This window comes from Corallococcus exiguus, from assembly GCF_009909105.1.
Classification (GTDB): domain Bacteria; phylum Myxococcota; class Myxococcia; order Myxococcales; family Myxococcaceae; genus Corallococcus; species Corallococcus exiguus.
In genome coordinates this window covers 1,364,062-1,478,495 of the sequence record NZ_JAAAPK010000001.1, presented here as the reverse complement: position 1 = coordinate 1,478,495, position 114,434 = coordinate 1,364,062, and the positions used below count along the sequence as shown (strand labels likewise).

The following is a 114,434-nucleotide window of genomic DNA, read 5'->3' as shown; positions in this document are numbered from 1 at the left end:
GGCCGGGGTCTCCTCGGATGGGTTCCGTGGCGCGGGCTTCTCGTCGAGTGCGGCATCGGCAGGCGGCGATTCCTCGAGCTTCTTGCCGAAGACCTGCGTCGACTCGAATACCGGCGAGGCGGGTGGCGCGGCAGCAGGCGTCGACACCTCAACCTTCTCATCGGGCGTCCGCACCGCATCCGACGACGACGCTTCGGTCGTCGACGCAACGGCCTTCACTTCGGACGCTACCGCCGTGTCCGGGAGCAGTGGCGTCTGCGTCTCACTCGAGGGTGCTGCTCCACCGACGTGCTCGGCCGCCTCCGCTGACGACGGTGCCGTTTCGATGCGCTCAGGCGCCTTTGCCGAGCCCGACAACATCAATGCGCTCAACGCCGCGATGACGTGCTCAGGCACCGTCGCGGACGGCGATGCGCTTGACGGCGCGACGACGGACGCGGGCGCATCCGAGGCGTTCCCTGACGACGAAGCATTCGATTCGCCAGCAGCGCTCTCCACCCGAGGCGCTTCATCCACGGACGGCGATGCACCCGAGGCAGCAGCGGCTGACGCCGGAATGTCAGACGCCCCCACGACCGCGGCTCCAGGGCGCACCGTGTCCGGTGCCTTCTCGCCAGCATCCTGCGCGACACCCACCGGCTCCGGAACGGTCCTCGCGCCCCTCGGTGGCGTCACCACCCGGGCCTTGCCCGGCCCGTCGTCATCCCAGGGGAACTCCGGCCCTCGCGACGCCGGCCGTGCCTGTTCCGCCCACTCACCCAGCGGGACCTGCACCGTGGCGGCCCGGGGAGCCCACGCTGGCGCGGCCGGCACCGAAACCACCGGCATCTCCACCACCGTGTTGCCCAGCTCTGGATCCGACAGCGCCAGCGCGGACACCTCCACGGTCTTCGTCCGGGACTCCTCGTCCTCCGCCGGGAGCTGCGGCGACGGCACCGACTTCGCCTTCGCCACCCGCTCGCGCAGCACGTCGAGCACGAAGCGGGCCCTGGCGTCGTCGGGCGCGTCCATCAACAACCCGTTGAGCACCGCCGCGGCGCGCGCTTCCTGTCCCGTGCGCCGCAACACCCGCGACAGCTGACGGCGGACCTCGCGGCGCACCTCGCCCCGCTCCGTCACCATCGCCGCGTCCAGCAGGGTGATGACCGCGCGCTCCGTACCCGCCTTCAGCGCGCACCGCACCAGCACCGCCGCGAGCCGGGGCGTCATCGGGAGAGAACGGCTGGCGGACACCAGGCCGGAATACGCCCGCGCCGCCTGCCCCTCCAGGAGCAGCCGAGCAGCGTCCCGGCAGATCCGGGCCACCGCGCCTCGCACGTCCTCTCCTCGCGAGCCCAACTCCGCTCCGCGAAGGGAGGGCTCCGGCGTCCGTGGGCCCTTGCCGTGTCTCCCGCCACCCATGAAGCCCCCAGTCTACACACGATGCGCGCGACGGGGGCATCCTGTCCGCGAGCACAGGGCCCGGGTTTTCCAGGTTCTCAAGACGCGTCCGCGGCCACGATGGGCCCCTCTGGAACGCGCACGCCCGCCGACTCGAAGAACGCCCGCAGGTCGTCCGGCACCGGCGCCGCCAACCGCAGCGGATGGCCCGTGCGCGGATGCCCCAGCTCCAGCGCGTGCGCGTGCAGCAGGCACCGCGGCGCCATCAGGCCCCCCGCGCTCCCCTCGCCGCCATAGCGCGAGTCCCCCAGGATGGGGTGCTCCAGCGCCGTCAGGTGCGCCCGGAGCTGGTGCGTGCGGCCCGTCCGGGGCAGCAGCTCCACCAGGCTGAACGCCTCCCCCGCGAACAGCGTCCGGTAGTCCGTCCACGCGGGCACGCCATTGGCCGCGCGGGTCGCCCGCCAGCGCCCCGGCCGCGATGGGTCCTTCGACAGGGGCAGGTCCACCGTACCGCCCGCCGGAAGTCCCGGACCCGTCGCCGCGAGGTACCGCTTGCGCGCGGTGCCCTCCCGGAACGCCTCGGCCAGCGCGGAGGTGGCGGCGGCCGTCTTGCCGAACACCGTCACCCCGGAGGTCTCCCGGTCCAACCGGTGCACCAACCCCGCCTGCCGACCCAGGTACTCACTCACCAGGTCCACCAGGCTTCCGCCCACGCGGCCTTCCGTGGGCTGCGCGTTCAGGCCCGCGGGCTTGTCCACCGCGATGACGTCCTCGTCCTCGAACAGCACGCGCAGGGGGACCGCGGGCTTCGGGACCTCCAGCGGGCTCTGTCCTGCCTCCTCCAGCACCACCGTCACCACCTGCGCGGCCTGGAGCTTCACGGCCCCGTCCCGCGCACGCCGCCCCGCCACGTACACGGCGCCCACGTCCACCAGCCGCCGCACGTCCGCCACCGGCAGCGCCAGCTCCGCCGCCACCGCCTCCACCAGGGCGCGCCCCACGTGCGCCCCTTCCGCCCGGAACGTCCGGCGCTTCATCGCGCGCCGCCCCTTTCGAGGAGGGACTCCAGGGGGGCATGCGGCCGGGCAACGGAGGCAGAGGACATGGCGAGACACTCTATGCGCGTGCTCCCTGCCCTGACGCGGGCTTCCTGTTACCTTCCGCGCCGCCATGGACCGCCCCCTGCACTCCGTCCGGTCGCGGCTGGATGATTTCCTCGCCGAGCTGGCCACCCTCCAGTACCGCTACGGCGCCGGACTCTCCCCGGACCTCCCTGTCGCGCGCCTCTACGCATCCTTCCCGGAGCTGTCCTCGCCGGAGACCTTCGCCGCAGCCAACGAGGCGCTCGCCCGTGCGCAAGGCAAGGACGACCCCGTCGCCGTCCGCCGCATCCGGCTGGTGCGCGAGATCATCGCCACCCAGGTGGAGGAGTCGCTCGCCCTGCCCGCGGCGGACGCCGTCGTCGCGTTGGAGGCCCGCTCCCACATCCCCGCGGACGACACGACGTTGTCCCTCGCCCAGGCCCTGTCCCAGATTCCGCGCGAGTCCAACCGCTCCCGCCGCGCCCTCCTGGAGCGCGGCGCCGGCAACTTCCTCTGGGACCACCGGGGTCCCTATGGAGACCGGCGCGACGCCACCCTCCAGGCCGCGGAGGTGCTGGGCTTCCCCGACTACCCCTCGCTGCGCCAGGACGTCACCGGCATCGACGCGGGCAAGCTGGCCGAGGCCGCAGCGGAGACCCTCAAGCGCACCGAGGACGCCTACCGCGACGTGCTGGCCTACGTGCTGCGCAAGCTGGAGCCCACCCTGCGCCCGCTGCCCGGCGGAGAGGCGCGGCGCCATGACGTGCAGCACGCCCTGCGCGCCCCGTGGATGGACGCGCACTTCCGCCGCGAGGACACCGTCCCCGCCGTGATGCGCTGGCTGTCCGACTGGGGCCTCCACCCCGAGGCCGGCGGCCGCATCCGCCTGGACGACGAGTCCCGCCCCGGCAAGGCGTCACGCCCCTTCGTCGCCGCCGTGCGCGTGCCCGACGAAATCCGGCTGGTCGTCCAGCCCCGCGGCGGCATGGACGCGCTGGGCGACCTGCTCCACGAGCTGGGCCACGCGTGGCACCTGGCCCACGTGGACGCGGACGCCCCCATGGAGCTGCGCCGCCTGGGCGACGCCTCCGTGACGGAAGCGTACGCCGCCACCTTCGAGCGGCTGCTGTTGTCCCCGCCCTGGCTCAAGCGCTACCTGGGCCTGCCGTCCGGCACGACGAAGGACGTCGTGCGCATGGGCGCCTTCCAGGCCCTGGCCGTGCTGCGCCGCCACTGCGCGAAGCTGTCCTACGAGCTGTCCCTCAGCACCAAGGGCGCCTCCGCCGACCGCGCGGACGAGTACGCCGACGGCCAGCGCCGCGCACTCTTCGCGCAGCCGCACCCGGGCTTCTTCCTGCACGACGTGGACTCGCAGCTCTACGTCACCCGCTACCTGCGGGCGTGGGCCTTGGAGACCCGGCTCACCGCGCACCTGCTGGAGCGGTTCAACGAGGACTTCTGGCGCAACCCCTCCGCCTTCACCTGGCTCAAGGGGCTTTTCGCGCGCGGCGGTGCCGCCGACGCGGAGGGACTGGCCACGGAGGTCTCGGGCACGCCGCTGGCGCTGCCCGAGGCGGGAGCGCGCCTCGTGGCCATCCTCAACCAGTAGGGAGTACGGCCCCCTACTTCTTCTTGGCGCGCAGCGCGCGGACGATCTTGTCCTTCGCCGCGTTGGCCGGAGCCTCGCGGGTGGGGACCGCGGCGGGCGCCTTGGTGGCCTTGGCCGCCGTGCGCGCGCGCATCGCCTTCATCAGCTGCATCTCGATGACGAGCAGCTCATCCGCCAGCTCCGCGTTCGCACCCGCGGCGCGGGGCAGCGGCGCGCTCTTGCTGGGAGCGCCCGCGCCATGGCGCATGCGCAGGGCCTTCTCCTCCTCGGCCGTCAGCGTGGTGGACTTCTCCAGCGCCGCCTTGACCTCTTTCGCGGTCAACGTGCTACTTCCGACCTTGCGCTCCATCTCCGCTCCCTTCGTTGTGCACGCCTGAACACCCGAGCATGTCAGATGCGTCTGGGCCGCAACCGACGAGGATTGTAGAGGACGCAAGAGGGCCGTCAAAATTTCTTCCAACAGGCCGCTGCCAGTCTGTAGCGACCCGCCCCACCCGCTACAGCTACAGGTGCATCCCCAGACCCAGGAACGTGGAGCGCAAGCTCTGTCGCTCCCCGGAGAAAGGGGAGCCCCTGGCGGAGAAGTTCTGGTAGCGCGCCTCGGCGGAGAGGAAGAGGTTCTCCCCCAGCTCCACCCCCACGCCGCCGCACAGCTCGAAGCCCAGCTGGAGCACCCGGCTGCCCAGCGCGTCCGGGGCCACCGGCTGGGGGCGTGAGTGGGGCACCAGCATGCTGGCCCCCACTCCCAGGAAGGGCCGCACCCGGGTGTCCCCCAGGGGCACCACGCGCACGGACATGGGCGTCACCTCCGTCAGGTGCCGGCTGGACGCCAGGTGGCCGCCCACCTCCAGCACCGCCCCCGGCTTGCGGTACGCCCAGCCCAGGCCCGCGCTGTAGCCCACCGTGCGCACCTTTTCCGCGTCGCCCTGGAGCACGTAGGCCCCCAGCGGTGCGACGGTGATGCCCAGGTTGCGGACGGGTTCGGCGAGGGCCGGGGTCGCCAGGAGTGCGAGCCCGGCACATGCCAGGGGGAGGGCGGAGCGGAACATGGCCTCCCGTGAGAGCAAGGCCAGGGCCAGGGGGATTCCCCAGCAGCGTCAGGCACTTGCGGGAAGGCCCGGGCGGGGGCGGCGGCCCGTGCAGGACACGGCCGTCACAGCCCCCGAGGGCCGCGCTCCCCCTCCGAGCCGCCAGGCCGGAAACCGTAGGGCTTCCAACGGCCTGGAGGCTCGGATGAGCGCAGCGGGGTTGAGTCAGTTGCCCTCGGCCTCGTCTTCCGGCTCGGGGGCGCCGGCCGCGGCGCCCGGGGTGGCGGGCGAGTCCCCGGCCTTGGTGCGCGGGATGCCGAAGTGGTCCATGGCGTCCGCGATGCCCTGGGGCTTGTCCGCGTCCGGCAGGAAGTCCTGGGGCGGCTGCAGCGAGGGGTCCTTGCCAATCTCCGTCAGGGAGGACTCCAGCGTCATGCGCAGCTCCGCGGCCTCCGGGGTCTTCTCCTGGGGCACGCCGATGCGCCCGTCCAGCCGGGCCTTGAGGACGACGGAGGTCACCGAGTCCACCAGCACCTCGCCCTCCAGCGAGCGCGGCAGCCGGTGCGAGAAGAAGTTGGCGCGGCGCTTCGTCGTCTCGTCCGCGTTCTTGGGCGTGAAGGCGGCGGGCATCTTCTTCGGCGTGCCGCCCTCCAGGGGCGAGCCCAGGGACACGTTGTACTTCCACGCGGTGCGCCCCTCGTGGGTGACGGTGCCCGCGGGGGTGAGCTTGATGCGGCCCTGGAAGAGGCTGTCGAAGTCGCGGATGGCGCCCGTCAGCTCCGTGCGGGTGCGCTCGGCCATGCCGCGGTCGCGCAGGCGCTGGCGGTACGGGCCGTAGCGGTTGCGGGCGAACACCTGCCCCTTCACGCGCATCACCTCCAGGCCCTGGTCCCGGGAGTTCTCCAGGACGCCGTGGAAGTCGCCGTTGACGCCCCCGGGGCCCGCGCGGAAGGAGCGCGTCTCCGTGAGCTTCACGGGGTTGTTCCCGTTGGGGCCGGCCCACTCGTAGCTGAGGGTGGACTGGAAGAAGTGCGGGCCCAGCCGCTCGGTCACCTCCGCGGCGTCCATGCCCAGGATGCGGCGGGAGACCTGGGGGTTGTCCGCGACGTCCTCCGGCGGCAGCTTCTCCTTCGCCGAGGCCACCACCTTCGGCGGGTCCTCCGCCGAGAAGATGCGGGCCTTTGCCGCCTTGTCGACGGGGTCTGAGCAGCCAGTGGCTGCCAGGACCAGGGCGAGGGCGGCGGACTTCGACAGACTTCTCACGGAACCTCCACGACCACGACGGCGGGGGCGGCAAGTTACGTGGGGGGGACAGGAGCGGCAAGCGGTGGCTTGCGTGCGGCCGTGCAAGGGATAGAACGCCCAACCCATGCAGAACCTGCGAGACAAGTTGTTGAAAGCGGGCCTCGTCTCCGAGGAGGAGGCCAAGAAGTCCGACTCCACGCCCTCGGCGCCAAGGCGCCAGGAGGACAGCCGGGGGAGCGCTCCACGCGCCCCGGCCCCTCGCGGACGTGATGAGAATCGGACAGCCGGAGGCCCGCCGCGCCGTGATGACCGCGGAGGTCCGCCGCGCCGCGAGGGCGGTGGCGGTCCGCCGCGAGGCGCCGGAGGTCCCCCGCGCCACGGTGCGGGCGGTCCGCCGCGTCAGGGCGGCGGAGGCTTCCGGGGCGGTCCCCAGGGAGGGTTCGGCGCGAACGCGCGTCCGGGCACGCCCACGGAGAAGCCCATCCCCAAGCTGCCGCCCATGCCGGGCTCCAAGGCCTACCAGCGCGCCGAGTCCAAGAAGCAGGTGGAGCTGGACCGCGCCCTGCGCGAGCTGGTGCTCGGCGCCCAGGTGCCCCAGGAGCCGGGCGAGACGGCCTTCTACTTCATGACGCGCAAGGGAAAGCTGCGCCGAATGGAGCTGAGCCCCGCCCAGGCCAAGCAGCTGGAGGACGGCGAGCTGGGCGTGGTGGAGCGTCCGGAGCCCGCGCAGATCGAGCACTCGCTGGTGCCCTCCGCCGCGGCCGAGCAGATGTACGCGCTGTCCGCCAAGGCCGTGCGCTTCTTCAACCGCAAGGAGAACCCCGTCGGCTTCATGAACGACGAGGAGCTCAAGGCGCAGCAGGCCGCCGAGGCCTCCGGCACCGCGCCGGAAGTCGCCGACGAGCCCGAAGCCTCCGCGGAAGGTGCCGAGGAGGGCGAGGCGTCCGCCGAGGCCACCACGTCCGAGCCGTCGTCCGAGTCCCCTGGCGAGCCGGCCTCCGAGCCGAACGGCGAAGGCAGCCCCCAGTCCTGATGTTCCTTCCCGTGCCCTCCCCTCCTTCCCATCCGGGAGCGAGGGGAGGCGCGGCTTCCACCCGACGTCCGCGCTCGTCTCAGCCGAACGCGTCGATGCCGGTGATGGCCTTGCCCAGCACCAGCGTGTGCACCTCGTGGGTGCCCTCGTAGGTGAAGACACTCTCCAGATTCAGCATGTGGCGCACGGGCGGGTAGTCGTCCGTGATGCCATTGGCCCCGTAGATGCTCCGGGCCACGCGGGCGATGTCGAGCGCGCTCTTCACGTTGTTGCGCTTGGCCAGGCTCACCATCACGGGGTTGCTCTTGCCCTCGTCCTTGAGGCGCGCGAGCCGCAGGCTCAACAGCTGCGCCTTGACGATCTCCTGGAGCATGTCCGCCAGCTTCTCCTGCGTGAGCTGGTAGCCGGCGATGGACTTGCCGTCGAACTGGGTGCGGGACAGCGCGTATTCGCGCGCGCCCTCGAAGCACGCGATGGCCGCGCCCGTCACCGCGAACGCGATGCCTGCTCTCGCGTTGTTGAGGCACGACAGCGGACCGCGCAGGCCCACGACGCCGGGCAGCACGTTGCGGTCCGGCACGCGCACGTCCTGGAAGGACAGCTCACTGGTGCGCGACGCGCGCAGGGAGAACTTGCCGGGAATCTCCCGCGCGCTGAAGCCGGGCATCCCCTTCTCCACCAGGAAGCCGCGCACGGACTCCGGGCCGCCCTCGTCCGTCTTCGCCCACACCACCGCGACGTCCGCGATGGAGCCGTTGGTAATCCACGCCTTGGTGCCGTTGAGCACCCAGCTGTCGCCGTCCTTCCGGGCGCGGGCGCGCATGCCGCCGGGGTTGGAGCCGAAGTCGGGCTCGGTGAGGCCGAAGCAGCCGATGAGCTGTCCCTTCGCCATGCCCGGCAGGAAGCGCGTCTTCTGCTCCTCGCTGCCGAAGGCGTGGATGGGGAACATGCAGAGCGAGCCCTGCACGGACGCGAAGCTGCGCAGGCCGGAGTCACCGCGCTCCAGCTCCTGCAACACCAGGCCATAGCTGACGGTGTTCATGCCCGCGCAGCCGTAGCCCTGGAGGTTCGCGCCCAGCACGCCCAGCTCCGCCAGGCCCGGGATGAGGTGCGCGGGGAAGGTGCCGTCGCGGAAGTGCTTGCCGATGATGGGCAGCACCTCCGCGTCCACGAAGCGGGCCACCGCGTCGCGAGCGGCCTTCTCCTCGGCGGACAGCAGGTCGTCGATGCGGAACAGGTCGGTGATGTCGGCGCGGGGCATGGCGGCGAGCTTGACGTCGCCATGCGGGAGCCGTCAAACCACCGGTGCCTCAGTGCGTCGCGGGCGCGAGCGCTTCCAGGTCCGCGTCGCGCATGAAGTTGACCAGCGGACCGTCGATCTTCCGCTGGCCGTTCACCACCACGGTGGGCTTGAGGAAGAAGCTGTTGTTCCAGTTGAAGTCATACAGCGCCTGTTCGGCGGTATCGTTCCAGCTCCCATCCATGCGGCCGTCGTAGTACCCGAGCTTGTGCAGCACGCGCTTCACGACCTTCGCCGTCTCCTTGTCGAGCGAGATGAGGTCCGACGCATATGGCGCCGCGACGCCCGCCTGGTAGCGGTTCATCTCCACGTCCAGTTCCTTCAGCGCGTGCTTGCTGCCGTGCACGACGGCGTCCGCGAGCACCTTCGTGTAGAAGACCGCTTCGTTCTCCGAGCTCCAGACGCGGATGACGCCGGAGCGCTCGCCGTTGTTGTCACCGCCCACCTTGGCCCCCGCCTTGAGCGACGCGAGCAGCCGCTGCGGCAGGCTGCCCGTGGCCTGCTGGAAGCCCGTCGCCATGGCGGCGCAGATGGTGGCGGTGGTCTGGTTGTTGGCCTGCACCACGAAGGTGGCGCCCTTCACCGCGCAGCGCTGCGAGGCGCTCTCCGCGCCGGTCTGCTGGCCCACGGTGATGGTGCCGTCGGGGTTGAGCTTCACCGCGGCGAGCTGCCGGTAGTCCGCGTACGGATCCACGGTGAAGACGTAGTCGACGGCGGCCTGGGCCGTGTCACCCGCGTCGGTGCGGGCGATGATCGCCTCGGCGTCATCCACCGAGGGATAGAACATGGAGGCCACCGCCACATCCGGGCGGCCGTAGGGCACCAGGCCACTGATGCCCGAGGGGAAGGAGATGCTGGCCACGCCGCACGACTTCTCCACGGCGTCGCACGCGACGATGGCGCGCGTGCCCAGGAGGCGGGGGTTGGCGCGGCCGGTGGGCGCTGCCGCGAGGGCGGACGTGGACGCGAACATCAGACAGGAGGTGGCCAGCAGGCCACGCGTGAAGGTCTTCATGTGCAGGGAACTCCGATGCAGTGGTTGATGTCTGGAAGAGTCCCCGGAAGCGCAATTGATGCATTTCGCCATGCACCTTCCGCCCGGTCCCGCGTGCAGGGCCCTATGCTGTCCGGCCATGGCAAACGAGACGACGAAGAGCGTGGTGGTGACGGGCGCCAGCCGGGGCATTGGCCGCGCGGTGTCCCTGGCGTTCGCGCGCGAGGGCTACGACGTCTGGGCGATGGCGCGCTCTGCGGAGTCGCTGGAGGCGCTGCGCAAGGAAGGCGGCGAGCGCATCCGCACGCTCACCGTGGACGTGGCGGATGAGTCCGCGTTGCTCGCGGCGTGCAAGACCGTGCTGGCTGCGGGCACGCCCCGGGTGCTGGTGAACAACGCGGGCATCACCGTGTCCGCGCCGCTGACGAAGACGTCCACGGCGGACCTGGCGAAGGTGATGGCCGTGAACGTGACGGCGCCCTTCCTGCTGTGCCGCGAACTGATGCCGGCGATGGCGTCCGCGGCCGGCGGCCGGGTCATCAACATCGGCTCCATCACCGCGACGCGCGGGGCGAAGTACACGTCCGCGTACTGCGCGTCCAAGCACGCGCTGCTGGGGCTGACGCGCGCGCTGTCGGTGGAGTACGCGCGCAAGAACGTCACCGTGAACATCGTGAACCCGGGTTGGGTGGAGACGGACATGTTCGCGGGCGCGACGGCCGCCATCACCAAGACGACAGGCCGCAGCGAGGAACAGGCCCGTGAGGCCCTGGCCGCGATGAGCGCCATGGGCCGCATCATCCAGCCGGAGGAGGTGGCCGCGATGTGCCTCTTCCTCGCGTCGGAGGCGGCGGCGCCCATCACCGGCGCGGCCTACGCCATCGACGGCGGCGAGGCGGCGTAGCGCCGGGCTCCCGCGCGCCGGGCCGTCACGTGCCCGGCGTCACCGTTCGAGTGGAGCGATACGCCGTGCGGTATCGCGGGCTCCCGCGCGCCGGGCCGTCACTGGCCCGACGCCTTCACGGCGTCACAGGCGGTACTGCTCCACGATGTTGCTGACCTCGTGGGACGCGGTGGTGAGGCGCGCGGCGGCCACGGCGCTCGTGGCCACGCGCTCCACCGTCTCATCCGCCAGCCGCGTCAGGTCGCTCAGCGCGGCGAACAGCTCCGCGATGCCCGCGTCCTGCTGGCTCACCATGTCCGCGATGCTCTTCACGGACACGCTGTTGTTCTGGATGACCTCGGCCAGCGCTCGCAGGCTCTCTCCCGCCGCGCGCGCCTGCTCCAGGCCACCTTCCACCTCGCGCGTGCCGCCCTCGCTCGTCTGCACCGCCTCGGAGATGGCGCGGCCGATGTCCGCCAGGATGGACTGCACGCGCGCTGTCGCCGTCGCGGACTGGTCCGCAAGGGAGCGCATCTGCCGGGCCACCACCGCGAACGCCCGGCCCGCCTCGCCGCTGCGCGCCGCCTCGATGGCCGCGTTCAACGCCAGCACGTTGGACTGGTCCGCCAGGTCCTTCACCGTGCCGGTGATGTCGCCCACCTGCCGCGTGCTCTGCCGCAGCTCCGACACCGTGTTGGAGATGCGCTCCACCTGCGAACGGATGTGCGTGAGCCCGCCCACGCTGCCCGCCACCGCGGACTCGCCCGCCTGCCCCACCGCGCCCGCCTTCTCCGCGTCGCGCAGCACGCCCGTGGCCCGCCGCGCAGCCGCCCGCGAGCTCTCCTGGAGCTGCCGCGCGGCGATCTGCGTCTGGTGCAGCGCCGCCGCCTGCCGCGTCACCGCCAGGTTCTGGTCCGACGCGGAGTTCGCCAGCTCCAGCGCCGTCGCCTCCAGCTCGTGCGCGGAGTTCTTCAGCGCCATCAGCACCGCGCGCAGCCGCGCCATCATGTCCCCGAAGGACAAGGCCAGCTGGCCAATCTCATCCTTGGAGTGGATGTCCAACGTGCTGCTGAAGTCTCCTTCCGCCACCACCCGCGCCGCCGCCGCCGTCAGCGCGCCCAGGGGCGCCATCATCCGGCGCACCAGCAGGAACACGCCCCCGCCCGCCACCAGCGCCACGAACAGCCCCAGCCCCAACACCTCCATCAGCGTGGCGCGCATCCGCGCCCACTCCGCCTGAGCGCCGCGCGCCAGCACCAGCTCCAGGCCCTCGCCCACCTCCACCCGCGACACGTGCAGCGACACGCCGCCCACGTCCACCTCGGCGCCGTTCGCTCCGCCCGCGCCCGCCGCGGCCAACAGCGCCTTCGCCTGGACCGCGTGCACCGACCTCGCCACCAGCCGAGGCCCCGCGTGCAGCAACGCCTCCAGGTCCTCGCTCCCCTCGCCCAGGCGGCGCAGCTCCTCTCCGCCCAGCTCCGCGCCCACCACGAGGAAGCCCACCGGCACGCCGTTGGACTGGAGCGGCTGCGCCACCGCGAACAGGGGCACGCCCGTGGCCGGCAGCACCACCTGTCCCTTCTGGCGCACCACCTTCTCGATGCCCGGCAGGGTCCGCTCACCGGAGGAGGCGAGCACCGTCCCGTCCACGCCCACCAGCGCCATCAGGTCCACGCCCAGCACCGTGCGGTGCTCGTTCAGCAGGGCGTCCGTCTCCGAATGGTCCTCCGCGAAGGCCGCCGTGAACGCGGGGTTGGCCGCCGCCACGCGCCCCAACTCCGTCAGCACGCGCAACTCCTGGTCCTTCAACGCCTGCCAGCGGGTCGCGTCCCGCGTCAGGGCGGAGGCCATTTCGGACTCCACGCGCGAGCGCAGCGACAACCCCATCAACGTCACGGTCAACAGCGTGAGGGTGATGACAACGGCGGTAAGGGCCGCGGTCAGGCGCGCGGCAAGGCTGAGCGTCATACGCAACGGGTGCTCGGAGGGGGGAGGGAGACGCGAGGGGGAGCCCCCAGATTAACCTGGAAGATGAGAAGGATTGAAGTCCCTGTGCAGGGTGACTCCCCCCGTCCGGGCGGACCCATCGCGTCGGGTCGGCGGTCAGGACCGACCTGTGGGGTTCATCATCCGCGCACTCCCAGCGCGTGACGCGGTGGGTAGACGTTCAGGCCGCCACGCGCAGTACGACAGCGGTGATGTTGTCGCGGCCACCGGCCTCGTACGCGGCGGTCACGAGCGCGTCACACGCGGCCTGGGCGGAGGGAGCGTGCAGCTGCTCCTTCATCACCTCTGGACCCAGGGGCTCATACAGGCCGTCCGAGCACAGGAGGAAGACATCCCCGGGCTGCGTCTCCAGCCACTGCACGGTGGGCTCCGCGTTCTCCGTGCCCAGGGCGCGGGTGATGAGGTGGCGCAGGTTGGCCGGATTGCCGGGCGGCTCGCGCCCCGCGGCGCGCAGCTCCTCGATGAGCGAGTGGTCGCGCGTGAGCGACTCCAGCTGGCCCTCGCGCAGGCGGTACAGGCGGCTGTCGCCCACATGGGCCACCGCCGCGCTGCGCTCCCCCACCGCGAGCGCCACCACCGTGGAGGCCATCTCCTTGAGCTTGCCCACGCGGCGCACGCGCAACGTGCGCTGGGCGAGCGCCGTGCACGCGGCCAGGTAGTTCTCCTCGCGGCTTCGCGCGGGATCCACCGCGTCCGGCCAGGTGCCGTCGCGGTCGCGGTCCAGCCGGTCGCTGAACCCCGCGAAGGTGTCCACCACGCACTGGCTGGCGACCTCCCCGCCCTCCTGTCCCCCCAGGCCGTCCGCCACGACGAACAACCCGCGTTCGGGCAGCACGCAGTACGCATCTTCATTGTGCGGGCGCCGCCCGATGTGGGTCTGCCCCGCGCACTCGAATCTCATCACCACCGCCTCCTGGCTGGGCTCCCGGTCAGCAAACGGGAGGCCAACGGCCCGGTCGCTTCATGCCCGGGGTTCCCCCATGGGGTTCTCGCCTCTGGAGAACGCCCGGGTGCGCGTTCTCGCCGCGCACCCGCACTCCCCTGTCCGCGGACCGACGTTGCGGTCGTCTCCACCCCGTCCCGCCGCGACTTTTCAACGGGCGTGACACCCCGAAGGCCCGGGCGGGCCTCGTGGGAGGACGCGGGACTGGCGTCCACGTGTGGAGCAAGGGTGGGAGTCATGGGCGCCGGTAGGATATCGGGCATTGTGGCCAATGGGGATCCACTCGCGCCCCCCTAGCAACTCCTGCCGGCCCCAGCGGACAATGCAGGAGCTGCCCGACCTGCGGGCCACCACCCGAGGAGAACCATGACATCCATCCGCCGAGTGGGTTCTGGCATCTCGACGTCCCGGGCCTGGTCCATCTCCTCCGAGCTGGAGGTCACCGCCCCGGTGCAGCAGCAGCCCATGACGCCGGTGGAGCCGGTGCGGCGGGGCTTCTCCGACTCGAGCGACTTCCAGGCGGACGCCGACGGCGACCTGGCAGGTGCCCTGCTCGAGGACCTGGGGCTGACGTCGGGCCCGTCCTCGGAGGCCGGGGGGCGCGCGTCGGGCCTGGAGGACCCGGAGGCCCGGGCCGCGCTGCTGGAGAACCCCCACCTGCGCACCTTCGCGGGGGAGAGCACCTTCGAGGCCGCCGCGCCCGCGTACGCCCAGCGGCTGGGCACGCCGCAGATGTCCACGCCGCTCATGCAGGCGCGCCACTTCCAGCAGGCGGAGCGCCGCGCGGAGGCCTCGCCGGCGGATCCGTCCCTGGACCCCTCCGACATCCTGTCGCCCGACGCGGCCGAGTGGGAGCTCCAGAACCTGGACACCATGCCGAGCACCGCCTCCTCGAAGGAGGCGGAGGACCTGCTCTTCCTCCTGGAGTCCGGTGACCTGTCCGGCCTCAGCGACGAGGAGCTGGCCGCGCTGAGCGACGACCTGGACATGGACGACGCGGCTCCGGATGCGTCTGGAGAAGCGGAGGGCCTGGAGGTGTCTGGTGCGCCGGAGGATTCGGGCGCGTTCCTGGCCACGCTGGAGGACAGCGGGCCGGAGGCGCTGTCAGCGGATGCGCCGCCGAGCGCCCCTTCGTCCAATGACTTCCTCGCGGACGCGGACGACTTCACGATGGAGGCCGTCCAGGCCGAGGCCGCCTACGCCGCTGCCTATGCCGAGGCCCGCAAGAACGCGGCTTCCGAACCGGAGCCCAGCGTGGTGGTGGCCGCCGAGCCCGCTGACGCGACGGCGGACATCGAGGATGTGCAGGACGCCGACCTCGTGGAGGTCGACGCGGCCCAGACGCCTCCGCCGCCTCCGCTCGAGTCCTGAGCCGAGTCCCAAACGGGCCCTGACGCTTCAGGGCTCGGGCCTGTCGGAGAGCGCGGCGTCGAGCTGCTTCTGCGCCTCCATGACGTCCTTCTCCAGCTCGGTCTTGTAGCGGTCGCGCTCGGGGCTCCTCCACTCCGCATCCGAGAACTGCTCGAGCGTGTACTCGCGCGTGGTGTGCACGGGCCCGCGCAGCGTGACCATCAGCTCGCGGTCCGGGTCACCCATCTCCTTGAGCAGGAAGCCCTCCACGTCGCGCAGGGTCAGCGGGAACGTGGGCTTGTCGTCCCGGATGACCTTGCCGAAGACGTTGAGCTTCACCTCCTGCGAGCCCTCCTGCAGCTCCTCGTTGAACGACAGCACCGCGAACGGCACGCCGCCTTCGTCGTCCAGCCGTCCGGACACCACATACCGCCCCGCCTTCCGGACCTGGATGAGGAGGTACAGGTCCAGCGACCCACCCTCCAGCACCTCGCGCACCCTGCCGCTGAACGTGGCCGGCGGCGCGGATGTGTAGAGCACGTCGAAGAACGCCGAGTCCTCCAGCGAACCCGAGCGCACGCGGAGGGCCACGCGCAGCGTGCCGGAGAACATCGCGAAGCCCTGCTTCGACGGCTGGAAGCGCCCGGTGAGCATCCCGTCACCCGCCACCGCGTCGCCGCCCTGCCCCGAGTCCACGAACGTCACCGGAACGCCCGGCACGCCGCCCGCGTCCGCCAGGTGGTCCGCCTCGTGCGCCATCGCGGACACCACCTCGCACGGGCGCGCCGCGCGGCGCGAGTCCTCGCACGCCACGGTGAAGAGCACCGCTTCGTCACCGACGACGAACACCTTGTCCTGCTTGAGCCGCAGCTGCACGTCGGAGGTGCCGTCCTCCGCGGCCTTGGGGCTCAGCGGCCGGGTGCGCTCCGGCTCCGCCAGCTCCAGTTGATCCGGATGCTCGCGGCTCGGCCGAGACTCGGGCGGATAGCGCGTGGCCGCCACGTAGGATTCCAACGAGCGCTTCGCGCGCTCCAGCCGCTTCTGCCACAGCTCGCGGCGGGCCTCGCGTTCGCGGGCCTCCGGGCTGAGCAGTGACGGCGGGGCGGACTCGGCCGCCATCGCCGCGCTGGAGCGCTCCGCCGGCGCCCGCGCCACCTCGCGGGGGTCGGACACCGGGGCGGAGGTGGGCTTCGGTGCGCCCTCCGGCGCTACGGCCCCATCGCTTCCCTGCCACCAGAAGAACGCTCCGCCCACGAACACCAGGGGCACGAGGGCGAGCAACCACCGGCCGTGGCGCAGCCGGGAGGAGGAGGGGATGGGGCCGTCTTCACGTGTCATGAGCGGGCTTCGCCGGAGGGGGCGGGGGAAGCCGTCATTCTAGTACGCGTACTGGGCCATGTACTCGCGCACCTTGGAGACGATGCCGCCCCAGTTGCCGTTGGCGTAGTGGTTGTACGACTCACCATCGTCGCGGAGGTACACGGAGTGGAAGCTCCACTTCTGCCGGCCGTCGCTGCACGCGTTCTTGAGCAGGTTGAGCGTGCCGCCGCAGAACCAGTCGCCCGGGTTGCAGTAGGAGCCGCCGCTGCTGCCGGAGACACCGCCCGTGGAGTGGTAGGCCACCGCCTCGTCGTCCTGGCCCGGGAGGATGCCGGAGTACAGCGTCCCCTTGGAGCCGGCGAACATGAGGAACTCCACGTTGGCCGTGGCGTTGTGGTTGTACATGGAGCGCGCCGTGGTGGTGACCAGGTCGCTCACCAGGGGCTCGCTCACCGCCCAGTCGCCGTGGTCCGCCAGCTCGCTGCCGCCGCCCGCGCCGGACGCCACGGCCACCCACTTGATGTTCCAGCCCGTCTGCGTGGAGGTGCCCACGTTGCCGCATTCGCCGTTGGCGTTGGGCGAGGCGTTCTTCACCTGCCGCGTGCTGGTGCCGTACAGCGACAGCGCGTAGCCAATCTGCAGGTCACCGGCGCTGTGCACGGCGAGGTAACAGGAGTTCGTGCCCGTGCAGAAGCAGTCCAGCGCGTTGCGGATGCGGTAGTTCTCCGAGCCCACGCGCTGCGTGCCGTTCCAGTTGACGGCCTTCTTGTTCACGCCCGCCGCGGTGGTGGACGGCCCCCAGTAGCTGAAGTCGGCGTAGTTGCCCGCCTGCGTCTTGCCGCCGTTGCGGCCGTGGATCCACAGCGTGTAGTTCGTCGCGGCGGCTTCGGTACCCACCAACAGCGTCGCGGCGGTCACGGCCGCGCCAATCAGCATCTTCATCGGGGTGTGTCTCCTGGCCTCTCAGGGGGATGAGAGGGCTTCCGCACGGCCCCAGGCCGGGCGAGGGGACAACCACTCTAGGGGTTGTTTCAGATGAAGGCGATAAGCCGAAAGTCCAGCCGTCAGTGAAAACCCTGACGCAACGCGCCGGCTCTGGATGTCATCCCAGCGCGTCCAGGGCGCCGTCTCGCACGAAGCGTTCCAGCCGCTCCAGTGCTTCCGGCAGGTTGGCGCGTCCCAACCCCAACCGGAAGTGATTGCCCGGAAAGCCATACACGTCGCCCGGCAACAGCAACACACCCTCACGGGTAATCAGTGACTCAGTGAAACGAGCCACCGGGATGTTTCGCAGCAGACGGGGGAAGGCCACGCTGCCGGCGCGCGGGCGCACCCAGTGGAAGGTGTCCGCGTGGCGCGCGAAGAAGTCATCCAGCCGCGCGAGGTTCGCGGTGAGCAGGCCGCGGCTGCGCTCCAGCACGCGTTCACGGGCGCGCAGCGCGATGAGGGACAACAGCTCGCTGGGGGCGCTGTTGCAGAGCGAGGTGTAGTCCTTGAAGGCGCGGCAGCGCGCGAGCAGCGCCGCGTCCCGGGTGGCGAGCCAGCCCACGCGCAGGCCCGCGAGGCCGAACGCCTTGGACATCACGCCCAGGCTCACGCCCTTCGTGAGACACGACGCGGCGGGCGGCAGCGTGTCGTTCGCGTCGTACTCCAGCAGGCGGTACACCTCGTCGGAGAAGAGGTGGATGCCGCGCGCCTCGCACAGCGCGCACAGCTTCTGGAAGGTGGCGCGGTCCGGCAGCGAGCCCGTGGGGTTGTGCGGGAAGTTCACCACGACCATGCGCGTGTCCGGGCGCAGCGCCGCCGTGAGCGCGTCCAGGTCCAGGGCCCAGCCGTCCTCCTCCCGCAGGGGCAGCAGCGTCACGTCCGCGCCCACGGAGCGCGCGACTTCGTAGAGCGACTGGTAGCCCGGCCAGGTGACGACGGCGTGCGTGCCGGGCCCCAACTGGACGTTCATCGCGACGAACATCGCCTCCTGCGCGCCCGCGAAGGTGAGGACATCCTCGGAGATGAGGCCCGGGTACATGCTGGCGATGGCCTCGCGCAGCGCGGGCATGCCGGGCGTCTCCGTGTAGCCGAGCGTCAGCCCGTCCCAGCGGGCGCGGTCCTCCGGCGACGCGAGCGCCAGCAGGTCCGCCATGCGCCAGCCCTCGATGTCGGAGGAGCACAGGAGGTAGGGCGCGGCGAACTCCCACCGCGCGAAGTACCGCTCCAGTTCGAAGTCGGGGATGCGCATTCACGGCCTCCATGCCCGCCTGCCCACCGGAGGGCGGAGCGGGCCAACAGCCCTTGCCGGACAGGCGAGCGGACGGGCGCGCAGCCGGGAGCAACCGGTGGCGCATGCATAGCTTGAGTCACGTCCCGTTGAAGCGCTTTCCACTTCGCATTGGGAGCTCGCATGGCCTCGACGAAAATCCCGCTCACGCTGCTGGACCCGGATGGCGGGTGGGTGAACGCCCCCGTCCACGTCTCGGAGCTCGACGGACTGCCCGTCCTCCTCCACTTCTGGACCATGGACTGCGAGGACTGCGCGAAGCAGTTCGAGGCCGTGAACCAGTGGGTGGTGGACTACGGGCCCAAGGGCCTGAAGGTCATTGGCGTGGACGTCACCCACAACGAGACGGAGCTCCGGGACACCAACAAGGTGGAGGGCTTCGCGCGCGAGCACGGCCTGCGCTACCCCATCGCCATGGACGACGGCTCCATGGCCAAGGCCTACGGCGTGGACAAGCACCCCGCCTTCCTCCTCTTCGGCACGGATGGGCGGCTGAAGAACCGCATCGGCGGCAAGGACGCCGTGCGCCGCGTGCGCACGCTGCTCAAGGACCTGCCTGGCCAGGAGCCTCCCGCGCTCCACGGAGAGGTGTCCCGAGAGCAGGAGGACCAGGTCGCGGCCTCCAATCCCTGAGCCCCTCGCGCCCCCACCCTTCCCTCTCCAGGAGAGTCGCACCATGGCTGACCGACGACACACCGAGCGAAGGGGCTTCTCCCTGGGCGCGCTGGCCGCCGGGGTGGGGGCCGTCGTGGGGCTGAAGCGCGCGCTGCGTCCGCGCTACAACTTCCAGGGCAAGACGGTCGTCATCACTGGAGGCTCCCGGGGGCTGGGCTTGGTGATGGCGCGCATGTTCCTGAAGGAGGGCGCGCGCGTGGCCATCTGCGGACGCGACGTCGAGTCGCTCCAGCGCGCCCACGCGGACCTGGAGCGCATGGGCGGCGAGGTGCTCACCCTGCGCTGCGACGTGCGCGACCAGGTGCAGGTGGACGCGATGGTGGGCGCGGTCCACGAGCATTGGGGCGCGGTGGACGTGCTCATCAACAACGCGGGCGTCATCATGGTGGGCCCGCTGGAGTCCATGACGCTGGAGGACTTCGAGGAGGCGGTGGACGTCCACCTGTGGGGGCCGCTGTACACGACGCTCGCGGTGGCGCCGGCCATGAAGGCGCGCGGCGAGGGCCGCATCGTCAACGTGGCCTCCATGGGCGGCAAGCTGAGCATCCCGCACCTGGTGCCGTACTCCGCGAGCAAGTTCGCGCTGGTGGGCCTGTCGGACGGACTGCGCACGGAGCTGGCCCAGGACGGCATCCGCGTGACGACGGCGTGCCCGTCCCTCATCCGCACGGGCAGCCCGCGCAACGCGAGCTTCAAGGGCGACCACGAGAAGGAGTACGCGTGGTTCCACGTGAGCAACTCGATGATGGGCGTGTCCATGAGCGCCGAGCGCGTGGCGCGTAAAATCATCGAAGCCTGCCGCCGGGGTGACGCGGAGGCGCTGGTGGGCATGCCCGCGAAGCTGGGCGCGGTGGGACGCGCGCTGGCGCCCAACCTCACCGCGCGCGTCCTGGACGCCGTCAACCGGCGGCTGCCCCAGGACAGCACCCCGGAGCGGCACAAAGGCAGCGAGAGCGAGACGCCCCTCACCCGCTCCTGGCTCACGGAGATGAGCCGCCGCGCGGCGGAGCGCAACAACGAGAACGAGGTGTCCCTGCACTGACGCGAAGGGACACCTCTGGATGCACGGGGCCTAAGCCTTGCCGTCCATCTCCGCCAGCTCCATGCGCCAGTGGCCGCGGTGCTCGTAGGCCTGCGCCAGCTGATCATTCAGCGCGGCGAGAATCTTCACGTTCCCGTCCTGCTCGTAGCCCTTGAGGGACTCCGCGCAGGCGGGCACGCGTGAGAGGAACGTCTTCAGCGCGTCCAGGCTCAATTCCTTCACATACATCCCGTACCCCAGCCGCTCCAGATAGAGGGCATTGAGCACCTGTTCGAACTGGCCACCCACGGGGATGCTGAGCAGCGGCTTGTGCAGGTACACGGCCTCGCTCATCAGCGTATAGCCGCCGCCCGCCACCACCGCGCGCGCGGTGCGCAGGTCGTCGATGAAGCCCGCCTCGCTGAAGGGCCGGTAGGTGAGGTTGCCCTCCACCACGTCCTCCTTGAGGTCGCGGCGCAGGCCATACACGCGGCACGGCACGCCGGACTGCTTGAGGATTTCGGGCAGCTGCGTGTTCGTCGTCGACGTCTGGTACACGAGCAGGTGCTCCCCGGCCTCCGGCTTCGCCGCCAGGATTTCGGGCCGGAGGATGGACGGGGCCAGCGTGGTGCGGCGCTTGCGCACCGGCGGGTAGAAGAACGTCGTGGCCAGGTAGTGGAAGGCCCCGGGCAGCTTCGCCTTCACGATGGCGCGCGTGGCCTCGAAGCTCTCCTCGTGGCCCGCGAGCAGCGCCGGGTCGTGCTGGCAGCGGTTGATGATCTGCATGTTGTCCACGCTGATGACGGGCAACCGGTGGTTCTTCGCGAACAGGTAGCTGAACGTCTCGAAGTCGCTCACCACCACGTCCGGCTTGAAGCCCTCCACCAGGTCGAAGTACTGGCGCACGTTCTGCGGCCAGCCCGTCACGGCGCCCTTCAGGTTCTGCAGCACCGTCTGCCACTTCTTCACCGAGTTGCCTTCGTAGGCGATGGTCAGGCCCCAGATGCCGTGCACGTTCTGGAAGCGCTGGGCCAGGTAGTTCTGCGCCCGCCCGGACACCACGATGTGGACCTCGTGCTCCTTCGTCAGCGCCTCCAGCAACACGCGCGAGCGCGTGGCGTGGCCCATCCCTTCGCCGACGACCCCATACAGGATTCGCATGGTCCGGAAGCATACGCCCGGGACACCCGCCCCTGTCCCTTCCGGCCCGGGACGGTGCTACGCCTCCCGGTCCATGACCTCCCTGCCCTCGCCCCGGGGTGCCTCCGTCCTGCGCGCAGCGGCGTTCGGGGGCATCGTCGGCCTCATGCTGGGCGGCGTGGGGCTGCTCGGGCTGGGCGTGAGGGCCGTCTTCGCCCCCGCCGACTGCGCCCACCTGTCCCCGCAGGAGTGCCAGCTCCTCCACGAGACCGACCGGGACCTGGGCCGCGTGCAGACACTCTCCGGCGGAGCGCTCGTCGCCCTGGGCGCCGCCCTCTTCGCGCTGACCCGCCCGCGTCCGCCCGAGGACGGCCATGACTCCAGCGTTTGAGAGCCCGAGATTTCGCCGCGCCGCGCAAGCAGCCAGGCACATTGTGCCTGTAGGTCATTTTCGCGCGCGGGGTAGGTCAACTAATTACTACTGGCCCGGCCATTAGGTTTGAGGGTAGGAGACGGCCCATGCAGCTCGAATCGTTGAAGATGTTCTGTGACGTGGTCGAGACAGGTTCGTTCTCGCGCGCGGCGCAGCTCAATCACGTGACCCAGTCGGCGGTGAGTCAGCAGATTCGCGCGCTGGAGAACCGCTACGAGCAGAAGCTGCTCTCTCGCAGCGCGCGGCAGGTGACGCCCACGCCCGCGGGCGAGCGCCTGTTCCGGGGCTGCAAGGAGATATTGGCGCGCTTCGCGGAGGTGGAGCAGGAGATCCGCGAGCAGGCCACGGAGGTCCAGGGCGCGACCACCGTGTCCACCATCTACTCGGTGGGTCTGCACGAGCTGAACGTGGTGCAGAAGCAGCTCTTGAAGACGCACCCCAAGGTCAACATGCGCCTGAACTACCGGCGCAATGATCAGGTCTACGACGACGTGATTCTGGGCGCCGCGGAGATTGGCATCGTGGCCTATCCGCAGCCGCGCGCGGGCGTGGACATCCTGCCGTTCCGCGACGACAAGCTGGCGGTGGTCTGCGCGCCCACCCACCCGTTCGCCAGCAAGACGAAGGTGAGCGTCACCGCGCTGTCAGGCGTGCCTTTCATCGCCTTCGACCGGGAAGCCCCCACGCGCAAGGCATTGGACCGCCTGTTCCGCGAGAAGAACATCGACATCAATCCGGTGATGGAGATGGACAACGTGGAGACCATCAAGCGCGCGGTGGAGATGGGCCTGGGCGTGGCCATCCTCCCGCTCGCCACGGCCCACGCCGAAATCAAGAACAGCTCGCTGGTGGCGAAGCCCTTCGCGGAGGGGCCGGTGTCGCGCCCCATTGGCCTGCTCATCCGCAAGGGCAAGTACCTGGACCGCGCGTCCGCGGCGGTGCTGGAAGCCTTCAAGCAGGCCTCCCTGCTTCCGCAGGACGACTGAAGCCTCAGTAGAGCTTGCGCAGCCGGGCCGCGAAGAAGCCGTCGTAGCCTTCCGGCCCGGGCAGCGTGCGCAGCCAGGCCTGGGCGAGCGGCAGCTTGAGGCCGGGCAGCACGGGCGGCTCGGCCGTCCACTCCGGGTGGCTGCGCAGGAACATGTCCACCTGGTCCTGCCCCTCCTGCGGCTCCGGCGTGCAGACGGCATAGACGAGCAGGCCGCCCGCCGGCACCGCTTCCTGGCAGTTCTCCAGGATGCGCCGCTGGAGCGTCGCCAGCCGGGCCACGTCCTCCTCCTTGCGGCGGTAGCGCAGCTCCGGGTGCCGGCGCAGCGTGCCCAGCCCGGTGCACGGCGCGTCCACCACCAGCGCGTGGAACTCGCCCCAGCTTTCGGGGAACGGCTCGGACGCGTCGTGCGCGTAGGCCTTCAGGCGCCCGGACAGTCCCAGGCGGTGGGCCTCCGATTCAATCTTCCGCAGCTTGTTGGCGTGCAGGTCCACCGCGACGACGTCGTGCGTCTCCGCCTGGTGGCAGGCCTTGCCGCCCGGCGCCGCGCACGCGTCCAGCACGCGCGCCGTCTCCGGGATGGCGCCATAGACGCCCACCAGCTGCGCGGCCTCGTCCTGCACCTGCCACAGCCCTTCCGAGTAGCCGTACACGTCCTCCACGCGGCCCACGGGCGGCAGGATGATGCCCACGGGCGAGGCCTCCGTGGCGCGCGCCTCCACGCCCACGTCCTTCAGCTGCGCGAGCAGCGCGTCGCGCGTCACCTTGGAGGTGTTGGCGCGGATGACGACGGCGGGCGGCAGGTTGTTGGCGACGAGCATCGCCTCCGCGCGCTCGCGGCCGAACTGGCGGATCCACCGCTCCACCAGCCAGCGCGGGTGGCTCTCGCGCACGGACAGGTACTCCACCGGGTCCTTCTGGGAGGGCAGCGGCGGCGAGGGCAGCTCTGACAGCTTGCGCAGGATGGCGTTGGTGAAGCCCGCCGCGCGCCCGAGCCCCACGTCCTTGAGGGCTTGGACCGTCTCCGCCACGGCGGCGCGCGCGGGCACGCGGGTGTGGAAGAGCTGGTAGGCGCCCACGCGCAGGGCGGCCAGGACCTTGTCCTCCAGCGCGTCCAGCTTGCGGTCCGCGAAGCGGGTGATGGCGTAGTCCAGCGCGAGCTGCCGCCGGGTCGTGCCGTAGGTCAATTCGGTGACGAGCGCCGCGTCGCGGGGGTCCTTCGGAGGCGTCTCCGACAGGACCGTGTCCAGCACCACGTTGAGGTAGGCATCCGTCGCGCGCACGCGCGCGAGGATGTTGATGGCGAGGATACGGGCGCTCATCCTTCTTCCAGCCGGGTCATCAGGTCCACCAGTTGCTCGTCCGACATCCGCGTCGCGGGCAGATGGGACAAAGTGAGGCTCTGGAGGCTGTCCTCCAGCAGCTCGCGGTGGCCGCTCTCCGCCGGTTCACCACGCTGGACCTGCTGATACTTCGCGCGGGCCCAGGTGGCCAGCTCCGCTTCACTGAGCCGTCCGGCCAGCCGGTCCGCGATCTTCTGGCGCACGAGCGCCCGGGTGAGCAGGTCCGACGCGGGCGTGGATCCACCCCTCGCCGCGCGGCCCAGCGTCTTTCCCGGCTTGCCGTCCGTCTGCACGACCGTGGGCACGGACTTGCGGCCCAGCGTCTTCAGCGGCCCCCCGGCCTCCGCCGTGCGCCGCAGCGACCGCGCGGGCGTGGTGACCAATGGCGTGGGCTCCGGCGCGTCGTCCTTCTTGAGCGGGTGCACGCGGCCCACCAGCTTGGGCTTCGGACGCGAGTCTTCGTCCTCGGGCCCGACGCCCTTCTTGCGGCGGCCCAGCGACTTCACCGGCCCGGGGATGGCCGGGTGGAAGATGCCGCTCGCGAAGGTCTCCAGCGCCTGGATGTACGGGTCGAAGCCGTGCAGCCCCAGCACCTGCATGGCGCACGCTTCCGCCACCACGGACTCGCGGGCGGGCGGCTTGAGCAGCACCTCGATGGCGGGCAGCCCCACCGCCTCCAGCGCCTCTTTCAGCGCGTAGGACGTGAAGTAGCCCGCCGGGTTGATGAGGATGCCCTCCACGTTCTTGCGCTCGGCGTGGATCGTGTCGATGAGGACGCCCTCGTGATTGGACTGGACGATGGTCAGCGTCAGTCCCAGCTCCTTCGCCTTCGCGCGCAGGGCCGCGTCGAGGTCCGTCAGGCGGCCCCCCACGACGTCCTCACGCTCGCCCAGGAGGTTGAGGTTCGGTCCGTGCAACACCAGCAGCTTCATGCCCATCCGTGCGACTCCATGACGCGAGAATTCCACATGGCGCTCGGCGGCGCGCTCAAGACGTGAACGGCTGACTGCCCGGCTGCAATCTGTTGCCGGAGAGGAAGTCCGCCGCGCGCATCACCCGCTTGCCCTCTGGCTGGACCTCCAGGAGGACGAGCGAGCCCTCGCCGCAAGCAACCTCGATGCCCTCTGGCCCCGCTGACAGCACGGTGCCGGGTGCACCCTTCCCTTCCGCGGGCCGCATCCGGTGCACCTTGAAGACCTTGCCACCCAGCAGCGTGTACGCACCGGGCCACGGAGTGAAGGCCCGCAGGCGGCGGTCCAGCTCCACTGCGGACTTCGCGAAGTCCAGCTTGCCGTTCTCCTTGTCGATGATGGGCGCCAGCACCATGCCCTCGGAGGGCTGGGGCTGGGGCGTCAGCTCGCCGCGGAGGTAGCGCGGCAGGGACTCGCGCAGGATGTCGCCGCCCAGCGCGGACAGCTTCGCGTGCAGCGTGGCGCTCGTCTCGTCCGGCGCGATGGGCAGCCGCTTCATCGCCAGCACGGGGCCGGTGTCCAGGCCCTCGTCCATCACCATCAGCGACACGCCCGTCTCGCTGTCGCCGTGCTCGATGGCCCACTGGATGGGCGCGGCGCCCCGGAAGCGAGGCAGCAGCGACGCGTGCACGTTCACGCAGCCCTTCACCGGAAGCGCCAGCAGGTCCTTGGGGAGAATCTTTCCGTACGCCGTCACCACGCAGACGTCGGGGGCGTACTGGCGCAGCTCCTCGGAGAACGGCGGCGTGCGCAGCTTCTGCGGCTGGAGCACGGGGATGCCCTTCTCCAGCGCGCGCTCCTTTACGGGCGGCGCGGTGACGGCGTTGCCCCGGCCCTTGGGCTTGTCCGGCTGGGTGACGACGGCCACGACGTCGCCCACGTCGAAGCAGGCCTCCAGCGAGGCCACGGCGAACTCGGGCGTGCCCATGAAGACGATGCGGGGTCGGCTGCTCATGTGAGGGAAATCTCGTGTGGAAAAGGGATGGGGTCAGGCCACGGACTTGAAGGCGGCGGCCGGCGCGGACGTGTCCACCGCCTGGCGCTTGCGCGCGCGAAGCGCTTCCAGCGTGGACAGGGCCTCGCGCGTTTCCGGGGTGGTGGCCACGTCCTTGAGCGCATCCAGCGCCTTCTCCAGCGCGAATGCTTCGTCAGCCTCGCGCTGACGGATGCGGTCCACCGCTTCGCTGAAGCGCGCGAAGAAGGCGCGCAGCTCGTCCTTGCGCCGCAGGGGACGCAGGCGCGGGTAGCGGCCCGCCGCGAGCGCCGCGACGTAGAGGCTCATGACATGGACGGGGCCCGCCACACGGTGCGTGAAGAGCAACCCGAACAACCCGAGCGCGATGCCCAGGCCCACGGTGGCCACGCCGGTGAGCCACCAGAGCGTCTCCACGCTGGACAGGCCCCCTTCGGCGGACATGCGGTGCACCTGCTGCGCGAGCACGCCGAACAGCAACATGCTCCCGGCGCCCATGCCGGTGAGCAGCAAGATGTATTTGAGCTGGAATTCTCGGTCGAGCAGGTACGTCCGGCGGATGATGGTCGGACGCGACGCGTTACGACTGTCTTCGGCATGGGGCATGTCGTTGACCAGCGTACCCCAGGAGGTGGGGGAGGTTTGCGTCCTTCGTCAGGACAGGTCTACACCCGACGGAAGCCCAGACGTTCGGACGTAAAGGAGCCCCATGTCCCGCTCATTCGTCGCCCTGTCCCTGGCCGTTTCCTGCCTTGCCCTGGGGGGTTGCAAGAAGGAGGACCCCAAGACGCCGGAGTACTGGCAGTCCAGTCTGGAGGGGGCCAAACGCCCCGACGACAAGGTGCGAGTGATTGAGTCGCTGCGCACGTCGGGCAACGTCAATGAACAGTTCCTGCCCTTCCTGCACGGGCGGCTGTCCTCGGAGCGCCGGCCGGAGGTGAAGGCGGCGGTGGCCCGGACGCTGGGGGACTTGCATCACCCGACGTCGCTGGAGCCGCTGACGGCGGCGCTGGACCCCGGGGCTTCGGATGTGCCGGCGCAGCAGGTGAACAAGGCGGTGGTGGGCGCGCTGGGGCGGATTGGGGATGAGCGCGCGGTGCCGTCGCTGGTGCCGCTCTTGCGCAGCAAGGACAACTACACGCGCATCGAGGCCATCCAGGTGCTGGGCGCGCTGAAGGCGAAGCCGGCGGTGGAGCCGCTCATCCAGCTGGCGACGGACGAGTCCGCGGAGCCGTTCCTCAACAAGAAGGCCATCGAGGCGCTGGGGCAGATTGGGGATCCGCGCGCGGTGCCGGCGCTGATGCGCACGCTGACGAAGGAGCGCCGGGGCATGTCGTTCTACGTGGAGAGCAGCTTCGCGCTGTTCCAGCTGGGCGCGCCCGCGGCGGACGCGCTGCTTCCGGTGCTGGAGGGCAAGGACGCGGAGCTGCTCACGTGGGCGAAGGCGCAGGGGGTGAACCCCGCCAGCTACCCGATGAAGGCCGCGCAGGTGCTGGGCGACCTCCGGGAGAAGCGCGCGGTGCCCACGCTGTTGAAGCAGCTGTCGTTCACGCACTCGGATCCCCAGATTCAAGCGCTGGTGCGGATGCAGGCGGCGGACGCGCTCGGGAGGATGCGGGCGCAGGAGGCGGTGAAGCCGCTCGCGGGGCTCGTGGGTGAGCCGGACCCGACGGTGCGGGATGCGTACGTGCGGGCGCTGGCGCTGCTGGGCAGCCGGGACGCGCTCCCCGCGCTGGAGAAGGCGGCGGGCACCGGGGACTGGTACTCGCGGGAGATCGCCATGAAGGGCATCGCGCTCCTGGGGGATGCGCGGGAGCAGCCGATGCTCGCGAAGCTGGCGGCGGCGGAGCCCGCGCGCACGGCGGCGGACTGCCAGGAGACGGGCGAGGACGGGTGCCAGGATGCCGCGGCGCTGGGCAAGAAGCGCGCGGATCAGGTCCAGGGATATGGGGCGGTGCTGGAGGCGGCGCAGGCGTGCAGCGGCAACGCGGGCTGCTGGTCGCAGCGGCTGCCCAAGGCGGACGCGGTGCTGTTGCAGCGCGCGGCGCTGGAGGTGGGGCGCTCCGGGGCGGCGGACCAGGGTCCGACGCTGGCGTCCCGGCTCACCGAGCGCGATACCGAGGCGCGCGCCACGGTCATCCAGGCGGTGGACTGGCTGGCGGACGCGCCCGGCGCGGCGAAGAAGCTGCGTGAGGCGTCCCTGCCCGCGCTGAAGAAGCAGCTGGAGGACGAGAAGGGCAACTCCAACTTCGTGCGCGTGAACGAGGACCTGCGCCGGCTGATGGTCAAGCTGGAACGGGCGTAGCGCCATCCTGGAAGTGCGCGGAGGGCACGCGCATGTGCCCCCGCGCAAGCCGCGTCCGGGGCGGATGCGCGAGTCCCTGCCGCCGCGCATGCCACGGGTCACGCGAGGACAGGCGTGGCGCCATCCTCCGAAGCACGCAGCGCGGCGACAAGTGCGCCACCACGTGGCGAAACACGCGCTGGCGGTGGTCTCCGCTGCATGCCACGGGTCACGCGGGGACGGGAGTAGCGCCGTCCTCCGAGGCACGCAGCGCGGGCGGCATTCGCTCCACCGCATGGTGGAGCACACCCAGCTGACGCACCAGCCGCGACAGCTGCGTGCGCGCCAGCGCGTCCGCGCCCTCCAGGCCCGGAGTCTCGCGCTTGAGCGTTGACGGCACGCGGCGCGCCACCAACGCCGCGGACAGCTCCTCCAGCGCGTCCGACGCGTAGCGCACCACCGGCCCCAGGTCCGACTCCTGATGCCACGCGCGGCTCGCCGCCAACGCCGTCACGGCCGCGGTGAAGCGGCGCGCATAGGTGATCAACGCCATCCCCGGCTCCAGCTCCTTCGCCGGTCCCTTCCACTCACTCAGCAAGCGCTGGAACGACGCCTCCGCGGACAACAGCGCCACGCCCACCTTGCGGCGGGCCTCTCGCAGCGCCACCTCCGTGGACACCGGCGTCCGCGCCACCTCGCGCAGGTAGTGCTGGTCCGCCTTCAGCACGCCGGCCACCTCCTCGGCGAAGCGCGCGTGCTCGGGGCTCGGCCAGAGCAGCCGGATGCCCACCAGCGCCAGCACGCCTCCCATCAGCGTGTTGAGGATGCGCACCCCCGCGAGCTGCCAGTCCCCCGTCTGGATCTCCGCGAGCAGCACCAGCGCCGGCGCCAGCAGCACCTGGTACACCGTGAAGTTCAGCGGCCGCACGCTCACCGACACGCAGACCAGCAGCACGATGGCCGCCAGCATCAGCCACTGCGCGGGCAGCACGTGCACCAGCCCCATGGCCAACACGCTGCCCAAGAACGTGCCCGCCACACGCTGAAGCCCCTTCTCCGTGGTGAGCCCCGAGTACGGCTGCAACACGACAATCACCGTGATGGTCACCCAGTACCAGTGATTGAGCCCCAGCCCCTCCGCCAGCGCCGTCGCCACCGTCGCGGTGAGCCCCAGCCGCAGCGCGTGCCGGAAGACCACCGACTCCGGCGTCAGATGGTCGCGCAGCACCTTCCACCACGAACGCCTGCGCCCCGGCTCCAGCCCCAGCGGCTTCGTGTCCCGCTCCGGCAGCGGCGCGCCACTCTCCAGCCGGGACGCCACATCCAGCGCCACCGCGCTGTACTCCCGCAGCCGCCCCAGCAGCCCCGCCACGTGCGAGTACTGCGAGCGCGCCGGCTCCGGCAGTCCCCCGTCCGCATGGAGCACCCGCGTCACCCGCTCCGCGTCCCACGACGACGGCACCGGCACCGTGCCCCGCACCAGCGAGCCCACCACGCCCCGCAGGTCCACCGCCAACGCGCCCAGCGCGTGCTGCGCCTCGATACGGGCCGTGCGGCACGCCCCCTGGCGTGGCGCTTCGTCCAGCGCCTCCGACATCGCCGTGAGCAGGAGCGACAGCGCGTCCGCGTCCTCCAGCAGCACCAGCAGGTGCTCGCCCCGGCCGCTCTCCTCCTGCCGTCCCTGGCGCGTGGCCCCCAACGTCGCGCGCGCCGTCTCCAGCGACTGCCGCATGCGCGCGGCCCGCTGCACCGCCTCCCACGTCCCCACCCGCGAGGGCCCCTCCATGGGCCAGCCCGCGACCGCGTCCGCGAGGTCCGCCAGTTCGTCGTAACAGGCCGCGATGGCGAGCCGCGCGGGGCGGTAGGGCCTGAGCGGCCACAACACCAGCGCCAGGAACATGGACCACAGGCCGCCCGCGATGAAGTACGCCGCCTGCGACAGCACGGCTTCCGGCCCACGCTGCGGCAGGGCCAACGACACCACGAACAGGTTCGCCAGCAGCATGCCCACGATGCCCGGCGTGTCCCCGAAGCTGCGCGCGAAGCCGCACGCCGTCACCCAGAAGAACGTCAGCGCCACGTCCACCCAGAAGGGACTCGGCAGCGCGATGATGAACCCCACCAGCGCGCCCAGCACCGTCATCGCGCCCATGGCCCGAGCGCGCGTGCGGTACGGCCCGCCCTTGTCCACCAGCGCGACGAAGAGCCCGGCCATGCCCGCCCAGGACACCGCTGGCTGCGACAGGAGCGCGGAGATGAGCAGCGGAACCCCCAGCGCCAGCCCCGTGCGCAGCCCCGCCGACACCGCGGGCCGGCCCGGCTGGAAACGGAAGAGGCCCGCGACGTGACGGGGCAGGAGTCCCCGGGCCGCACGCCCTCGGGGCGCCACCCAGCCGTCCGCCACCGTCTCGCCTCCGTCCCCGCGCATTCCCGCTCCTTCCCCGGGTGAACGTCCCCTGGAGGAAGAAGATGGGGTGCGCGAGCGCCGGATTCCGCCCCTGCCCGCTCGCAGGCACGGCGAACGGACACAAGGCGGCCAGGCGGTCAGCTGCGCTGCGCGTAGTACTCGACGATGAACGGCTCGTTCACGTCCACGGGGATCTCCTCACGCTCGGGCAGCCGCACGTAGCGCATGCCCTCCCCTGCCCCCAGGACCTGCACGTACGCGGGCACCTGGCGGGACTTCATCCGTCCGAAGGCGTCCTGCACCGCCGCGAGCTTCAGGTGCTCCGCATGGAAGCGCACCTCGTTGCCCGGCTTGAGCCGGATGCTCGGGATGTCCGCGCGCTTGCCGTTCACCTGGAAGTAGCCGTGGCGCACGAACTGGCGCGCCTGGCGGATGCTCGTGGCCAGCCCCGCGCGCAGCACCAGCGCGTCCAGCCGGCTCTCCAGCAGCTGCATCAACACCTTGCCCGTGTTGCCCGGGGACCGGCGCGCTTCCAGGAAGGCGCTGCGGCACTGCTTCTCCAGCAGGCCGTAGTACAGCTTCAGCTTCTGCTTCTCCCGCAGCCGCTGCGCGAAGTCGCTCACCGACACGCGCGCCGTCGCCCCGTGCTGACCCGGCGGATACGGCCTGCGCAACACCGGATCCTTGTCAGGGTCCTTCGCGGTGATGCGCGACAGGGGGATGCCAAGCCGCCGACACATCTTTCCACGGGGTCCCAGTTCACGAGCCACGGTGCGTTCCTCCGGCCTTCCTGTTGGGTCGAGCCAAGTTGAAGTTGATAATCACTATCAATTTCAATACCCACGAAGGGAGCGGCCGGTCAAGCTTCCAGACACGGGGTGTGGGTGGACGGCCGTGCACAGGCAGGGTGAAAATGAACGGAAATACAACCCCGCGCACCTGCTTACCTACCGGTCGGAATGTGCTTCCGGGCGGATGTAGGACGAAAACTTCACCTGTGAATTCATGAGCTTGGACCCACTCATGATCGTGTAAGCAACAGCCCACACGCAACAATGGGACGGCTGACACGAGAATCAATTTGTCCGCTTCAACTTCCCTGAAAGCCCGCCCCCCATGGCCCTGCGCACCGACCTCTCCAAGCCCGTTGTCGCCACCCAGAACCGCACCGACACGAAGCCGGTGAACACCGTGAAGCCCCAGGGCCCGGTGGGCATGAGCTCGCAGTCCAGCTTCAGCACGGGCGCGCCCTCCAAGGCGAAGGCCACGGTGGCGCTGAACGGCGTGGGCCAGAAGCTGACGCCGGGCCCGGTGGACCTCACCAGCCCCCAGGCGCAGCAGGCCGTGCAGCAGACGGTGTCGTACGTGAACCAGAAGAACCCGCAGCTGACGGGCATCACGGGCGGCACGTCGTTCTCGCCGCGCTCGGTGGAGCGCGACCAGCTGGGCATGACGCACGTGCGCATGGACCGCATGCACGAGGGCCTGAAGGTCGCCGGTGAGCAGATCATCGGCCACCTGGACGCGAAGGGTCAGTTCGACAGCCTGACGGGCGACGTGTCCAACGTCCCGGTGGGCATTGGCAAGGCGCCCACGAAGCTGACCGCGAAGGACGCGCTGGCCGTGGCGCAGAAGGACTTCAACGGCGAGACGTCCAAGGCGCCCACCGCGGAGAAGGTCATCGTCAAGGGCAAGGACGGCCAGTACCACGCCGCCTACCACGTGACGCTCACCGACACGAAGGTGTCCAGCGGCAAGGACCCGCGCTCGATGAACTACTTCATCGACGCGAACACCGGCGAGTCCCTCAAGCAGTACAACACGCTGAGCCACCTGGACCGCACGACCAACGCCAAGCGCGCCGATGGCACCTCGGGCACGCCCGCGCAGACGCCCACCCCCCCGACGACGCCCACGACTCCGGGCACGGGCCGCGTGGCGGACGACCAGACGATGTACAGCGGCAAGGTCGACATCCAGACCACGAAGAACAAGGACGGCACGTACTCGCTGGATGACAAGACCCGCGGCAAGGGCATCGTGACGTACGACGCGAAGAACCGCGAGGAAGCGTCCGGCACCACGGGCTTCACCGACAACAACGACGTCTGGGGCGAGAAGACCGACCCGTCGCGCGCCGCCACCGCGGTGGACGCGCACTACGGCGCGGAGATGACCTACGACTTCTACAAGGAGATCCTCGGCCGCGACTCCATCGACGGCAAGGGTGAGAAGCTCGTCTCCTACGTCCACACCGACGTGAACCTGGTGAACGCGTTCTGGGACGGCGAGAAGATGCAGTACGGCGACGGCGACGGGAAGGACTCCGGCCCGCTCACCACGCTGGACATCGCCGGCCACGAAATCACCCATGGCCTCACGGAGCGCACCGCGGGCCTGGAGTACGAGGGTGAGTCCGGCGGCCTCAACGAGTCCTTCAGCGACATCATGGGCACCGGCGTGGAGTGGTTCGCCAGCCAGAAGAACAGCGCGGTGAAGTTCGACTGGGCGGTGGGCGAGGACGCGTGGACGCCCAAGAACGGCGACAACACGGACGCCCTCCGCTACATGAACGACCCGACGGCGGACGGCTACTCCATCGACAACTACAAGAACTTCCCGAAGATGACGGAGGTCCACGGCTCCAGCGGCATCGCGAACAACGCCTTCTTCCTCCTCACCGAGGGCGGCAAGAACAAGACGTCCGGCATCGAGGTGAAGGACGGCATCGGCATGGAGAAGAGCCTCAAGGTCTTCGGCCGCGCGCTCACCACGTACATGACGCCGCAGACGAACTTCTCCCAGGCCCGCGCCGCGACCATCAAGGCCGCCACGGACCTGTACGGCAAGGACTCCACCGAGGCGAAGAAGGTCGCCGAGGCCTGGACCGCCGTCGGCGTGACCAAGTAGTCCGCTGAGCTTTCAGGCCCGGACGGGAGCCCTGCGCTCCCGTCCGGGCCTTTTTCTTTTCACTGCTTCGCCATGGCGGCCTTCTGTTCGCCCGCGGTATCCCGGATGTGCTCCCCGGAGACGTCCACCGTCACCTCGTGGAGCGTGCCGGTGAACTCGAAGGGCGCGGTGTAGCGCTGGCTGACGGGCGAGTTCTCGTCCCGGCCGCAGGTGAGCCCCTCTCCCAGGCTGATGGCCACCGGCATGGTCGCGTCGATGGTGCTCTGCGCCACCAGGTCGCCGTTGATGTAGAGCCGGCCGCGTCCGGGAGTGCCCCGCCCCACCTTCAGGTCTGGCTTGCCGGTGGGCTCGAACTCGAACCGCAGCTTCGAGCGTCCCTCCGGCACGTCCACCGCCGACTCGATGTGGAACTCCTGCTCGCCGAGGTAGTTGTAGGCGTAGTGCAGCTTGTGGTCCTGGATGAAGAGTGAGTAGCCGCCGGTGAGGCCGCCGTGGCTGAGCAGCACGCCCTCCGTGTCCCGCGTCACCTCCGCGTCCGCGGTGATGGTGTGGGGCCGGTTGAGCACGTGCACCGCCGCGTTCTCCGGCGCGGGCGACGTGTGCGGCCGGTACACGTAGCGCGTGCGGTCCTTCGTGAGCTGCGGGCGCTCCATGGCGAACACGGCGCGGGTGGGCGACGCGAGCGGCAGCACCTGGTAGCGCCCGGCTTCGGCGTACCAGAGGGCGATCATCTCGATGAGCTTGCCCCGGTGCGCCTCCGCCACGTTCTTCGTCTCGGAGCAGTCTTCCGCCACGTGGTACAGCTCCCAGCCGTGCGTATCCAGCTCGCGCAGCCGGTCCTCGTCGAGCAGTGACTCACCGAAGCCCTCTCCGGCCTCCTTGAAGGACGGGCCGGGGAACGGGCACACCGCGCGCCAGCCGTCGTGGTAGATGGCGCGCGAGCTGAACATCTCGAAGTACTGCGTGCGGTGTCGGCCAGGCGCGTTCCCGTCGTTGAACGTGTGCTTGAAGCTGACGCCTTCGATGGGTGACTGGGTGACGCCGCGGATCTCCGCCGGCGGCTCCAGCCCCAGGCAGTCCAGCACCGTGGGCACCATGTCGATGGCGTGCGCGTACTGCGTGCGCACCTCGCCCTTCGCCTGGATGCCCTGGGGCCAATGGACGAGGAACGGGTCGGTGGTGCCGCCGCGGTACGTCTCCCGCTTCCAGCGGCGGAACGGCGTGTCCCCCGCCCAGGCCCAGCCCCACGGGTAGTGGTTGAAGTGCTTCGGGCCGCCCAGGTCCTCCAGCGCCGCCAGGTTCTGCGCCAGGGACTCCGGCGCGTTGTTGAAGAACTTCAGCTCGTTCACGGAGCCGTGCGGCCCGCCCTCCGCGCTGGCCCCGTTGTCGGACAGCACCATGATGAGCGTGTTGTCCAATTCGCCGGTGTCCTCCAGGAACTTCAGCAGCCGGCCAATGTGGTGGTCCGTGTGCTCCAGGAAGCCCGCGAACACCTCCATCATCCGCGCGTAGAGGCGCTTCTCCTCCGGGGGCAGAGAGTCCCACTGCTGCACGTCCGGGTCATGCCGGGACAGTTGCGTGCCCCGGGGAACCACGCCCAGCTCCAGCTGCCGCTGGAACACCTTCTGGCGGTAGGCGTCCCAGCCATCGTCGAACTTGCCCGCGTAGGCATCCGCCCACTCGCGGGGGACGTGGTGGGGCGCGTGCATGGCGCCCGTGGCGAAGTAGAGGAAGAAGGGCTTGTCGGGCGCGACCTGCTTGGTGTCCGCGATGCAGTCGACGGCGCGGTCCACCAGGTCCGGGGTGAGGTGGTAGCCCTCTTCGGGAGTGCCGGGCGGGCGGATGGCGTGGTTGTCGTGGACGAGGTCCGGGTAGTACTGGTGCGTGTCCCCGCCCAGGAAGCCGTAGAAGCGCTCGAAGCCGCGGCCCAGCGGCCAGCGCGAGTACGGCCCGGCGGCGCTCGTCTGCTCCGCGGGGGTCAGGTGCCACTTGCCAATGGCATACGTGTTGTAGCCGGCCGCCATCAGCATCTCGGAGAGGAAGCCATTCTCGAAGGGGATGGTGCCGTTGTAGCCGGGGTAGCCCAGCGACGTTTCGGTGATGGTGCCCATCCCGTTGGAGTGGTGGTTGCGGCCGGTGAGGATGCACGAGCGCGTGGGCGAGCACAGCGCGGTGGTGTGCATGTTGTTGTAGAGCAGCCCGCCTTGCGCCAGCCGGTCCAGGTTCGGCGTGCGGATGGGCGAGCCGTAGCAGCCCAGGTGCCCGAAGCCCGTGTCGTCCAGGATGATGAACAGGACATTGGGCGCGCCGGGCTTCGAGCGCAGGGGCGAAGGCCACGCGGGAGACGACTGCTCCCAGGTGCGGCCGATGACGCCGGGAAACGGACTGCCGGGTTTGTATTCCTTGAGGGACATGGGCGGGCGCGCCTCCACGCGGAGAGAAACGTTCTCGTGCGTGAGGTGCATCGCCCCCGGAGGCAGCGAATCTGCCCTCGGGACGGAGGCGGCCGGACCCAGGCCCTGGCCGCCTCCTGCTTCACACCCCGCTCACGTCACGGGGAACGGGTTGCGCTCGTGGAACTGGCGCTGGTGGAAGTACGGGTACGGCCAGGGAGTGGTGCTGGCGGCGTCCAGCGTGGCCACCTGGGCGGGCGTGAGGTTCCAGCCGATGGCGCCCAGGTTCTGGCGCAGCTGCTCCTCCGTGCGCGCGCCGATGATGACGTTGGACACGGTGGGCCGCTGGAGCAGCCAGTTGAGCGCCACCTGCGGCACCGTCTTGCCCGTCTCCTGGGCCACGGCGTCGAGCGCGTCCACGACCTTGAAGAGGTACTCCTCCGGCACCTGCGGGCCGCCGGCCGCGGTGGCGGGGTTGTTGAGGCGGCTGGTCTCCGGCTTCGGCGCGCCCCGGCGCAGCTTGCCGGTGAGCCGGCCCCAGCCCAGCGGGCTCCACACCACCGCGCCCACCTTCTGGTCCTGCGCGAGCGGCATCAACTCCCACTCGTAGTCGCGGCCCACGAGCGAGTAGTAGGCCTGGTGGGCCACGTAGCGCGCCAGGTTGTAGCGCTCCGACACGGCCAGCGACTTCATCAGGTGCCAGCCGGAGAAGTTGGAGCAGCCGAGGTAGCGGATCTTCCCCGCGCGCACGAAGCCGTCCAGCGTGTTGAGGACCTCCTCCACGGGCGTCACCGCGTCGAAGGCGTGGAGCTGGAACAGGTCGATGTAGTCCGTCTTCAGCCGGCGCAGCGAGGCCTCCACGGCGCGCGTGAGGTGGAAGCGCGAGGAGCCCACGTCGTTGGGCCCCGTGCCCGCGCGGAAGGTGGCCTTGGTGGAGATGATGGCCTTGTCGCGCCGGCCCTCCAGCGCCTTGCCGAGAATCTCCTCCGCGAGCCCGGCGGAGTAGCCGTCCGCGGAGTCGAACATGTTCACGCCCGCGTCCAGCGCGATGTCCACGAGCCGCGTGGCCTCCTTCACGTCGCTGGAGCCGAAGCCCTTGAAGAAATCACCAGCGCCACCGAATGTGCCCGTGCCCAGACTGAGGACGGGGACCTTGAAACCAGAACCACCCAGCTGCCGGTACTCCATGACGTTCACCTCGTGACGAAGCGGGAGGAAAGGCGGCCCACGTAACGGGCCGTGGCGCGGCGCGCAACCGTCGTTTCGCGACATGCGTGGTGCTTGAAGCGGAGCGTGGGGGCGCCCATCATGCGCGCGCCTTCCCGGGCGGGGAGGAAGGGGTCCAGGTCTCACGTGAGCACGTCCGCGCCACCCGCATCCGGCCGTCCGCCCATCCTGCGGGCATTGGGCTATCTGCGCCGCTATCGCCTGGAGGCGCTGGGCGCGCTGCTGTCGCTGCTGCTCGTCTCCGTGGCGAACCTGGGCGCGCCGCAGATGATCCGCATCGCCATCGACCACGGGCTCGCGCGCGGGGAGATACGGCCCGTGTGGCTGGCGGTGGGAGGCCTGGTCGCCATCGCGCTGGGGCGCGGCCTGTTCAACTTCCTGCAGGGCTACCTGGCGGAGCGCGCGTCGCAGGGCGTGGCGTTTGATTTGCGCGACGCGCTCTTCGCGCGCATCCAGCGGCTGTCCTTCAGCTACTACGACCAGGCGCAGACGGGGCAGCTGCTCACGCGGCTGACGAGCGACGTGGAGGCGGTGCGCACCTTCGTGGGCAGCGGCGTGGTGCAGTTCGCCGCGGCGGCGGCGATGCTGGTGGGCTGCGCGGGGCTGCTGCTGTACCTGGATCCGGTGCTGGCGCTGGCGGCGCTGAGCACCGTGCCGCCCATCCTGTGGGTGCTGCGCCGGTTCATGCAGCGGATGCGTCCGCTGTTCGGCCAGCTGCAGGCGCTGCTGGGCTCGCTCAACACCACGCTGCAGGAGGACCTGCGCGGGCTGCGCGTGGTGCGCGCCTTCTCCGGCGAGGCGAGGGAGCTGGAGCGCTACGGGAAGACCAACGCGGAGCTGAAGGAGAAGAACCTGCGGGTGGTGGACGCGCTGGCCGGCAACTTCCCCCTGGTCACCTTCATCGCCAGCATGGGAACGCTGATGGTGGTGGGCGTGGGAGGCTGGCGCATCCTCCATCAGAAGCTGACGCTGGGAGAGCTGGTGGCCTTCATCAGCTACCTGACCTTCCTGCTGATGCCCCTGATGACGCTGGGCTTCTTCGCGGCCAGCATGTCGCGAGCGAGCGCGTCCGCGCAGCGCCTCTTCGAGCTGCTCGACACGACGGTGGAGGTGGCGGACCGCCCGGGCGCGGTGCCACTGCCTCCATTGCAGGGCCGCATCGAGCTGCGCGACGTGCGCTTCCGCTACGCGGGCAGCGACCGCGAAATCCTGCGCGGCGTGAGCGTGACGTTGGAGCCCGGGCAGCTGGTGGCGGTGCTGGGCACCACCGGCTCCGGCAAGAGCACACTCATCAACCTGCTGCCGCGCTTCTACGACGTCACCGGGGGCGCGGTGCTGCTGGACGGACATGACGTGCGGGACGTGACGCTCGCGAGCCTGCGCTCGCAGATGGGCGTGGTGCTCCAGGACGCGCTGCTGTTCTCCGGCACGGTGCGGGAGAACATCGCCTACGGGCGCCCGGAGGCGACGCAGGCCCAGGTGGAGGCCGCGGCGGAGGCGGCCCAGGCGGCGGAGTTCATCCGCGAATTGCCTCAGGGCTACGACACGGTGGTGGGCGAGCGCGGCGTGGGGCTCTCCGGTGGGCAGCGGCAGCGGTTGGCCATCGCGCGGGCGCTGCTCACGGACCCACGGCTGCTCATCCTGGACGACAGCACGTCCGCGGTGGACGCGCGCACGGAGACCGCCATCCAGGGCGCGCTGGACGCGCTGATGCGGGACAAGCGCAGGACGGCCATCGTCATCGCCCAGCGCATCAGCACCGTGCGGGACGCGGACCTCATCCTGGTGCTGGATGAGGGGCGTATCGCCGCGAAGGGGCGCCACGAGGAGTTGAAGGCCTCCAGCGAGCTGTACAACGACATCCTCGGGTCGCAGCTGCAGCCGCCGCGTCAGGAGGAGGTGGCATGAGGCGGCCTGGAAGCATCGAGGCGATGGCGGAGCTGGAGATGGGCCGCGCGAAGCACCGCGGGAAGGTGCTGCGCCGGCTGCTGGGCGAGCTGCGTCCGCACGCGAGCACGCTCACCGTGGCGATGGTCTTCATCCTGGTGGGCGCGGCGTGCCAGGCGCTGGGGCCGTACCTGATGAGCCGGGCCATCGACCACGACATCGGCTCGGGGGACGGCTGGGGGTTGTTGCGGACGATGGGGGTGTTGTTCGTCGTCTACGTCGTGGGATTGCTGACGCAGCAGGCGCAGACGCGGCGGGTGGGCCACACGGGGCAGCACGTCCTGTCGGACCTGCGCCTGCGCCTCTTCTCGCGGCTCCAGCAGCTGCCGCTGTCGTGGTTCGACCGGCGGCCGCTGGGCGACCTGATGAGCCGGATGCTCAGCGACGTGGACACGCTCAACCAGCTCTTCGCGCAGGGGCTGACGCAGCTGTTGGGGTCGCTGCTGGGGCTGGTGGGCGTGCTCGTCGCGATGTTCGCGCTCAACTGGCGCCTGGCGCTGGCGTGCTTCTCCCTCATCCCCGCCATCGTGTTCACCACGTGGTTCTTCGCGTCGCGGGCGCGCAATGCCTACCGCAAGACGCGGCAGACGGTGGGCGACGTGACGGCGAACCTCCAGGAGGAGATTGGAGGCGTGCGGCAGGCGCAGGCCTTCAACCGCACGGAGAAGAACATCGAGCGCTTCCGTGACAGGAACGCGGCAAACCGCGACGCGAACGTGGCGGCGGTGGGCATCACGTCCGCGTTCTCGCCGGCCATCGACCTGCTCTCCACGCTGTCCACGGCGCTGGTGATTGGCTACGGCGGCGCGCTGGCGCTGAGCGGGCAGCTCACGGTGGGCGGCGTGGCGGCGTTCCTCATCTACGTGCAGCAGTTCTTCCGGCCGGTGCAGCTGGCCGCGTCCGTGGCCGCGCTGATGCAGTCCGCGCTGGCGGGGGCGGAGCGCATCTTCTCCATCCTCGACGAGACCACGGAGCCGCCAGACGTGGCGGGCGCGATGGAGCTGGGGCCGCTCCAGGGCCAGGTGGTGTTCGAGGGCGTGTCCTTCGGCTACGACGCCGCGCGGCCGGTGCTGCGCGACGTGTCCTTCCACCTGGAGCCCGGCCAGACGCTGGCGTTGGTGGGGCGCACGGGCGCGGGCAAGACGACGGTGGCCAGCCTGGTGCCGCGCTTCTACGACGTGACCGGGGGCACGGTGCGCGTGGACGGGCACGACGTGCGCCAGGTGACGCGCGCGAGTCTGCGCCAGCAGATGGCCATGGTGCTCCAGGAGCCGTTCCTCTTCAGCGGCAAGGTGGCGGACAACATCGCCTATGGGAAGGCGGACGCCACCCGCGAGGACGTAGAGGCGGCGGCGAAGGCGGTGCACGCGCACGACTTCATCACCCAACTGCCGCAGGGCTACGACACCGTGCTGGGCGAGGGCGGCGCGACGCTCAGTCAGGGGCAGCGGCAGTTGCTCGCGTTCGCTCGCGCGGTCATCGCCAATCCGCGAGTGCTCATCCTGGACGAGGCGACGGCGAACATCGACACGCGCACGGAGGCGCTCATCCAGCTGGCGTTGGGGCAGCTGTTGTCCGGCCGCACGAGCATCGTCATCGCGCACCGGCTCAACACCATCCGCCACGCGGACCTCATCCTGGTGCTGGAGCACGGCACCGTGGTGGAGCGCGGCAACCACGAAGAGCTGCTCGCGAAGGGCGGGCACTACGCGGAGCTGTACCACCAGCAGTTCCGCGACACGCCGGAGCCGACGGTCAAGGCGCTGGGCTGAGCGCGCGCCGCAGCCACGGTCATCCAAACCCATGCGCCTCGTCGTTACGGGGGGCTTCGCCTCTGTGCCGGGCGGAAACATGCACCCACGGTGCTCGGACGAGGCTCGATGGGCCGTCTCCGGCATTCCAGTTCCCGCCAGGCCTGCATCTCGCTTGCACGGCTGACCGCCCTTCGTTACCCAGCGGCCGAGGGTGCGGCCCCGGCGGCATGCGCTTCGAGGTGGCGATCTCCAGCATTCATTGCGTTGGAGCCGGACGCGCCCCTCTTCACCCCTTCAGGGAGCAGGCATGGCAGGCAGTCGAGGGACAGCGTTGGTGACGGGCTCGTCCGCGGGAATTGGCGCGGTGTATGCCCGGAGGCTGGCGGCGCTCGGGTATGACCTGGTCCTGGTCGCTCGGCGGGAGGAACGACTGAAGGCGCTGGCGGCGGAGCTGACGGCGGCGCATGGCATCCGCGCGGAGGTGCTGCGGGCGGACCTCACGGTGCACGCGGACCTTCAGCGGGTGGCCGGGCGCGCGGCGGGCGAGGACCTCACGCTGCTCATCAACAACGCGGGCATGGGTGGCTATGGCCCCTTCGCGCAGGTGGAGCCCGCGGCGCTGGAAGGCCTGGCGAACCTGCACATGATGGCGCCGATGCTGGCCACGCGCGCGGCGCTGCCCGGCATGCTGGCGCGGGGCAAGGGCGCGGTCATCAATGTTGCCTCCCTGCTCGCCTTCTCCGGCGCGATGCCGCCGGGTCCCCTGCCCCACCGGGCCACCTACGCGGGCGCGAAGGCGTTCCTCGTCCACTTCACCCGCACGCTCGCGGGAGAGCTGCGCGGCACGCCCGTGGTGGCGCAGGTCGTCTGCCCGGGCATGACCTTCACGGAGTTCAACGGCGGCTATCCCGGCACCATGTCACCAGAGGACGTCGTCACCGCGTCGCTCGTCGCGCTGGAGCGCGGTGAGACGGTCTGCGTCCCCGGACTGGAGGCAGCGGAGGCGCTCGTGGCCCTGGAGAAGGCGGAGACAGGACTGCTGCGTGGGGCGACCCATGCATTGGCCGGGCGGTACCGGACGGCCTGAAACGCATTTGCTGCACATGCATCCATTCAGGCATTCATCTGCACGGAGGAAGCACTCATGAGCGGAACCTCGACGCGACCCGCGGAGAAGAGCGGCACCTTCAAGCTGGGCGGAGATTTGCCCGTCCACCGGCTGGGCTACGGCGCCATGCAGCTCACGGGCCCTGGCATCTGGGGCCCGCCCAAGGACCGGGCGGAGGCGGTGCGCGTGTTGCGCCGCGCGCTGGAGCTGGGCGTGGACTTCATCGACACGGCGGACTCCTACGGCCCCTACGTCAGCGAGGAGATCATCGCGGAGGCCCTGCACCCCTACGCCAAGGGCGTGGTGGTGGCGACGAAGGCAGGCCTGGTGCGCACGGGTCCCAACGAGTGGCACCCGGTGGCCGCGCCGAAGTACCTGCGCCAGCAGCTGGAGATGTCGCTGCGCCGGCTGAAGCTGGAGCGCATCGACCTGTACCAGTTGCACCGCATCGACCCGAAGGTCCCGGTGGAGGAGTCACTGGGCGAGCTGAAGGCGCTGCTGAAGGAAGGGAAGATCCGCCACATCGGCCTGTCGGAGGTGTCGGTGGAGGAGATTGAGCGGGCACGCAAGGTGGTGGACATCGTGTCGGTGCAGAACCGGTACAACCTGACCGACCGAGTGCACGAGAAGGTGTTGGACTACTGCGAGAAGGAGAACCTGGGGTTCATCCCGTGGTTCCCGCTGGCGACGGGCGGTCTGGCGAAGCCGGGGAGCACGCTCGACTCCGTGGCGAAGAAGCACAACGCGACGCCCGCGCAGATTGCCCTCTCCTGGCTGCTGGAGCGCTCGCCGGTGATGCTGCCCATCCCGGGCACGTCCTCCGTGAAGCACCTGGAGGAGAACGTCGCGGGCGCGGAGGTGAAGCTCAACAAGGACGAGCTGGCCGCCGTGGACGCGCAGGCGTCGGGGCGCTGAAGCATCAGCCCTGCTTCGCTTGAAGCACCCCATCGGCTCACGGGCGGAGGGGGTGCTCGCGGCACTTCACGTGGCGAGCGTCCGCCGGCCACGAATCTTCGTGAACGCGTGCGAGCTCAGATAGGCGTAGCTTTGGGGTGCGCGCAGTTCCGGCGAGATGTCCCCCAGAGGGAAGGGCTTCGCGAAGACGTGGACCTTTCCCACCTGGATCGCGACACCGCCCTCGCATCGCGAGAAGTAGCGGTCGTAGTCCTCCTTCAGGATGCCCCCCACCCGCGAGTAGCGGCGCCAGAGCTGCTCGGGAGCAGCCTCGTCGATGCCCAGGATGTCGAAGAAGCCGACGACCTGCTTCACCGGGCTGGAGGAGTAGACAACGACGTGTGAGACCTCCCTGCGGAAGGCGCGCTTGCGGAACTCGACGCGCTTGAGCCCTTCCAGGATGGGCGTCGCATACCGGGGCTGGATGGGCAGCAGGACTACAGACCGAGGCGTTGGCGAAGCCATTCACGACCTCCCGGCTGGACCGTGGTGATGGACTGCGGAGGGCCGTTGAGCACTCCATGGCGACAGAGGTCACTGAGAGGAATGGGCTCCTTCAGGATGGCTGCTTGTCGGAAGAGGATGGCGAGCACTTCGCCATTCGAGCACAGCGTCTGCATGTCGCGAAGGGAGAACACCGTGCGTTTACCCACCGTGGCGGCGATCTCTTCGGCATCCGCGGACACCAGCGTCTGCTCGGCGATGCCCACGACCGTCACGGCCTTCTGGGAGTGGCTCAGGTAGAACAGCAGGGACGCACCGGGCTCTATCTGTCGGATCAACGCCCGGCATAGGTACGCCTTCCTCAGGCCATTCCCAAAGGGGTGGATGCCGGGCTCCAGCGACAACTGCGAGTCCGCGTCCGGGAAAAGCAGGTGATGGAACCGGGGCTCGATGGGGATGATGAAGGACGGCACGTCGAACTTCATCGCGGGCGGCCCGTGGCGCACGTGGAAGTCGAGGGGTGAAAGCACTTCGGGCGCATCCCCTGCACGCATTCGTTTCAAGAGGACGAGTTCGCCAGATTCCGTACGCCCTTCCACCTGGAATCCGAAGTCCTCGAACATGGCGATGAGCGCGCCCTGGCGCTCGTAGGCCGTCACGTAGATGAAGTCGTGCCCGTTCTTCGAAACGTGCTCGAAGACACTCTTGAGCAGCAGCTCGCCCAGGCGGCGTCCCTGATGCGCGGGCGCGACCTTGAATGTGCAGAGCTTCAGCGTGCGTCCCTTGTGGCCCAGGACGCCCTCCTCGTCCTTGATGAGGCACAGCGCGGCCAGATGACGCCCCTGCCCCCGCACCACCCAGCATCGTCGGTGGTCCATCTGGCATCTGCGGAACCAACCATCGAATGACGGGTAGTCCCCTCGGAGGCTGTCGAGGAAAGGGTCCTCCGCGTCGACGTCATGCGCGAACGTGAACTCCACCGCTGGCGGAGGCCGGGCGAACCTGGCTCGCAAGCCCTGCACCATGGAGAGGGCTTCGCCGACCGTGACAACGCGTTCCTTCAGTCCAACGCGCTTCGCCTTCCGGTGGATGCGCAGGTCTTCTGTCACCAGGACGCCCACGGCGTTGGACCGAACAGCGGCCAACAGCTGGTGGTCTACCCAATCATTCGAGTGGAGTTCAGGGCTCCCCAGAACCTCGTCCCAGCTTGTGGGAACGGGAGGCGCCGCGGGAAGAGGGAGGTATTTGCCGAGCAACAACTCGCGAAGCCAGCGGCGTGCCTCGTCGCGGTCCCTCTCGACATCCACCTTGATGGCTGGATGGATGAAGAGCTGATAGCCAGCCTCTTCAATGGCTCTTACCAGCCGGGTCGCGGGCTCCATCATTGCCTCAACCTGTTCGGGCGAGGTGGGCTCCAATGGAATCAAGACATTCGTATCGATCAAGAGCTTCGTGACATCCCCCTTACTGCTGTCATGAGGCGTGAAGCCTACTCACGCGTCTGACACCCGTCACTTCCGCTTCATGTAGCGCAGGAGGAGCGTCACCAGCTCCTCCTGGAGCAGCCCCTGGGACAGGGACTCGGGGCGCTCCACCACGGCGCGGTGGATGACCGCGTGGGACACCGTGTCGATGAGCCACAGGGCCAGCTCCGGGTCCGGCACGTCCGTGCGGAATTGGCTCAGGGCCTCCAGCATGAGCGCGTCCTCCGGACCCCACTTCCTGGGGGGACGTGATGGCAGCTCCTCCGTCAGCGCGTGGTGCAGCTTCGGGTTCACCGCGTGCGCCGCGAAGCCCAGCGCCACCAGCGTCCGGATGAGGTCCTCCAGCGTCTTGAACTTCCGCGTCGACAGCACCTCTCGGGCGGCGGCGCGCTGCTCCTTCACGTGCCGGCGTGACACCTCCACCACCAGTGCCTCCTTGCCTGGGAAGAACTGGTACAGCGATGCCACGTTCACGCCCGCTCGCTCCGCGATGCGGTTCGTCGTCAGCTTCGCGTAGCCGTCGCGCACCAGAATGTCAGCAGTCGCCTGCACCAACGCGTCCACCGTCGCTCGCGAGCGCTCCTGCGTGGGTGTCTTCCGAGGGGAAAGCTTCGCGCGCGGCATGCCGGACTCCTGGGACGGGAACGCAAGCTGACAACATAAGCAGTCCCTTACATTCTTGTCTCCGTCGCTGCTTGCCCGCGACAGGAGACCTTTCATGTCCCATGACACTCTGCCGGTGCTCGTCATCGGCGCAGGGCCCACCGGCCTGACGCTCGCGTGTGACCTCGCTCGTCGAGGCATCCGCGTGCGAATCGTGGATGCGGCCCCGGGCCCCTTCGTCGGGTCTCGCGGCAAGGGGCTTTCGCCTCGTACGCTGGAGGTGCTGGACGACCTGGGCGTGCTCGATGCCGTGCTCGCCGCGGGCATGGCCTATCCCCGCCTCCGCCTCCACTGGCGCCGCTTCGTCGTGGGACGCTGGACCATGATGGCCCGCCGCGCCGCCACGCCGGACGTGCCCCACCCCAATCCCTGGCTCGTACCCCAGGCCCGCACCGAGGGCATCCTGCGTGACCGGCTGGCATCGCTGGAAGTCCCGGTGGAGTTCGGCACCGCGCTCACCGGCTTTACCCAGGACGACACCGGCGTCACCGCCACCCTCACCCGCGACGGCGCGGAGGAGACCGTCCGCGCGGAGTACCTGGTGGGCGCGGACGGCGGACACAGCCGCGTTCGCAAGGCGCTGGGCCTGACCTTCCACGGCGTCACCCACGAGGAGGAGCGCATGGTCGTGGGCGACGTGCGCGTGGACGGATTGGACCCCTCGCACTGGCATGTGTGGCCCTTCGCCACGGGCGGCATGGTGGCGCTGTGCCCGCTGCCCGACACGGGCCGCTTCCAGCTCGCCCTCCAGGTGAAGCCCGGCGCTCCCCTGCCGGAGCTCACCGAGGCCGCGATCCACCAGCGCATCCAGGAGGCCGCCCGCCCTGGCTCCAAGCTGCGACTGCATGACGCGAGCTGGCTGTCCGTGTACCGCCCCAACGTGCGCATGGTGGACCGCTACCGTGTGGGCCGCGTGTTCATCGCGGGCGATGCCGCGCATGTGCACCCTCCCGCCGGAGGCCAGGGCCTCAACACGGGCGTGCAGGATGCCTACAACCTGGGCTGGAAGCTGGGCCACGTGCTCCAGGGCGCGGACCCGGCACTGCTCGACACCTACGAAGCAGAGCGGCTGCCCGTCGCCGCGCGGGTGCTCGGGCTGTCCTCGAAGCTGTTCGACGGCATGCGGCAGGGACGCATGAAGGCCCTGAACCGGGGCGACGAGCTGCGGCAACTGGGCCTGGGCTATCGCGGCGGACCGCTCGCGCCAGAGGTTCCCGGCGACACGGCGCGGGTGCAGGCCGGAGACCGCGCCCCGGACGCCCCCTGCGTGGATGCCCACGGAAAACCTGTCCGACTGTCGGACAGGTTTCGCGGCCCCCACTGGACGCTGCTCGCCTTTGGAACCGCGCGCGCGGATGCCGTCACGTGGCCCGGCGATTTCGTGCGCGTCGTCCGCATCCTCGGGAAGAGCGCGGCCCCCATCCCCGAGGCCCTACTCGACAGGGACGGCCATGCCCACCGTGCCTACGACGTGGTCCCGGGAAGGGATGCGCTCATCCTGGTTCGTCCGGATGGATACGTGGGACACGCGTCCCGGCCCGGCGACCTCGCGGCGCTGACCGCGTTCCTCACGCCGCTCCTGCCCGCACGCGCGGAGTCCGATACAAAGGCCACCGCGTAGAGAGAGCCACGCCGCGGGGCTTCGCATTTTCGCGAGGCCCATGGAGACTCTCCCCATGTCCATCCGCTCCTTCCGTGGAAGCGCCGCCCGCGCAGCGCTCGGCCTCCTGACGCTGTCCGCCTGCGGCTCCGGCGACGACACCGACCCGTCCTCCCGGCGCTTCCGCGTGCGCATCGAGAACGTGGCGCCCTTCCAGAACCTCAAGTCCGGCCGGTTCGACACGAAGATAAGCGGCACCTCACCGGGTCCGCTGGCCCCGGGCGACACCTACGAGTTCAGCTTCACCGCGGGCCGCAACCACCGCCTGTCCTTCGCCACCATGTTCGGCGCATCCAACGACTGGTTCTTCGGCACCGAGCCCCGGGGCATCCCGCTCTACTCCGCCGACGGGCAGCCGGTGACCGGCAACGTCACCTCCCAGGTCGTCCTCTGGGACGCGGGCACGGAGGTGAACGAAGAGCCCGCCGTGGGCGCGCACACCGCCCCGAAGCAGGCCACCTCCACGGACGGCCCGGGCATCAACGACTTCAACTCCAACAACGTGCGGCGCGTGGGCACGCAGCCCGTGCTCAGCAGCGGCCTGCCGTTCAACCTGCCCCCGCTCGCGACGATGATCCGCGTGCAGTTGGCCCACGACTCGGCCACGCAGCGCTTCACCGTGCGCATCGAGAACGTCTCCGACGACCGCAATACCCTGAGCACCTCCGAAGGCATCAAGCCCGTGCGCATCACCCCAGGGGTCTGGGTGGTGGGCGCAGGCAACGAGCCCCTCTTCACTGAAGGGCAGCCGGACCGGGGCCAGGGCCTGGAGGCGCTCGCGGAAAACGGCGACGCCACCGCCCTGGACACCTGGCTCAAGCCGCTGAATGGAGTGGCCACGCCCCTGTCACCGGGCGTCTTCGCCTTGCACAACGCCGCCTCGCCGCTGTTCACGGAAGGCGCGCAGGACCGGGGCCTGGGATTGGAGGCGCTCGCGGAAGGCGGCGATGCCTCGCGGCTGGCCAACGCCCTCTCTTCGACTCCGCCCGCGGGCGTGAGCAAGTCAGGCACCTTCAACACGCCCGTGGACGCGGCCGTCCCCGGTCCCCTCCTGCCGGGCCTTGCCTACGAATTCACCGTCAACGCCAGCCCCGGAGACCGGCTGTCCTTCGCGACCATGTTCGGCCAGTCCAATGACTGGTTCTTCGGCCCCGACGAGCAGGGCATCGCGCTCTTCGACAAGGCCAACGACCCTGTGACGGGCGACATCACGTCCAAGCTGTTCCTGTGGGACGCGGGCACGGAGCTGGACGAAGAGCCCGCCGTGGGCCCCCACCAGGGTGCCCCCGAGTGGACCGTGGACACCAACAAGACCGTGCGACGGGTACCCCCGTCGCGCTACGGCACGCCCCTGTCCCAGCACCTGCGCGTCACCCTCACGGCGGAGTAGTTCGCGCGGGACTTCAGACGGCTTCGCGCTCCAGCGTGTCCTCGTCGTCGGAGTCCACCGCGGGCTCGTCCTGGAAGGCGCTGGGCAGCAGGCTGAAGGGCAACACCTTCGCCAGCGCCGCCAACAGCAGGATGCCGCCCGGCGCGGCGAAGATGGCCAGCGCGGGGATGGCCTTCGCCACGTCGATGAGCTGCGCGCGCATGCGCTGTCGCTCGTCGGCGGTGAGCTTCTGGCGCCGCGCCGCCTTGGTGAGCAGCACCGCCAGGTCGCCCGTCTCGCGCGCCTCCTGCATGAGCCGGTGGAAGTTCTTCTCCAGCGTCTCCTGCATGCCGCCCATGAGCTCCTCGCCCATGGCGCCCGCCGCGTCCGACACAGTGAAGACATCCACCAGTGAGCGGTGCCGCGCGTAGAACTCCGCCATCTCCAATTCCAGACGGCGCAGCTCCGCGTGGGGCACGTGCAGCGCACCCGCCAGCGTGTCGATGAAGGCCCGTTCCCGCCGCGTGCGCCGGCCGTCCACCAGCGCCGCCAGCAGCGCCTGCTCCAGCAACAGGTGGCGCATGTCCACGCTGCGCACGCGGCGCACCACGTCCCGCACGTCGCGCTTGCGCTCGAAGGACTGGCGCACCGCGGCCTTCACCTCGCCCTCCAGCGAGTGCGGCAGCTTCAGTCCCTCCACCTGCCGGAGGATGGCGCGGCGCGCGGGCGCGCTGGGTTCGCGGTCCACGCACGCAAGAGCGGTGAGCACGTCCACCAGGAGCGCCTTCTGCTTCGCCGCGAAGTCCCGCCGCCGCTCCGCCATCGCGCGCGACAGCCGCCCGGTCGAGAACAAGTCGATGGCCTGCCGGCAGAACAGCTGCGCGTCCGCGTACTGCGCGCCGTTGTGCAGCACCAGCCCGTACACCGGGTCGCCGGCCAGCGACGGTGCCCGCTTGTCGAGCGCGTCCTCCACCCGGCCCACCATCCGCCGGGGCACCGGCAGCCCCGCCGCCAGCCGCGCGTCCAGCGCCATCGCCAGGTCCAGCTCGCCCGCCAGCACCGCGAAGAGCACCAGCAGCTGCTCCACCCGCGGGCCCTCCGGCGCGTCCATCACCCGCGCCAGGTCCAGCGCCATGCGCGCCAGCGTGCGCACCACGGCGTGGAACAGCTCGTCCTCCACCGCGCGCGCCGGGACGTCGAAGGGCTCACCCCCGTCCACCGGCGAGGGCAGCGGCACGGGCGTGCCGTAGACGAGCCCCGAGGCCCGCAGCGTGCGGCGCAGGAAGGCGCGGCCCCGGGCTCGGCCGGAGGAGGTTTCCGGAAGCGGCGATGTCGGGACGGGCGCGGGGGAGCGCGCATGCGCGGCGACCACGTCCGTCAGGAGCGCGGCCAGCCAGGTCCCCCTTCCAAAAACCAGCACCGACACCGGTACACCCCACAAAAGCGTGCGGCCGGACCCCGCCGGAAGCACACGAAGCGGGGAATAACCCAGTCGCATCCGCGATGCCACCCGGCCCCAGGCCCACGGCGGCGTCCGGCAACAGATGCTGATGCATGGTGGAAAAAACAGCGCGCCCGTCCACCCAGGGCGGACGAGCGCGCGGAGACACCTGGCCAGGAAGGCCTACAGCGCGGTGGCCTTGCCCGGCTCCAGGGCGAGCACCTTGGTGGTGGCCCGGGTCTTCTTCAGCTCGGTGGTGAGCGCGTCCGGGGTGCCGGACAGGGCGGGGAAGGTGCCGTAGTGCATGGGCACCACGGTCTTCACCTTCAGCAGCTTCGCGGCGACGGAGGCCTGCGCGGGGTCCATGGTGAAGTGGCCACCAATGGGGAGCAGGGCCACGGTGGGCTTGAACTGCTCCGCGATGAGGGCCATGGAGCTGAAGGCCCCGGTGTCACCCGCGTGGTACAGCGTGGGGCCGTTGGCGATTTCGATGACGAAGCCCAGGGGAGCACCGGCGTACTGCGACGCGCCCTTCGGGTCCGCCTGGTAGCTGCTGGAGTGGACCGCCTCCACCAGGTGGATGGTGGCGTCCTTCACCGTGAACGTCCCGCCCGCGTTGGCGCCCATGCCCTGCGCCTCCGGCAGGCCCAGGAGGTTCACCAGCTCGAAGGAGCCGTACACCTTGGCGCTCGTCTTCTGGGCGAGGGCCTTGGTCTCACCCACGTGGTCGAAGTGGCCGTGGGACACGAGGATGGCGTCCACCGCCTCCGGCCACGTGGCGCCCTGCGGCGCCTTGGGGTTGGTGAACCACGGGTCGATGGCGATGGTCGCGCCGCCCGGCGTCTTCACCACGAAGGCGGCGTGGCCCCACCACGTCACCTCCGTCTTGCCCGCCGTGGCCGCCGCCTTGCCCGCCGCCGCCTTGGCCGGCGCCTTCGCGTCCGCCTTGGGAGCCGCCGGCGTCGTCGGCGTGCCCTGCGCGAAGGCCGCGCCCGCGACGCCCAGCACCGCACCCACCACCACTGCCTTCAGCTTGTTGCCCATCGTTGTCCGCTCCAGGAGGAAGGAAAGAGACGACATGTCGCCGTGCCGCCCGGGGGCGCCGCACGGCTGGGGCGCGACATACCACCCCACCAGGGAGGCGGAAGGGGGCTGGCGCGTCCGGTTGCATTGGGAAGGACACATGCCTTCATCCACCCACGGCGGGGGATTGTGGCCCCGGGGAGGATGCAGCGCGCTACGCTCGATGGCCGCGTGGACCATCGATTCCAAGTCAGCCTCCGTGGGGTCATCGACCTCCTGTCCCACCACCTGTACAGCTCGCCCGGGGTCTACGTGCGGGAGCTGCTCCAGAACGCCACGGACGCCATCCGCGCCCGCCAGTTGCTGGAGCCCCAGGCCACCGGAGCCGTGGGGCTGGAGCTGCGGGAAAAGCAGGACGGCGGGCCGCCCACCCTGCTCTTCACGGATGAAGGCGTGGGGCTGACAGAAGAGGAGATCCACCGCTTCCTGGCCACCATCGGCGAGTCCTCCAAGCGCGAGCAGTTGGAGGCCCGCCGCAACGACTTCATCGGCCAGTTCGGCATCGGCCTCTTGTCGTGCTTCATGGTGTGCGACGAGCTGCTGGTGGTGACGCGCTCGGCGAAGGGCGACGGGCGGACGCTGGAGTGGCGGGGCCGGCACGACGGCACGTACGACGTGCGCGTCTCCGAACACCCGCTGGACGCTCCCGGCACGCACGTCTACCTGGTGGCCCGCGCGGACATGGTGGAGTGGTTCACGCCGGAGCGGGTGCGCCAGCTGGCGAAGCACTACGGCGGCCTGTTGCCCTTCCCCGTGCGGCTCACGGTGAATGCACAGACGGAGTCGCTCAACCCGGACGGTCCGCCCTGGCGCCGCTTCTACGAGACGGCGGGAAACCGGCGGCAGGCGCTGCTCGCGTACGGGCGCGAGGTGTTCGGCACGGACTTCCTGGATGTGATTCCGCTGCGCTCGGAGGCGGGAGACGTGGACGGCGTGGCATATGTGTTGCCGGCGTCTCCGCACTTCAATGCGAAGCAGAAGCACCGCGTGTACCTGAAGCAGATGCTGCTGTCGGAGAGCGCGGAGAACCTGCTGCCGGAGTGGGCGTTCTTCGTGAAGTGCGTGGTGAACGCGAACGGCCTGAGGCCCACCGCGAGCCGCGAGTCCTTCTACGAGGACACGGTCCTGGCGAAGGCGCGCGAGGCACTGGGGCAGTCCCTGCGCAAGTACCTGATGGACCTGGCGCACGAGGATCCCCGGTCGTTGCAGCGGTTGATTGCGTTGCACGGGCTGTCGGTGAAGGGGCTGGCGCTGGACGACGATGACTTCTACCGGCTGGTCATCCACTGGCTGCCATTCGAGACGTCGCTCGGGGTGATGACGTTGGCGGACTACCGGAAGTCGTGGCCGGTGGTGCGCTACACGCCGACCTTGGACGGGTTCCGGCAGGTGGCGCGGGTGGCGGCGGCGCAGGGGCTGTGCGTGCTGAACGCGGCGTACACGCATGACACGGCGCTGCTGGAGAAGCTGCCGCACGTGGTGCCGGAGGCGCAGGTGGCACCGTTCTCGTCGGCGGACCTGCCGCAGAGCTTCGAGGAGCTGACGCTGGACGAGCGCGAAGCCGTCTACCCGCTGCTGCGTCTGGCCGAGCGCGTGCTGGCGCCGTTCCGCTGCGGGGTGGAGGTGAAGAAGTTCTTCCCGGCGGAGGTGCCCACGCTCTACAGCTCGGACGCGGAAGGGGCGTTCAAGCGGGACGCGGAGCGGGCGCGAGAGGAGTCGGACGACCTGTACGCGGGCGTGTTGGACGGAGTGATGGCGGGCACGGGCGGACAGGACCGCGCGCTGCTTTGCCTCAACCTGCACAACCCGGTGGTGCGCAAGCTGGCCGCGGTGGAGGGGCGGGAGTTGCTGAAGCTGTCGGTGGAGATGCTCTACGTGCAGGCGCTGCTGTTGGGTCAGCACCCGCTGAACGCGCAGGAGATGGCGCTGCTGAACCATGGACTGCTGGGGCTCATCTCGGCGCGGCTGGACGAAGGCGGCGGCGGGAGTGGGTCGTCAGGTCCGGGCTCGCGGGGGATGCACTGATGGTGGACTGGCATCAGCAGGTGGAGGCCCTGCGAGCGCAGGCGGAGGAGCTGCCGGAAGGCGACGCGAAGGTGCGCGCGCTGGAGGAGGCGGTGCGGCTGACGGACGCGCACGGCGACGTGCCGCTGGGGTACGAGCTGCGGGATTCGCTCATCGACGCGGCGACGTTCGGGGGCTATCCGGACAAGGCGCTGGTGGCGTTCGCATGGTGCCGGGGGCAGCAGAAGAAGGACCCGCAGCGGTTCGACCCGGAGGACATGCTCTGGAAGCAGAAGTGGGTGGTGGGCCGGCTGGACGAGTTCCCGCACATCAGCCGCAAGCAGATTGCCGACGCGCTGGATGACGTGGAGCAGAGCTTCGCGAAGCTGGACGCGGGCAAGCGCGCGGCGCTGAAGCTGCGCTACCAGATGGCCCGCGACATGGGGGACACGGAGGAGGCGGAGCGCCTGTGGGAGGCGTGGCTCGTCACGCCCAGGGACCACCTGACGGACTGCCGCGTCTGCGAATTGGACGATGAGCTGGACCACCACGTGGACAAGGGCGAGTGGGAGCAGGCCATCCAGAAGGCGAAGCCCATCCTGGACGGGCGCCAGTCCTGCGCGGAGATCCCGCACCTGACGCTGGGCACGCTGCTGTATCCGTTCTTCAAGCTGGAGCGGATGAAGGAAGCGCGGGACTGCCACATGCGCGGTTACGCGATGGTGGCGAAGAACCGCGAGTTCCTCGCCACGGTGGGAGAGCACCTGGAGTTCCTGGCGCTGACGGGCAACCTGTCGCGCGGGTTGACGCTGCTGGAGAAGCACCTGGGCTGGGCGCTGGAGCACTCCAGCTACCGGGACCGGTTCAGCTTCTACACGGCGTCGTCGTTCCTGCTGGGGCAGGTGGTCGCGGACGGACGGGATGAGGTGAGCCTGCGCTTGCCACGCGCGTTCGCGTTGCACGCGGTGGACGGGGGCTATGGGACGCGGGCTCTGAAGGACTGGCTGGAGTCGCAGGCTCGCGACATCGCGGCGCGGTTCGATGCTCGGAACGGGACGAAACGGTTCACGGGATTGCTGGCTCGCAATGAGGTGCTGGCAAAGGAAGCGCGGTTGTTCCCGTTGGATTGAGCAGAACCGTGAACTCACGCGACGAGCAACTCAGGCGTCAAATCGAGGATGCATTCTCGGATGTCCCCCGCCCCGAGAAGAGACGCGTCGCCTATGCACGCGGTGCATGGGAGACGCCAAAACTCGTTCGGGACTTCGGGGGGCGCCACTGGAAGGACGTCCCAATAGATAAGGTGCGCGACCATGCGGCGCATCTCTCGCTGTTCAGCCCGGAGGCACTCGCCTACTACCTTCCGGCCTATCTCAGCGCGGCGCTCGTGGATCTTGATGTGCGCGACTTTCTCCTGTCCTCATTGACCATCTCTGATGAAGCACAGCCAGACCTACGCGCCTTCTTCCTTCGCAGGTTTGATCGATTGAGCCTGCCCCAAAGGAACGCCATCCGGATGTTCCTCATCCACATGAGGGACGCATCCAATTCGCCAATCTCCAAGCAGTCCTGGTCCCAAGCGTTGGAGATGTATTGGGAGGCCGGCAACCGCGAAAGCGATGAAAAGACGCCAAGGTAGAGTCCATCGCCTGCGAAATCCGAGTGCCATTTCTCCTGCCAGTCTCTGAGTTTCCAGCCATGCAACCAAGCGGTGTAAGCCATGCAACGACGATTCGATGGGGACTTGGGCTGTTGCTGGGACTGGAGGTCCTCTTCGCTCTTGCCATTGCATGGAATGCCTCCCCACGGACGCGATTCGCGGAGGGCTTTTCGGAAGCCTCCTTCCGTTCGATTCAAGCCGGAGAGTCGGAGGCGGAGGTCATCCGGAAGCTCGGACAACCTCTCGCCAGGCTCCCCCATGAAGGGGCGTCAGGCCACGAACGGGTGCTGCGCTACTCCGACCAACAGGGCCCCACGGACAACTACGAAGCCTTCCTCGTGAGGTTGAACGAAGAGGGACGGGTGCGAACCACTGAGCATTTCCTGTACTGGGATTGATCCCATGAGCGCCCCTCCGCCATCGTCCATGAACCGCATCCCCAGCTTGATGCTGGCAGGGGCCGCGCTGTTCCTCTCCTTCGTGATGTATGGCGTTTTCATGGTCCGCCACCTCTTCAAGAGCGAGGATGCGCTGATCCGGATCGCGGCCTGGCATCTCCCGGTCGCCGGGCTCGCCATCGCGCTGAGCGTCCATGCCAGCGTGAAACACCGTTCCAACGCCGGCCTGGGACTGCTCGTCTGCTCCGTCTTCGCCGTTCTGCTCTTCCTCTGCTTCAGTACCTCCTGAAGGAGTGGCGCCCCTCGGTCCGCCACTCGCATCTAGCTGCCAGGGCCATTCAATAGCCCCCGAGGAAGCAAGCCAGGGGACCTCGCTTCGAAGCGTCGAACATCCTTGACGAGTTCCCGGACAGACGCGTCGCGCAGGTGCCCTTGGTATGCCAGGGTGTCTTCACACCGGAGAAGCAACCATTCGATATCCCCAATGGGGACGTCTGGCCTCTTCGAGAGCCCGTGAAGAACTCCGGCCAGGTCGCGAACCCATTGGTCCTTCTCACTCATCCGTCGTGGTTCCGTAGATTGGCGCATGGAAGCCGCGCTCTACATCGGCCCGAACATCGCCACTGATTTGCACCGCCATCAGGATCCCGGCGTCCCCGATCCGCATCCACCACTCGCGTTCGCCGAGTTGCTCGATGTGGAGCCAGTGGTCGACAACCAGTTCGTCAAACACCCCGAACGAAACGTTCTCTCCAGGGTATTCAGCCCCATAAAAACACGCCATTCCTAATGTGTTCTCGAGCGCGCTTCATACTCTGCGATGTAATGCTCAACAGGATAGGCCGTGCCAGTTACATGGAGCTCGCCGGTCACCCTGTCTACAATCATGGGTGCATTCCCGCCTACCGAAAAGGCCGGGTCCCCAGTTTCCACGTGCCGCTTCGAGGCATAGAAGAAAACCCATCCGAACTCACGCTCGATCGTGCGCTCATCGAGAATAATCAACTCCGCCCCAGCTCGAGCGCTCACCCTACGTACGTAGGCGTCCACCAACGCATGTGCCTCATTGCGATTCATCTTCCACCTGTTGTGAGAGCGGGACTTTCGCCACGCCTATCCATCTACCCCGAGTCGGGCCGAAGGTCGCTGACCCGGCCAGTCTGAAAGATTTCCTGGATGGCAGACACAATGCGCTCCCGCGTGACGGAAGCGACGACCACGAGATTCCGCTCAAGAAACGCCCTGCCGCCCTTCAGCGCCTCGTCAACACCCTGGGTCAAGCGAGCCGGGTCGTACACGGTGAGCGTGTACCGACGCCCATGAATCACCGCGACGACTCCGGGGAGCCAGCCTTTGGCCTCGACCTCCCAAGCGTAGTCCTCGAAGCCAGGAGGGAACTCCAGGACGATGTTGCTCATGACGCTCACAGTGGATTGAGCGGCTCAGTCACGCGGAGTGAGAACCCCAGGGCCCTGATGGCCTTGAGATAGGCCATGGAGCGCATCTCAGGGCATTTGAGGACCGCCTCCTGGAACTCCATGGGCGGCACGTACCCGTGCGCGTCGATGTAGTGGACGATCATCGTCGGAGCGATGAAGACCTTCGTCTCCCCAGGGATGAAGACGTTCGCATTCCCGGCGGCGCCCCCCGCACCAAAGTAGGACGTGCCCGCGAGCCTCCCCGCGAACTGGCAAAGCGAGCACACGTGGATGCCCGCGAACGCCACCGGAGGCTGCCACGGATTCCCACACAGGCGGAGCAGCGCCTTGAAGAACTTCTCGTCCACGGTGCCCTGGGGATAGGCGTGCCCCCTTTCAAGCCAGCCCACCGCGAGCGACGACGGCTCCCACTCGCGCACATAGCTGCAAGGGGTCAGGTCTTGAAAGTGAGCCATGTGCGTCAGCGCTTCAGCTTCGAGAACGGATTGTTGAACGGCTCTGGCTTCTTCTGCGGAGGAGCCTGCGTCGCAGGCTTCTGCGCGGGCCGCTGCTGCTGCTGCGCCGGTGCACTCGCGGGCTTTGCCTGTGCCGGCCGTCCGGACGGCTGCGGCGCCCCACCTTCCAGCACCGCCCGCACGGACAACGCCAACCGCTTGCGCGCCAGGTCCACGGTCAGGACCTTCACCGTCAGCCGGTCGCCCACCTTGGCCACCTCCGACGGATCCTTGATGAAGCGCGCCGCCAGCTGCGACACGTGCACCAGTCCGTCCTGATGCACTCCCACGTCCACGAACGCGCCGAACGCCGTCACGTTCGTCACCACGCCCTGCAACACCATCCCCTCCTTCACGTCCTCCAGCGTGCGCAGGTCATCCCGCGTCGCGTGCGCCGTGAAGTCTCCTCGAGGGTCCCGGCTCGGCTTCTCCAGCTCCGCCAGGATGTCCTTGAGCGTCAGCTCGCCCAGTTCCGGCCCCAGGTAGCGCTTGGCTTCAATCTGACGCACCAGCGACGCGTTCCCCACCAGCGACGCCACGTCCACGCCCAGGTCCTTCGCCATCCGCTCCACGACCGTGTAGCGCTCCGGGTGCACCGCGCTCGAATCCAGCGGCTCCGGTCCTCGCACCCGCAGGAAGCCCGCAGCCTGTTCGAACGTCTTCGGCCCCAGGCCGCTCACCTTCAAGAGCTCCTTTCGCGTCGTGAAGCGCCCCTTCGCAGCCCGGTGCGCCACCAGCTTCTTCGCCAGCGACGGCCCCACTCCGGACACGTGCTCCAAGAGCTGCGGTGACGCCGTGTTCACGTCCACGCCCACCGCGTTCACGCACGAGTCCACCACCTCGCCCAGCTTCTTCTTCAGCAGGCCCTGGTCCACGTCGTGCTGGTACTGCCCCACCCCGATGCTCTTCGGGTCGATCTTCACCAACTCCGCCAGCGGGTCCTGCAAGCGCCGCCCGATGGACACCGCCCCGCGCAGCGACACGTCCATCTCCGGGAACTCATCCCGCGCCACCTCCGACGCGGAGTAGATGGACGCGCCCTGCTCGCTCACCGACACCACGGGGACCTGCACGCCCATCGCCTTCAGCGTGTCCCGAGTGAAGACCTCCGCCTCCCGGCTGCCCGTGCCGTTGCCCACGGCGATCAGCTCCGGCTTGTGCTTGCGCACCACCGCCTCCAGCAACTTCGCCGCGCGCGCCCGCTCGTCCGCGCTCCGCTCCGAATAGAGCGTCGTCGTCTCCGCCACCGTCCCCGTCGCGTCCAGCATCACCAGCTTGATGCCCGTGCGAAGCCCCGGGTCCAACGCCAGCACCGCCCGAGCCCCGGCCGGCGCCGTCAGCAACAGATGCCGCAGGTTCTCTCCAAACACCCCGATGGCGCCCTTGTCCGCGCGCTCCTTCAGCTCCGCGCGCAGCTCCGACTCCAGCGACGGCCCCATCAGCCGGTCCCAGCTGTCCTCCACCGCCGCGCGCAGCTCGCCCGCGAACAGCGACTGCGGCCGCGTCACCACGCGCCCGGTGAAGAGCCCCTTCACCTCGTCGTCCGGCAGGCCCAGCTTCACCTTCAGCACGCCCTCCTCCTCGCCGCGCAAGAGCGCCAGCACGCGGTGGGACGGGGCCTGGGACAGCGGCTCCTCGTGGCCGTAGTAGTTCTCGAACTTGGTCGTCTCGCCCTTCTTCGCGGGCACCACGTCCGAGCGCAGCGAGCCCCGCCGCGCGCAGATGTCGCGGGCCTCGCGGCGCAGCCTGGCGTCCTCCGCCACCCGCTCCGCGCAGATGTCCCGCGCGCCCGCCAGCGCCTGCGCCACGTCCGCCACGCCCTTGTCCGCGCTCACGTACGGCTTCACGCGCGCGTCCAGGTTCTCCCCGCGCTGGCCCTCCTGCTTCCACACCAGGTCCGCCAGCGGCTCCAGCCCCTTCTCCCGGGCGATGGCCGCGCGCGTGCGGCGCTTGGGCTTGTACGGCAGGTACAGGTCCTCCAGCTCCGCGCGCGTGCGCGCCGCCTGGAGCGCCTTCTTCAGCTCCGGCGTCAGCTTCCCCTGCTCCTCGATGCTGCGCAGGATGGTGTCGCGCCGCCCGTCCAGCTCCGCGCGCTCCGTGGCCTTGTCCAGGATGGACTGGATCTGAACCTCATCCAGGCCTCCCGTGGCCTCCTTGCGGTAGCGCGCGATGAAGGGGACCGTGCCTCCCTCTTCGTGCAGTGCGAGGGTCCGGTCCACCTGCTCCGGCTTGATGCCCAGCTCCTGGGCCAACGCGACGGCATAGACGTGCATGGCGCCCGTCTATACCCCGGTCCGCCCGCGCCTCCCAGAGACGCGCCGCTCGCCTACTGCCGCACCAGACGGATGACGTCCAACGCCACGTTGTAGCCCGTGCTCGCCGCGTTCTTCCCAACAGTCGTGAACGTGAACGCCTGGGGCTCCAGGTCCGTGAACGTCACCGTCCCCAGCTCCACCTCCACGAACTGCGTGGTGGCGGAGTACTCGTCCTGCGTTCCGCCCACCGCCACCCCGTTCACGTCCAGCCGGTACTGCCCCCGCCCGTTGTTGCGCTTGGTCCGCACCCGCACCGCGAACGTGCCCACCGTGCGCGGATGGAGCGTGTACGTCACCTTCGCGCCCACCGCGCTCGTGTTGTGGTAGCGCACCCCGCCCAGCTCCGGCCCCGCCTCCACGCCAGTGGACGACGGGTCCGGGGTGCTCGTCGGCTTCAGGTTCTCCGCCTGGTACACCAGCACCCGAGCGTCGTGCTCCACCGCGCGCCCCAGCCGCTTCTGCACCTGGTCCACGTAGAGCGACTGCGGCACCAACTCATTCCCGGACTGCGCCACCTCCGCGAAGTCCGCCGGGGCCGTCTTCGTCGTCACCGACACGTCCACGCCCGTCGCGCTGCCACGCATCCCAATCACATACCCCTGCCCGTACTGCTGCGAACGCACCACGCTCGTGCCCCCGTACGACGGCGGCTTCGCCCCGTTGGTGTTCCAGAACACGCTCTCCGTCGTGGTGACGCCGTGGCTCGTGGTGCCATAGGGCGAGCGGTCCGCCGCCTCGAAGCGCTCCTGGTACAGCGTGGTGTTGTCCACCAGGTTCGCCGCGCTCAGGTGCATGTGGAAGTCGGACACCTTCTCGCCGTTGGACACGCGGTTGTTGAACAGCACGTTGCCGGTGGTGTGCATGGAGCGGAAGTCGAAGTTGTGCCGCCCGCCGTACGACACGCTGTCCTTCACCAGGCTGTCGCTGCTCCGGATGGAATACAGGTACCCGTTTCCGCCACCGCCCTTGTACTGGGGCTTGTTGATTTCACACCCCTCCACCGTGACGTTGCGCGCGTAGTTCAGGTCGATGCCGTTGGACAGCACGTGCACGTCCTGCGTGTTGGACGGCGGCCGGTAGGAACCAACGCCGCGCACCCAGCCGTCCACCACGTGGTTCATCAAGAGCGCCGTGGACTCGTGCACCTGGTAGGCGCCGGTGCCCTGCACCGTGTAGTCCTCCTCGGCCAGGCCCGGCGTGGGGTTCTCCCGCATGCCGATGGCCAGGTGCTCCACGCCCACCTCCGACAGGTGCGCGGGCACGCGGTACACCCGCGCCGCGTCGCGCATCAGCAGCCCCTGGCGCAGCGGGATGTCCAGCGTCAGCATCCGCGTGGCCGCGTCCACCGCCACCACCTGCCGGTAGAAGGACGGTCCGGGCAGCGACGTCCACTCCGTGCCCATGTTCAGCTCCGCGCTGCGCGTCGCCGTCAGGTCCGCCCGCACCACCAGCCACGTGCCCACGGTGTAGCCGGACACGCTCGCCACCTGGATGCGCGTCGCCTGGTTGGGCGCGTCCTGCGTCAGCGCCGTCGCCGCCGTCGAAGCGGACGTCCAGGACACCGTCGTGTCGCGCGGGCCCACCTGCACCACGCGCTTGCTGCGCATGTCCGTGGCGAAGTTGTAGAGGAACGTGGACGTCGCGCCCTGCCCGCGCAGCACCACGTTGCTGTATCGGATGAGCAGCGCGTACGGCTTGCCCGCGGGCGGCGCCACCCGGTACGTGCCCCGAGGCAGGTACACCACCCCACCGCCCGCCACCGCCCCCGCGTCATCGAGCGCCTGCTGCAACACCGCCGTCACGTCCGACGTCCCCGTGTTGTCCGCGAAGTACGGCGCCTGCGTCACGTCCAGCACCCGGTCCGTGCGCACCGGCGGCTCCGCCTGCCGCATCCGGTAGCCCGCGTAGGAGAAGTCATGCAGGAACCGCGACGTGTTGCCCGGCTGCGAGTACCCGGGCGTCCACGTCGACGGGTACAGCACGCTCCGCCACGGCGCCGCCTCCGCCACTCCCACGGCCGCGATCAGCCCCGCTCCCAGCAGTCCCTGCCATCCCTTGCGTGAGCCCACGGTGTGCTCCTTCCCGGTGTCCCGGACTCCCTCAATGGAAGCCTTATCCAAGGAAAACAGCACAAAGCTGAAAATTCACAAAGCCCTTGAGACATAAAAAGGGCCGCGCGGGAGTTCCCACGCGGCCCTTCGCTTCAGCTCATGCGCGTCCGGCTCAGGCCGGCTGGATGTCGCTGTTCTTCACGCGGAAGGTGCGCGAGGTGAACTTCGCCTCCAGCTCGCTGTCCGCGCGCTTGGAGTAGTCCTTGGCCACCTCTGCCGCGGGGATGAGGTGGAAGGTGGCGAGCGTCTCATCCGCCTTCACCTCCACCAGCACGAAGCCGTGCGAGTCCGCGTCCGCGAAGCGCAGGCCCGAGTTGGACGCCATCAGCGTCTTCTCCATCTCCACGACCGCGTGCTGGTACACCGGCGCGCCCGTGGCGTAGCCCGCGCCAATCAGCGCCAGGCTGGCCAGGCTCTTGATGGAGCCGGAGGTGATGCCCGGCGCCGTCAGCACGGGCACGCCCTCCTCCACCGACGCGAACGACGCGTGGATGTCCCCGGAGATGAACAGCGTGTTCGTCACGCCCGCGGCCTTCAGCGTGTTGAGCATCACCTTCTTCTTCGTGGGGAAGCCGTCCCACTGGTCCACGCTGAAGTAGAAGCGCTGGCGCAGCGTCGGGTCCGTGATGTCCGCCTGCTGCCGGAAGTCCCAGATGAGCGCCGACAGCGACGTGGAGCTCACCACCATCTTCCAGGTGTTCGTCGCCGTGGTCATGGTCTGCTGGAACCACGCCTCCTGGTCCGGGCCGAACACGTCCTCGCTCTTGCCCTGGGACAGCTGATACTTCACCGCCGCGAACAGGTCGAACGTGTCCTTCACCACCACGTAGCGCGAGCCCTGGATGTTGAAGAGCGCCGCCTTGCCCATGTGCGCGTACGCCAGGCCCCGGGGCTTGTCCGCGGGCGGAATCACCAGCGCCTTGTTCACCGCCGCCAGCACCTGGTTCACGTAGTAGAGCGCCACCGGACCGGCCACCCACTTGCCGGCCTTCTGCGCGGCCTCCGCGTCCGTCAGGCCCGCCGCCTTCGCCTGGCTCAGGTACACCGCCTGGAGCACCTGCTTCTGGTTCGCGTACGCCGCGTCGTCGATGTTCACGTACGCGAACGTGTCCGCCTGGAACGTCGCCTTCACCACGTCCGGCTGGCCCTGGAGCGCCGCGCCCAGCAGCGTCGCGTCCAGCGCCACGGTGCCCGGGTAGCCGTCCTCCGGGATGAGGTGGTCCGGCCGGTAGCTGCGGTAGTCCGTCACCAGCAGCTTCAGGTGCTTGCCGTACTCGAAGTCACGGTAGATGCGCGAGTTGGGGAAGCGCGGCTCGCTGGCCACGTCGATGGCGCCCGCCGCCGACTGCACCGTGTCCAGCGGGATGTACTCCAGGAAGGCCTGCTCCGCGTTGAGCTTGCGGTCCAGCTGCGTCTCGTCCCGCTTGCCGTCCTCGTACGTGGCCACGTCCTGCCAGCAGTCGTCGGAGAACTCGTGGTCGTCCCAGACGATGATGAACGGGTAGCGCTCGTGCACCGCCTGCAGCTGCTTGTCCGTGCGCGTGGTCTTGTACAGGTCGCGGTAGTTGGAGAGCGAGTTCGCCGCGAGGTACGAGGTGAGGCCCGCGCCCTGCGGCAGCGCCCCATCCGGATCGCTGAAGCGGATGCTCCGGCCGCCGTCGCCGGACTGGAAGGACGTGTCGCCCGTCGTCTCGTAGACGTAGTCGCCCAGGAACACGATGAAGTCCAGGTCCGCGTCCAGCTGCAACAGCCGCTGCCAGGCGTTGTAGTAGCGGCCAATGAAGTCCTGGCAGCTGGCGAAGACGAACTTCACCTGCACGTCATCCCCCTCCGCCGGCGCGGTGCGCGTGCGTCCGGTGCGCGTGGTGTGCTTCTGGCCGTCCTTCTCGTAGGAGAAGCGGTAGTAGTACGTCGTGCGCGCGGACAACCCGGTGACCTTCACCTTCACCGCGTGGTCATGCTCCGCCAGCGCCGACAGGTCCGTCTTGTCCAGCACCAGCGTCTTGAAGTCCTCCGACGGAGAGACCTCCAGCCGCAGCGGCAGGTCAGAACCGGCGCGGTCCTTGTCCTCCACGCGCACCCACAACACCACGCTGTCCGGACGCGGATCCCCCGACGCCAACGACTGCGGGAAGTAGGGCGAGCCATCCGAAGTCTCCGTCGAGTCGTCGTCGGAGCATCCAAAGGTCGTCGTCGCCGCGACAGCAACCACGGCTTGCAGGAACGTGCGGCGTTTGAAGGGGTTGAACAAGGCGATGGACTCCAGCGGGAAGCAGGGGTGAAGGGGCTCCCGGACCCCGAAGTCTAGAGGCCCTCCTCCCTCCACACGAAACATCCCGGCGACAGGCCGGTGATGACCGTGCGCGTCACAATCCCGCAATCCCTCTCACGGTGAAGAAAAAGGGGCCGGCCCCATCACTGGAGACCGGCCCCTTTTCTACTTCACCCGCCGCGCCGCTCCCCCCGGAGGTGCGCGGCGGACCATTTCCGCGAAACGCTTCGCGATTACTTCACGGCCTTCACGCGCGGGCGCTTCTCACCTTCCGGCGGCTCGCTGGGGGCGTCCGCGGCGGGCGTCGCACCCGCGGGCTTGCCGATGCCGTACTTCTCCAGCACCAGGGCCTCGACCTCCTTGTAGGTGTCCGGGTGCTCGCGCAGGTACTCCTTCGCGTTCTCCCGGCCCTGGCCGATGCGCTCTCCCTTGAAGGAGAACCAGCTGCCGCTCTTCTCGATGATGTTGTCGTTGGAGGCCAGGTCGATGAGGTCGCCCTCCTTCGAGATGCCCGCGCCGTACATGATGTCGAACTCCACCTCCTTGAACGGAGGCGCCACCTTGTTCTTCACGACCTTCACGCGGGTGCGGCTGCCCACCACGTTCTCGCCATTCTTGATGGCGCCCACGCGGCGGATGTCCATGCGCTGCGACGCGTAGAACTTCAGCGCGTTGCCGCCCGTGGTGGTCTCCGGGTTGCCGAACATCACGCCAATCTTCATGCGGATCTGGTTGATGAAGATGACGCACGTCTGGCTCTTGGAGATGGTGCCCGTGAGCTTGCGCAGCGCCTGGCTCATGAGGCGCGCCTGCACGCCCATGTGCGCGTCGCCCATCTCGCCTTCCAGTTCCGCCTTCGGCACGAGCGCGGCCACCGAGTCCACCACCAGCACGTCGATGGCGCCGGAGCGCACGAGCATCTCCGCGATTTCGAGGCCCTGCTCACCGGTGTCCGGCTGGGACAGGAGCAGGTCGTCGGTGCGCACACCCAGCTTGCGCGCGTAGCCCACGTCCATCGCGTGCTCGGCGTCGATGTAGCCGCACACGCCGCCCTTCTTCTGCGCCTCCGCGACGATGTGGAGGCACAGCGTCGTCTTGCCGGAGGACTCCGGCCCGAAAATCTCGATGATGCGCCCGCGCGGCACGCCGCCCACGCCCAGGGCGATGTCGAGCGAAGTGGACCCCGTCGAAATGGCCTGGACGTCCTTCATCATGGGCTCGTCGTTGCCGAGCCGCATGATGGAACCCTTGCCGAACTGACGCTCCACCGCCGCCAGCGCCAGCTCGATCGCCTTTTCCTTCTCCTGATTCACGGCCATTTCTCGTCGCTCCTTGGAAGAGTGGACCACCCCGGTCCACCTGAACGCGCTTTTAGTACGCGATGGGTAGACCCTAGTCCACCCCTCTGACATCCGTTTTGGGTCCTGGCGGTCAGCTCTTGCGCAGGGCAGCCAGGAAGGCGGCCACCAGCCCGCCCAATCCGGCCGCCCAACCCGCCGGAACCTCTGGCACCAGCACCATCCCCAACCCCATCCCGGACACCACCGTCAGCAGCGCCAGGGCTCCGCGATACAGGGGAGAGCCCACGGAGGCAACCGTCAGCACGGTCAGGGTCAGCAGGGTCAAAAGCCCCTGCAGGATGAGCAGCCCGCCAGGCACGATGACGCCCGTCAGCCCCAGCACCACCTGGAGCGCCAGCGCCCCCAGCCCCACCGCCAGGGCCGGGAAGGGCCCCCCTCTGGGAGGCGTCAGCCGCGTGCCCGGGACGGGGGCGTTCGTGAGGTGCTCCAGGTCCTCCGGACGCACCTCCAGCGCGTAGGGGAAGCCCAGGGCCAGCAGGGACTCCACCGCCGTGGCGCGGCAGGAGCGCCCGTCCGAGTCCACCAGCCCGTCCAGGTTGCCCCCCTCCAGCAGCCGGTGGAAGGCGTCCGCCTCCGTCCGGCCCCCGCCCTGCGCCCCCAGCTCCTCCAGGAGCTGGTTGAGGTTCCAGGACAGGCGCTTCTGTTCGTCCCCTTGCGCCCGCCGGGCCTGCTGCGCCAGCAGGTACATGGGCAGCGGCGAGTCCGTAGGCGGGGTGGGCGTGCCGCCCTGCGCCGGAGGTTCCCAGGCCGCCAGGTCCGACGGGGGCTCCGCCTCCTCTCCCAGGTGGGGAGATGGTGTGCGCGAACGTGGGCGGAAAGCATCGGACACGGTGGCGAAACTGTAACCGGGGCGTGGCTTGGGGTTCAAAGTGGGCAAGCCCGCAACTTCCAGCGGGCAACGGGGTTTCTGACCTCACGGATGGATTGGGACCCGGACACGCAGGCGATGCTGAAGGTGGCGGCGGGCGACAAGCAGGCCTTCGCCTGGCTCTTCGACCGGCACCACGCGAGCGTGGCGCGCTTCGCGTTCCGCTTCGTGGGGGACGCGGCGCGGGCGGAGGAGCTCACGCAGGACATCTTCGTGAAGCTCTACCGCCACGCGCGCTCCTACAAGCCCACGGCGAAGTTCAAGACGTTCCTCTTCCGGGTGGCGACGAACCACTGCCTCAACGAGATGCGGCGCGGCGAGTACCGCGTGGCGCGCCTCACGGCGGAGGCCCCGGCGGAGGAAGACGTGGGGGCGATGCGGATGCCAGGGCCCGAAGGAGACAGGCCGGACCAGGCGCTGAGCGGCCGGGAGCTGGAGGCGGCGGTGGGCCTGGCCCTGAAGGATTTGAGCGACCGCGAGCGGGCCGCGTTCACCATGTGCCGCTTCGAGGGCATGGCGTACCGGGACATCGCCGAGGCGCTGGAGGCGAGCGAGGCCGCCGTGAAGAGCCTCATCCACCGGGCCACCCTGGCGGTGGCGCGCAGGATTGAAGCGTTGCAGGCGGGCACCGTGCCCGCGAGGAGTCGGGCATGAGCTGTGCGTTCGAAGAAGACCTGACGGCCTGGGTGGACGGGGAGTTGCCGCCCCCGCACCGCGCGCGCGTGGAGGCCCACCTGGGCACCTGCGCGGAGTGCCAGGGCACGGAGCGGCTCCTACGCCTCACGGTGGCGCGGATGGCGGAGCTGCCCGCCTTCACGCCCTCCCCCTCCGCCCGGCGCGAGCTGCTGGCGCGAGTGGACGCGCTGCCGCCCACCTGGCGCGAGCGGTTCGCGCACCTCTTGAGGCCCGGCGTGCTCGTGCCCTCCGCGGGCCTGGCCGCCGCGGTGGTGCTGACGCTGCTCGTGGCCGGACGCACGCGCGTGGAGTCGCCCTCGCTGGAGGAGTGGGACCCGGGCGCGCTGGAGGTGGCGGCGAACCTGGAGCTGGTCGAGGACTACGAAGTGCTGGGGCTCAACAGCTCCGAAGACCTGGAGGTCGTCGAGAACCTCCACGAACTGGGGGTGCCGTGATGCTAGGAAGGATGACCGCCGGCGTGCTGGCCGTGGCGCTGATCATCGGCGTGCCCGCCCTCGCGGCCAACGCCCCCGCGCCCACCGCCGCGGAGCGCTTCGAGAAGCTCCCGCCGGAGCAGAAGGAAGCCCTGCGCGCGAAGCTGCGCGAGTTCAAGGCGATGTCCCCCGACGAGCAGGCTCGCGTGCGCGCGAACCTCCAGCGCTGGCGGCAGCTGCCCCCGGAGGAGCGCGAGCGGCTGAAGACCAACCTGCGCGACTTCCAGCGCCTGTCGCCCCAGGAGCGGCAGGCGGTGCGTGAGCAGGTGCGCGAGCTGCGCGGCCTCACCCCGGAGCGCCGCGGGGAGCTGCGCGAACGGGTGCGCGCCTATCTCAAGGAACACCCGGAGCGCCGCGAGCAGATGCTGGAGAACATGCGCCGCTGGCGGCAGATGTCCCAGGAGCAGCGACAGGAGGCACGCGAGCGGCTGCGCGAAAGGCGGCGCAACAAGTGAGGCCCGCGCCCTGTTGGTTGCTGCTGTTCGCGCTCACGGCCGCCGTGCCCGCGTCCGCCCAGCAGTCCCCGCCGTCCGAAGAGGTCCCCGCGCCCGCGAAGGCCATGCACCCGGAGGCCCCGCCTCCGCCGTCGGACACGCGTCGGCCACAGCCCCAGCTCACCGACGAGGATCGCGAGGTGGTGGAGAACCTGGAGCTGCTGGAGTCGCTGGACGCCGCCGCGGACCTGGAGGTGCTCCTGGAGCTGGCGGACGAGAAGTAGCGGGAACGAAGAAGCCCGGGCCCCCTGTGAAGGGAGTCCGGGCTCTTTCGCATTCAGGCGTGGAAGCCGTGCAGCGCTACTCGACGGTCACGCTCTTGGCCAGGTTGCGCGGCTGGTCCACGTCGTTCCCGCGCATCTCCGCCACGTGGTACGCGAGCAACTGGAGCGGGATGGTGGCCACCACCGGCGCGAGCAGCGCGCAGGCGGCGGGGATGCGGATGACGTGGTCAGCCAGGGTGTCCGCCTGCGTGTCGTCCTCGTCGAGGATGGCGATGACCTTGCCGCCGCGCGCGCGGACCTCCTCGATGTTGCCGATGATCTTCTCGTACGCGACGTGCGGCTGCTTCGGCGCGATGACCACGACGGGCATCTTCTCGTCGATGAGCGCGATGGGGCCGTGCTTCATCTCACCGCCCGCGTAGCCCTCCGCGTGGATGTACGAAATCTCCTTCAGCTTGAGCGCGCCCTCCAGCGCCACCGGGTGCATGGGGCCGCGTCCCAGGAAGAGGAAGTCCTGCGCGTTCATGAACTCGCGCGCGACGCGCTTCACCTGCGGCTCGCACTTGAGGACCTCTTCAATCATCTTCGGCACCTGGGTCAGGTGCGTCAGGTGCTCCTGCGCGCCCTCCACCGACAGCGTGCCGCGCATGCGGCCCAGCTTCACCGCCAGCAGGTACAGGGTGACGAGCTGGGTGGTGAACGCCTTGGTGGACGCGACGCCAATCTCCGGGCCCGCGTTGGTGAGGATGTGCAGGTCCGACTCGCGCGTCATCGCGCTGCCAATGACGTTGCAGACGGCCAACGTGTGGGCGCCCAGCCGCTTGGCCTCCTTGAAGGCCCCCAGCGTGTCCGCCGTCTCACCCGACTGGCTGATGGCGATGACCAGGTGGCTCTTCTCCACGATGGGGTCGCGGTAGCGGAACTCGCTGGCCAGCTCCACCTCCACCGGCAGCCGCGCCAGCGATTCAATCATGTGCTTGCCGGCCACGCCCGAGTGCCAGGACGTGCCGCAGGCCAGGATGGTGACCTTGGTGAAGGACTTCACCTGCTCCTGGGACAGGTTCCACGTGTCGAAGTGGACGTCGCCTTCCGTGAGGAGCATCCGGCCGCGCAGCGTGTCCGCGATGGCGCGGGGCTGCTCCCAGATCTCCTTGTGCATGAAGTGCTTGTAGCCGCCCTTCTCCGCCATCATCGGCGTCCAGTCGATGCGGCGCGTGGGGCGGTTCACCAGCTTCCCGTCGCGGTTGAAGATGTCGACCTTGGCGGCGGTGACGACGGCCAGGTCACCCTCCTCCATGTAGACGAAGTCGCGCGTGTGCTCGAGCAGCGCCGGCACGTCGCTGGCCACGAAGTTCTGGCCCTCGCCCAGGCCCAGCACCATGGGCGACGCGTCCTTCGTGCACACGATGCGGCCCGGGTCGTTGGAGCACACCACCACCAGGCCGTAGGTGCCCTTCACCTGCTTGATGGCCGCGCGGACGGCGTCCGGCAGGTCCACGCCGCGCTCCACCTCCGCAGAGATGAGGTGCGCGAACACTTCCGAGTCCGTCTCCGACGCGAAGACGTGGCCGCGCGCGCGCAGCTCCGCCTTCAGCGCCAGGTGGTTCTCGATGATGCCGTTGTGCACCACCGCCACGTTCTTGTACGTGTGCGGGTGGGCGTTCTCGTCGGAGGGGCGGCCGTGCGTGGCCCAGCGCGTGTGGCCGATGCCGGTGGTGCCCTTGGGCAGGTCCTGCACCACGCGGTTCTCCAGGTTGCGCAGCTTGCCCGTGGCGCGCACCACGTTGAGTTGGTTGCCGCCCACCACCGCGACGCCCGCGGAGTCGTAGCCCCGGTACTCGAGCTTCTTCAGACCCGACACCAGGATGGGAGCAGATTCCTTGTCACCGACGTAGCCAACAATCCCGCACATGTTCGTCCTGCCTCTTTCTCGTCCCGCGGCGCCGGAGCAAACCACGGGCAACCCGTTCACGCCCAACACGCCCAACCCCGCCCCGCCGACCGACCAGCAGGCGAGCACTCTTCCTAACCAGCCTTCACCTTCACCTGCCGGGCCTTCTTGGCAGCCACCCACCCCTCCTTCACGACCTGTGGCGCGCGGGACACAGCGAGGCTCCCAGGAGGCACATTTTTCGTCACCGTGGAGCCCGCGCCGACATACCCGCCGTCCCCCACCTTCACCGGCGCCACCAGTTGACTGTCCGAGCCGATGAAGACGCCATCGCCCAGCTCGGTCAGGTGCTTGTTCACCCCGTCATAGTTACAGGTGATGGTGCCCGCGCCGATGTTGCAGCCCGCGCCAATGTTCGCGTCGCCCAGGTAAGTCAGGTGGTTGGCCTTGCTGCCCTTGCCGATGCGGGCCTTCTTCGTCTCCACGAAGTTCCCCAGATGCACTTCCTCTGCCAGCTCCGTGGCGGGGCGCAGCCGGGAGAACGGGCCGATGATGCAACGCTCGCCCACACGCGCCTCCTCCAGCACGGAGTAGGGCTTGATGTGGGTGCCATCCGCCACGTGGGAAGCCGTGAGCACGCTGCCCTGGCCGATGGTGACGTTCTTCCCGATGACGGTGCCGGCCATCAGCGAAACGCTGGGGCCAATCTCCGTATCGGTGCCGATGGTGATGCCCTCTTCGATGTACGCGGTGGCGGGGTCCTGGATGGACACGCCCGCGCGCATGTGGGCTTCGTTGATGCGCTGCTGGAGGACGCGGGCGCGCGCCGCCAGCTCCACCTTGTCGTTCACGCCCGCGGTCTCCGTGGCGTCCGCGTCCACCGCGCCCACGGGGCCCAGCTTCGCGGCCATCTCCACCAGGTCGGTGAGGTAGTACTCGCCCTGCGCGTTGACGGGTTTGATTTCGGCCAGCGCCTTCCAGAGGAAGGCCGCGTCCACGGAGTAGATGCCCGCGTTGCACTCCTTCACCGCGCGCTGCTCCGGGGTGCAGTCCTTGTGCTCCACGATGCGCGCCACCTTGCCGGACTCGCGGATGACGCGGCCGTAGCCGGTGGGGTCTTCCAGCGTGGTGGACACCAGCGCCAGCACTCCGCCCGCGGCGTCATGCGCGGCGAGCAGCGACTGGAGCGTCTCCTTACGGAGAAGCGGCACGTCTCCGTAGAGGATGAGCACGCGGCCGTCATGGCCCTTCAGCGCGTCCTGGGCCGCCTTCACCGCGTCCGCGGTGCCCCTCTGCTCCTTCTGGAGCGCGAAGCGCAGGGGCGCATCCGGGAAGTGGGAGCGGATGGACTTCTCCACCTCCGCTGCCTGGTGGCCCACCACCGACACCACGTGCGTCGCGCCCAGTTCCAGGGCCCGCTTCAAGGGATAGGCGCAGAGGGGCCGGCCGAGGATGGGGTGAAGGACCTTGGCCTTCTCCGACTTCATCCGCGTGCCCTTGCCCGCGCACAGCACAACCGCCGCCAGAGCTGTCATATGCGGCGGAGAATTAGGGACCGCCGATCAACTCGTCAACCGTGCCCGGACTTCAAAGCGGATCGCGGGACGTCCGGGGAGGGGCGGGCGCTGACTGCTACACACAACGTGTTGCATTGGACCGTGATGCCGAAGCGCGGCTTCAGGAACGTCGTCAGCCGCGCCGAAGTGGAGGCCGGAGTCGGAACCGACGCCGGGTTTTCCACGGGGTTCGGAGGACTCATGAGCACCGCCCGTTGCTGCGCATGACCGGAGCCTGCCCCGCTTCCGCTCACAATCCAAGGAAAAAAATGTTGTCTGACTGAAACCCTGGCCCTGGCGCGGCGCGTGGTGCATTAGGGAACGGCCGGTAATCACAAGGAAAGGCCTCCAGGTGGGGAAAACACACATGGGCGCCGCGGGACGGAAGTCGTTCCGTGCGCTGGGACTCGCAGTGTTGCTGGTGGCGGCGCAGGCGGGTGCGGCACGTCCCTACCGGGGAGGTGCGGTGGCCACGGCGTATCCGCCCGCGAGCGAAGCCGCGCTCCAGATGCTGGACAAGGGCGGCAACGCGGTGGACGCGGCGGTGGCGGCGGCGTTCGTGGCGGCGGTGGTGGGCCCCTACCACTCCGGCGTGGGCGGCGGCGGGTTCGCGCTGGTGCACGACGCGAAGTCGGGTGGCACACAGGTGCTGGACTTCCGGGAGGTGGCTCCCAAGGGCGCCTCGCGCGACATGTACCTGAAGGACGGCGCGCTGGTGCCGGGCCTGTCCACGGACGGCGCGCTGAGCGTGGCGGTGCCGGGCGCGGTGGCGGGCTACCTGGAGCTGTTGTCCAAGCACGGCAAGCTCAAGCCCGCGGTGGTGCTGGCCCCGGCCATCCGGCTGGCGAAGCTGGGCTTCTGGGTGACACCCAAGTACCAGCAGATGGCCACCGGCCGCGCGGAGTGTCTGCGCCAGGACCCGGAGGCCGCGCGCATCTTCCTGACGCCCAACGCGCAGGGCACGCCGGACGTGCCTCCGGTGGGGCACCTCATCAAACAGCCGGACCTGGCGCGCACGCTGGAGCGGGTGGCCAAGGGCGGCGCGAAGGCCTTCTACGCGGGCCCGGTGGCACAGGCGATGGTGAAGACGGTGCAGGACGCGGGAGGGTTGCTCACGCAGGAGGACCTGACGAACTACCGCACGCGCGCGGCCACGCCGCTGGAGACCACCTACCGTGGGCACCGCATCCTCACCATGCCGCCGCCCAGCGCGGGCGGGCTGGCGGTGGTGCAGGTGCTGGGCATGCTCCAGCAGCTGCGGCCGCAGGGCGTGCCGTACCGCGACCCGGAGTCGCTGCACCTCTACGTGGAGGCCGTGCGGCGCGCGTACGTGGACCGCGCGAAGTACCTGGGCGACCCGGCCTTCGTGCAGGTGCCGCTGGAGCGGCTGACGTCGCCCGGCCACATCGCGGACCTGGCGGGCGGCATCGACCCGAAGAAGGCCACGTCCAGCGCGTCACTGCTGGCGCCGGTGACGGGCGGGCCCGCCTCCACGCTGCGCAAGGACGCGGGGCCGCTCACGCCGGAGCCGGAGAAGAAGAACACCACGCACATCTCCGTCATCGACAAGGACGGCAACGCGGTGGCGATGACGACCACGGTCAACTACAGCTTCGGCTCGTGCCTGGTGGCCAAGGGCACCGGCGTGCTCCTCAATGACGAGATGGACGACTTCGCCGCGCAGCCGGGTGTGCCCAACGCGTACGGGCTCGTCACCGGTGAGCCCAACGCCATCCAGGCCGGCAAGGTGCCCCTGTCCTCCATGTCGCCCACGCTGGTGTTCTCCAAGGAGGATCCGAAGCGGGTGATGCTGGCGGTGGGCAGCCCCGGCGGCTCCACCATCCCCACCACCGTCATCCAAGCCATCAGCAACGTGGTGGACCAGGGCATGGACGTGGCGCGCGCGGTGGGCGCGGGCCGCCTGCACCACCAGTACCTCCCGGACGAGCTGTGGGTGGACAAATGGGGCCTGGAGCCGGCGACGCTGTCCGCCCTGGAGGCGAAGGGCCACAAGATTCGCCGGGTGGACGCCTGGGGCGACGCGGAGGCCGTCTACAGCGACCCGCGCACCCACCTGCGCTATTCCTCCAGTGACCCGCGCAACGAGGGTGCCGCGACGGGTCAGGACTGAAACGAAGGAGAACGACTGCCCGTGGCCGAGCCGCTTCCGCTCTTCGATGCGCACCTCCACCCGGAGGCCCTGACGGACCAGGACCTGGAGTCCATGCGCTTCTTCGGCGTGGAACAGGCCCTGGTGGTGGCGCACCACTTCCCGGAGCCCACGGCCAAGGGGCTGCGTCAGCACTTCGACCAGCTGGTGGAGAAGCAGCTGCCGCGCTTGGAGCGGCTGGGCATCCGCGCCTGGGCCGCCCTGGGCGTGCACCCGCGCTGCATCCCGCGCCGGGGGCTGTCGGAAGTGCTGAGCCACCTGCCGGACTACTTCGAGGGCGGCCGGGTGGTGGCCCTGGGCGAGACGGGGCTGCACGCGGGCGGCGAGGAGGAGGAAGAGGCCTTCCTGGAGCAGCTGGCCCTGGCCCGTCAGCTCAAGCTGCGCGTGGTGGTGCACACGCCGCTCAAGGACAAGGAGCGCCACACGCGGCGCATCCTCACGCTCCTGCGCCAGTCAGGACTGCTGCCCTCGCGTGCGCTGGTGGACCACGCCAACGCGCGCACCGTGCGGACCATCCTGGAGGTGGGCCACTGGGCCGGCCTCACCCTGCACCCGGAGGCCCTCCAGGCGGACCGGGCGGTGGCCCTGGTGCGGCGGCTGGGCAGCGAGCGCCTGGTGCTGGACTCGGACGCGGGCGACGGCGCGGGGGACATCCTGGGGCTCGCGCGCACGGCGAACCTGCTGGGCAAGGCGAAGCTGTCCGAGCGGCTCGTCCGACGGGTCACCCGGGACAACGCCGCCCGCTTCTTCCAGATCCACGACTGAGCGCGGCATTCGCGCACCGTGCGGGTGGCATGCGGTGCGTTGAAAAGTAGACGGCGGCCCGGACCTGTCAGCGCTGTAAATGAGGCGGGCCCCGCGCAGTGAAGCGCGGAGCCCGTGGGTTTACAGCCTGGAACCCCGAGGAGGGTCCTAGTTCACCGAGACGGAGGCCTGGGCCTCCGGGTGCAGGGTGAGCCCCTGCGCGTCCGGCGCCAGCCGCACCTGCACGGGCACGCCCTGGGAGCGGTACTCCGCGAGGGAATCCGCCGCCTCGTCGAGCAGCTGCTGATAGCGCTCCTCCAGCTCCACCGCGATCAGGAGCATGGTCTCGCCGGCGTCCGTCACGCCCGGCCGGTACACCTGGCACCGCTGGAAACGCGCCCAGCGACCGTTCTGCATCTTCACAAGCTCGCCGTCGTAAGCCATGCGCAGCACCTCTTGAGTGAAATCCGACGGACGCAATGTAGAGGCGAATCCCGGCGCTGTCATCCCCCTGCTTGAAAATTCGTAAACCCTTCGTGATTCCAGCGGGTTGCCAACGCTCAAGGGGGTGCACAGGGGTGCTCCGGGGACCGGGCCGGCGCAAAATGTAAACTGGGACACTGTCAACGCGGTTAACCCGGTCCGGGGGGCGATGCCGCGTTGCGCTGTCAACACTCCGTGAACCCGCCAGCCCGGGAGGGGCGGCCAGGGGACGGGGCGGGACTGACGCGTGGCACCGCGCTGGGGCATCCCTTAGATTCCAGAGGATGAAGTTGCCCCTGCCGTTCCGTCGTGACCGCCCCATCATTCCGTCCGCCAATGCGCAGGATCACGCGGAGCGGTTGATCGCCGAGTCCCTGCGCATGCTCGGCCAGGTGTGTTCGAAGGTCGCGGACGCCATCGAGGCGCAGCGGCTGGAGCGCCAGGGCTACGCGCACAACAGCTACCTGCGGCGCCTGGACAAGGACGAGGACGACGACGCGAAGAAGTCCTCCGGGCCAGGCACGGGCGGATGACGGCTCACCGGGAGCCGCCTGAAGAGCACGCCCACAGCGAACACGCGGACGACGACGCGCCGGTGCCGTGCCTGGCGTCCTCGCCGGCCGCGACCTGGCGGGACCAGGGCATCCAGATGCCCATGCCCGCGCTGGCGGACGAGGAAGGGCCCCGCGTGGACCCCGGCCTGCCGCCCGTCGTGGACGCGCACGTGCACCTGTTCCCCGACCGCGTCTTCGAGGCGGTGTGGCGCTGGTTCGACCGCTACGGCTGGCCCATCCGCTACAAGCTGCACACGCCCCACGTGCTGTCCTTCCTGCTGTCCCGGGGCGTCGAGCGCGTGGTCGCCCTGCACTACGCCCACAAGCCGGGCATGGCGCGCGCGCTCAACGCCTTCGTGGCGGAGGTGGCGAAGGCCGAGCCCCGCGTCATCGGCCTTGGCACCGTGTACCCGGGCGAGCCCGGCGCCGTCGGCATCCTGGAGGAGGCGTTCACACTGGGGCTGAAGGGCGTGAAGCTGCACTGCCACGTGCAGGCCTTCTCTCCGGACGCGCCCCAGCTGAACGAGCTCTACGAAGCGTGCGCCCGGGCGGGCAGGCCGCTCGTGATGCACTCGGGGCGGGAGCCCTCCAGCGCCCAGTATCCGGTGGATCCGCACCAGCTCTGCGCCGCGGAGCGGGTGGAGCGCGTGCTGAAGGATCATCCCACGCTCAAGCTGTGCGTGCCGCACCTGGGAGCGGACGAGTTCGACGCGTACGCGCGCCTGATGGAGCGCCATGACACGCTCTGGTTGGACACGACCATGGCGGTGGGCGGCTACTTCCCCGTGCCCCTCCCCCGGAAGGCGCTGGAGGTCCGGCCCGAGCGCATCCTCTATGGGACGGACTTCCCCAACATCCCCTATGCGTGGGACCGGGAGCTGCGGGCGCTCGCCGGGCTGGGGCTGGACGAGGCCGCGCTCGCGGGGATGCTGGGAGGAAACACGCTGTCGCTCTATGGGGAATGTTGAAAAGAAACGAAGGCCCTTCCGCAATGAGGAGGGCATTCCCATCTTCGTCCCCATAGAATCGCGGTCCCCAAGCAGACGCCGCCACTCCAGAGGCTCAAGCCCATGTCGAACTTCATCCTGGTCGTCGACGACGACGCGAGTCACCGCACGCTCATCTGCGATGCCCTCCAGGAGATGGGCTATGCCACCATCGAGGCCAAGAACGGCCGAGAAGCGCTGGACCTTCTGGAGGACGACATCCCGGGCGCCGTGCTCCTGGACCTGCGCATGCCCGTCATGAGCGGCTGGGGCCTGCTGGACGCGCTCAAGAAGATGCCGCGGGCGCGCAACCTGCCCATCATCATCATCTCCGGCTACGGCTTCGAGTGGGAGGCGGAGCTGGTGGGCGCCGCCGGCTACATCTCCAAGCCGGTGGACCTGGACAAGGTGCGCACCACCGTGCAGCAGATCGTCGGGCCGCCGGAGGTGGCCATGGTGCACTGAGTCGGGAAGTGCCCGGCGGGCCGCACCATCCGTCAACCCGAGGATTGTGGGCAGCCCCTGGGGGCATGGTGTGATGGCGTCCTTCATGACGCCCCCCTCTTCAGAACCGGCCGGCTCCGAGCTGGCCATCGACGCCCGCGGCCTCGTCAAGCGCTTCGGCACCTTCACCGCGCTGGATGGCCTGGAGCTTCAGATTCCGAAGGGCGCCTTCTACGCGTTCCTCGGCCCCAACGGCGCCGGCAAGTCCACCTCCATCGCGTTGCTCACCGGCGTGTACGGGCCTGACAAGGGCACCATCCGCATGCTCGGCGTGGACGCCGTGGCCAGGCCCCTGGACGTGAAGCAGCGCGTGGGCGTGGTGCCGGAGGAGCTGAGCCTCTTCGAGCGCCTCACCGGCCGTCAGTACCTCACCTTCTGCGCGCGCATGTACGGGCTGGATGGCGCGGAGGCCGCGTCGCGCGCGGTGGAGCTGCTGGAGCTGACGGAGCTCACGTACAAGGCGGGCGCGCTGGTGGCGGAGTACTCCAAGGGCATGCGCCGCAGGCTCGCCATCGCCGCGGCGCTCATCCACGCGCCGGAGCTGGTGCTGCTGGATGAACCCTTCGAGGGCATCGACGTGCTCGCCGCGGGCGTCATCCGCGAACTCCTGCGCGAACTGTCCCGCCGGGGCGTGACGCTGCTGCTGACCACGCACGTGCTGGAGATCGCCGAGCGGTTGGCCACGCACGCGGGCGTCATCCGGGGCGGGCGCATGTTGGATCAGGGCCCGGTGGAGCAGCTTCGCCAGCGCCACGGCGTGTCCACGCTGGAGGCGGTGTTCGAGAAGCTGATCGCCGTGCCCGCCGCGCGCAACGCGAAGCTGTCGTTCTACGGCGAGCCCGCGGCGAACGTGGTGCCGCTGCGCCGGGAGACCGCGTGAGCAGCCCGCGTCCGAAGGTCCCCGGCTTCTTCCAGCACCTGCTGCTGCTCTGGGGCCTGCGCCTGCACCTGGGCCTCAACCAGGGTCCGGGCAAGAGCCGCCTGCTCGCGGTGGCCGCGTTCGCGGGCTCCAGCGCGCCGGGCGTGCTGCTGGGCCTGAGCTTCTTCAAGCTGATGCGGATGCCGCTCATCGTGCACAGCAACGTGTGGCCGTACTTCATCCTCAACCTGCTGTGCTTCGTCACCGCCGCCACGTGGGTGACGTGGCCGCTGTTGTCCGCGGGCGTGGATGACCACTCCGAGCTGTCGCGCTACGCCGCGTTCCCCATCTCGCCGTTCCGGCTGCTGATGGGCTCCACGGTGGCGAGCCTCTTCGAGCCCCGCGCGCTGGTGTTCTACGCGCCCCTCACCGGCGCGGCGGTGGGCTATGCGTCGCGGCACCGGCTGGCGTCGCCGTGGCTGGCGGCGGTGCTCTACGTGCTGTTCGCGCTCTTCTGCGCGGCGTGGAGCCGGGTGGGCCTGTACACGGTCATCAACGTGCTGAGGGCGAAGCACAGCGCGCGCATCATGGGTGGCGGCATGGTGGCGTTCCTTGTCGCCGCGTCGTTCATCCCGCCCATCGACACGTCGTGGCTCACCAGCGTGGGTGAGACGGGCGTGGGCGCGCTGGACATGAGCCTCATCATCAACGCGGCGGTGGCGCTCAGCCAGGTGCCCCCGGGCTTCTTCGGCGACGGGCTGGGACAGCTGGCGCACGGGCGCGTGGGCATCGCCATGCTGGAGGCCTTCGGGCTGCTGTTCTTCACCGCCATGGGCATGGTCGTGGCGTACGCGCTCTTGATGCGCTTCCACCGGCAGGCGGGAGGCCGCTCCGGCGGCGACCGGGGGGATGGGAAGGACAGCGACCCGTTCGCCACCACGGGCTCGCGCTTCGACACGCTCCTGCGCCGCGAGGTGCTGGACCTGTGGCACAACCCGCGCGCCCGGCTGCTGGCGGCGGTGCCCTTCATCCTGGCCATCCTGCTGAAGCTGCTCTCCGGCAGGGATCTCTTCGTGTACCTGCTGGGCGGCAGCGCGGACGCGTGGGTGATGGGCGGCCTGAGCATCTACGGCGCGGTGGTCATCGCCTCCACGTTCTCGCAGAACACCTTCGCGTACGACGGGCACGGCTTCGCGGTGTTCCTGGCGGCGCCCATGAACCTGGCGGACGTGCTGCGCGCGAAGAACCGGGTGCAGGGCGTGGCGGCGCTGGGGATGGCGGTGCTGGTGGGCGCCTTCTACCGGGTGTACTTCGGCTCGGGCACGCTCGTGGACTTCCTGTGCGCCATGGCCGCGGTGGCGGCGGTGGTGCCCATGCTGCTGGCCGCGGGCAACTTCCTGTCGCTGTACTTCCCGGTGAAGTTCCACGCGAGCCTCAAGCGGCGCGACCGGATTCCCCTCACCGCGTCCATGCTGGGCATCTTCGCGGCCAGCGTGGGCTGCATGCCCTTTGGCCATGCGCTGCGGGCCGCGGGGAAGGACGGGCCGGGCTGGCAGTCCGTGGTCTTCATCCTCGGGTTCGCCGTGCTCCACTTCGGCGTGTACCGGGTGACGCGGCCCTGGGCGATGCGGCTGTTGGATCAACGCCGGGAAATCGTCCTCCGGGCGGTGACGCGCGAATGACCGCGCGGGCGGGGCCTGGGTGGGCCCCGCCCGACACGTCACTCAGTACGTGACGCCGAACGTCGCGGCCTGCTTCTTCACGCTCTTCATCACGTTGGCGTCGAAGGCGTCCTCCTTGGTGGGGGCGTTCTTCGTGAGCCACTGGTCGCGCTCGGTGGCGAGCTTCGCGACCTTCTCCTCCAGCGCCTTGCGCTCGGCGGTCAGCTGCTTCACCTTCGCGGCCTGCTCCTCCTTCTTGAGGCCCTTGAGTTCCTGGGGCAGCTCCTCGTCCTTGAGGGTGTCGAGCGCGGCCGGCTTCTCCAGCAGGTCCACGCCGCCCGCGACGGCCGTGGGCGCGCTGCTCACCGCCCCGGCGCTGGCGGCGCTCTTGCCCACACCCCGGCTCGTCTTCATGTAGCTGATGCGGTCCGCGACGGCCTCCGCCGCCATGCCCTTGGTCGCCTCCGCGCGGGCGCGGTTCACGGCCTGGGCCTCCGCGCGGCCACCGTAGAGCGTCTTCGACGCCAGCTCCGCGTTCACCCGCGACAGCTCCGCGTCAAAGGGCGTGGCCACCGCCACCATGCCGCCCGCCGCGTCGATGGAGTCGAAGGTGCCGTCCGTCAGCTTCGCCACGTAGCGCCAGGACTCCTCGGTGGAGGAGTCCGCGCCGCAGCGCACCGTGTTCACCACGATGTGGCGCTCCTTCGCGCGCTTGGACCAGAGCTTGAAGTCCCAGGCGGCCTCGCGCTGGGCGGGGGGCGCGTCGCCCACCAGGAAGATGACCTTCATCACCTCGCGGTCCTGGCTCCACTTGAGCAGCGACACCGCTTCGCCCAGGCCGCGACCCACGTGCTCGGGGAAGTCCCCGCCCCCGTTCGCGTCCAGCTTGCGCAGCTCCGCGAACATGGAGTCCATGTCGTCGCTCAGGTCGAAGCGCTTCGTCACGTACGCGTCCCCCTGGTCGCGGTACGCCACCAGCGCCACCTTCAGGTGCGGCGTGGGCTTGCCCTTCGCGATGCGCGACGCGATGGAGAAGATCTTCTGCTTCGCGCCCTCCAGCAGGCCGCCCATCGACCCCGTCGTATCCAGCACGAACGCCACTTCGATTTCAGGCCGCGCTCCCTGCGGCTGGACCTGCGCGTCCTGGCCCTGGGCCTGCGCGCCCTGCCCCGTGGGCGCCTGGGGTCCGGTGGCCGGCGTGTCCGTGGGCTTCGTGGGCTTGACGGTCGCGGGCTTCTCGGCCGCGGGCTTCGCGGTGGTGGTGGCCGGAGTGCTGGCGGGCGTGACGGCCCAGGCGGAGGTGGCGGACAGACCGGTGGCGAGCGCGGCCGTCAGGACGGCCCGCGAGAGGGGCTTCAGGTTCATGGGTGTGGGCTCCTGGGGACTGCGCGGGGCGGGCACGTTCGCGCCGCCTGCTCCTGTAACGGACAGGCCCGCCGGAAGTTCTACGCCCCCGGTTGCACCCCTCCGGAACGGGCGTTACGCCCCGGGTCCGTGCGCGTCTTCCACATCGACCGGTACCTGGTCCCCCTGCCCGAGGGGCACCGCTTCCCCATGGAGAAGTACCGCCTGGTGCGCGAAATCCTGCTCGAGCGCGGCATCCTCCCCCCCGCCGTCTTCCATGAAGCCCCCCGCGCGGAACGCGACGAACTGGAGCGCGTCCACACCCCGCGCTACCTGGACGCCTTCTTCGGCGGAAACCTCACCGACGCGGAGCTGCGGCGGCTGGGCTTCCCCTGGTCCCTGAGGCTCGTGGACAACGCGCGCGCGTCCGTGGGCGGAACCCTGGCCGCCGCCCGCGCCGCACTGGAGGACGGCTTCGGCGCGAACCTGGCCGGCGGCACGCACCACGCCTTCCCGGACCACGGGGAGGGCTTCTGTGTCTTCAACGACATCGCCGTGGCCATCCGCGTGCTCCAGGCCGAAGGGACCATCCGCCGCGCGGTGGTGGTGGACCTGGACGTGCACCAGGGCAACGGCACCGCGGCCACCTTCGCGGGCGACCCGTCCGTCTTCACCTTCTCCATGCACGGCGAGCACAACTTCCCCTTCCGCAAGCACGACTCGCACCTGGACCTGGGGCTGGAGGACGGCGTGGGGGACGCGGAGTACCTGGCCACGCTCGACGCGCACCTGCCCCACGTCCTGGAGTCCGCCCACGCCGACCTGCTCTTCTTCCAGGCCGGCGTGGATCCGCTGGAGGAGGACACCCTGGGCCGGCTGTCGCTCACCCACGCGGGGCTGCGCGAGCGAGACCTGCGCGTCATGCGCGCGGCGAAGGAACGCGGACTCCCCGTGGTGCTCACGCTGGGCGGCGGCTACGCGCGGCCGCTGGCGCCGTCGCTGGAGGCCCACGTCGGGACTTATCTCGCCGCCTGTTCGTTGTTCCGCTGACGCCCGCCTTCCCCGGGGACGCTTGCGGGCCCTCGCGCCCCGGCCCCATGCTCACCCCTGCTTCGCCACCCCTGGAGCCCTCCCATGCCGCGTTCCCTCCCCCGTCTCGCCGTCCTCGCCTGCGCGCTGGCTCTGGGCTGCGGCGGCAACACGCCCTACTACCACCTGGATTGGGGAGGCGCGGACACCGTCACCGCCGCGCCCGGCGACTCCGTCCCCTATGACATCGCCATCCAGCGCATCGCGGACAACCTGGGTGAGGTGCGCGTGAGCGCGGCGATCTCGCCCGAGGGCGTCACCTTCGGCCCGGCGTTCTCCCTGCCGGAGGGGGAGACCATCGTCAGCACCACCGCCACCATCTCGGTGTCCAACAGCGTCACGAGCTACGGCGTGAACGCGCTGCAGCTCATCGCGGAAGACCCGGCCAACAACGTCACCGCCCGGGGCAACATCTCCCTGGTCATCCTGGCGCCGCCCGAGCCCCAGCCGGACTTCGCCCTCGCCGTGGAGCCCCGCCAGGTGAACGTGACGCCCGGCCAGTCCGCCCAGGTGACGGTGACGGTGACGCGCGCGGAGGGCTTCACCGGCGCGCTCACCCTCACGCTGGAAACCCCGGGCACGACGCGGCTGGGCGCCGACCCCGTCACCCTGGCCCCGGGCGAGACGACCGCGCAGGTGCGCGTCACCACGGACCGGTCGCTCTCCGCCCTGCCCTACGTGGTGAAGTTCGTGGCCACCGACGAGAGCGGGCGCGCCGCCAAGACGGGCTTCACCTTCAACCTGAACAACACCTGAGCAGGCCTTCAAGGCGCCCCGCGCCGCCCGGTGTCAGGCGCGGGGTACCGGCGGCGTCTCCGCGGCGCTAACTTGAGGACCGCCATGACGCCGCCGACCACCCCCATCGCACCCGCTCGACGCCAGGCCGCCCGGGAGGCCCTCTCCCTGGATGACGAGGCCCTGCTGAAGGTCTGCGACGTGGAGTTCTTCATCGCCTCCGGACCCGGCGGACAGCACCGCAACACCACCGCCAGCGGCGTGCGCCTCTCCCACCCGCCCACGGAGCTGTCCGTCACCGCCACCGAGCGCCGCAGCCAGTCCCAGAACAAGGACGCCGCCGTGCGCCGCCTGCGCGCCGGCCTGCAGGCCCTCACCTTCGTCCCCAAGGTCCGCAAGGCCACCCGCCCCACCCTGGGCTCCAAGCGACGGCGCCTGGAGGACAAGAAGCGCACCTCCGAGAAGAAGGCCGGCCGGGGCGGCAAGGTCGCGGATTAGGCGAACCGGCCTCCGCCGCTATGCACGACGTGCGGACCTCGCAAGCTTTGCGTAGCCGCTGAGGTCGCCCACTCACAGCCACACGGTTTCTTTCCAAGGCTCCCCCCGCACGGGAGCCCTCCCACGCCGGGGCATACGGTGTGCACAGGCCAGGGGTGACCTCCGACCCCGAGGGGGTCAGTTGGCCTCCAACCCCCGGTGAACCCTTGGCCCCCATCTCCCCCAGAGTTTCCGCGGCGCGGCGAATCCTGCTGGGCCTGGCGCTGCTGACGGCGCTGCCGGCGTCCGCGACGGACATCGTCACCTTCAGCCAGGGCGCGCTCATCATCCCGGAGCAGGCCACCTTCCAGCAGGGCTGTGGAAGCCTGTCGGCCTACGGCCTGGTGTGGCGCCTGTTGCAGTCCAACGAGGCGGGCGGCTTCAACGCCAACCACCCGGTGACGGTGTACCTGGCCATCGACGATACGAAGCGGTCCCCCAACCGCTGCGTGCCTACCAACAAGCACCTGCCGCCCCTGCCGCACAACGGCCAGTGGAACGACCCCAGCTGGAATGACGGCTGCGACTTCCACATCTCCCGCGCGGACGCGGCGCCCGTCGTGCCGGTGCCGCCCCTGCAGGCGCTGCCCGCGAGCGGCCTGTTCCCCGAAGCGAACATCGACAACTTCACCACCAACCCGACCCAGGCGCGGCCGAACTTCACGGCCACGACGCTCAACACCGCCAGCGGCTTCCGAGACGTCCAGTACATGGGCGGCGCGTTCATCATCGACGCGAAGGACGCGAAGAACGCGCTCGACTTCCTGAACTCCTCCGCCGGGGCGGACGCGCCGAAGAAGTTCCGCACGACGTGCAACTGCAACACGTTCAGCAACGGCATCGGCTGCTTCTACGTGCGCATGCACCAGGCCACCATCGAGTTCAACGCGCCCATTGGCCGGCGGTTGAACCGCGTGCCCCCGAAGATCGCCCTGCTGGACCTGGACGACGACAACGCGGTGGACACGTCGTTCGTGAAGGGCGGCATGCTGGACGACTACCTGCGCAACGCGGGCCTGGACTTCACCGGTGCGGGCGGCTGCCCGCAGGGCACCACCAGCGGCTGCAGCATCAACGGCGGACAGCCCGGCCTCATCTACGACGCGCTCCACGCCAACGCGGACCTCATCTCCACCACGGCGTTTCCCAACGGCCTGCTCAACGCCGTGGATCCCGTCACCCAGCGCCCGCGCTACCGCGTGTTCTGGGCGCCGCACTGGCAGATTGGCGACAGCACCCGCCCCGCGTACCAGTCCAACGGCGACGGCGCCGGCAACCAGGCGGAGAACGTCCTCAACAACATCGCCCACTTCACCAACCAGCGCGGCAACGGCCTCTTCGCCGAGTGCACCAGCATCTGGTCCTACGAGCACACCGACAAGGTGGGCGGAGGGCTGGTGCCTTCCACGCGCTTCCAGGGCGACGTCAACTTCGAGAAGAACAAGCTGGGCAACAGCGGCAAGAACTGGGACGGCCGCAACTGCACGGACCCGGACTACATGAACGAGTCCTCGCCCCGGCCCGCCTGCATCATCTACCCCAACCCGGGCGACCCCTTCTCCCAGCTGGGTGACTTCCGCTTCAACAACGTGGCGGGCGAGACGGAGAACTACCGGACGACCTTCAAGAACGGCGTGCGGCGGCTGGCGGTGAGCTGGGTGAACTACGCCGCGGGCAACCAGTACGACAACCCCACGCACGTGGCGGCGAACGCCCTTCGCGGCAACGACTTCTTCTCCTTCAACCAGAAGGACAATGATCCGCAGAAGGCGACCATCGTCTATCTGGCGGGCCATGACTTCAAGGACAGCGTCGCGGGCACGCGCATCGTGCTCAACACGCTGCTCAACCTGGGAAACGAACCGCTGCAGAGTGAGCGCACCGTGTCCGCGCCCGTCGCGCTGGACGACACCAACGGCAGCGACACCAACGGCTCGCGCGCCCTGCTGTTCAAGACCTCCTACAACGCCGTGACGGGCTACCCGCCCGGCGCGGACACGTACACGCCCGCGCAGGGCTCGCACTGGGTGTTCCCCTACTACCCGGGCACGCTGCGCGCGCACTCGCTCATTGGCGGGGATGCGCTGTCCACGGGGGAGAACTCGCTGTCTGACGGAACGCTGTGGAACGCGGACGCGCGCCTGCCCGCGCCCGGCGACCGCAACCTCTTCACCTACTTCGGCGGCGAGGTGACGGTGAACCCGACGCTGGCCGCCGGCCGCACCGCGCCGCACGGGGTGATGCAGGTGGGCTGGAAGCCGGAGGAGGTCTCCGGCACGCGCATCAACCGCAACTACGGCTCGGTCCCCAACACCGGCTGCGTGGACGAGCTGAAGCTCGGCCGCGCCACGGCGCGCGACGGCGGCTTCCGCTACGACTTCGTGAAGGGCCCAGACGGCGTCTGCGACCTGCAGCAGGCGACGCAGTACTCGCCGCAGCTGGCCGGGGCGGACTTCGGCGTCGCCAACGAGGTCATCAACAAGCTGCAGCTGGGCGTGGACTTCAACGCGGTGGCGATGATGCTCCAGCGGGTGCGCGGCTACTGCTACGCCACGGTGTCCGGCAACGACGGCGCCGGCGAGACGCCCATCCTCGAGCCCTCCGTCACCCAGTGCAACAACGAGGACGCGGACAACAAGGCGCACCTGGGCGGCTTCATCCACTCGTCGCCCGTGGTGGTGACGGCCAGCCCGCTCATCCAGGACACCACCGCCGCCCGCCCCACGGTGGCCTACGCGGCGGGCCTGGACGGTCAGGTGCACGCGTTCTACGTCTCCGGCGGCGCGCGCTATGACGGCCCCGCGCAGAGCCTGAACTTCCCCAACCCGGACGCGAGCGCGCGCTTCAAGACGGACTTCGCCCAGCGCTTCCGCTCCGGCACCACGCCCCCGCCGGGCACGGAGCTCTGGAGCTTCCTGCCGGCCACGCAGCTGGCGGGCCTGCGCAACAACACCGCGCGGGTGAACAGCGCGCCCGCCGTCTTCGACGTGTTCGCGGACTTCGTGGGCACCGGCCGCCGCGAATGGCACACCGTGCTCGTCGCCAACGTGGGCCAGACGGGGCGCGACCTCTTCGCGCTGGATGTGACCAACCCGCTCAAGCCCGTGCTGCTGTGGCACCTGGTGGGCAGCCACTACGCCACCTCCAGCGCGCCGAACTCCGCGGTGGCGCTGGCGGACAAGGGCCAGGGCGGCATGGACTGGACGTACACCTGGGACGAGGACTCGAGCCTCTTCCTGCTGCCGCCGCGCGCGGACCCGGGCCGTCAGCCGAGCGGCCTCTATGACTACAGCGGCCTGGGTGGCTCGCGCGGGCTGTCCGTGGGCGTGGGCCGGCTGGGCATGGAGCCCGTGTACGCCGTCTTCGTCGCCTCCAGCAGCTCCGGCGCGCTGCCGGTGCCGGGCTCGCCCGGCTCTCCCGCCAAGGGCGTGCAGGTGTTCGCCATCGACGTGGCCACCGGCCAGAAGCTGTGGCAGTGGCAGCAGGCCTATACCAGCAGCGTGGACAACAGCGCGCCCGCCGCGCCCACCGTGTCGCAGGACTCGAGCGGCGCCGCGCGCCTCTACGTGGGCGACATGGAGGGCAAGCTCTGGGAGCTGGACGCGTCCACCGGCGTGAACATCAACGTGGCGCGCATGGGCCCCGCGTGCTCGGAAGCCGCGCCCTGCAAGTACACGGCGATGAACATTGGCGGGCTGCCCGTCACCAGCCAGCCCATCAGCACCAACGTGGGCCTGGCGCGCATTCCGCTCGACGCGGCGAACGCCTCCGCCTTCAGCCAGTACAAGGGCAAGGTGGTGGCCCTGGTGGGCACCGCCGGCATGGACTGGGTGCCGGACACGGTGGGTGGCCGCTTCCACGCGCTGCTCCTGGACGCGGGCCTCCGGCTGCCCCTGGGCACGGACGGCTATCGGCTGGACGGCTCGCCCATCAACGCGAACCTGGCCCACACGGAGGCGAACACCTTCGGCGTGCTCCAGGAACCCGCGCCCTTCCCGCTCATCTTCCCGGCGCCCGAGCACGTCTACGGCAACATCACCATCGCCGGGCGCACCGCGTACTTCAGCACCGCGGAGGAGTCCGTGAACGACCCCATGCTGTTGAGCGCGTCCGTTGGCGGCCACACCTACAGCATCGACCTGGGCAATACAGCGACCACGCAGGCGGGCATCCAGCCCATGAGTGGCGCGACGCTGGCCAACTATGGCGGCGTGGCCGTCTACCACCGCGACAGCGGCGGCGCGTCCACGGACTTCGTGGTGGGCGCGGAGGTGAGCGCCCTGCGCGTCACGCGCATCGACAACGCGACCAACACCGGAGCCTCCAGCCCCAACGCGAAGGACTCCGTGGACGGCAACAACGGCGTGCTCTACCAGCTCCTCAACTGGAGCCAGAGGTTCCTCGAATGAGAGCCCTTCCCTCTTCCGCCGCCCGGCGCGGCAGCAGCCTGTTGGAGGTGCTCATCGCCACGTGCGTCCTGGCGCTGGCCGCCGTGGGCGCGGTGATGGGCATGGTGGCCGCCACCCGCGACGTGAAGGACGGCCAGGTGCTCCAGGGCCGGCGCATGCTGCTGGAGGCGCGCGTGCAGCGGCTGTGGCTCGCGTCCAAGATGGAGCTGGCCAACCAGGCCATCCCCCGGCCCGCGCTCTTCCCCGCGGACGTGGCGCTGGCCACGGCGCCCTGGGTGCTGGACCCCAGCACGCCGCAGACGGGCGACATCGGCACCGGCGCCTACTTCCGCGTGCGCCCCACGGGCCAGGTGGAGCCCGCGCTGGACGTGCCCGCCGGCACGCCCTGCACCACCGTCACCCCGGACACGGTGCTGCCCCGAGACGTCTACTGCCGCGAGGTCCTGGTGACGCAGGGGCTGCCCAGGGACCTGCCGCCCGCGGCCCAGGCGATGGTGCCCGCCGGAGCCCTGCCCTTCACCTTCTGGACGCGCGCGTACCGCAAGGGCGACAGCCTGGACCGCGCCATCGTGCACAGCGAGGTCTTCGTCCAATGAGGAGCCGGTTGAAGTTCCGGACGAAGCTTCGGACCAATGCACGCGGCATGACGCTGCTGGAGACGATGGTGGCGGCGACGCTCACCGCCATCGTCCTGGCGGCGGCCACGGCGCTGCTGCTGGCGGGCGGGCGCGTGGTGCACAACACGGAGCACGTGGCGGACAGCCACGACCACGCGCGGCTCGCGGGCGAGACGCTGCTGTCTGCGGTGCGCCAGGCCGGCGCGGGCATGTCCGAGGGCCTCTGGGTGGTGTCCGGCGGCACGCCCCTGCGCATCAACTCCGTCTTCGGCGGGGACGGCGCGGGCACGGGCGTGCTCGCCGCCACCACGACCGGCAACGCGCCAAGCACGAACGGCAGCGACGACCTGTGGCTGGTGGTGCCGGACCGCAACTACCTGGGCCGCGACTGCGCGCCGGGCGCGGCGATGACGGTGGTGAAGCCGGGCACCGGCGCCCTGGAGGTCAACTGCGCGGGCACGCTCTCCGGCACCGCGCCCGCCAATCCCATGCTGGTGGCCAGCAACATGAAGAGCGCCGCGCTGCTCACCCAGACGTCGGTGACGAGCAGCCCGCCCACGGCCACGGTGAACTTCCTGGAGGCCGGCGTGTCGGGCTTCTCCAACGCGCCCCACAAGGGCGGCTTCCAGAAGGGCGACCTGGTGTACCCCGTGCGGCTCTTGCACTTCTTCATCGGCACGAACGCGAACAACGGCCGCAAGGCGTTGATGCGCGCGGAGGGAATCCCCGGCAGCGACGTGTCCGGGCGCCCCTTCGTGGACATGGCCGACCCGGTGGTGGTGCAGGACTACGTGGAGGACTTCCAGGTGACGTTCGGCATCGACGCCACCAACACGGGCGACCCCACCCGCTACGACTTCCAGAACGGCCTCAGGCCCGAGTACACGCCGGGCCTGCGCTCGGTGCGCATCAGCGTGGTGGCCACCGGCCGCTCGCCCCGGCGCGACACGCAGAACAAGGACGTCCTGACCGACGACCTGCCCATCGCGGTGGAGAACCACACCCCGCCCGCGGCCCCCGCGGACGGATACTTCCGCAGCCTCTTCTCCCGCCGGGCGGAGCTGCCCAACCTGGCCGCCGCCAGCCTGTGAGTCCATCCTCCGTGAGGCCCTCCGCCATGTCCCCACGCGCTTCGTCCCGTTCCCCCCGCGGCGCCACGCTGCTGCTCGTCGTGCTGCTCGTCACCGTGCTCCTGGGCCTGGTGGCGGGCGTGATGTCCTACGCCAGCAGCGAGCGCACGCGCGCCGTGACGTCCAGCCGCGCGGGCCAGCGTCAGGGCTGCGCGGAGAGCGGCCTGCAACTGGCGCGCGGCTACTTCGGCCGCAACTACGCCCAGTGGAACACCTTCCTGAGCACGCCGGACGCCTACGACCCCATCGCCTCGCCCACCAACACCGCGCCCGCCAACCCGCGCACCGCCGCCGGCCGCGCGGCCATCAAGACGGTCAACCCCGCGCTGTTCGCGGACCTGGACGGCGACGGCAAGGACGACGTGTACCTCTACATCCGGGACAACGAGGACGAGTTCAAACCGCTCGCCCCGGAGTGGAACCGCGACAATGATCAACAGGTGGTGGTGGGCGCCATCTGCATCAGCGAGACGCTGATTCCGCGCCGGGGTGGCAACAACCAGCAGGACCCCAGCGCGCTCGCCGTGGAGGGCATCCTCCAGTACAACGGCGGCGGCCACGCCTACACGGCGCAGACGGCGGGCGGCACGGGCTCCGGCAACCTCAACCATTGAGCCGTCCGCGGGGCGTGAGAAGCTTCCGCCCATGCCCACGCTCGAAGACGCCATCGCCCTGGCGGTGGCCGCGCACCAGGGTCAGCGCGACAAGGCAGGACAGCCCTACATCCTCCACCCCATGCGGGTGATGCTGCGCCTCGCCTCCGACGCGGAGCGCACCGTGGCCATCCTCCACGACGTGGTGGAGGACACGCCGTACACACTGGAGCGCCTGCGCGGCATGGGCTACCCGGAGGACGTGCTGTCCGCCCTGGACTGCCTGACGAAGCGCGAGGGCGAAAGCTACGAGGCCTTCATCGAACGGCTGCGTCCCCACCCCCTGGCCCGCCGCGTGAAGCTGGCGGACCTGGAGGACAACATGGACGTGCGCCGCCTGAAGGACGTGACGCCGAAGGACGCCGAGCGCCTGTCGCGCTACGTGGCCGCCTGGACGCGCCTGCGCGCGGAGTCGCCGTAGAAAGACGACGGCCCGGCGACCCTCCCGAGAAGCGAGGGCGGCCGGGCCGCGAAACCAGCGGGTGCTGTCCGCTACGCCTTGGCGAGCTGCCGCAGCACGTACTGGAGGATGCCGCCGTTGCGGTAGTAGTCGAGCTCGTTGGGCGTGTCGATGCGGCACACCGCGGTGAACTCGATGGGGCCCTTCTCACCAACGGCCTTCACGGTGAGCTTCTTCTGCGGCGAGAGGCCGTCCGCGACGCCGGTGATTTCGAACGTCTCGTGGCCGGTGAGGCCCAGCGACTGCGCGTCCTGGCCCGCCTCGAACTGCAGGGGCAGCACGCCCATGCCCACGAGGTTGGAGCGGTGGATGCGCTCGAAGCTCTTCGCGATGACGGCCTTCACGCCCAACAGCTGCGTGCCCTTGGCCGCCCAGTCGCGGCTGGAGCCCGTGCCGTACTCGGCGCCGGCCAGCACCACGAGCGGGATGTTGTCCGCCTGGTACTTCATGGACGCGTCGTAGATGCTCATCCGCTCACGCGTGGGGATGTGCACCGTGACGCCGCCCTCCACGCCCGGGACCAGGAGGTTCTTCAGGCGGATGTTGGCGAAGGTGCCGCGCACCATCACCTCGTGGTTGCCGCGGCGCGCGCCGTAGGAGTTGAAGTCCTTGGGCTCCACGCCCTCCGCCATGAGGTACTTCGCCGCGGGGCTCGTCTTGGCGATGTTGCCCGCCGGGGAGATGTGGTCCGTCGTGACGGAGTCACCCAGGAGCGCCAGCACGCGCGCGCCCTTGATGTCCTGCACGGCCTTGGGCTCCTTCGGGAGGTTCTCGAAGAAGGGCGGCTTGCGCACGTAGGTGGACTTCTCATCCCACTTGAACGTGGAGCCCTTGCCCACCTGCAGCTGCTGCCAGAGCGTGTCGCCTTCCATGGCGTTCGCGTACTGGCTGCGGAACTGCTCCGGCTTCACGGCCGTGCGGATGGTCTCCTTGATCTCCTCGTTGGACGGCCAGATGTCCTTGAGGAACACCGGGCGGCCGTTGGGGTCCGTGCCCAGCGGCTCGTTGTCCAGGTCGCGGCCCACTTCACCGGCCAGCGCGTACGCCACCACGAGCGGGGGGCTCGCCAGGTAGTTCATGCGCACGTGCGGGTTGATGCGGCCCTCGAAGTTGCGGTTGCCGGACAGCACCGCCGCCACCACCAGGTCGCCCTCCACCACCGCGTTGGACACGGACTCCGGCAGCGGGCCGGAGTTGCCGATGCAGGTGGTGCAGCCGTAGCCCACGACGTGGAAGCCCACGGCCTCCAGGTAGGGCAGGAGGCCCGCGTCGCGCAGGTACTCGGTCACCACGCGGCTGCCCGGGGCCAGGGACGTCTTCACCCAGGGCTGCGGCTTGAGGCCCTTCTCCACGGCCTTCTTCGCCAGGATGCCCGCGGCCACCAGCACGGCCGGGTTGGACGTGTTGGTGCAGGAGGTGATGGACGCGATGACCACCGCGCCATGGCCCACCTGGTAGCTCTGCTTGCCCGCCTTCACGGTGACGGACTGGGCCAGCCGCTCCGGGGCCACCGGGGCCGCGGGGGCCTTGGCGCCCTTGGGGCCTTCGTCGTCCTCGCCCTTGCTCTTGCCGGCGGACAGCATCTCCACGAGCGACGCCTCGTACCCGGCCTTCATGTCCTTCAGGGGCACGCGGTCCTGCGGACGCTTGGGGCCCGCCAGGCTGGGCACCACGGCGGCCAGGTCCAGCCCCAGCGTGTCGCTGAAGAGGGGCTCCTGGGCGCCGGCGTTGAGCCACAGGCCCTGCTCCTTCGCGTACGCCTCCGTCAGCGCCACCACGTCATCCGGGCGGCCGGTGAAGCGCAGGTAGTTGCAGCTCTCCTCGTCCACCGGGAAGAAGCCGATGGTGGCGCCGTACTCCGGGGCCATGTTCGCGATGGTGGCGCGGTCCGGCAGCGACAGCGCCTTCAGGCCCTCGCCGTAGAACTCCACGAACTTGCCGACGACGCCCTTCTTGCGAAGCATCTGCGTGACGGTGAGCACCAGGTCCGTGGCCGTGGCGCCCGCGGGCAGCTTGCCGGTGAGCTTGAAGCCCACCACCTGCGGAATCAGCATCGTGATGGGCTGGCCCAGCAGCGCGGCCTCCGCTTCGATGCCGCCCACGCCCCAGCCCACCACGCCCAGGCCGTTGATCATCGTGGTGTGGCTGTCCGTGCCCACCAGCGTGTCCGGGTACACGGTGTTGCCCTGACGGAACGTCACCTGCGCCAGGAACTCCAGGTTCACCTGGTGGCAGATGCCGATGTCCGGCGGCACCACGCCAAAGCCCTTGAACGCGCTCTGGCCCCAGCGCAGGAAGGCGTAGCGCTCGCGGTTGCGCTCGAACTCCAGCTCCGCGTTCTCCTTGAAGGCCGCGGTGGTGGCGAACGAATCAATCTGCACCGAGTGGTCGATGACCAGGTCCGCCGGGTTGCGCGGGTTGATTTTCGCGGGGTCCCCGCCCATGGCGGCGAGCGCCTCGCGCATGGCGGCCATGTCCACGACGGCGGGCACACCGGTGAAGTCCTGGAGCAGCACGCGCGCGGGGTGGAAGGAGATCTCGGTCTCCGGGGCCGCCTTGGGGTCCCAGGCGAGCATCTTCTCGATGTGCTCGCGCTTGACGACGCGGCCGTCCTCATTGCGCAGCAGGTTCTCCAGCAGCACCTTCAGCGAGAACGGGAGGCGGTTGACCGCCGGGTGGGCCTTCGCCAGCGTGGCCAGGCTGAAATAGTCGTAGGTCGCCGAGCCCACCTTGAGCTGGGCCTTGGTGCCGAAACTGTCCGTCATGTGCGTTGCCGTCCTTCCGTGCCGGAATGACGCAACTTCTAGGCGTGTCCCCCCCGGCATGCAAAGGGTTCCTGCACTGCGTTGAAGGCGGTGGACGGTTGGTTCGGACCCCGGGCTTACAGACCCGCTCAGAGCACCTTGCGGAAGAAGTAGAGCACCCGCTCCACGGCCTTCTGCCAGAGGGGACGGCGGCGGAAGGCGGCCAGGTCCACCTCGCGACAGTTGCCGCAATCCAGGCGGAACGAGTCCTCCAGGTCGCGACCCAGCCGGGGGTCCGCGAAGACGGCGTTGACCTCGTGGTTGAAGGCCAGTGACAACCGCTCCAGGTTGAACGACCCGATGGTGCCCCACACGCCGTCCACCACGGCTGTCTTGGCGTGCAGCACGCCCCGGCGCCACTCGAAGATGCGGATGCCGGCGTCCATCAGCGGCTCGTAGAAGGCGCGCGTCGCGTGCTCGAGGAACGGGTGGTCGCTCTTGCCCCCGTTGAGCAGCAGGCTCACCTCCACGCCCCGCTTCGCCGCGTCCTTGAGCGCGGCCACCATGCGCCGGTCCGGCACGAAGTAGCCCGCGGCGATGAGCACGCTGGCCCGCGCGCGCTGGATGGCGTGCAGGTATGCGCGGTGGATGCTGCGGCGGCTGGACAGCACCGCCAGTCCCACGTCGCCCTTCTGGGGACGGGCCTCCAACGCCTGGGCCCCGCCGCGGATCCGCCGGCGCAGCCGGCTCAGGCGGTCCCGGAACATCATCCGCCACGTGGCCAGGAAGCGCCGCTCCAGCTCATGCACCGCGGGGCCCTCAATCCGCAGCACGTCGTCGCGCCACGCCACGCCCTGCCCCTCCGGGGCCCAGTGCGCCGCGATGTTCACCCCGCCCGTGAAGGCCACCGTGCCGTCCACCACCAGAATCTTGCGGTGGTCCCGGCGCAGCAGGTGGCGCAGCCCGCGCTGGAGGCTGAACGGTTTGAAGGCCCGCACGTCCACGCCGCGCTGGCGCAGGCCCTCGAAGAAGCTCCTGCGGCTGGTCCACGAGCCCACCGCGTCGTAGAGCACCTTCACGTGCACGCCGCGCTCGGCGGCCTCCGCCAGCGCCTGGCCGAAGAGCTCGCCCACCGCGTCGGTGACGAACATGTACGTCTCCAGGCGGATGGAGCGGCGCGCCCGGCGGATGGCCTCCAGCATTTCCGGGTAGGCCTCCACGCCGTCGCGCAGGAGCCGGCACGCATTGCCCTGGAGGGTGGGGTGGCGCTGCGGCAGGTAGTACCGGGCGAGCAGACGCCGCGACACCCCGGCGCTCCACACCGGGCCATGCTCCGGCACCGGTCCCGGCGAGCGCGCCGCTGGAACCAACCCCTCCGTCCGCCCGTCCTCCCCCGCCAGCTCACGCATCACCCCACTCAGGGTGGGAACGGAGGGAGGGACCGGCAACCCGGACGGGCCCCGCCCGCCTCCCTGGCGGGGTTGCACCGTCCAGTAGACGACGGCTCGCTACAGGCCGAACTCGACGCGCTTGTTCTCCGCGCGCGTGGCGCACGGCTGGTCGTACTCGGGGAAGTACTCGCGCATGTGGTCCAGCGTGGAGGCAGCCTGCTTGAAGTGGCCCTGGTTGTAGTAGCCCTCCACCTCCAGCAGCAGCTTGGAGCAGGTGCGATCCAACTCCTGCTGGGCGCGCTTCATGAACTCCTGGGCCTCGAAGTAGAGGTCCGGCTTGGGGTCCGGGTGGGCCTCCAGCATCAGCCACGCCTCGCGGAAGGACTTCCACGCCTCGTAGCGGTTGCGCGCGCCGATGTCCGGCGTGTCGAAGTTCTTGCGGCCCTTCTTGAAGGACTCGTTGGCCGTCTGCACCAGCTGCTGCGTGGACAGCTGCTCCGGCAGCAGCGCGCGCTCCACCCAGACGTTCCACACGCGCCAGGTGTCCTCGCCCGGCGGGTTGCGGGTGTTGTCGAAGATGATGCGGTTGGGCTCGCCCTTGCGCAGCTGCTGGGGCGGAATCATCAGCTCCAGCGAGCGCTCCTGGCTGGCCAGCGTGTCCGGGGGCACCTTGCCCACGTCCACGCCGTTGACGCTCACCACCACCTCGTCCTTGGAGATGCCCTGGGCCTGGTAGTGGAGGATGACCACCGCGCGCGTCGCGGCGACGAACTCCCACTCGAAGACCTTCATGTCCGGCCGGTTCCAGGTGACGCCGTCGCCCAGGCCGAACGAGTCCGTGATGGGCTGGTTGGACAGGCGCACGGGCTCCTCGCCCTTCTGCACCTGGGTGTCGCCGCCCAGCACCAACCAGTACATGAGGGCGAAGAGGCCCAGCACCACCACGCCGCCGCCGGCCATCACGCCCGCGCGGACCTTGGAGCTCGCCTCCGCCCAGAACAGGCGCAGGTTGGCCACCAGGCCCGGCGTCTCACGGCGGATGCGGGCGCGCTCGGCGGCGGACAGGCCACCACCGCCACTGCTGCTGCTGGCGCCACCGGCGCGGGGCGTGCGGGCCACGGCGCGGGAGGACTGGGAACCGGTGCGGCGCGCGGGCGGGGGCGCGGGAGCGGGCTTTTCGATGGCCGCCGGGGCGTCCTCTTGCGGAGGCGGCTCCTGCGGCACGGCGCGCTGGGCGTTGGAGGTGGGCCGGCGGATGGCGCGCATGTTCATGCGCGTGGACTCCGCCCGGATGCCCTGCAGGTCCTCCTCGTCCGCGCCCTCCGGCACGAGCGACGCGGCGGCCTTCTTGTTGCGCTGCTTGCGCAAGGAGTCGATGGAGACGATGCGCGTGCTGTTGGCGCCGTCCTCCGCGGGCTTCTCATCCTCGCCGGTGGTCGCTTCCTCCGCGGCGATCGCGAAGAGGAACGTCACCGGGCCCAGCGTGAGCGTGTCGCCGTCCGTCAGCGTCTGCTTCTGCACGGCCGCGCCGTTGATGAGCGTCCCGTTGGCGCTCTTCTGGTCCTCCACCGCGTAGCCGCCTCCGTCCTGGAAGATGCGGCAGTGGCGGCGGGAGATACCAGGGTCGTACAGCACCACGTCGCACTCGGAGGTGCGCCCGATGAGCACGGAGTCCTGGTCGAAGACGAACTCCTTGCCGGCGTCTTTTCCCTCGGAGATCGTCAGTTGGAAGGCCATGTCGTCCTAGGAGCCTATCGAGGCATGTACGGCTCGGGCAACGGCGGCGCGCGCGCTCGCCGGCTCCAGCACCTCCGCCTCTCCACCGAAGGATAGCACCCACTGCGTGAGCCAGCGCTCACTGTCTCCGGCCACCCGCACCTCCACCCCTCCGTCAGCAAGCGGGCGGGCGTCCTGGCCGAAGCGCTCCTTCACGTAGGGTGCCGCCGTGGGGGTGAAGCGCACCCGGACGGAGGCCTCGCTGGCGCCGCGGGCCGGGTTGGGCACGTCCGCGCGGGCGTCCGGCGGGGGCTGGAAGGCCGTGGTGGTGACGGCCAGGTCCTCCATGCGGTCCAACCGGAACAGGCGTGCGTCCTGGCGGGTGTGGCAGAAGCCCTGGAGGTACCACTGGCCCCGGTGGCTGAGCAGCTCGTAGGGGCGGACCCGGCGCGGTTCCGCCGGGCGGCCGGGGCTGGCGTAGCCGAACGTCACCTCCAGCCGCTCCAGGATGGCCCGGGTGATGGGCCCCAGCGCCGGGGGCGCGTCCGCGGAGGCGTCGATCTTCCGGTACATGTCCCGGAAGCGCTCGCGGGCGGCGGGCGGGATGATGTTCTCCAGCTTGGTGAGGGCGCTCTGGAGCGCATCGCCGGTGGCCGGGCGCAACAGCTCCGCCGCGGCGGCCAGGGCCGCGGCCTCGCCCGCGGTCAGCCGGGGCGGCGCGAACAGGCGCTGATCCAGGTCCACGTAGACGCGGTCGTTGTCCACGTAGATGTCGATGTAGTCGTCCGGGTTGAAGGGCGGCCGGCCCACGCAGGTGAGCAGGTCCAGTTCCTCCAGCAGGTCCTCGCGGCTGATGTTGAGGGCCTTGGCCAGGGCCTCCACGGTGACGCCGGGGTGCTTCGAAACGTAGGGGACGAGGAACAGCAGGCGGCGCAGCCGCTCGTGGACGTTGCTCATGCGCTCACCCGCTGACCTTCCACCGGCGCGTGCTTCGCCAGGATGTTCGCGGCCATCCGCTCCAGGCGCTCACGCGCCTCCGGAGGCCCCTCCACACGGCAGTCCTGCCCCAGCGACAGGACGAAGCGCGTCAGCCCGTCCAGGAACGTCACCGGGAAGCGGGCCCGCACCACGCCCTCCGACACCGGCTCCAGCGCCGCGCCCGGGAACAGCGAGCCCGCGCGCGAAGCCTGCGGCCCCGTCAGCTGGAGCGTCACCTCCAGGGGTTCGTGGAAGCGGTACTGCCAGGGGAAGTAGGCCACGTGGGCGTCCAGCGAGAAGTCCGCCGGCACCTCGAAGTCCGGCGTGCGCGGCCGGGCGGTGTTCACCTTCAGCTCGCGGATGCGGTGGACGTGGAAGGTGCGCAGGCCCTGGCGCAGGTGGCAGTAGCCCACCAGCGTCCACACGCCGCGCCGCAGCGCCAGGCCGTACGGGTCCACGCGCCGCTCCGTGACGCCGTCCTTGCGGGGGCTGCCGTAGGTCAGCTGCACCCACTTGTGGGCGGAGCACGCGTCCCAGAGCTGCTCCAGTCGGGCGGAGACCTCCTTCTCCTGGCCCTGCTGGCCGGTGCCCAGCTCCATGCGCACGCGCGGGGTGGGCAGGGATTCGCCGGCGAAGAAGCCGATTTTGCGCAGCGCGTGCGCCAGGTCGTCGCGGCCGGGGAACGCGCCGGACGCCAGCGCGGCGGACCCGGCGGCGTAGAGCACGGCCAGCTCCTCCTTCGTGAGGTCCGCCTCCGGCAGGTAGTAGACGTTGCGGTCGACGAGGTAGCCGTCGCGCCGCTCGTCGTCCCCCTGCACGTAGCTCAGCGGGAAGCCCAGCTCGACGAGCTCCGCCTTGTCGCGCTCGAATTTGCGCTCCGCGGCGTCATCCGAGCCACCGTAGTCAGCGGGGAAGTGCTCACGCAGCTCGGCCCACGAGATGGGTTCCCGCGCGTCGAGCAACAGTGCCACGAGATCAAGGATGCGTTCCGTGCGGTCCATTCAGGTGATCGGTGACCATGGCGGACAGGACCCGGGAGATCAAGAGACCGGGGACTTCCGGGGTGGGAGAAAGGGGCAGGCCTGGAAACGAACAGAAAGGGAACAGCGGAGGGCACTGGCTCCGTCCAAGGGGGGGATAGCCGCCCCAACCTGAACAGGCAAGCAGGTACCGTCATGTACCCCTCGTTTCGTCCGCAAGCCAGCAGACAACCCCGGGTGTGGGGCTCGCACTCGGGGCGCGTCTGGGTTATTCCTTGGCTATTGTCGATTTGGGTGAGAAGCGACAGCGGGCCTCCTGGAGGCTTTGCTGGCTGCCGTGGGGCCGACGCGGCGGACCAATGCTTTGACGAGGGCTCGACCATGGACCGCACCTCCCTGCTGAAGAAGTGGCTTCCCGGGCTGGCGCTGGTGCTGCTGGCCTTCGTCTCCGCCCCGGCGCACGCCCGCTCCGAACCGCTCTACTTCGCGCTGGAGGTCCGGCGCGACGGCCGGCTGATCGCCCAGCCCAAGCTGCTGGGTGAAGCGGGCCGCACCCTTCGCGCCGAGCGCCGCCGTCCGGGCGCGACCGTGCCGGACTACCGGCTGGTGCTCACGCCCAAGGGCGAGGGCGACTCGTTCCAGCTCCAGGTGGACCTGTCCCTGCCGGAAGGGGAAGGCCACTCGCAGCTCGCCCTGCTGCACGGCCAGGAGCGCAAGCTCCAGCTGGGCCGGGTGCCTGGGGAGCTGGAGGTTTCGCTGCTCCTGATGAAGGTGGACTCCCCGGAGTTCCGCGCGCTGATGCGCCTGACGGAGCCGGCGACCGGCACGGTGAAGTCCGTCTCCTGCTCCATCTAGGCGGCCTTTGCGTGGACCGCGGCTACAGCACCGCCAGGTCGTCGCGGTGCACCGCTTCATCCAGGTAGCGGTAGCCCAGCACCGCCTCGATGTCCGTGCTCCGCCGCCCAGCGATGCGCCTGAGCTCGTTGGCGTCGTAGGTGGACAGCCCCCGGGCGAACACCATCCCGGCCGAGTCCGTCAGGTCCACCGGGTCTCCCCGGCCGAAGTCCCCCTCCACACCCGTCACGCCGCTGGGCAGCAGGCTGCGCTTGCCGGTGACGATGGCCTCCTTCGCGCCCGCGTCCACCACCAGCCGGCCCCGGGGCCGGAGCGCGTGGGCGATCCACGCGGTGCGCGCGCTGCGGCGTCCGGCGGGCTCGAAGAGCGTGCCCACGGCTTCCCCCTGGAGCACGCCACGCAGGCGGCCGGGCACCGCGCCGGAGGTGATGACGCAGGGGATGCCCAGTTCCGCGGCGCGAGCGGCGGCGCGCACCTTGGACGCCATGCCTCCCGTGCCCACCTCGCTGCTGGCGTCGCCAGCCAGGGCCAGCACGTCCGCGGTGACGCGCGGCACGGCGGGCATCAGGCGGGCTTCGGCGTCCTTGCGCGGGTCCGCGGTGTAGAGGCCCTCCACGTCCGACAGGAGGACCAGCGCGTCCGCCTCCACCACGCCGGCCACCAAGCTCGCCAGCGTGTCGTTGTCGCCAAACTTCAGCTCGTCCACGGACACGGTGTCGTTCTCGTTGATGACCGGCACCACGCCCGCGGCCAGCAGGCGCTCCAGCGTGTGCTTCACGTTGAGGTAGCGGCGGCGCTCCTGCACGTCCTCGTGGGTGAGCAGCACCTGGGCCACCGTCCGGGCCGCATGACCGAACGCTTCCTCGTACGCCTGCATCAGGCGGCTCTGCCCCACCGCCGCGCACGCCTGCTTGCCCGGGATGTCCCGAGGGCGAGCAGGCAGCCCCAGCCGCTCCATGCCCAGGGCGATGGCGCCGCTGGACACCACCACCAGCTCCCGGCCGCCGGCGGCCCACAGCAGGTCCTGCCCCAGCGCGTCGAAGTGGGCACGATTGAAGCGGCCCGTGGCGCTCGTCAGCGCGTTGGTCCCAATCTTCACCACCACGCGGCGGGCCCCGCGCAAGGCGTTGCGTGCGGAATCAGTCACAGGGGCAGCGTAGGCTGGAACGGGAAAGGACGCGCGTGGCCGGTTGTTCACCAGGCTGCGCGACACACCGGCTGGGGGGCTTTGTCATGAAACGCGGGTGGCCCCAGTCCATCCAATGCCTTGAATGCAGCGCGGGTCGTTCGATGTCCGCGCCAGGAGAAACGGTTTGAAGGAAATCTTCGGCAACACCCTGGGCCTGAAGTCGAGCGAGCAGCAGCGGTTGCGCAACACCTTCCGCCGCCGCGTGGATCCGCGCGAAATCGTGTCCGCGGAGCTTGCCCGCCACCTCACCGAGCTGTCGCACGAGCTCAACCGTCAGGTGGGCGTCCTCATCAACCGAAAGGGCGACATCGAGCACGTCGTGGTGGGCAACGCGCACAAGCTGGAGCTGCCGGACATCGGCCGTGCGCGCGCCGGACAAATCCGTCTGCGTGGCCTGCGGCTGGTGCACACGCACCTGAAGAGCGAACCCCTGACGAAGGACGACCTCACGGACCTCGCGCTCCTGCGCCTGGACTGCGTGGCGGCCGTGGGCGTGGGCAACGAAGGCCTGCCCGGCGTGCTGCACTGGGCCTACCTGGTGCCGGAGAACGGCGCGGGCGAGTTCTGGCACGTGTCCACCCTGCCCTCCGTGCACGTTGAACAGCCGGACCTGCTGTCCACGCTGGACGCGCTGGAGGAGGAGTTCAACCGCAAGGCCGCCGCGCGCACGGTGTCCGGGAAGGAGCGCGCCATCCTGGTGGCGGTGTGCCTGGACGGCAACCGCGCCCGGGCGGAGTCCTCACTCGCGGAGCTGAAGGAGCTGGCGCGCACCGCGGGCGTGGAGGTGGTGGACAGCGTGCTCCAGATGAAGCGCGAAGCGGATCCGCGCTACCTCATCGGCCGGGGCAAGCTGGAGGACCTGAACCTGCGCTCCATGCAGTCCATGGTGGACCTGCTCATCTTCGACAAGGACCTCACCCCGTCGCAGGGGCGGCACATCGGAGACGCGACGAGCCTCAAAATCCTGGACCGCACGCAGCTCATCCTGGACATCTTCGCGCAGCGCGCGCAGACGGCCGAGGGCAAGCTGCAGGTGGAGCTGGCGCAGCTGAAGTACCGGCTGCCCCGGCTGGTGCAGGGGGATGACTCGCTCAGCCGCCTCATGGGCGGTGGCGTGGGAGGCCGCGGCCCGGGTGAGACGAAGCTCGAAATCGACCGCCGCCGCGTGCGCGAGCGCATCACCAACCTGGAGCGCCGCATCGACGTCATCAGCCGCGAGCGCAGCGTCCGCCGGGCGCAGCGCAACCGGCGCGAGGTGCCGGTCATCTCCATCGTGGGCTACACCAACGCGGGCAAGTCCACGCTGCTCAACGCCATCACCAACGCGGAGGTGCTGGCGGAGGACAAGCTGTTCGCCACGCTGGACCCCACGAGCCGGCGGCTGCGCTTCCCGCAGGAGCGCGAGGTCATCATCACCGACACGGTGGGCTTCATCCGGGACCTACCCAAGGACCTGGTGGCGGCCTTCCGCGCCACGCTGGAGGAGCTGTACGACGCAAGCCTCCTGTTGCACGTGGTGGACGCGAGCGACCCGGCGCGCGACGACCAGGTGGAGGCGGTGGAGAAGATCCTCGCCTCGCTGGGTTTGATGGAGAAGCCGCGCCTGATGGTGTGGAACAAGGCGGACCAGCTGTCCGCGGACGAGGTGGAGTCGCTCTTGCGCTCCCTGGGCGGCGTGGCCATCAGCGCGGTGAAGCGCGAGGGCCTGTCCACGCTCCTGGCCAAGGCGGACATCACCCTGTTCGCCGAGGGTGCGTCCGAGTCCATCGGCGTCGTCTGACGGTGGGCGGGTTGTCGGCGCGGGGGCCCTCCCCGTAGAGTCGGGGGGCCTTGGCTCCCGCGCTGAAACTGCTCATCCCTTTGTTGACGGCCCAAATCGAAGGCCTGCCCGGACAGGACTCCGGGCCGGACTACGACCGGCCCGTCTCGTCCATCACCACCGGCTACATCGAGCTGCTCGAGAAGAACAGCCACATCGTCTACCCGGTCATCGCCGTGGTGACGCTGCTGCTCATCGGCTGGGGCATCCTGTCCGCGTGGAGAACGCAGGACATCGACGGCCTGCAGAAGAACGAGTTCAAGCGCGCCATCATCAACCAGCTGCGCTCCAACCTGAGCGGCATGCCCGGCGACCTGCTGGGCCGCACCATCGGGTTGGACCGGCTCAAGACGAACCGCCTGCTGGAGGAGATGCAGACGGAAGGACTCGTCCTGAGCCACACCAACTCCGAGCGGCTCACCGTGTGGCGCGTGCGCGGCGCAAGCCCCGAAGCGAAGCCGCGCCGCTACTAGCGCCTCGCGGCGTCTTCAGACGCCGGACAGCTCCGACTTCGGCTGGCGCGTCATCAGGTCCACGACGGCCATCTTGGCGTTCTTGCCCTCATAGGCGATGAGGTAGACCTGCTCGCAGATGGGCAGCTCCACGCCCGTCTTGAGGGACAGGTCGCGCGCGCTCTTGGCGGTCTTCACGCCCTCGGCGACCTCCTTCATCTCCGCGAGGATGTCCGGCAGCTTGCGGCCCTTGCCCAGCTCCATGCCCACGTGGCGGTTGCGGCTGAGCTCGCCCGTGCAGGTGAGCACCAGGTCGCCCATGCCGGACAGGCCGGAGAGCGTCAGCGGGTTGGCGCCCTTGCGCACCGCGAGCCGCGTAATCTCCGCCAGGCCGCGCGTGATGATGGCGGCCCGCGCGTTGTGGCCCATGCCCAGGCCGTCCGCCATGCCCGCGGCGATGGCGATGACGTTCTTCAGCGCGCCGCCGTACTGCACGCCCACCACGTCCGTGGACGTGTACGAGCGGAAGGTGTCCGTCTGGAGCGCCTTCTGACAGCGCTGGGCCACCTTGTCCCAGTGCGACGCGATGGTCACCACCGTGGGCATGCGACGGGCCAGCTCCTTGGCGAAGCTGGGGCCGGAGAGCACCGCGACGTACGGGTGGAACTCCTCCGGCAGACAGTCCTCCAGCAGCTCCGTCATGGTGAGCAGCGTGCCGTTCTCGATGCCCTTGGACACCGTGACGAGCGGCACGCTCTTGGGCAGGAAGTCCTTGGCGCGCGCGAGCACCTCACGGGTGGCGTGGCTGGGCGTGGCGAGCACCACCATCTCCGAGCCGGCCAGCGCCTCCTCCAGGTCCGTGGTCGCGCGCACGCGCTCGGAGAGGGGGATGCCCTTGAGGTAGGTGGCGTTCTCGTGGTGGGTGTTGATGGCCTCCACGGCGGAGGGCTCACGGCCCCACAGGCGGACTTCGTCGCAATTCACCGCGAGCACGTTGGCGAGCGCCGTTCCGAACGAACCTGCACCGATGACACTGCCGCGCATGAGCTGACCTCGGGTCGAGAGGGGGAAGGGGGATTTCAGAACAGCGTGGACACCACGCCCACGGACAGCGTGGGCATGAACTCCGCGTCCGAGGAGCGGCTGCGGAAGTCGCCACCGAACGAGACAGCGTAGGACGTCTTCTCACCCACGGGAAACTCCGCCCCCAGCCGGACGAGGACGGACGCATCCAGCTTCCACGCGGGCGGCACACCGGACAGCGGATCCTTCTGGATGGGGTCCATGTCGAAGGCCATCAGGGCGCGGACATCCAGGTACGGCCGCCACGCGCGCGGGCTGTCGCCCTGGAAGGACGCCACCAGCCCCGGGGCCACGTTCCAGTCGCGCCGGCCGCTCAGGTAGCGCGCGCCCTTGTCCTCGGTGTCCGGGGGACGCAGGAAGAACGCGTGGCCGCCGTCCACCACGAAGGCGAGGCTGACGTTGTCGCTGTCCAGGAGGGTGAAGCGGACGCTGGCGCGCAGCTCGGTCATCAGGCCGTAGACGGTGTCCACGCCCAGCCCCAGGTCCAGGTGCTCCAGCACGCCGTACATGCCGCGCGCGGACACGAAGGGAAAGCCCAGCTCCATGCCCACGCCCGCGTGTCCGGAGCCCAGTGACCGGCCGCCGTAGAGCCCGTAGCGGTTGGGGGCCTGGGGTGGAGGCGGCGGACGGGGAGCCTTGACGAGACGGTGCGCGGATGGCGGCTCGGCGAGTGGCGGCGGAGCGGCCCGGGGCGGCGGAGGCGGCGGAGGCGGCGGAGGCGGCGCGGGGACAGGAGCGGGGCTGGAGGCGCCGGGGAAGGACTCCCAGCCCTCGGCTTCGGGCGGCGGCTGAACGCGGGAGGGGACTTCCTCGCCGGGAGCGGCCTGGGGACTCGCGGGAGCTGGTGGGGCTTCGGAAGCGGGCTTGCCGGGTTCGCTCCAGGACTCGTCGGGGGTCGCGCTCCGGGGAGCCGGACTGGACGTCTGGGCCCGGGCGGGAATGGCCGGCGCCAGGACCATTATCGACAGGCTGAGGAAACCGGGGAGGCGCATGGTGGAGGAAGGCAGGCAGCCTAGCCCACGCTCCGCCCATGAACGAGGCCGGCCTGCCCGACCTCTCCCCCGCCATCCGGTCGCGTCCGGAAAGCGGCAGCCGCGCCACAATGCTGATGACGGAGGCCGGGCACGGTCTACCATCCGCGCCGCGCGCATGGCGTCGGTGAGGAGAGCCAACGGGATGAGGGTCGGACGGGGTGCACTGCTGATGGCGCTCGCCCTGGGCGCGTGCAGCAGGCCCGGTGCGGGCACGGACGCGACGGGAGCGTCGGATGCGGGGGCCATCGGGATTCCGGGACGGCCGTCCACACTGACGCTGCCCTCGTGCGAGGAGTTGCTTCCGGCGGACCTGCGCGACCTCACGCTGAACGGCTTCACGATGAAGGAGGAGCGCGCGTGTCCCACGTGCGGGCCCGTGTGCTCGCTGCGTTCAGCGGCGCTGGCGGGCGTGTCCGTGTCGGTGACGTATGACTGCCAGCCGAACTACGCGAACGCGGATGTGCGCGCGCTGCTCGAGCCCACGCTGAACGTGGGCGGCGAGGAGATTCCGGCGCTGGGCAAGGCCGCCGCGCGCCGTAACCCCGTGCAGGGCATGACGCAGGTGGTGGCGTGGGATGACGACACGCCGTGCGTCGTGGTCGTGACCTGGCTGGGGGATGACCCCGACCGCGCGATGGACGTGGCCCGGCTCGCGGTGACGTCGAATCACGGCGTGAGGGATACGACGGCGGACGCGGGCTCGGAGCTTCCGGCCGACGCGGGGGACGGCCTTCTGCGGGATGAACCGCTGGAGCCGATGGACAGCCTCACCGCGCCGCGCGCGGGTTCGAAGGACCTGCTCTCCGCGCCTCCGGGCACGGGCGCCCAGAAACCGTCGCCTGTCCCCTCCCCGCGTCCTGTCGCGCCAGTGCCCGCGAGTCCGAAGCCCGTGGCGCCCGCACCGGTTGCGCAGTAGCCCGCGGCGGACTCAGTAAGGCCACTTCGCGATGGCGTAGGCGTGAGTGGCCTTGTGATTGAGCCACACGAGCAGCAGTGCCACCGTCCAGCGCAACGCCTTGGGACGCGTGGCCAGCCAGTCGCCCGCGACGAACATGACCGGGAAGAGCACCGCGCCGAAGCGGAAGGCATTTCCCAGGTCGCCTTGAGGCAGCATCACCAGAAGTGACAGCAGGACATAAAGGCCCAGGGCCCGGTCGCGGCGCCACAACATCACCCCGAACACCAGCCACGCGGCCCCGAAGACGTTCCGCAGCACCAGCCAGCCGTTGAATCCCTTGTGCCAGGGATTGCCGAACCACAGCCCCCGGATGGCGCCCCAGACAGAGTCCACGTGATTCCACTCCCGCTGGGCCTTCAGGAACATGAAGGGGTCACCGGAGCGGCTCCACTCGAAGACGAGCAACCCTCCGAACGCCACCAGCGACAGACACCCCATGAAGCCGAACCGCACGAAGCGCTCGCGCCACGACGGTTCGCGCATGGCGGCCAGGAGCGCGGCGGCGATGGCCACGAAGCAGCCCTGGTTGCGCGTGAAGATGCACAGCGAAACCAGCACGGCCGAGGGCAGGAGCAGCCCACGCGAAGCACACGCCAGGGCCCCGAACGACAGGAGCAGGAAGAGCCCCTCCGTGTGGTGCGAATGGAGCGCGAAGCTGGCGGGAGCGTAGAGGAAGACGAACCACCCCCAAGGCGTCCGGGCCGTCATCCCTTCGCGCTCCGGCCCCTGCCGCGCCCAATGGGTGTTCCACGCGACGAAGCCCAGCAGACATGCCGTGGACAGGGCCGCGCCGACGACCTGGGGCGGCAGCGTGCCCCCCAGCCCCTGCCGCACCAGCCAGACCAGGCCCGGGTACAGCGGCAGGAAGGCCCAGAGGGGCCATGAGTAACCCTCCAGGACCAGCGTGCTGTAGTGGTGCGAGTCCCAGCGATCCAACACCAGGAGCAGAGGGAGGTCCCGGCGCCAGGCCGTCCAGGCCCAGAGCCCGAAGTGGTGGACCAGGAGCAGCGCCACCAGGCCCCAGGGCGAAGACGCGATCTTGAGACGGAGCGAACCCGCCGACTGAGAGGTGGGACCCATGAGCGGGGGTCTCCATGCCCTCGCGGCACGGCTCAAGCAAGAACCCTGCACTGCGCGGTCATCCCCAGAGGGAATGACCGCGCCGGTGCGGTTCGCTCCCCGCTACAGCGTCTCCAGGTACGCCACCAGGTCGTCCATGTCCGCGTCGGACAGCCCCGCCGTCGTGCCGTGCAGGTTCGTCTCGCGGCCGTTCATCAGGCGGGCCTTGAGCGTGGGCGCGCTGCCGTCATGCAGGTACGGCGCGGTGCGGCTCACGCCCAGCAGCGACGGCGTGTTGAGCCCCGTCTTGATGACCTCCGCCGCGTCCTGCAGCACGCCCGAGAGCACGAACGTGCCCACGTCCACGTTGCGGTTGTCCGTGAGCGCCGCGCCCGTGTGGCACGTGTCGCACTTCGCCTGCGTGAAGAGAGCGGCGCCGCGCGTCTGGGACGCCGTCAGCGGCTCGCCATGGAACGCGTTGTCCGGCGCGGGGATGGCGTCGATGAACGCTCCCAGCTTCGCCACCGTGTCCGCGTCCAGTTCCTGGCCGCCCATGCGGTCCTTCACCGTGGCGCTCATGAAGTCCCCCAGCGCGGAGAACTCGCCGCTCCAGTGGAAGGGCGCCGTCGCCGTGGTCATGCGACCCGCCAGGCTGGGCGTCTGGCGCGGCCCGTCCGGGAAGCCCCACACGTGGCCGTCCTCGCGGCCCTCCAGGTGGCACGACGCGCAGGACACCGCCACGGACGGGCTGGTCATCCGCGCATCCACCGCGCTGAAGAACAACCGCCGGCCCGCCGCGGCCATCGGAGTCAGCGTGTCGCCCACGATGACCAGGCGCTCGCCCTCCTCGCGGATGTCCCCGAACGCGTTGCCGCTGGACCCCAGCGTGCTGACCGTGTGGTCGAACGCGTTGTAGACGTACGCCTTGCGACCGTCCCGCGTGAGCGCGATGCCGTTGGGGCCCGCCCCCACGGCAATCAGCTGCCGCACCGGGCTCGTCTCGTTCACCAGGTCCGAACCGGAGCGGCGCCACGAGGGCAGGATGGCCACGTTGTTGGAGTCCTGGTTCACCAGGAACAGCCACGCGCCCGTGGGGTCCACCACCGCCGCCGCCGGCCCCTGCAGGGGCGTATCGAACAAGGGGCTCGCGACGAGCGACGTGGGATAGTCCGGCTTCTCCTCCGGCGGCGGCTTGCACTCGTCCAGGTCGTCCACCACCGGGCGGGGCGCTTCGTCCTCCGCGTCGAAGGTGATGAGCCCCGCGGCCACCACGCCGCCACCGGCCGACGCGCCGCAGGGGGTCCCGCCGCCGTACATCGACTCTCCCGGATTGGGTCCGCGGCCGTCCACGGGCCCGCCCAGCGGATCCTCGCGCGACCACAGCACCGGCGCGAAGAGGCGACGGCCATCCGGAGCGCTCAACAGGTCCACCATGCCGCGCGACCGGAAGGAGCGCGGGCCCTGCTGGGGATTCATGGGCAGCGGCTCGAACTCCGAGGGGGCAGCAGAGGGCGACGGCCGGTTCGCCTTCGCAAGCAGGTCCGTGCCGCCGCGCATCACCTGGGGCTGGTTCGCGTCCGACAGGTCCACCGTCATCACGTCGCCCTGCCGGAACAACGACACCGCCGCCTTGCGGCCGTCCTCCAGCAGCGCGATGCCTCGCGGCTCCTCGCCCAGCGGCAGCTCCCAGCGCGCCGTGAGCGTGCCCGTGTCGATGGCGGTGAGGCTGCCCCGCGCGGCGGACTCACGCATGGCGCTGTTCACCACGTACAGCGTGCTGCCATCCGGAGACAGCGCCATCCCCGTGGGCTCCACGCCCACTTCAACGCGCGCGGCCTCCACCGCGTCTCCCTTGCGGATGACGGACACGCTCCTGCCGCCCCGGTTCGTCACGTACACGGTGTCGTCCGGGCCCACCGCCACGCGCTCCGGACGCGGGCCCACCCGCACCTCGGACACCTTCTCCCGGCGCGCGGTGTCCACCACGGCGAGGATGCCGTTGTCCGCGTCCACCACGTAGAGCAGCGAGTCGTCCCGGCTGAGCGCCACGGACCCGGAGGAATTGCTCCAGGTGCCCGCGACCTCACGCTCCTTGCAACCCGACAGCACCAGCGTCGTCACCGCGCACAGCGCGGCCCATCCCTGCCGTCGCATCGGAAATGCCATCCCCTCCCGCGAAGGCTTTCGCGCGCTCCTCCGGCCCCACCCTGCGCGCATGCCCCACGGCCTGTTCGGGAGCGTGCCGGCCCTGCTCACACGCCTTCCCGAGGGCCGCATGCTCGCTCACCCGCCCCCCGAAGTCGACGCCCTCTCCACCCGCCGTGCGCCTCCGGACAATGTCGGGAAGACTCCCCCCTCCCCCAAAAGCCGCGAGCACCCGGCCGCCGTCGCGTGTAGACACGGGGGGCCGTGTCTCGTCCCGCGCCCGTCATCCTCAGCTTCCGACGCACGTTCGCGCTGCTCATCCTGCTGGTCGTGCTGCCGTCGGCCGGCCTGTCCGGCTTCGGCGTCGTGGCCATCATCAACGAGCGCGCCGCGGTGGAGAAACGCCTGGAGGCCGCGTGGCGGGGGACGCTGGCGGACCTGTCCGCGGAGGTGCCTCGCGCGCTCAACAGCGGACGCTTGGAGCGCGTGGGCAGCGAGCGGCTGGCCTTCCTCCTGCCGGATGACCAGGAGCTGTCCGACCCGGACGGCACCTTCCACGTGGAGAACGGTCTGGTGCGCACGAAGGACCCGCAGCTGGCGGAGTCCCTGGCGGCGCTGGTGCCGGAAGCCGCTTCGCTGCCCACCGTGCCCACCGTCTTCTCGCTCTCCACGAGCGGCCGCGCGGTGATGGTGGCCGCCGAGCGCCAGGGCGCCACCGTGCGGGGCGTGCGGCTGTCAGGCGTGGCGTTGGACTCGCTCCTGTCGGACAAGGCGCAGGGCCGGGCCACGTCGGAGCCCGTGCGCTTCACGCTGCTGCCCGTGCCGCGCGACACGTCCAGCGAGGGCGGGCTCGTCAACCGGCTGATGTCGGAGGTGGCCCAGGCCCGGCAGAACGCGCTGGGGCAGCCGGTGCTCGCGGAGCGGGTGCTGTCCGCGCCGTTGCAGGACTTCCGCCTGGTGGTGCTGCCCATGGGCGAGGATCCGGTGGCGAGCGCGTCCACGCGCAACCGCGCCGTGTACGGCGTGCTGCTGGGCCTGTTCTACCTGACGCTCACCTTCGGCGTGGGCTACACGGCCCGCGTGCTCTACCGCGAGGCGCGCCTGTCGCGCATGAAGACGGACTTCGTGTCGCTGGTGAGCCATGAGCTGCGCACGCCGCTCACCTCCATCCGGATGTTCATCGAGACGCTGGCCCTGGGCCGGCTGAAGGACCCGGCGCAGCAGCAGGAGGTGCTGGACCTGCTCACGAAGGAGACCGAGCGCCTGTCGGACCTCATCGAGCGGGTGCTGGACTGGGCACGCATCGAGAGCGGCCGCAAGGTGTACCAACGCGAGTCCCTGCCGGTGACGGACGTGGTGGACGCGGCGGTGGTGGCCTTCCGCACGCAGCGCCACGGCGACGGCATGGAGTTCACCGTGAAGGTGGACGACGGGCTCCCCCATGTCGACGTGGACCGGGTCGCCGTGGCGGGCGCGCTGCTCAACCTGTTGCAGAATGCCTACAAGTACAGTGGGCCCACCCACCGCAGAATCGCCCTCCGGGCACAGAGAGACGGCGGACACGTGAACCTGTCGGTGGAGGACAACGGAGTGGGCATCGCCAAGAAGGACCGCAAGCGCATCTTCGAGCGCTTCTACCGGGTGGACAATCTGCTCACGCGCAAGTCGGAGGGCAGCGGCCTGGGGCTCGCCATCAGCAAGCGCATCGTGGACGCGCACGGCGGCCGCATCACCGTGAAGAGTGAGCCCGGCCAGGGCAGCTGCTTCACCCTCCAGCTCCCGGTGAGCCGCGCATGAGCACCTCCGTTCCTCAAGAGGAGAAGCCCCAGCGCATCCTGGTGGTGGAGGACGACCTGTCCATCCTCACTGGCGTGTCCATGAACCTGCGCTTCGAGGGCTACGAAGTGCTCCAGGCCCAGGACGGCCGCACGGGCCTGGCCAAGGCGCTGGACGAGGCGCCGGACCTGCTGGTGCTGGACCTGATGCTGCCGGAGCTGAACGGCTACGAAGTCATCCGCGAGTTGCGCCAGCGCGGCCGTGACACGCCGGTGGTGGTGCTGTCCGCGCGGGGCCAGGAGTCGGACAAGATCCTGGGTCTCAACCTGGGCGCGGACGACTACGTGGTGAAGCCCTTCGGGCTCCAGGAGCTGCTCGCGCGCATCAAGGCGGTGCTGCGCCGCCGGTTCGGGGCCACGGGCATCACGCCGCCGCCGGTGACGTTCGGGGACGTGAAGGTGGACCTGTCCCAGCGCACGGTGGCGCGCGATGGACAGCAGGTGGAGCTGACGGCGCAGGAGTTCAAGCTGCTGGCGCACTTCCTGGCGCACCCGGGCCGCACCTTCACCCGCGAGGAGCTGCTGTCCGGCGCGTGGGGCTACCACTACGAGGGCAGCGCGCGCACGGTGGACAACTTCATGCGCCAGCTGCGGCTGAAGTTCGAGTCGGATCCGGAAGCGCCCCGGCACTTCCTCACCGTGCGAGGACTGGGCTACCGCTTCGAGCGGTGAACGCCGCTCAGGTCCCGGCAACGCCAATCTGGCGCAGGTCCTCCAGGTCGAAGGGCTTGCCGTCGAAGCGGCCGAAGCGCTCGCGAAGGGTGAGGCCGCTGGCGGTGAGGGCGGTCTCCAGTTCCTCCGGCAGGAAGTGCTTCAACTTGAGGCGGCGGATGGGGCTCTGTCCGCCGGCCGGACGCCGCTCGCGCAGGTGCAGCGCGAAGAGGGGGCGGCGAGGCTCCACGGCGGCGCCGGGCTCGTCGTCGTCGCGAGGCAGCACGGGTTCGCGCGGGGCGTTGAGCACGTCGTAGATGAAGGTGCCGCCGGGGGCCAGGTGGTGGCGCACGGTGGCGAGGAACGCCTCCAGGTCATCGCGGCCGGACATCAGGCCCAGCGCGTGCTGCGGGGCGAGCACCAGGGGGAACTGCTCCGGCAGCCGCAGCGCGCGGGGGTCGGCGGCGATGAGGCGCGTGCGCTCGGAGACGTCCGGCGATTCGGAGGCGCGGCGCTCCTCGGCGGAGCGGATCATCGCCTCGGAGGGGTCCACGCCGACGGTGGAGAAGCCGTGGCCCGCGAGCGACCAGGGCACCCTGCCGTTGGCGGCGCCCAGCACGAGCACGGGGCCTCCGTGTTCGGAAGCCTGCCGTGTGTAGAAGACGAGGTCCGGCTCCTGTCCCACGAGGGACAGCGGGGTGCGGCCGCGTGCGTCGTTGCCTGCCATTGCCCAGGCCCTAGCACGGTTGGGGGCCGCTCCGGGACCCCGGCGTTCACACAATGGGCAAACGGTTGCCCACGCCCTGTCGAGCAACGGACGCCCACCGGTGACGTCCCAACGGTGGCCGGCCCTCCGGGGCTGGCACCCTCCTTGCCTTGATGGCCACGAACAATGACTTCGTGCCGGGGGACCTTCTCCCGGCCCAGTGTGAGGTGGTCGGCATATGAGGCACGGGTGGCGGTGGACGGGAGCGCTCCTCCTGGTGGGAGCGCTGGGGTGGACGGGCTGCGGCGGGGACGACGGCGACACGCGACAGGTGGATGACCCGGTGGTGCCGGTGACGCCCGTGGAGGATCCGCGGTTGCCGGACGCGGGCACGGGCGAGGTGGACGCGGGCACGGATGCCGGCACGAGCACGGATGCCGGAACCGACGCCGGCACCGGGACGGATGCGGGCACGGGCACGGACGCGGGAACCGGTACCGACGCGGGCACGGATGCCGGCACCGACGCGGGCACGACGGAGCAGGTGCAGACCTATCCCCTGCCCTCCGCGCCGGGCTGGACGTTCTACAACCAGGAGCAGGGCGCGCCGCGCTACGTCTACGGCATCTCCGCGGACCAGGGCGGCAACGTCTGGGTCGCGGGCGGCGAGGAGGGACTGTTCCTCATCAAGAAGGGCTCCAACACGATTCAGCGCTTCACGATGTCCGACGGGCTCCATCCCTTCGGCCGCATGCGTGACGGCGTGGGTGGTCCTCCGCCGGGAGTGCCGTACCTCAAGGTCATCTCCGTGGCGGGTGGCCCTGACGGAACGGTGTTCGTCGGCTACGCCGGCAAGCCGCCCAAGGCGGGCATGCCCACCTGCGAGGACGAATGGGATCAGGCGGAGAACGCCCACCGCGAGCCGGACGCCAGCGTCTACAAGAGCGGTGACGCGGACAAGGTGATGCTCAAGGCGGACGGCACGATTGATGTCGTGCACTACGACATCCACACCGGCCCCAAGAAGGTGGGCGCGGAGCTGCGCGGACGCGAGAAGCTCTGCACCGTCTACCGCATCGCCTACGACCCGGTGAAGGAGGTCGTCTGGTTCGGCGGCAATCACGGCTTCGCCATGGGCGACGCGAAGTTCAACGGCATCGTCCCGTCGTACTGCTGGGATCCGCGCCCCTGGAACACCGAAGGCTTCAAGTGGGAGTTCGAGTGCGCGGGACTCTATGAGCACGTGCACCCCGCCATCTCCGGCTCCAAGGGCGAGCTGCTGTCGGACCGCTACTACGGCGTCTCCATCACGGAGAACCACGACGTCTTCTTCGGTGGGCAGATCCGCTCCACGCGCTTCCGCTACGGCACCAACGGGGACGACTACTGGTCGGCCCAGAGCGAGACGGAGGACGCGGGCTACGAATGGAACCGCTTCGACATCTGGCCTGACGCCGTGCCGAACTACCCCACCGCTGCGCAGCGCGTGGACGACAACGTCTCCGGCATGGCTCCGGCGTCCAACGGCGGCGTGTGGGTGAGCTCCTTCTACTTCGGCCTCGCCCGCCTGAGCGCCGACGGAGCCGTGGAGACCAAGGTGATGCAGGACCTGGTCAACTACGCGCCCGCCAGCGGCAGCAACCCCGCGATGGCCCCGACCTCTTCCGTGGCGACGGACCCGTGGGATGGAAGCCTCTGGGTGGGCGCCAACTGGTGGGGCGGCATCACGCGCCTGAAGGGTGGCGGCACGGTGAAGTACAGCGGTGACGTCTTCGGCAACGTGCTCACCTCCGTCAGCAGCGTGTCCGACATCCAGTTCGACCGCTCCGCCGGCAAGCGCCGCGTCCTCGTCTCCTTCGAGGGCACCAAGAACGCGAAGACCGGCGTCGTCACCCCGGGCCTCATCGGTATCTACGAAGGCGACTGACGCCGCATCCACACCGAAGTCCTGACACGGCCGTCCTTCCCGTCATGGGGAGGGCGGCTGTTGTCTTGGCGCCCACCTGGGCCACCGCGATGCTTTCATCCTGAAGTATCCCAACCCGCGGACGTCGCGGGCGTCTCGCACCGCGAGAAAACAAACTGGCACGCACGCTTTTGACGCGCCGTGCCCGGCTACCCACCTGCCGGGCACGGCCTGCACCGACAGACAGCCCGCGCGGGCCGGAAGCCGTCTAGAATCCCGCCCGCTCATGTCCACCGTCCCTCCCGCCCCCATCCCCGCGCACACCGTCGTCGTCGCCCGTGCGCAGGCGGAGCGACTGTCCGCCCAGCGCTTCCACCTGGTGCTGCTGGACACCGAGCGCGCGGGCACCGTGTACCCGCTCGCCACGGAGGACCTGCGCGTCGGCAAGTCCACCGACAACGACGTCGTCATCGACCACCCCACGGTGAGCCGCAACCACCTGGTAGTGCGCCGTCAGGGCGACCGCTTCCTCGTGCAGGACCTGGGCTCCACCAACGGCACCTTCCTGGACGGCGCCCAGGTGCGCGAGGCCTACCTGCGCCCCGGTGCCCTGCTGGAAGTGGG

97 protein-coding genes (2 of these 97 only partly in view) are annotated in these 114,434 nt (G+C 69.9%); 48 read left to right on the top strand and 49 right to left on the bottom strand.

Going from position 1 to position 114,434, the window contains the following annotated elements:
• Both GTZ93_RS06090 and GTZ93_RS06085 read right to left on the bottom strand, forming a co-directional pair.
• Window positions 1–1,317 carry the start of a hypothetical protein gene (locus tag GTZ93_RS06090; RefSeq protein WP_222595312.1) on the bottom strand. It extends 4,434 nt beyond the left edge of the window, so only the first 1,317 of its 5,751 coding nucleotides appear in the window; the start codon lies at window positions 1,315–1,317; its stop codon lies beyond the left edge, outside the window.
• A 161-nt stretch (window positions 1,318–1,478) separates the two neighbouring features.
• A complete protein-coding gene (locus GTZ93_RS06085) occupies window positions 1,479–2,417 on the bottom strand; it encodes an RluA family pseudouridine synthase (protein ID WP_139920770.1) in 939 nt (312 codons plus the stop codon).
• Window positions 2,418–2,550: 133 nt separating this feature from the next.
• Here GTZ93_RS06085 and GTZ93_RS06080 point away from each other — a divergent pair, with 133 nt between their 5' ends.
• The gene (locus GTZ93_RS06080) at window positions 2,551–4,071 is read left to right on the top strand and encodes a peptidase M3 (protein WP_139920768.1); all 1,521 of its coding nucleotides are present in this window, start codon (window positions 2,551–2,553) and stop codon (window positions 4,069–4,071) included.
• Between the two features lie 13 nt (window positions 4,072–4,084).
• Here the strand turns inward: GTZ93_RS06080 and GTZ93_RS06075 are convergent, their stop codons facing one another.
• From GTZ93_RS06075 to GTZ93_RS06065, 3 genes are all read right to left on the bottom strand, one after another.
• Window positions 4,085–4,420 carry a hypothetical protein gene (locus GTZ93_RS06075; protein ID WP_120575912.1) on the bottom strand — a complete coding sequence of 112 codons (336 nt, stop codon included), beginning with the start codon at window positions 4,418–4,420 and terminating at the stop codon, window positions 4,085–4,087.
• A gap of 154 nt (window positions 4,421–4,574) precedes the next feature.
• Entirely contained in the window at window positions 4,575–5,120 is a 546-nt protein-coding gene (locus GTZ93_RS06070; protein ID WP_120575911.1) for a hypothetical protein, read from the bottom strand.
• 204 nt (window positions 5,121–5,324) lie between these two features.
• A complete protein-coding gene (locus GTZ93_RS06065) occupies window positions 5,325–6,362 on the bottom strand; it encodes a hypothetical protein (RefSeq protein ID WP_139920766.1) in 1,038 nt (345 codons plus the stop codon).
• A 106-nt stretch (window positions 6,363–6,468) separates the two neighbouring features.
• On the opposite strand from GTZ93_RS06065, the gene GTZ93_RS06060 reads away from it, so the two are divergent.
• Complete coding sequence (locus GTZ93_RS06060) at window positions 6,469–7,377, top strand: DUF2058 family protein (protein WP_139920764.1); 909 nt, start codon at window positions 6,469–6,471, stop codon at window positions 7,375–7,377.
• Window positions 7,378–7,456: 79 nt separating this feature from the next.
• Here GTZ93_RS06060 and GTZ93_RS06055 read toward each other — a convergent pair whose 3' ends face one another.
• Both GTZ93_RS06055 and GTZ93_RS06050 read right to left on the bottom strand, forming a co-directional pair.
• Window positions 7,457–8,638 (bottom strand): acyl-CoA dehydrogenase family protein, encoded by a 1,182-nt coding sequence (locus GTZ93_RS06055; RefSeq protein WP_139920762.1) that lies wholly within the window; start codon window positions 8,636–8,638, stop codon window positions 7,457–7,459.
• A gap of 49 nt (window positions 8,639–8,687) precedes the next feature.
• Window positions 8,688–9,692, bottom strand: a complete 1,005-nt coding sequence (locus tag GTZ93_RS06050) for a DUF1028 domain-containing protein (protein WP_139920760.1) — start codon at window positions 9,690–9,692, stop codon at window positions 8,688–8,690.
• Window positions 9,693–9,810: 118 nt separating this feature from the next.
• Between GTZ93_RS06050 and GTZ93_RS06045 the strand changes: the two genes are divergently transcribed.
• Window positions 9,811–10,575, top strand: a complete 765-nt coding sequence (locus tag GTZ93_RS06045; protein WP_139920758.1) for an SDR family NAD(P)-dependent oxidoreductase — start codon at window positions 9,811–9,813, stop codon at window positions 10,573–10,575.
• Window positions 10,576–10,698: 123 nt separating this feature from the next.
• On the opposite strand, the gene GTZ93_RS06040 is transcribed toward GTZ93_RS06045, so the two are convergent.
• Together GTZ93_RS06040 and GTZ93_RS06035 are read right to left on the bottom strand one after the other, a co-directional pair.
• A complete protein-coding gene (locus tag GTZ93_RS06040; RefSeq protein ID WP_121755481.1) occupies window positions 10,699–12,522 on the bottom strand; it encodes a methyl-accepting chemotaxis protein in 1,824 nt (607 codons plus the stop codon).
• Window positions 12,523–12,721: 199 nt separating this feature from the next.
• On the bottom strand, window positions 12,722–13,462 hold the full coding sequence (locus tag GTZ93_RS06035; RefSeq protein ID WP_126932783.1) for a PP2C family protein-serine/threonine phosphatase: 741 nt from the start codon (window positions 13,460–13,462) through the stop codon (window positions 12,722–12,724).
• Between the two features lie 408 nt (window positions 13,463–13,870).
• Here GTZ93_RS06035 and GTZ93_RS06030 point away from each other — a divergent pair, with 408 nt between their 5' ends.
• On the top strand, window positions 13,871–14,875 hold the full coding sequence (locus GTZ93_RS06030; RefSeq protein WP_139924018.1) for a hypothetical protein: 1,005 nt from the start codon (window positions 13,871–13,873) through the stop codon (window positions 14,873–14,875).
• A 27-nt stretch (window positions 14,876–14,902) separates the two neighbouring features.
• On the opposite strand, the gene GTZ93_RS06025 is transcribed toward GTZ93_RS06030, so the two are convergent.
• From GTZ93_RS06025 to GTZ93_RS06015, 3 genes are all read right to left on the bottom strand, one after another.
• Entirely contained in the window at window positions 14,903–16,192 is a 1,290-nt protein-coding gene (locus GTZ93_RS06025) for a hypothetical protein (RefSeq protein ID WP_139924019.1), read from the bottom strand.
• Between the two features lie 39 nt (window positions 16,193–16,231).
• Window positions 16,232–17,116 carry a hypothetical protein gene (locus GTZ93_RS06020; protein WP_126932785.1) on the bottom strand — a complete coding sequence of 295 codons (885 nt, stop codon included), beginning with the start codon at window positions 17,114–17,116 and terminating at the stop codon, window positions 16,232–16,234.
• 160 nt (window positions 17,117–17,276) lie between these two features.
• A complete protein-coding gene (locus tag GTZ93_RS06015) occupies window positions 17,277–18,410 on the bottom strand; it encodes an aminotransferase class I/II-fold pyridoxal phosphate-dependent enzyme (protein WP_139915400.1) in 1,134 nt (377 codons plus the stop codon).
• Between the two features lie 162 nt (window positions 18,411–18,572).
• Here GTZ93_RS06015 and GTZ93_RS06010 point away from each other — a divergent pair, with 162 nt between their 5' ends.
• Both GTZ93_RS06010 and GTZ93_RS06005 read left to right on the top strand, forming a co-directional pair.
• Window positions 18,573–19,082, top strand: a complete 510-nt coding sequence (locus GTZ93_RS06010; RefSeq protein ID WP_120577759.1) for a peroxiredoxin family protein — start codon at window positions 18,573–18,575, stop codon at window positions 19,080–19,082.
• 43 nt (window positions 19,083–19,125) lie between these two features.
• The gene (locus GTZ93_RS06005) at window positions 19,126–20,166 is read left to right on the top strand and encodes an SDR family NAD(P)-dependent oxidoreductase (RefSeq protein ID WP_139915401.1); all 1,041 of its coding nucleotides are present in this window, start codon (window positions 19,126–19,128) and stop codon (window positions 20,164–20,166) included.
• Window positions 20,167–20,196: 30 nt separating this feature from the next.
• Here the strand turns inward: GTZ93_RS06005 and GTZ93_RS06000 are convergent, their stop codons facing one another.
• A complete protein-coding gene (locus GTZ93_RS06000; RefSeq protein WP_120577757.1) occupies window positions 20,197–21,306 on the bottom strand; it encodes an MJ1255/VC2487 family glycosyltransferase in 1,110 nt (369 codons plus the stop codon).
• A gap of 73 nt (window positions 21,307–21,379) precedes the next feature.
• On the opposite strand from GTZ93_RS06000, the gene GTZ93_RS05995 reads away from it, so the two are divergent.
• Window positions 21,380–21,676 (top strand): hypothetical protein, encoded by a 297-nt coding sequence (locus GTZ93_RS05995; RefSeq protein WP_121754057.1) that lies wholly within the window; start codon window positions 21,380–21,382, stop codon window positions 21,674–21,676.
• Window positions 21,677–21,804: 128 nt separating this feature from the next.
• Entirely contained in the window at window positions 21,805–22,704 is a 900-nt protein-coding gene (locus GTZ93_RS05990; protein ID WP_139915402.1) for a LysR family transcriptional regulator, read from the top strand.
• Window positions 22,705–22,708: 4 nt separating this feature from the next.
• On the opposite strand, the gene rsmB is transcribed toward GTZ93_RS05990, so the two are convergent.
• From rsmB to GTZ93_RS05970, 4 genes are read right to left on the bottom strand one after another with little or no spacing between them, the layout of a single operon-like run.
• Complete coding sequence (gene rsmB, locus GTZ93_RS05985; RefSeq protein ID WP_139915403.1) at window positions 22,709–24,025, bottom strand: 16S rRNA (cytosine(967)-C(5))-methyltransferase RsmB; 1,317 nt, start codon at window positions 24,023–24,025, stop codon at window positions 22,709–22,711.
• Window positions 24,022–24,984 carry a type II 3-dehydroquinate dehydratase gene (locus GTZ93_RS05980; protein WP_180945994.1) on the bottom strand — a complete coding sequence of 321 codons (963 nt, stop codon included), beginning with the start codon at window positions 24,982–24,984 and terminating at the stop codon, window positions 24,022–24,024. Before GTZ93_RS05980 ends, rsmB begins: the two co-directional genes overlap by 4 nt.
• Before the next feature lie 49 nt (window positions 24,985–25,033).
• Window positions 25,034–25,972 (bottom strand): methionyl-tRNA formyltransferase, encoded by a 939-nt coding sequence (fmt, locus tag GTZ93_RS05975; RefSeq protein WP_139915404.1) that lies wholly within the window; start codon window positions 25,970–25,972, stop codon window positions 25,034–25,036.
• Window positions 25,973–26,005: 33 nt separating this feature from the next.
• Window positions 26,006–26,596, bottom strand: a complete 591-nt coding sequence (locus tag GTZ93_RS05970) for a signal protein (RefSeq protein ID WP_126932790.1) — start codon at window positions 26,594–26,596, stop codon at window positions 26,006–26,008.
• A 103-nt stretch (window positions 26,597–26,699) separates the two neighbouring features.
• Here GTZ93_RS05970 and GTZ93_RS05965 point away from each other — a divergent pair, with 103 nt between their 5' ends.
• Entirely contained in the window at window positions 26,700–28,295 is a 1,596-nt protein-coding gene (locus tag GTZ93_RS05965) for a HEAT repeat domain-containing protein (protein WP_120577751.1), read from the top strand.
• Window positions 28,296–28,503: 208 nt separating this feature from the next.
• Here GTZ93_RS05965 and GTZ93_RS05960 read toward each other — a convergent pair whose 3' ends face one another.
• A complete protein-coding gene (locus GTZ93_RS05960) occupies window positions 28,504–30,702 on the bottom strand; it encodes an FUSC family protein (RefSeq protein ID WP_139915405.1) in 2,199 nt (732 codons plus the stop codon).
• A 116-nt stretch (window positions 30,703–30,818) separates the two neighbouring features.
• Window positions 30,819–31,451: a 30S ribosomal protein S4 gene (rpsD, locus tag GTZ93_RS05955; protein WP_121779379.1), complete on the bottom strand. Its 633-nt coding sequence runs from the start codon at window positions 31,449–31,451 to the stop codon at window positions 30,819–30,821.
• Between the two features lie 346 nt (window positions 31,452–31,797).
• Here rpsD and GTZ93_RS05950 point away from each other — a divergent pair, with 346 nt between their 5' ends.
• Entirely contained in the window at window positions 31,798–33,591 is a 1,794-nt protein-coding gene (locus tag GTZ93_RS05950; RefSeq protein ID WP_139915406.1) for a M4 family metallopeptidase, read from the top strand.
• A gap of 59 nt (window positions 33,592–33,650) precedes the next feature.
• Here GTZ93_RS05950 and GTZ93_RS05945 read toward each other — a convergent pair whose 3' ends face one another.
• A complete protein-coding gene (locus GTZ93_RS05945) occupies window positions 33,651–36,005 on the bottom strand; it encodes an arylsulfatase (RefSeq protein WP_139915407.1) in 2,355 nt (784 codons plus the stop codon).
• A 132-nt stretch (window positions 36,006–36,137) separates the two neighbouring features.
• Window positions 36,138–37,172 (bottom strand): aldo/keto reductase, encoded by a 1,035-nt coding sequence (locus GTZ93_RS05940; protein ID WP_120577747.1) that lies wholly within the window; start codon window positions 37,170–37,172, stop codon window positions 36,138–36,140.
• 165 nt (window positions 37,173–37,337) lie between these two features.
• Here GTZ93_RS05940 and GTZ93_RS05935 point away from each other — a divergent pair, with 165 nt between their 5' ends.
• The 4 genes from GTZ93_RS05935 (at window position 37,338) to GTZ93_RS05920 (ending at window position 42,935) form a co-directional block, all read left to right on the top strand.
• Window positions 37,338–39,119: an ABC transporter ATP-binding protein gene (locus GTZ93_RS05935; RefSeq protein WP_139915408.1), complete on the top strand. Its 1,782-nt coding sequence runs from the start codon at window positions 37,338–37,340 to the stop codon at window positions 39,117–39,119.
• Window positions 39,116–40,930 carry an ABC transporter ATP-binding protein gene (locus tag GTZ93_RS05930; protein WP_139915409.1) on the top strand — a complete coding sequence of 605 codons (1,815 nt, stop codon included), beginning with the start codon at window positions 39,116–39,118 and terminating at the stop codon, window positions 40,928–40,930. The genes GTZ93_RS05935 and GTZ93_RS05930 overlap by 4 nt, the downstream gene beginning before the upstream one ends.
• A 289-nt stretch (window positions 40,931–41,219) precedes the next feature.
• On the top strand, window positions 41,220–41,999 hold the full coding sequence (locus GTZ93_RS05925; protein ID WP_139915410.1) for an SDR family NAD(P)-dependent oxidoreductase: 780 nt from the start codon (window positions 41,220–41,222) through the stop codon (window positions 41,997–41,999).
• Between the two features lie 57 nt (window positions 42,000–42,056).
• Window positions 42,057–42,935, top strand: coding sequence for an aldo/keto reductase (locus GTZ93_RS05920; RefSeq protein ID WP_139915411.1), 879 nt, complete (start codon window positions 42,057–42,059; stop codon window positions 42,933–42,935).
• Window positions 42,936–43,001: 66 nt separating this feature from the next.
• On the opposite strand, the gene GTZ93_RS05915 is transcribed toward GTZ93_RS05920, so the two are convergent.
• The 3 genes from GTZ93_RS05915 to GTZ93_RS05905 form a co-directional block, all read right to left on the bottom strand.
• Window positions 43,002–43,439: a hypothetical protein gene (locus GTZ93_RS05915; protein ID WP_120577742.1), complete on the bottom strand. Its 438-nt coding sequence runs from the start codon at window positions 43,437–43,439 to the stop codon at window positions 43,002–43,004.
• Complete coding sequence (locus tag GTZ93_RS05910; RefSeq protein ID WP_139915412.1) at window positions 43,412–44,803, bottom strand: GNAT family N-acetyltransferase; 1,392 nt, start codon at window positions 44,801–44,803, stop codon at window positions 43,412–43,414. Before GTZ93_RS05910 ends, GTZ93_RS05915 begins: the two co-directional genes overlap by 28 nt.
• Before the next feature lie 126 nt (window positions 44,804–44,929).
• Window positions 44,930–45,526, bottom strand: a complete 597-nt coding sequence (locus GTZ93_RS05905) for a TetR/AcrR family transcriptional regulator (protein ID WP_161662668.1) — start codon at window positions 45,524–45,526, stop codon at window positions 44,930–44,932.
• A 94-nt stretch (window positions 45,527–45,620) separates the two neighbouring features.
• Between GTZ93_RS05905 and GTZ93_RS05900 the strand changes: the two genes are divergently transcribed.
• Both GTZ93_RS05900 and GTZ93_RS05895 read left to right on the top strand, forming a co-directional pair.
• A complete protein-coding gene (locus GTZ93_RS05900; RefSeq protein WP_139915414.1) occupies window positions 45,621–47,186 on the top strand; it encodes an FAD-dependent oxidoreductase in 1,566 nt (521 codons plus the stop codon).
• Window positions 47,187–47,241: 55 nt separating this feature from the next.
• Window positions 47,242–48,615: a spondin domain-containing protein gene (locus GTZ93_RS05895; protein WP_139915415.1), complete on the top strand. Its 1,374-nt coding sequence runs from the start codon at window positions 47,242–47,244 to the stop codon at window positions 48,613–48,615.
• Window positions 48,616–48,628: 13 nt separating this feature from the next.
• On the opposite strand, the gene GTZ93_RS05890 is transcribed toward GTZ93_RS05895, so the two are convergent.
• On the bottom strand, window positions 48,629–50,020 hold the full coding sequence (locus GTZ93_RS05890; RefSeq protein WP_233597275.1) for a TerB family tellurite resistance protein: 1,392 nt from the start codon (window positions 50,018–50,020) through the stop codon (window positions 48,629–48,631).
• 198 nt (window positions 50,021–50,218) lie between these two features.
• Window positions 50,219–51,079: a metal-dependent hydrolase gene (locus tag GTZ93_RS05885; RefSeq protein WP_139915434.1), complete on the bottom strand. Its 861-nt coding sequence runs from the start codon at window positions 51,077–51,079 to the stop codon at window positions 50,219–50,221.
• A 210-nt stretch (window positions 51,080–51,289) separates the two neighbouring features.
• On the opposite strand from GTZ93_RS05885, the gene GTZ93_RS05880 reads away from it, so the two are divergent.
• The 5 genes from GTZ93_RS05880 (at window position 51,290) to GTZ93_RS05860 (ending at window position 55,970) form a co-directional block, all read left to right on the top strand.
• Window positions 51,290–53,143 (top strand): HSP90 family protein, encoded by a 1,854-nt coding sequence (locus tag GTZ93_RS05880; RefSeq protein ID WP_139915416.1) that lies wholly within the window; start codon window positions 51,290–51,292, stop codon window positions 53,141–53,143.
• Entirely contained in the window at window positions 53,143–54,252 is a 1,110-nt protein-coding gene (locus GTZ93_RS05875) for a hypothetical protein (RefSeq protein ID WP_390624852.1), read from the top strand. Before GTZ93_RS05880 ends, GTZ93_RS05875 begins: the two co-directional genes overlap by 1 nt.
• A gap of 8 nt (window positions 54,253–54,260) precedes the next feature.
• The gene (locus GTZ93_RS05870) at window positions 54,261–54,761 is read left to right on the top strand and encodes a DUF6714 family protein (protein ID WP_139915417.1); all 501 of its coding nucleotides are present in this window, start codon (window positions 54,261–54,263) and stop codon (window positions 54,759–54,761) included.
• A gap of 447 nt (window positions 54,762–55,208) precedes the next feature.
• Window positions 55,209–55,469, top strand: coding sequence for a hypothetical protein (locus tag GTZ93_RS05865; protein ID WP_139915418.1), 261 nt, complete (start codon window positions 55,209–55,211; stop codon window positions 55,467–55,469).
• Window positions 55,470–55,766: 297 nt separating this feature from the next.
• Window positions 55,767–55,970 carry a hypothetical protein gene (locus GTZ93_RS05860; RefSeq protein WP_139915419.1) on the top strand — a complete coding sequence of 68 codons (204 nt, stop codon included), beginning with the start codon at window positions 55,767–55,769 and terminating at the stop codon, window positions 55,968–55,970.
• On the opposite strand, the gene GTZ93_RS43390 is transcribed toward GTZ93_RS05860, so the two are convergent.
• From GTZ93_RS43390 to GTZ93_RS05820, 8 genes are all read right to left on the bottom strand, one after another.
• Window positions 55,967–56,257, bottom strand: coding sequence for a YrhB domain-containing protein (locus GTZ93_RS43390; RefSeq protein ID WP_139915420.1), 291 nt, complete (start codon window positions 56,255–56,257; stop codon window positions 55,967–55,969). The genes GTZ93_RS05860 and GTZ93_RS43390 overlap by 4 nt on opposite strands.
• A 44-nt stretch (window positions 56,258–56,301) precedes the next feature.
• Window positions 56,302–56,598, bottom strand: coding sequence for a hypothetical protein (locus GTZ93_RS05850; protein WP_139915421.1), 297 nt, complete (start codon window positions 56,596–56,598; stop codon window positions 56,302–56,304).
• A 5-nt stretch (window positions 56,599–56,603) separates the two neighbouring features.
• Window positions 56,604–57,074: a DUF7919 family protein gene (locus GTZ93_RS05845; protein WP_139915422.1), complete on the bottom strand. Its 471-nt coding sequence runs from the start codon at window positions 57,072–57,074 to the stop codon at window positions 56,604–56,606.
• Window positions 57,075–57,079: 5 nt separating this feature from the next.
• The gene (locus GTZ93_RS05840; protein ID WP_139915423.1) at window positions 57,080–59,386 is read right to left on the bottom strand and encodes a Tex family protein; all 2,307 of its coding nucleotides are present in this window, start codon (window positions 59,384–59,386) and stop codon (window positions 57,080–57,082) included.
• Between the two features lie 53 nt (window positions 59,387–59,439).
• Window positions 59,440–61,497, bottom strand: a complete 2,058-nt coding sequence (locus tag GTZ93_RS05835; RefSeq protein WP_139915424.1) for a right-handed parallel beta-helix repeat-containing protein — start codon at window positions 61,495–61,497, stop codon at window positions 59,440–59,442.
• A 154-nt stretch (window positions 61,498–61,651) separates the two neighbouring features.
• Window positions 61,652–63,790 carry an alkaline phosphatase D family protein gene (locus GTZ93_RS05830; RefSeq protein WP_390624851.1) on the bottom strand — a complete coding sequence of 713 codons (2,139 nt, stop codon included), beginning with the start codon at window positions 63,788–63,790 and terminating at the stop codon, window positions 61,652–61,654.
• A 254-nt stretch (window positions 63,791–64,044) separates the two neighbouring features.
• Window positions 64,045–65,130, bottom strand: coding sequence for a recombinase RecA (gene recA, locus GTZ93_RS05825; RefSeq protein WP_120600023.1), 1,086 nt, complete (start codon window positions 65,128–65,130; stop codon window positions 64,045–64,047).
• A 112-nt stretch (window positions 65,131–65,242) separates the two neighbouring features.
• Window positions 65,243–66,001 (bottom strand): hypothetical protein, encoded by a 759-nt coding sequence (locus tag GTZ93_RS05820; protein ID WP_126932809.1) that lies wholly within the window; start codon window positions 65,999–66,001, stop codon window positions 65,243–65,245.
• A 90-nt stretch (window positions 66,002–66,091) separates the two neighbouring features.
• Here GTZ93_RS05820 and GTZ93_RS05815 point away from each other — a divergent pair, with 90 nt between their 5' ends.
• The 4 genes from GTZ93_RS05815 to GTZ93_RS05800 are packed head-to-tail and all read left to right on the top strand — an operon-like array spanning window position 66,092 to window position 67,927.
• Window positions 66,092–66,694, top strand: coding sequence for an RNA polymerase sigma factor (locus tag GTZ93_RS05815; protein WP_121753720.1), 603 nt, complete (start codon window positions 66,092–66,094; stop codon window positions 66,692–66,694).
• A complete protein-coding gene (locus tag GTZ93_RS05810) occupies window positions 66,691–67,170 on the top strand; it encodes an anti-sigma factor family protein (RefSeq protein ID WP_139915426.1) in 480 nt (159 codons plus the stop codon). Before GTZ93_RS05815 ends, GTZ93_RS05810 begins: the two co-directional genes overlap by 4 nt.
• Before the next feature lie 11 nt (window positions 67,171–67,181).
• On the top strand, window positions 67,182–67,664 hold the full coding sequence (locus tag GTZ93_RS05805; RefSeq protein ID WP_257978945.1) for a DUF3106 domain-containing protein: 483 nt from the start codon (window positions 67,182–67,184) through the stop codon (window positions 67,662–67,664).
• Window positions 67,661–67,927 (top strand): hypothetical protein, encoded by a 267-nt coding sequence (locus GTZ93_RS05800; RefSeq protein ID WP_139915428.1) that lies wholly within the window; start codon window positions 67,661–67,663, stop codon window positions 67,925–67,927. The genes GTZ93_RS05805 and GTZ93_RS05800 overlap by 4 nt, the downstream gene beginning before the upstream one ends.
• A gap of 76 nt (window positions 67,928–68,003) precedes the next feature.
• Here GTZ93_RS05800 and glmS read toward each other — a convergent pair whose 3' ends face one another.
• Together glmS and glmU are read right to left on the bottom strand one after the other, a co-directional pair.
• Window positions 68,004–69,839, bottom strand: a complete 1,836-nt coding sequence (glmS, locus tag GTZ93_RS05795) for a glutamine--fructose-6-phosphate transaminase (isomerizing) (RefSeq protein WP_139915429.1) — start codon at window positions 69,837–69,839, stop codon at window positions 68,004–68,006.
• Between the two features lie 113 nt (window positions 69,840–69,952).
• Window positions 69,953–71,353 (bottom strand): bifunctional UDP-N-acetylglucosamine diphosphorylase/glucosamine-1-phosphate N-acetyltransferase GlmU, encoded by a 1,401-nt coding sequence (glmU, locus tag GTZ93_RS05790; protein WP_139915430.1) that lies wholly within the window; start codon window positions 71,351–71,353, stop codon window positions 69,953–69,955.
• Window positions 71,354–71,741: 388 nt separating this feature from the next.
• On the opposite strand from glmU, the gene ggt reads away from it, so the two are divergent.
• Both ggt and GTZ93_RS05780 read left to right on the top strand, forming a co-directional pair.
• Window positions 71,742–73,505: a gamma-glutamyltransferase gene (ggt, locus tag GTZ93_RS05785; RefSeq protein ID WP_139915432.1), complete on the top strand. Its 1,764-nt coding sequence runs from the start codon at window positions 71,742–71,744 to the stop codon at window positions 73,503–73,505.
• A 21-nt stretch (window positions 73,506–73,526) separates the two neighbouring features.
• The gene (locus tag GTZ93_RS05780) at window positions 73,527–74,309 is read left to right on the top strand and encodes a TatD family hydrolase (protein ID WP_120599847.1); all 783 of its coding nucleotides are present in this window, start codon (window positions 73,527–73,529) and stop codon (window positions 74,307–74,309) included.
• A 147-nt stretch (window positions 74,310–74,456) separates the two neighbouring features.
• On the opposite strand, the gene GTZ93_RS05775 is transcribed toward GTZ93_RS05780, so the two are convergent.
• Complete coding sequence (locus GTZ93_RS05775; RefSeq protein WP_120561800.1) at window positions 74,457–74,732, bottom strand: hypothetical protein; 276 nt, start codon at window positions 74,730–74,732, stop codon at window positions 74,457–74,459.
• A gap of 323 nt (window positions 74,733–75,055) precedes the next feature.
• Here GTZ93_RS05775 and GTZ93_RS05770 point away from each other — a divergent pair, with 323 nt between their 5' ends.
• From GTZ93_RS05770 to GTZ93_RS05750, 5 genes are all read left to right on the top strand, one after another.
• Window positions 75,056–75,304 carry a hypothetical protein gene (locus tag GTZ93_RS05770; RefSeq protein ID WP_120576850.1) on the top strand — a complete coding sequence of 83 codons (249 nt, stop codon included), beginning with the start codon at window positions 75,056–75,058 and terminating at the stop codon, window positions 75,302–75,304.
• A complete protein-coding gene (locus GTZ93_RS05765) occupies window positions 75,301–76,293 on the top strand; it encodes an amidohydrolase family protein (RefSeq protein ID WP_139918111.1) in 993 nt (330 codons plus the stop codon). Before GTZ93_RS05770 ends, GTZ93_RS05765 begins: the two co-directional genes overlap by 4 nt.
• Window positions 76,294–76,395: 102 nt before the next feature.
• Complete coding sequence (locus GTZ93_RS05760; protein WP_014394116.1) at window positions 76,396–76,776, top strand: response regulator; 381 nt, start codon at window positions 76,396–76,398, stop codon at window positions 76,774–76,776.
• Between the two features lie 85 nt (window positions 76,777–76,861).
• The gene (locus GTZ93_RS05755; RefSeq protein ID WP_139918109.1) at window positions 76,862–77,695 is read left to right on the top strand and encodes an ABC transporter ATP-binding protein; all 834 of its coding nucleotides are present in this window, start codon (window positions 76,862–76,864) and stop codon (window positions 77,693–77,695) included.
• Window positions 77,692–79,356, top strand: a complete 1,665-nt coding sequence (locus tag GTZ93_RS05750; RefSeq protein ID WP_139918107.1) for a hypothetical protein — start codon at window positions 77,692–77,694, stop codon at window positions 79,354–79,356. Before GTZ93_RS05755 ends, GTZ93_RS05750 begins: the two co-directional genes overlap by 4 nt.
• Window positions 79,357–79,398: 42 nt before the next feature.
• Here the strand turns inward: GTZ93_RS05750 and GTZ93_RS05745 are convergent, their stop codons facing one another.
• Entirely contained in the window at window positions 79,399–80,700 is a 1,302-nt protein-coding gene (locus tag GTZ93_RS05745; RefSeq protein WP_139918105.1) for a vWA domain-containing protein, read from the bottom strand.
• Between the two features lie 129 nt (window positions 80,701–80,829).
• On the opposite strand from GTZ93_RS05745, the gene GTZ93_RS05740 reads away from it, so the two are divergent.
• The 8 genes from GTZ93_RS05740 (at window position 80,830) to GTZ93_RS05705 (ending at window position 90,270) form a co-directional block, all read left to right on the top strand.
• Entirely contained in the window at window positions 80,830–81,729 is a 900-nt protein-coding gene (locus tag GTZ93_RS05740) for a histone deacetylase family protein (protein ID WP_139918103.1), read from the top strand.
• Between the two features lie 84 nt (window positions 81,730–81,813).
• The gene (locus GTZ93_RS05735; RefSeq protein ID WP_121753726.1) at window positions 81,814–82,524 is read left to right on the top strand and encodes a COG1470 family protein; all 711 of its coding nucleotides are present in this window, start codon (window positions 81,814–81,816) and stop codon (window positions 82,522–82,524) included.
• A gap of 84 nt (window positions 82,525–82,608) precedes the next feature.
• Window positions 82,609–83,001: a peptide chain release factor-like protein gene (locus GTZ93_RS05730; protein WP_120598980.1), complete on the top strand. Its 393-nt coding sequence runs from the start codon at window positions 82,609–82,611 to the stop codon at window positions 82,999–83,001.
• A gap of 206 nt (window positions 83,002–83,207) precedes the next feature.
• Window positions 83,208–87,449 carry a pilus assembly protein gene (locus tag GTZ93_RS05725; RefSeq protein ID WP_139918101.1) on the top strand — a complete coding sequence of 1,414 codons (4,242 nt, stop codon included), beginning with the start codon at window positions 83,208–83,210 and terminating at the stop codon, window positions 87,447–87,449.
• Window positions 87,446–88,045, top strand: a complete 600-nt coding sequence (locus GTZ93_RS05720; RefSeq protein WP_139918099.1) for a type IV pilus modification PilV family protein — start codon at window positions 87,446–87,448, stop codon at window positions 88,043–88,045. The genes GTZ93_RS05725 and GTZ93_RS05720 overlap by 4 nt, the downstream gene beginning before the upstream one ends.
• Before the next feature lie 8 nt (window positions 88,046–88,053).
• The gene (locus GTZ93_RS05715) at window positions 88,054–89,157 is read left to right on the top strand and encodes a PilW family protein (RefSeq protein ID WP_257979152.1); all 1,104 of its coding nucleotides are present in this window, start codon (window positions 88,054–88,056) and stop codon (window positions 89,155–89,157) included.
• Between the two features lie 26 nt (window positions 89,158–89,183).
• Complete coding sequence (locus tag GTZ93_RS05710; RefSeq protein WP_126932818.1) at window positions 89,184–89,810, top strand: hypothetical protein; 627 nt, start codon at window positions 89,184–89,186, stop codon at window positions 89,808–89,810.
• 31 nt (window positions 89,811–89,841) lie between these two features.
• Window positions 89,842–90,270: an HD domain-containing protein gene (locus GTZ93_RS05705; RefSeq protein ID WP_139918095.1), complete on the top strand. Its 429-nt coding sequence runs from the start codon at window positions 89,842–89,844 to the stop codon at window positions 90,268–90,270.
• A gap of 71 nt (window positions 90,271–90,341) precedes the next feature.
• Here GTZ93_RS05705 and acnA read toward each other — a convergent pair whose 3' ends face one another.
• The 5 genes from acnA to GTZ93_RS05680 form a co-directional block, all read right to left on the bottom strand.
• Entirely contained in the window at window positions 90,342–93,074 is a 2,733-nt protein-coding gene (gene acnA, locus GTZ93_RS05700) for an aconitate hydratase AcnA (protein ID WP_139918093.1), read from the bottom strand.
• A 128-nt stretch (window positions 93,075–93,202) separates the two neighbouring features.
• Window positions 93,203–94,462 (bottom strand): phospholipase D-like domain-containing protein, encoded by a 1,260-nt coding sequence (locus tag GTZ93_RS05695; protein WP_139918092.1) that lies wholly within the window; start codon window positions 94,460–94,462, stop codon window positions 93,203–93,205.
• Between the two features lie 99 nt (window positions 94,463–94,561).
• Entirely contained in the window at window positions 94,562–96,181 is a 1,620-nt protein-coding gene (locus GTZ93_RS05690) for an FHA domain-containing protein (protein WP_121753732.1), read from the bottom strand.
• Window positions 96,182–96,187: 6 nt separating this feature from the next.
• On the bottom strand, window positions 96,188–97,117 hold the full coding sequence (locus tag GTZ93_RS05685) for a helix-turn-helix transcriptional regulator (protein ID WP_120576863.1): 930 nt from the start codon (window positions 97,115–97,117) through the stop codon (window positions 96,188–96,190).
• Window positions 97,114–98,139, bottom strand: coding sequence for a helix-turn-helix transcriptional regulator (locus tag GTZ93_RS05680; protein ID WP_120576864.1), 1,026 nt, complete (start codon window positions 98,137–98,139; stop codon window positions 97,114–97,116). Before GTZ93_RS05680 ends, GTZ93_RS05685 begins: the two co-directional genes overlap by 4 nt.
• Window positions 98,140–98,499: 360 nt before the next feature.
• On the opposite strand from GTZ93_RS05680, the gene GTZ93_RS05675 reads away from it, so the two are divergent.
• Complete coding sequence (locus GTZ93_RS05675; RefSeq protein WP_120576865.1) at window positions 98,500–98,973, top strand: hypothetical protein; 474 nt, start codon at window positions 98,500–98,502, stop codon at window positions 98,971–98,973.
• Window positions 98,974–98,995: 22 nt separating this feature from the next.
• On the opposite strand, the gene proB is transcribed toward GTZ93_RS05675, so the two are convergent.
• Window positions 98,996–100,120: a glutamate 5-kinase gene (proB, locus tag GTZ93_RS05670; protein ID WP_139918090.1), complete on the bottom strand. Its 1,125-nt coding sequence runs from the start codon at window positions 100,118–100,120 to the stop codon at window positions 98,996–98,998.
• A 166-nt stretch (window positions 100,121–100,286) separates the two neighbouring features.
• Here proB and hflX point away from each other — a divergent pair, with 166 nt between their 5' ends.
• A complete protein-coding gene (gene hflX / locus GTZ93_RS05665) occupies window positions 100,287–101,942 on the top strand; it encodes a GTPase HflX (protein ID WP_169827771.1) in 1,656 nt (551 codons plus the stop codon).
• Between the two features lie 50 nt (window positions 101,943–101,992).
• On the top strand, window positions 101,993–102,454 hold the full coding sequence (locus tag GTZ93_RS05660) for a hypothetical protein (protein WP_233596986.1): 462 nt from the start codon (window positions 101,993–101,995) through the stop codon (window positions 102,452–102,454).
• Between the two features lie 15 nt (window positions 102,455–102,469).
• On the opposite strand, the gene GTZ93_RS05655 is transcribed toward GTZ93_RS05660, so the two are convergent.
• The gene (locus tag GTZ93_RS05655) at window positions 102,470–103,477 is read right to left on the bottom strand and encodes an NAD(P)H-dependent glycerol-3-phosphate dehydrogenase (protein WP_121753734.1); all 1,008 of its coding nucleotides are present in this window, start codon (window positions 103,475–103,477) and stop codon (window positions 102,470–102,472) included.
• 35 nt (window positions 103,478–103,512) lie between these two features.
• The gene (locus GTZ93_RS05650) at window positions 103,513–104,508 is read right to left on the bottom strand and encodes a hypothetical protein (RefSeq protein WP_261777596.1); all 996 of its coding nucleotides are present in this window, start codon (window positions 104,506–104,508) and stop codon (window positions 103,513–103,515) included.
• A gap of 184 nt (window positions 104,509–104,692) precedes the next feature.
• On the opposite strand from GTZ93_RS05650, the gene GTZ93_RS05645 reads away from it, so the two are divergent.
• Window positions 104,693–105,466 (top strand): hypothetical protein, encoded by a 774-nt coding sequence (locus GTZ93_RS05645; RefSeq protein ID WP_139922335.1) that lies wholly within the window; start codon window positions 104,693–104,695, stop codon window positions 105,464–105,466.
• A 12-nt stretch (window positions 105,467–105,478) separates the two neighbouring features.
• Here GTZ93_RS05645 and GTZ93_RS05640 read toward each other — a convergent pair whose 3' ends face one another.
• On the bottom strand, window positions 105,479–106,588 hold the full coding sequence (locus tag GTZ93_RS05640) for a hypothetical protein (protein WP_139922333.1): 1,110 nt from the start codon (window positions 106,586–106,588) through the stop codon (window positions 105,479–105,481).
• Window positions 106,589–106,690: 102 nt separating this feature from the next.
• The gene (locus GTZ93_RS05635) at window positions 106,691–108,721 is read right to left on the bottom strand and encodes a c-type cytochrome (RefSeq protein WP_139922332.1); all 2,031 of its coding nucleotides are present in this window, start codon (window positions 108,719–108,721) and stop codon (window positions 106,691–106,693) included.
• 255 nt (window positions 108,722–108,976) lie between these two features.
• On the opposite strand from GTZ93_RS05635, the gene GTZ93_RS05630 reads away from it, so the two are divergent.
• Window positions 108,977–110,509, top strand: a complete 1,533-nt coding sequence (locus GTZ93_RS05630; protein WP_139922330.1) for a sensor histidine kinase — start codon at window positions 108,977–108,979, stop codon at window positions 110,507–110,509.
• Entirely contained in the window at window positions 110,506–111,219 is a 714-nt protein-coding gene (locus tag GTZ93_RS05625; RefSeq protein WP_120581425.1) for a response regulator transcription factor, read from the top strand. Before GTZ93_RS05630 ends, GTZ93_RS05625 begins: the two co-directional genes overlap by 4 nt.
• A gap of 7 nt (window positions 111,220–111,226) precedes the next feature.
• On the opposite strand, the gene GTZ93_RS05620 is transcribed toward GTZ93_RS05625, so the two are convergent.
• Window positions 111,227–111,925: a class I SAM-dependent methyltransferase gene (locus tag GTZ93_RS05620; protein ID WP_139922328.1), complete on the bottom strand. Its 699-nt coding sequence runs from the start codon at window positions 111,923–111,925 to the stop codon at window positions 111,227–111,229.
• Between the two features lie 217 nt (window positions 111,926–112,142).
• Here GTZ93_RS05620 and GTZ93_RS05615 point away from each other — a divergent pair, with 217 nt between their 5' ends.
• Both GTZ93_RS05615 and GTZ93_RS05610 read left to right on the top strand, forming a co-directional pair.
• Window positions 112,143–113,831: a hypothetical protein gene (locus GTZ93_RS05615; protein WP_139922326.1), complete on the top strand. Its 1,689-nt coding sequence runs from the start codon at window positions 112,143–112,145 to the stop codon at window positions 113,829–113,831.
• Between the two features lie 265 nt (window positions 113,832–114,096).
• Window positions 114,097–114,434 carry the start of a sigma 54-interacting transcriptional regulator gene (locus tag GTZ93_RS05610; RefSeq protein ID WP_121758585.1) on the top strand. The gene runs 1,027 nt beyond the window's last position, so only the first 338 of its 1,365 coding nucleotides appear in the window; the start codon lies at window positions 114,097–114,099; its stop codon lies off the right edge, out of view.

Coding starts and splice junctions, on each gene's coding strand:
- GTZ93_RS06085 (WP_139920770.1), bottom strand. CDS start 2,417: ATGAAGCGCCGGACGTTCCGGGCGGAAGGGGCGCACGTGGGGCGCGCC.
- GTZ93_RS06080 (WP_139920768.1), top strand. CDS start 2,551: ATGGACCGCCCCCTGCACTCCGTCCGGTCGCGGCTGGATGATTTCCTC.
- GTZ93_RS06075 (WP_120575912.1), bottom strand. CDS start 4,420: ATGGAGCGCAAGGTCGGAAGTAGCACGTTGACCGCGAAAGAGGTCAAG.
- GTZ93_RS06070 (WP_120575911.1), bottom strand. CDS start 5,120: ATGTTCCGCTCCGCCCTCCCCCTGGCATGTGCCGGGCTCGCACTCCTG.
- GTZ93_RS06060 (WP_139920764.1), top strand. CDS start 6,469: ATGCAGAACCTGCGAGACAAGTTGTTGAAAGCGGGCCTCGTCTCCGAG.
- GTZ93_RS06055 (WP_139920762.1), bottom strand. CDS start 8,638: ATGCCCCGCGCCGACATCACCGACCTGTTCCGCATCGACGACCTGCTG.
- GTZ93_RS06050 (WP_139920760.1), bottom strand. CDS start 9,692: ATGAAGACCTTCACGCGTGGCCTGCTGGCCACCTCCTGTCTGATGTTC.
- GTZ93_RS06045 (WP_139920758.1), top strand. CDS start 9,811: ATGGCAAACGAGACGACGAAGAGCGTGGTGGTGACGGGCGCCAGCCGG.
- GTZ93_RS06040 (WP_121755481.1), bottom strand. CDS start 12,522: ATGACGCTCAGCCTTGCCGCGCGCCTGACCGCGGCCCTTACCGCCGTT.
- GTZ93_RS06035 (WP_126932783.1), bottom strand. CDS start 13,462: ATGAGATTCGAGTGCGCGGGGCAGACCCACATCGGGCGGCGCCCGCAC.
- GTZ93_RS06030 (WP_139924018.1), top strand. CDS start 13,871: ATGACATCCATCCGCCGAGTGGGTTCTGGCATCTCGACGTCCCGGGCC.
- GTZ93_RS06025 (WP_139924019.1), bottom strand. CDS start 16,192: ATGACACGTGAAGACGGCCCCATCCCCTCCTCCTCCCGGCTGCGCCAC.
- GTZ93_RS06020 (WP_126932785.1), bottom strand. CDS start 17,116: ATGAAGATGCTGATTGGCGCGGCCGTGACCGCCGCGACGCTGTTGGTG.
- GTZ93_RS06015 (WP_139915400.1), bottom strand. CDS start 18,410: ATGCGCATCCCCGACTTCGAACTGGAGCGGTACTTCGCGCGGTGGGAG.
- GTZ93_RS06010 (WP_120577759.1), top strand. CDS start 18,573: ATGGCCTCGACGAAAATCCCGCTCACGCTGCTGGACCCGGATGGCGGG.
- GTZ93_RS06005 (WP_139915401.1), top strand. CDS start 19,126: ATGGCTGACCGACGACACACCGAGCGAAGGGGCTTCTCCCTGGGCGCG.
- GTZ93_RS06000 (WP_120577757.1), bottom strand. CDS start 21,306: ATGCGAATCCTGTATGGGGTCGTCGGCGAAGGGATGGGCCACGCCACG.
- GTZ93_RS05995 (WP_121754057.1), top strand. CDS start 21,380: ATGACCTCCCTGCCCTCGCCCCGGGGTGCCTCCGTCCTGCGCGCAGCG.
- GTZ93_RS05990 (WP_139915402.1), top strand. CDS start 21,805: ATGCAGCTCGAATCGTTGAAGATGTTCTGTGACGTGGTCGAGACAGGT.
- rsmB (WP_139915403.1), bottom strand. CDS start 24,025: ATGAGCGCCCGTATCCTCGCCATCAACATCCTCGCGCGCGTGCGCGCG.
- GTZ93_RS05980 (WP_180945994.1), bottom strand. CDS start 24,984: ATGGGCATGAAGCTGCTGGTGTTGCACGGACCGAACCTCAACCTCCTG.
- fmt (WP_139915404.1), bottom strand. CDS start 25,972: ATGAGCAGCCGACCCCGCATCGTCTTCATGGGCACGCCCGAGTTCGCC.
- GTZ93_RS05970 (WP_126932790.1), bottom strand. CDS start 26,596: ATGCCCCATGCCGAAGACAGTCGTAACGCGTCGCGTCCGACCATCATC.
- GTZ93_RS05965 (WP_120577751.1), top strand. CDS start 26,700: ATGTCCCGCTCATTCGTCGCCCTGTCCCTGGCCGTTTCCTGCCTTGCC.
- GTZ93_RS05960 (WP_139915405.1), bottom strand. CDS start 30,702: ATGCGCGGGGACGGAGGCGAGACGGTGGCGGACGGCTGGGTGGCGCCC.
- GTZ93_RS05950 (WP_139915406.1), top strand. CDS start 31,798: ATGGCCCTGCGCACCGACCTCTCCAAGCCCGTTGTCGCCACCCAGAAC.
- GTZ93_RS05945 (WP_139915407.1), bottom strand. CDS start 36,005: ATGTCCCTCAAGGAATACAAACCCGGCAGTCCGTTTCCCGGCGTCATC.
- GTZ93_RS05940 (WP_120577747.1), bottom strand. CDS start 37,172: ATGGAGTACCGGCAGCTGGGTGGTTCTGGTTTCAAGGTCCCCGTCCTC.
- GTZ93_RS05930 (WP_139915409.1), top strand. CDS start 39,116: ATGAGGCGGCCTGGAAGCATCGAGGCGATGGCGGAGCTGGAGATGGGC.
- GTZ93_RS05925 (WP_139915410.1), top strand. CDS start 41,220: ATGGCAGGCAGTCGAGGGACAGCGTTGGTGACGGGCTCGTCCGCGGGA.
- GTZ93_RS05920 (WP_139915411.1), top strand. CDS start 42,057: ATGAGCGGAACCTCGACGCGACCCGCGGAGAAGAGCGGCACCTTCAAG.
- GTZ93_RS05915 (WP_120577742.1), bottom strand. CDS start 43,439: ATGGCTTCGCCAACGCCTCGGTCTGTAGTCCTGCTGCCCATCCAGCCC.
- GTZ93_RS05910 (WP_139915412.1), bottom strand. CDS start 44,803: ATGATGGAGCCCGCGACCCGGCTGGTAAGAGCCATTGAAGAGGCTGGC.
- GTZ93_RS05905 (WP_161662668.1), bottom strand. CDS start 45,526: ATGCCGCGCGCGAAGCTTTCCCCTCGGAAGACACCCACGCAGGAGCGC.
- GTZ93_RS05900 (WP_139915414.1), top strand. CDS start 45,621: ATGTCCCATGACACTCTGCCGGTGCTCGTCATCGGCGCAGGGCCCACC.
- GTZ93_RS05895 (WP_139915415.1), top strand. CDS start 47,242: ATGTCCATCCGCTCCTTCCGTGGAAGCGCCGCCCGCGCAGCGCTCGGC.
- GTZ93_RS05885 (WP_139915434.1), bottom strand. CDS start 51,079: ATGGGCAACAAGCTGAAGGCAGTGGTGGTGGGTGCGGTGCTGGGCGTC.
- GTZ93_RS05875 (WP_390624852.1), top strand. CDS start 53,143: ATGGTGGACTGGCATCAGCAGGTGGAGGCCCTGCGAGCGCAGGCGGAG.
- GTZ93_RS05865 (WP_139915418.1), top strand. CDS start 55,209: ATGAACCGCATCCCCAGCTTGATGCTGGCAGGGGCCGCGCTGTTCCTC.
- GTZ93_RS05860 (WP_139915419.1), top strand. CDS start 55,767: ATGGAAGCCGCGCTCTACATCGGCCCGAACATCGCCACTGATTTGCAC.
- GTZ93_RS43390 (WP_139915420.1), bottom strand. CDS start 56,257: ATGAATCGCAATGAGGCACATGCGTTGGTGGACGCCTACGTACGTAGG.
- GTZ93_RS05850 (WP_139915421.1), bottom strand. CDS start 56,598: ATGAGCAACATCGTCCTGGAGTTCCCTCCTGGCTTCGAGGACTACGCT.
- GTZ93_RS05845 (WP_139915422.1), bottom strand. CDS start 57,074: ATGGCTCACTTTCAAGACCTGACCCCTTGCAGCTATGTGCGCGAGTGG.
- GTZ93_RS05840 (WP_139915423.1), bottom strand. CDS start 59,386: ATGCACGTCTATGCCGTCGCGTTGGCCCAGGAGCTGGGCATCAAGCCG.
- recA (WP_120600023.1), bottom strand. CDS start 65,130: ATGGCCGTGAATCAGGAGAAGGAAAAGGCGATCGAGCTGGCGCTGGCG.
- GTZ93_RS05815 (WP_121753720.1), top strand. CDS start 66,092: ATGGATTGGGACCCGGACACGCAGGCGATGCTGAAGGTGGCGGCGGGC.
- GTZ93_RS05810 (WP_139915426.1), top strand. CDS start 66,691: ATGAGCTGTGCGTTCGAAGAAGACCTGACGGCCTGGGTGGACGGGGAG.
- GTZ93_RS05805 (WP_257978945.1), top strand. CDS start 67,182: ATGACCGCCGGCGTGCTGGCCGTGGCGCTGATCATCGGCGTGCCCGCC.
- glmS (WP_139915429.1), bottom strand. CDS start 69,839: ATGTGCGGGATTGTTGGCTACGTCGGTGACAAGGAATCTGCTCCCATC.
- glmU (WP_139915430.1), bottom strand. CDS start 71,353: ATGACAGCTCTGGCGGCGGTTGTGCTGTGCGCGGGCAAGGGCACGCGG.
- ggt (WP_139915432.1), top strand. CDS start 71,742: ATGGGCGCCGCGGGACGGAAGTCGTTCCGTGCGCTGGGACTCGCAGTG.
- GTZ93_RS05775 (WP_120561800.1), bottom strand. CDS start 74,732: ATGGCTTACGACGGCGAGCTTGTGAAGATGCAGAACGGTCGCTGGGCG.
- GTZ93_RS05770 (WP_120576850.1), top strand. CDS start 75,056: ATGAAGTTGCCCCTGCCGTTCCGTCGTGACCGCCCCATCATTCCGTCC.
- GTZ93_RS05765 (WP_139918111.1), top strand. CDS start 75,301: ATGACGGCTCACCGGGAGCCGCCTGAAGAGCACGCCCACAGCGAACAC.
- GTZ93_RS05760 (WP_014394116.1), top strand. CDS start 76,396: ATGTCGAACTTCATCCTGGTCGTCGACGACGACGCGAGTCACCGCACG.
- GTZ93_RS05755 (WP_139918109.1), top strand. CDS start 76,862: ATGACGCCCCCCTCTTCAGAACCGGCCGGCTCCGAGCTGGCCATCGAC.
- GTZ93_RS05745 (WP_139918105.1), bottom strand. CDS start 80,700: ATGAACCTGAAGCCCCTCTCGCGGGCCGTCCTGACGGCCGCGCTCGCC.
- GTZ93_RS05735 (WP_121753726.1), top strand. CDS start 81,814: ATGCCGCGTTCCCTCCCCCGTCTCGCCGTCCTCGCCTGCGCGCTGGCT.
- GTZ93_RS05730 (WP_120598980.1), top strand. CDS start 82,609: ATGACGCCGCCGACCACCCCCATCGCACCCGCTCGACGCCAGGCCGCC.
- GTZ93_RS05720 (WP_139918099.1), top strand. CDS start 87,446: ATGAGAGCCCTTCCCTCTTCCGCCGCCCGGCGCGGCAGCAGCCTGTTG.
- GTZ93_RS05710 (WP_126932818.1), top strand. CDS start 89,184: ATGTCCCCACGCGCTTCGTCCCGTTCCCCCCGCGGCGCCACGCTGCTG.
- GTZ93_RS05705 (WP_139918095.1), top strand. CDS start 89,842: ATGCCCACGCTCGAAGACGCCATCGCCCTGGCGGTGGCCGCGCACCAG.
- acnA (WP_139918093.1), bottom strand. CDS start 93,074: ATGACGGACAGTTTCGGCACCAAGGCCCAGCTCAAGGTGGGCTCGGCG.
- GTZ93_RS05695 (WP_139918092.1), bottom strand. CDS start 94,462: ATGCGTGAGCTGGCGGGGGAGGACGGGCGGACGGAGGGGTTGGTTCCA.
- GTZ93_RS05690 (WP_121753732.1), bottom strand. CDS start 96,181: ATGGCCTTCCAACTGACGATCTCCGAGGGAAAAGACGCCGGCAAGGAG.
- GTZ93_RS05685 (WP_120576863.1), bottom strand. CDS start 97,117: ATGAGCAACGTCCACGAGCGGCTGCGCCGCCTGCTGTTCCTCGTCCCC.
- GTZ93_RS05680 (WP_120576864.1), bottom strand. CDS start 98,139: ATGGACCGCACGGAACGCATCCTTGATCTCGTGGCACTGTTGCTCGAC.
- GTZ93_RS05675 (WP_120576865.1), top strand. CDS start 98,500: ATGGACCGCACCTCCCTGCTGAAGAAGTGGCTTCCCGGGCTGGCGCTG.
- GTZ93_RS05655 (WP_121753734.1), bottom strand. CDS start 103,477: ATGCGCGGCAGTGTCATCGGTGCAGGTTCGTTCGGAACGGCGCTCGCC.
- GTZ93_RS05650 (WP_261777596.1), bottom strand. CDS start 104,508: ATGCGCCTCCCCGGTTTCCTCAGCCTGTCGATAATGGTCCTGGCGCCG.
- GTZ93_RS05645 (WP_139922335.1), top strand. CDS start 104,693: ATGAGGGTCGGACGGGGTGCACTGCTGATGGCGCTCGCCCTGGGCGCG.
- GTZ93_RS05640 (WP_139922333.1), bottom strand. CDS start 106,588: ATGGGTCCCACCTCTCAGTCGGCGGGTTCGCTCCGTCTCAAGATCGCG.
- GTZ93_RS05635 (WP_139922332.1), bottom strand. CDS start 108,721: ATGCGACGGCAGGGATGGGCCGCGCTGTGCGCGGTGACGACGCTGGTG.
- GTZ93_RS05625 (WP_120581425.1), top strand. CDS start 110,506: ATGAGCACCTCCGTTCCTCAAGAGGAGAAGCCCCAGCGCATCCTGGTG.
- GTZ93_RS05620 (WP_139922328.1), bottom strand. CDS start 111,925: ATGGCAGGCAACGACGCACGCGGCCGCACCCCGCTGTCCCTCGTGGGA.
- GTZ93_RS05615 (WP_139922326.1), top strand. CDS start 112,143: ATGAGGCACGGGTGGCGGTGGACGGGAGCGCTCCTCCTGGTGGGAGCG.